This window comes from Rhodohalobacter sp. (assembly GCF_034521535.1).
In the GTDB taxonomy this organism is placed as follows: Bacteria; Bacteroidota; Rhodothermia; order Balneolales; family Balneolaceae; genus Rhodohalobacter.
In genome coordinates this window covers 634385-749727 of the sequence record NZ_JAXHMF010000002.1, presented here as the reverse complement: position 1 = coordinate 749727, position 115343 = coordinate 634385, and the positions used below count along the sequence as shown (strand labels likewise).

General features: G+C 42.5%; 106 protein-coding genes, 1 tRNA gene and 2 pseudogenes (2 of these 109 running past the window's edge). 54 read left to right on the top strand and 55 right to left on the bottom strand.

The genetic code is table 11. From position 1 onward, the window contains the following. Window positions 1-72 carry the 5' end (the start) of a DUF6159 family protein gene (locus tag U5K35_RS05625; RefSeq protein WP_322570489.1) on the bottom strand. It extends 753 nt beyond the left edge of the window, so only the first 72 of its 825 coding nucleotides appear in the window; its start codon is at window positions 70-72; the stop codon falls past the left edge of the window. A gap of 118 nt (window positions 73-190) precedes the next feature. Beyond that, the gene (locus tag U5K35_RS05620) at window positions 191-1363 is read right to left on the bottom strand and encodes a Glu/Leu/Phe/Val dehydrogenase (RefSeq protein ID WP_322570488.1); all 1173 of its coding nucleotides are present in this window, start codon (window positions 1361-1363) and stop codon (window positions 191-193) included. 336 nt (window positions 1364-1699) lie between these two features. On the opposite strand from U5K35_RS05620, the gene recJ reads away from it, so the two are divergent. Together recJ and U5K35_RS05610 are read left to right on the top strand one after the other, a co-directional pair. Further along, window positions 1700-3412 carry a single-stranded-DNA-specific exonuclease RecJ gene (gene recJ / locus U5K35_RS05615; RefSeq protein ID WP_322570487.1) on the top strand — a complete coding sequence of 571 codons (1713 nt, stop codon included), beginning with the start codon at window positions 1700-1702 and terminating at the stop codon, window positions 3410-3412. 83 nt (window positions 3413-3495) lie between these two features. Further along, window positions 3496-3568 (top strand) — tRNA-Phe (locus tag U5K35_RS05610). A 578-nt stretch (window positions 3569-4146) separates the two neighbouring features. Here the strand turns inward: U5K35_RS05610 and U5K35_RS05605 are convergent. Then, complete coding sequence (locus U5K35_RS05605) at window positions 4147-4824, bottom strand: hypothetical protein (RefSeq protein WP_322570486.1); 678 nt, start codon at window positions 4822-4824, stop codon at window positions 4147-4149. After that, complete coding sequence (locus U5K35_RS05600; protein ID WP_322570485.1) at window positions 4821-5321, bottom strand: hypothetical protein; 501 nt, start codon at window positions 5319-5321, stop codon at window positions 4821-4823. The genes U5K35_RS05605 and U5K35_RS05600 overlap by 4 nt, the downstream gene beginning before the upstream one ends. A gap of 199 nt (window positions 5322-5520) precedes the next feature. On the opposite strand from U5K35_RS05600, the gene U5K35_RS05595 reads away from it, so the two are divergent. The 6 genes from U5K35_RS05595 to U5K35_RS05570 all read left to right on the top strand — a co-directional run bounded on the left by U5K35_RS05595 (window position 5521) and on the right by U5K35_RS05570 (window position 9725). Continuing rightward, the gene (locus U5K35_RS05595; protein ID WP_322570484.1) at window positions 5521-5763 is read left to right on the top strand and encodes a hypothetical protein; all 243 of its coding nucleotides are present in this window, start codon (window positions 5521-5523) and stop codon (window positions 5761-5763) included. Between the two features lie 70 nt (window positions 5764-5833). After that, entirely contained in the window at window positions 5834-6028 is a 195-nt protein-coding gene (locus U5K35_RS05590) for a DUF2281 domain-containing protein (protein ID WP_322570483.1), read from the top strand. Then, window positions 6013-6345 (top strand): type II toxin-antitoxin system PemK/MazF family toxin, encoded by a 333-nt coding sequence (locus U5K35_RS05585; protein ID WP_322570482.1) that lies wholly within the window; start codon window positions 6013-6015, stop codon window positions 6343-6345. The genes U5K35_RS05590 and U5K35_RS05585 overlap by 16 nt, the downstream gene beginning before the upstream one ends. A 361-nt stretch (window positions 6346-6706) precedes the next feature. Next, window positions 6707-7933 carry a glycine betaine/L-proline ABC transporter ATP-binding protein gene (locus U5K35_RS05580; protein WP_322570481.1) on the top strand — a complete coding sequence of 409 codons (1227 nt, stop codon included), beginning with the start codon at window positions 6707-6709 and terminating at the stop codon, window positions 7931-7933. A 5-nt stretch (window positions 7934-7938) separates the two neighbouring features. Then, complete coding sequence (locus U5K35_RS05575; protein WP_322570480.1) at window positions 7939-8763, top strand: proline/glycine betaine ABC transporter permease; 825 nt, start codon at window positions 7939-7941, stop codon at window positions 8761-8763. Window positions 8764-8828: 65 nt separating this feature from the next. Beyond that, window positions 8829-9725, top strand: a complete 897-nt coding sequence (locus U5K35_RS05570) for a glycine betaine ABC transporter substrate-binding protein (protein WP_322570479.1) — start codon at window positions 8829-8831, stop codon at window positions 9723-9725. Window positions 9726-10082: 357 nt separating this feature from the next. Here the strand turns inward: U5K35_RS05570 and U5K35_RS05565 are convergent, their stop codons facing one another. Next, window positions 10083-10904 (bottom strand): alpha/beta hydrolase, encoded by an 822-nt coding sequence (locus U5K35_RS05565; RefSeq protein WP_322570478.1) that lies wholly within the window; start codon window positions 10902-10904, stop codon window positions 10083-10085. A 326-nt stretch (window positions 10905-11230) separates the two neighbouring features. On the opposite strand from U5K35_RS05565, the gene U5K35_RS05560 reads away from it, so the two are divergent. Then, entirely contained in the window at window positions 11231-11650 is a 420-nt protein-coding gene (locus U5K35_RS05560) for a response regulator (protein WP_322570477.1), read from the top strand. 519 nt (window positions 11651-12169) lie between these two features. Here the strand turns inward: U5K35_RS05560 and U5K35_RS05555 are convergent. From U5K35_RS05555 to U5K35_RS05545, 3 genes are read right to left on the bottom strand one after another with little or no spacing between them, the layout of a single operon-like run. Beyond that, complete coding sequence (locus U5K35_RS05555) at window positions 12170-13180, bottom strand: YhdH/YhfP family quinone oxidoreductase (RefSeq protein ID WP_322570476.1); 1011 nt, start codon at window positions 13178-13180, stop codon at window positions 12170-12172. Next, window positions 13180-14547: an aldehyde dehydrogenase gene (locus U5K35_RS05550; protein ID WP_322570475.1), complete on the bottom strand. Its 1368-nt coding sequence runs from the start codon at window positions 14545-14547 to the stop codon at window positions 13180-13182. Before U5K35_RS05550 ends, U5K35_RS05555 begins: the two co-directional genes overlap by 1 nt. Beyond that, a complete protein-coding gene (locus U5K35_RS05545; RefSeq protein ID WP_322570474.1) occupies window positions 14544-15374 on the bottom strand; it encodes an SDR family NAD(P)-dependent oxidoreductase in 831 nt (276 codons plus the stop codon). Before U5K35_RS05545 ends, U5K35_RS05550 begins: the two co-directional genes overlap by 4 nt. Window positions 15375-15682: 308 nt before the next feature. On the opposite strand from U5K35_RS05545, the gene U5K35_RS05540 reads away from it, so the two are divergent. The 6 genes from U5K35_RS05540 (at window position 15683) to hemL (ending at window position 21910) form a co-directional block, all read left to right on the top strand. After that, window positions 15683-17341 (top strand): M28 family peptidase, encoded by a 1659-nt coding sequence (locus U5K35_RS05540; RefSeq protein ID WP_322570473.1) that lies wholly within the window; start codon window positions 15683-15685, stop codon window positions 17339-17341. Window positions 17342-17428: 87 nt separating this feature from the next. Continuing rightward, window positions 17429-17905, top strand: coding sequence for a ChaN family lipoprotein (locus U5K35_RS05535; RefSeq protein ID WP_322570472.1), 477 nt, complete (start codon window positions 17429-17431; stop codon window positions 17903-17905). Continuing rightward, window positions 17823-18317: a ChaN family lipoprotein gene (locus U5K35_RS05530; protein WP_322570471.1), complete on the top strand. Its 495-nt coding sequence runs from the start codon at window positions 17823-17825 to the stop codon at window positions 18315-18317. The genes U5K35_RS05535 and U5K35_RS05530 overlap by 83 nt, the downstream gene beginning before the upstream one ends. Then, window positions 18314-19306: a porphobilinogen synthase gene (gene hemB / locus U5K35_RS05525; protein WP_322570470.1), complete on the top strand. Its 993-nt coding sequence runs from the start codon at window positions 18314-18316 to the stop codon at window positions 19304-19306. Before U5K35_RS05530 ends, hemB begins: the two co-directional genes overlap by 4 nt. A 203-nt stretch (window positions 19307-19509) precedes the next feature. Next, window positions 19510-20400 (top strand): protease HtpX, encoded by an 891-nt coding sequence (htpX, locus tag U5K35_RS05520; RefSeq protein WP_322570469.1) that lies wholly within the window; start codon window positions 19510-19512, stop codon window positions 20398-20400. Between the two features lie 205 nt (window positions 20401-20605). Then, window positions 20606-21910 carry a glutamate-1-semialdehyde 2,1-aminomutase gene (gene hemL / locus U5K35_RS05515; protein WP_322570468.1) on the top strand — a complete coding sequence of 435 codons (1305 nt, stop codon included), beginning with the start codon at window positions 20606-20608 and terminating at the stop codon, window positions 21908-21910. Window positions 21911-22783: 873 nt separating this feature from the next. Here the strand turns inward: hemL and U5K35_RS05510 are convergent. Next, entirely contained in the window at window positions 22784-23452 is a 669-nt protein-coding gene (locus U5K35_RS05510) for a hypothetical protein (protein WP_322570467.1), read from the bottom strand. An 893-nt stretch (window positions 23453-24345) separates the two neighbouring features. On the opposite strand from U5K35_RS05510, the gene U5K35_RS05505 reads away from it, so the two are divergent. The 3 genes from U5K35_RS05505 to U5K35_RS05495 all read left to right on the top strand — a co-directional run bounded on the left by U5K35_RS05505 (window position 24346) and on the right by U5K35_RS05495 (window position 26983). Continuing rightward, window positions 24346-24834: a DUF1456 family protein gene (locus tag U5K35_RS05505; protein WP_322570466.1), complete on the top strand. Its 489-nt coding sequence runs from the start codon at window positions 24346-24348 to the stop codon at window positions 24832-24834. A gap of 142 nt (window positions 24835-24976) precedes the next feature. Continuing rightward, window positions 24977-25501 carry a hypothetical protein gene (locus U5K35_RS05500; protein ID WP_322570465.1) on the top strand — a complete coding sequence of 175 codons (525 nt, stop codon included), beginning with the start codon at window positions 24977-24979 and terminating at the stop codon, window positions 25499-25501. Window positions 25502-25732: 231 nt separating this feature from the next. Continuing rightward, window positions 25733-26983 carry an MFS transporter gene (locus U5K35_RS05495; protein ID WP_322570464.1) on the top strand — a complete coding sequence of 417 codons (1251 nt, stop codon included), beginning with the start codon at window positions 25733-25735 and terminating at the stop codon, window positions 26981-26983. A gap of 1266 nt (window positions 26984-28249) precedes the next feature. On the opposite strand, the gene U5K35_RS05490 is transcribed toward U5K35_RS05495, so the two are convergent. The 9 genes from U5K35_RS05490 to pckA form a co-directional block, all read right to left on the bottom strand. Beyond that, on the bottom strand, window positions 28250-28597 hold the full coding sequence (locus U5K35_RS05490; protein WP_322570463.1) for an MmcQ/YjbR family DNA-binding protein: 348 nt from the start codon (window positions 28595-28597) through the stop codon (window positions 28250-28252). A gap of 53 nt (window positions 28598-28650) precedes the next feature. Continuing rightward, window positions 28651-29547: a cation diffusion facilitator family transporter gene (locus tag U5K35_RS05485; RefSeq protein ID WP_322570462.1), complete on the bottom strand. Its 897-nt coding sequence runs from the start codon at window positions 29545-29547 to the stop codon at window positions 28651-28653. 4 nt (window positions 29548-29551) lie between these two features. Beyond that, window positions 29552-30319 carry a ZIP family metal transporter gene (locus tag U5K35_RS05480; protein WP_416221591.1) on the bottom strand — a complete coding sequence of 256 codons (768 nt, stop codon included), beginning with the start codon at window positions 30317-30319 and terminating at the stop codon, window positions 29552-29554. 274 nt (window positions 30320-30593) lie between these two features. Continuing rightward, window positions 30594-32759, bottom strand: a complete 2166-nt coding sequence (locus U5K35_RS05475) for a carbohydrate binding family 9 domain-containing protein (RefSeq protein ID WP_322570460.1) — start codon at window positions 32757-32759, stop codon at window positions 30594-30596. Window positions 32760-32972: 213 nt separating this feature from the next. Further along, window positions 32973-33353, bottom strand: a complete 381-nt coding sequence (locus U5K35_RS05470; protein WP_322570459.1) for a DUF423 domain-containing protein — start codon at window positions 33351-33353, stop codon at window positions 32973-32975. 618 nt (window positions 33354-33971) lie between these two features. Continuing rightward, entirely contained in the window at window positions 33972-34433 is a 462-nt protein-coding gene (gene tnpA / locus U5K35_RS05465; RefSeq protein ID WP_322570458.1) for an IS200/IS605 family transposase, read from the bottom strand. Between the two features lie 409 nt (window positions 34434-34842). Then, complete coding sequence (locus U5K35_RS05460; RefSeq protein ID WP_322570457.1) at window positions 34843-35496, bottom strand: CDGSH iron-sulfur domain-containing protein; 654 nt, start codon at window positions 35494-35496, stop codon at window positions 34843-34845. 105 nt (window positions 35497-35601) lie between these two features. Next, window positions 35602-36168, bottom strand: a complete 567-nt coding sequence (locus U5K35_RS05455; RefSeq protein WP_322570456.1) for a DUF3347 domain-containing protein — start codon at window positions 36166-36168, stop codon at window positions 35602-35604. 139 nt (window positions 36169-36307) lie between these two features. Continuing rightward, entirely contained in the window at window positions 36308-37897 is a 1590-nt protein-coding gene (gene pckA, locus U5K35_RS05450) for a phosphoenolpyruvate carboxykinase (ATP) (RefSeq protein WP_322570455.1), read from the bottom strand. Window positions 37898-38156: 259 nt separating this feature from the next. Here pckA and U5K35_RS05445 point away from each other — a divergent pair, with 259 nt between their 5' ends. Continuing rightward, a complete protein-coding gene (locus U5K35_RS05445; RefSeq protein WP_322570454.1) occupies window positions 38157-38327 on the top strand; it encodes a hypothetical protein in 171 nt (56 codons plus the stop codon). Window positions 38328-38405: 78 nt separating this feature from the next. On the opposite strand, the gene U5K35_RS05440 is transcribed toward U5K35_RS05445, so the two are convergent. The 13 genes from U5K35_RS05440 to U5K35_RS05380 form a co-directional block, all read right to left on the bottom strand. Next, a complete protein-coding gene (locus tag U5K35_RS05440) occupies window positions 38406-38903 on the bottom strand; it encodes a DUF411 domain-containing protein (RefSeq protein ID WP_322570453.1) in 498 nt (165 codons plus the stop codon). Beyond that, window positions 38900-39286, bottom strand: coding sequence for a DUF302 domain-containing protein (locus U5K35_RS05435; protein ID WP_322570452.1), 387 nt, complete (start codon window positions 39284-39286; stop codon window positions 38900-38902). Before U5K35_RS05435 ends, U5K35_RS05440 begins: the two co-directional genes overlap by 4 nt. Window positions 39287-39357: 71 nt before the next feature. After that, window positions 39358-40740, bottom strand: coding sequence for an MBL fold metallo-hydrolase (locus U5K35_RS05430; protein WP_322570451.1), 1383 nt, complete (start codon window positions 40738-40740; stop codon window positions 39358-39360). A gap of 2 nt (window positions 40741-40742) precedes the next feature. Then, window positions 40743-41585: a restriction endonuclease gene (locus U5K35_RS05425; protein ID WP_322570450.1), complete on the bottom strand. Its 843-nt coding sequence runs from the start codon at window positions 41583-41585 to the stop codon at window positions 40743-40745. 107 nt (window positions 41586-41692) lie between these two features. After that, window positions 41693-42085, bottom strand: a complete 393-nt coding sequence (locus U5K35_RS05420; protein ID WP_322570449.1) for a PIN domain-containing protein — start codon at window positions 42083-42085, stop codon at window positions 41693-41695. A 3-nt stretch (window positions 42086-42088) separates the two neighbouring features. Next, window positions 42089-42283: a type II toxin-antitoxin system VapB family antitoxin gene (locus tag U5K35_RS05415; protein WP_322570448.1), complete on the bottom strand. Its 195-nt coding sequence runs from the start codon at window positions 42281-42283 to the stop codon at window positions 42089-42091. 333 nt (window positions 42284-42616) lie between these two features. Next, window positions 42617-44851, bottom strand: a complete 2235-nt coding sequence (locus U5K35_RS05410) for a glycosyltransferase (RefSeq protein WP_322570447.1) — start codon at window positions 44849-44851, stop codon at window positions 42617-42619. Then, on the bottom strand, window positions 44838-45893 hold the full coding sequence (locus U5K35_RS05405) for a lysylphosphatidylglycerol synthase transmembrane domain-containing protein (RefSeq protein ID WP_322570446.1): 1056 nt from the start codon (window positions 45891-45893) through the stop codon (window positions 44838-44840). The genes U5K35_RS05410 and U5K35_RS05405 overlap by 14 nt, the downstream gene beginning before the upstream one ends. Window positions 45894-46112: 219 nt before the next feature. After that, window positions 46113-46304, bottom strand: coding sequence for a hypothetical protein (locus U5K35_RS05400; protein WP_322570445.1), 192 nt, complete (start codon window positions 46302-46304; stop codon window positions 46113-46115). A 55-nt stretch (window positions 46305-46359) separates the two neighbouring features. After that, a complete protein-coding gene (locus U5K35_RS05395) occupies window positions 46360-46683 on the bottom strand; it encodes a transposase (protein WP_322570444.1) in 324 nt (107 codons plus the stop codon). Further along, window positions 46680-47093, bottom strand: a complete 414-nt coding sequence (locus U5K35_RS05390) for a DUF2231 domain-containing protein (protein WP_322570443.1) — start codon at window positions 47091-47093, stop codon at window positions 46680-46682. Before U5K35_RS05390 ends, U5K35_RS05395 begins: the two co-directional genes overlap by 4 nt. Before the next feature lie 41 nt (window positions 47094-47134). After that, entirely contained in the window at window positions 47135-47452 is a 318-nt protein-coding gene (locus U5K35_RS05385) for a hypothetical protein (RefSeq protein WP_322570442.1), read from the bottom strand. Between the two features lie 166 nt (window positions 47453-47618). Next, window positions 47619-48290 (bottom strand): SDR family oxidoreductase, encoded by a 672-nt coding sequence (locus tag U5K35_RS05380; protein WP_322570441.1) that lies wholly within the window; start codon window positions 48288-48290, stop codon window positions 47619-47621. A gap of 498 nt (window positions 48291-48788) precedes the next feature. On the opposite strand from U5K35_RS05380, the gene U5K35_RS05375 reads away from it, so the two are divergent. Further along, window positions 48789-50024: an IS4 family transposase gene (locus tag U5K35_RS05375; protein WP_416221583.1), complete on the top strand. Its 1236-nt coding sequence runs from the start codon at window positions 48789-48791 to the stop codon at window positions 50022-50024. On the opposite strand, the gene U5K35_RS05370 is transcribed toward U5K35_RS05375, so the two are convergent. From U5K35_RS05370 to U5K35_RS05350, 4 genes and pseudogenes are all read right to left on the bottom strand, one after another. Beyond that, window positions 49922-50425 (bottom strand): hypothetical protein, encoded by a 504-nt coding sequence (locus U5K35_RS05370; protein ID WP_322570440.1) that lies wholly within the window; start codon window positions 50423-50425, stop codon window positions 49922-49924. The genes U5K35_RS05375 and U5K35_RS05370 overlap by 103 nt on opposite strands. Before the next feature lie 936 nt (window positions 50426-51361). Then, window positions 51362-54632 (bottom strand): annotated as a pseudogene (locus U5K35_RS05360) (S41 family peptidase). A 702-nt stretch (window positions 54633-55334) separates the two neighbouring features. Then, entirely contained in the window at window positions 55335-56804 is a 1470-nt protein-coding gene (locus tag U5K35_RS05355; protein ID WP_322570437.1) for a M48 family metalloprotease, read from the bottom strand. Between the two features lie 176 nt (window positions 56805-56980). Next, the gene (locus U5K35_RS05350; protein ID WP_322570436.1) at window positions 56981-57178 is read right to left on the bottom strand and encodes a hypothetical protein; all 198 of its coding nucleotides are present in this window, start codon (window positions 57176-57178) and stop codon (window positions 56981-56983) included. Between the two features lie 400 nt (window positions 57179-57578). Between U5K35_RS05350 and U5K35_RS05345 the strand changes: the two genes are divergently transcribed. From U5K35_RS05345 to U5K35_RS05315, 7 genes are all read left to right on the top strand, one after another. Then, a complete protein-coding gene (locus U5K35_RS05345; protein ID WP_322570435.1) occupies window positions 57579-58220 on the top strand; it encodes a hypothetical protein in 642 nt (213 codons plus the stop codon). Between the two features lie 171 nt (window positions 58221-58391). Further along, a complete protein-coding gene (locus tag U5K35_RS05340) occupies window positions 58392-58955 on the top strand; it encodes a helix-turn-helix domain-containing protein (RefSeq protein WP_322570434.1) in 564 nt (187 codons plus the stop codon). A 539-nt stretch (window positions 58956-59494) separates the two neighbouring features. Beyond that, entirely contained in the window at window positions 59495-59938 is a 444-nt protein-coding gene (locus tag U5K35_RS05335; RefSeq protein ID WP_322570433.1) for a hypothetical protein, read from the top strand. 118 nt (window positions 59939-60056) lie between these two features. Further along, a complete protein-coding gene (locus U5K35_RS05330) occupies window positions 60057-61145 on the top strand; it encodes a hypothetical protein (RefSeq protein ID WP_322570432.1) in 1089 nt (362 codons plus the stop codon). A 958-nt stretch (window positions 61146-62103) separates the two neighbouring features. After that, window positions 62104-62505, top strand: a complete 402-nt coding sequence (locus U5K35_RS05325; protein ID WP_322570431.1) for a hypothetical protein — start codon at window positions 62104-62106, stop codon at window positions 62503-62505. A 218-nt stretch (window positions 62506-62723) separates the two neighbouring features. Continuing rightward, entirely contained in the window at window positions 62724-63266 is a 543-nt protein-coding gene (locus U5K35_RS05320) for an AraC family transcriptional regulator (protein ID WP_322570430.1), read from the top strand. Window positions 63267-63675: 409 nt separating this feature from the next. Further along, window positions 63676-64236 carry an AraC family transcriptional regulator gene (locus tag U5K35_RS05315; RefSeq protein WP_322570429.1) on the top strand — a complete coding sequence of 187 codons (561 nt, stop codon included), beginning with the start codon at window positions 63676-63678 and terminating at the stop codon, window positions 64234-64236. A gap of 107 nt (window positions 64237-64343) precedes the next feature. Here U5K35_RS05315 and U5K35_RS05310 read toward each other — a convergent pair whose 3' ends face one another. After that, the gene (locus tag U5K35_RS05310; RefSeq protein ID WP_322570428.1) at window positions 64344-65600 is read right to left on the bottom strand and encodes a GAF domain-containing sensor histidine kinase; all 1257 of its coding nucleotides are present in this window, start codon (window positions 65598-65600) and stop codon (window positions 64344-64346) included. Between the two features lie 442 nt (window positions 65601-66042). Here U5K35_RS05310 and U5K35_RS05305 point away from each other — a divergent pair, with 442 nt between their 5' ends. The 11 genes and pseudogenes from U5K35_RS05305 (at window position 66043) to U5K35_RS05260 (ending at window position 77178) form a co-directional block, all read left to right on the top strand. Further along, complete coding sequence (locus tag U5K35_RS05305) at window positions 66043-66486, top strand: hypothetical protein (protein WP_322570427.1); 444 nt, start codon at window positions 66043-66045, stop codon at window positions 66484-66486. A gap of 24 nt (window positions 66487-66510) precedes the next feature. Next, the gene (locus tag U5K35_RS05300) at window positions 66511-66666 is read left to right on the top strand and encodes a lmo0937 family membrane protein (protein WP_322570426.1); all 156 of its coding nucleotides are present in this window, start codon (window positions 66511-66513) and stop codon (window positions 66664-66666) included. A 46-nt stretch (window positions 66667-66712) separates the two neighbouring features. Further along, the gene (locus U5K35_RS05295) at window positions 66713-66991 is read left to right on the top strand and encodes a YtxH domain-containing protein (protein ID WP_322570425.1); all 279 of its coding nucleotides are present in this window, start codon (window positions 66713-66715) and stop codon (window positions 66989-66991) included. Window positions 66992-67207: 216 nt separating this feature from the next. After that, complete coding sequence (locus tag U5K35_RS05290; protein WP_322570424.1) at window positions 67208-67678, top strand: PA2169 family four-helix-bundle protein; 471 nt, start codon at window positions 67208-67210, stop codon at window positions 67676-67678. 158 nt (window positions 67679-67836) lie between these two features. After that, window positions 67837-69108, top strand: coding sequence for an ice-binding family protein (locus U5K35_RS05285; protein ID WP_322570423.1), 1272 nt, complete (start codon window positions 67837-67839; stop codon window positions 69106-69108). An 875-nt stretch (window positions 69109-69983) separates the two neighbouring features. After that, a pseudogene (locus U5K35_RS05280) lies at window positions 69984-70811 on the top strand (ice-binding family protein); the annotation flags it as partial. A gap of 46 nt (window positions 70812-70857) precedes the next feature. Beyond that, window positions 70858-71073 carry an ice-binding family protein gene (locus U5K35_RS19535; RefSeq protein ID WP_416221582.1) on the top strand — a complete coding sequence of 72 codons (216 nt, stop codon included), beginning with the start codon at window positions 70858-70860 and terminating at the stop codon, window positions 71071-71073. 627 nt (window positions 71074-71700) lie between these two features. After that, window positions 71701-72174 carry a response regulator gene (locus U5K35_RS05275; protein ID WP_322570421.1) on the top strand — a complete coding sequence of 158 codons (474 nt, stop codon included), beginning with the start codon at window positions 71701-71703 and terminating at the stop codon, window positions 72172-72174. A gap of 5 nt (window positions 72175-72179) precedes the next feature. Next, a complete protein-coding gene (locus U5K35_RS05270; RefSeq protein ID WP_322570420.1) occupies window positions 72180-75614 on the top strand; it encodes a CheR family methyltransferase in 3435 nt (1144 codons plus the stop codon). A 186-nt stretch (window positions 75615-75800) separates the two neighbouring features. Further along, complete coding sequence (locus tag U5K35_RS05265) at window positions 75801-76253, top strand: response regulator (protein ID WP_322570419.1); 453 nt, start codon at window positions 75801-75803, stop codon at window positions 76251-76253. Window positions 76254-76788: 535 nt separating this feature from the next. Continuing rightward, window positions 76789-77178, top strand: a complete 390-nt coding sequence (locus U5K35_RS05260; protein ID WP_322570527.1) for a transposase — start codon at window positions 76789-76791, stop codon at window positions 77176-77178. Between the two features lie 302 nt (window positions 77179-77480). On the opposite strand, the gene U5K35_RS05255 is transcribed toward U5K35_RS05260, so the two are convergent. The 5 genes from U5K35_RS05255 to cphA form a co-directional block, all read right to left on the bottom strand. Continuing rightward, complete coding sequence (locus tag U5K35_RS05255; RefSeq protein WP_322570418.1) at window positions 77481-77642, bottom strand: hypothetical protein; 162 nt, start codon at window positions 77640-77642, stop codon at window positions 77481-77483. A 246-nt stretch (window positions 77643-77888) separates the two neighbouring features. Continuing rightward, window positions 77889-78152 (bottom strand): hypothetical protein, encoded by a 264-nt coding sequence (locus U5K35_RS05250; protein ID WP_322570417.1) that lies wholly within the window; start codon window positions 78150-78152, stop codon window positions 77889-77891. Between the two features lie 588 nt (window positions 78153-78740). Then, window positions 78741-78920, bottom strand: a complete 180-nt coding sequence (locus tag U5K35_RS05245) for a YetF domain-containing protein (protein WP_322570416.1) — start codon at window positions 78918-78920, stop codon at window positions 78741-78743. After that, window positions 78895-79266 carry a hypothetical protein gene (locus U5K35_RS05240; protein ID WP_322570415.1) on the bottom strand — a complete coding sequence of 124 codons (372 nt, stop codon included), beginning with the start codon at window positions 79264-79266 and terminating at the stop codon, window positions 78895-78897. The genes U5K35_RS05245 and U5K35_RS05240 overlap by 26 nt, the downstream gene beginning before the upstream one ends. A gap of 349 nt (window positions 79267-79615) precedes the next feature. After that, on the bottom strand, window positions 79616-82303 hold the full coding sequence (gene cphA / locus U5K35_RS05235; RefSeq protein ID WP_322570414.1) for a cyanophycin synthetase: 2688 nt from the start codon (window positions 82301-82303) through the stop codon (window positions 79616-79618). 650 nt (window positions 82304-82953) lie between these two features. Here cphA and U5K35_RS05230 point away from each other — a divergent pair. After that, window positions 82954-83832, top strand: a complete 879-nt coding sequence (locus tag U5K35_RS05230; protein ID WP_322570413.1) for a cyanophycinase — start codon at window positions 82954-82956, stop codon at window positions 83830-83832. A 661-nt stretch (window positions 83833-84493) separates the two neighbouring features. Here U5K35_RS05230 and U5K35_RS05225 read toward each other — a convergent pair. Beyond that, a complete protein-coding gene (locus U5K35_RS05225; protein ID WP_322570412.1) occupies window positions 84494-85417 on the bottom strand; it encodes an isoaspartyl peptidase/L-asparaginase in 924 nt (307 codons plus the stop codon). 299 nt (window positions 85418-85716) lie between these two features. Here U5K35_RS05225 and U5K35_RS05220 point away from each other — a divergent pair, with 299 nt between their 5' ends. From U5K35_RS05220 to U5K35_RS05210, 3 genes are all read left to right on the top strand, one after another. After that, window positions 85717-85875 (top strand): YqaE/Pmp3 family membrane protein, encoded by a 159-nt coding sequence (locus tag U5K35_RS05220; protein WP_322570411.1) that lies wholly within the window; start codon window positions 85717-85719, stop codon window positions 85873-85875. 241 nt (window positions 85876-86116) lie between these two features. After that, entirely contained in the window at window positions 86117-87514 is a 1398-nt protein-coding gene (locus U5K35_RS05215) for a mechanosensitive ion channel family protein (RefSeq protein ID WP_322570410.1), read from the top strand. Window positions 87515-87785: 271 nt separating this feature from the next. Beyond that, on the top strand, window positions 87786-88223 hold the full coding sequence (locus tag U5K35_RS05210) for a response regulator (RefSeq protein ID WP_322570409.1): 438 nt from the start codon (window positions 87786-87788) through the stop codon (window positions 88221-88223). A gap of 265 nt (window positions 88224-88488) precedes the next feature. Here U5K35_RS05210 and U5K35_RS05205 read toward each other — a convergent pair whose 3' ends face one another. The 5 genes from U5K35_RS05205 to U5K35_RS05185 all read right to left on the bottom strand — a co-directional run bounded on the left by U5K35_RS05205 (window position 88489) and on the right by U5K35_RS05185 (window position 93832). Beyond that, entirely contained in the window at window positions 88489-88902 is a 414-nt protein-coding gene (locus U5K35_RS05205; protein WP_322570408.1) for a hypothetical protein, read from the bottom strand. A 132-nt stretch (window positions 88903-89034) separates the two neighbouring features. Next, window positions 89035-89235, bottom strand: coding sequence for a CsbD family protein (locus U5K35_RS05200; protein ID WP_322570407.1), 201 nt, complete (start codon window positions 89233-89235; stop codon window positions 89035-89037). 1436 nt (window positions 89236-90671) lie between these two features. Then, complete coding sequence (locus U5K35_RS05195; RefSeq protein ID WP_322570406.1) at window positions 90672-92204, bottom strand: hypothetical protein; 1533 nt, start codon at window positions 92202-92204, stop codon at window positions 90672-90674. 169 nt (window positions 92205-92373) lie between these two features. Then, window positions 92374-93525 carry an AI-2E family transporter gene (locus U5K35_RS05190; protein WP_322570405.1) on the bottom strand — a complete coding sequence of 384 codons (1152 nt, stop codon included), beginning with the start codon at window positions 93523-93525 and terminating at the stop codon, window positions 92374-92376. A 73-nt stretch (window positions 93526-93598) separates the two neighbouring features. Then, window positions 93599-93832: a hypothetical protein gene (locus U5K35_RS05185; protein WP_322570404.1), complete on the bottom strand. Its 234-nt coding sequence runs from the start codon at window positions 93830-93832 to the stop codon at window positions 93599-93601. An 809-nt stretch (window positions 93833-94641) separates the two neighbouring features. On the opposite strand from U5K35_RS05185, the gene U5K35_RS05180 reads away from it, so the two are divergent. Beyond that, window positions 94642-95115 (top strand): hypothetical protein, encoded by a 474-nt coding sequence (locus U5K35_RS05180; RefSeq protein WP_322570403.1) that lies wholly within the window; start codon window positions 94642-94644, stop codon window positions 95113-95115. A 33-nt stretch (window positions 95116-95148) separates the two neighbouring features. Further along, window positions 95149-95283 (top strand): lmo0937 family membrane protein, encoded by a 135-nt coding sequence (locus tag U5K35_RS05175; protein ID WP_322570402.1) that lies wholly within the window; start codon window positions 95149-95151, stop codon window positions 95281-95283. 53 nt (window positions 95284-95336) lie between these two features. Here U5K35_RS05175 and U5K35_RS05170 read toward each other — a convergent pair whose 3' ends face one another. Further along, complete coding sequence (locus tag U5K35_RS05170) at window positions 95337-96446, bottom strand: acyl-CoA desaturase (RefSeq protein ID WP_322570401.1); 1110 nt, start codon at window positions 96444-96446, stop codon at window positions 95337-95339. Between the two features lie 338 nt (window positions 96447-96784). Between U5K35_RS05170 and U5K35_RS05165 the strand changes: the two genes are divergently transcribed. After that, complete coding sequence (locus U5K35_RS05165; protein ID WP_322570400.1) at window positions 96785-97441, top strand: hypothetical protein; 657 nt, start codon at window positions 96785-96787, stop codon at window positions 97439-97441. 172 nt (window positions 97442-97613) lie between these two features. Here the strand turns inward: U5K35_RS05165 and U5K35_RS05160 are convergent, their stop codons facing one another. The 3 genes from U5K35_RS05160 to U5K35_RS05150 are packed head-to-tail and all read right to left on the bottom strand — an operon-like array spanning window position 97614 to window position 98502. Further along, window positions 97614-97811 carry a hypothetical protein gene (locus U5K35_RS05160; RefSeq protein WP_322570399.1) on the bottom strand — a complete coding sequence of 66 codons (198 nt, stop codon included), beginning with the start codon at window positions 97809-97811 and terminating at the stop codon, window positions 97614-97616. Between the two features lie 15 nt (window positions 97812-97826). Then, the gene (locus tag U5K35_RS05155; RefSeq protein ID WP_322570398.1) at window positions 97827-98264 is read right to left on the bottom strand and encodes a PIN domain-containing protein; all 438 of its coding nucleotides are present in this window, start codon (window positions 98262-98264) and stop codon (window positions 97827-97829) included. After that, the gene (locus U5K35_RS05150) at window positions 98242-98502 is read right to left on the bottom strand and encodes a DUF6364 family protein (protein ID WP_322570526.1); all 261 of its coding nucleotides are present in this window, start codon (window positions 98500-98502) and stop codon (window positions 98242-98244) included. The genes U5K35_RS05155 and U5K35_RS05150 overlap by 23 nt, the downstream gene beginning before the upstream one ends. 462 nt (window positions 98503-98964) lie before the next feature. Between U5K35_RS05150 and U5K35_RS05145 the strand changes: the two genes are divergently transcribed. Then, a complete protein-coding gene (locus U5K35_RS05145) occupies window positions 98965-99261 on the top strand; it encodes a CopG family transcriptional regulator (RefSeq protein ID WP_322570397.1) in 297 nt (98 codons plus the stop codon). A 10-nt stretch (window positions 99262-99271) separates the two neighbouring features. After that, the gene (locus tag U5K35_RS05140; RefSeq protein WP_322570396.1) at window positions 99272-99652 is read left to right on the top strand and encodes a type II toxin-antitoxin system VapC family toxin; all 381 of its coding nucleotides are present in this window, start codon (window positions 99272-99274) and stop codon (window positions 99650-99652) included. Window positions 99653-99675: 23 nt separating this feature from the next. Here U5K35_RS05140 and U5K35_RS05135 read toward each other — a convergent pair whose 3' ends face one another. Next, the gene (locus U5K35_RS05135; RefSeq protein ID WP_322570395.1) at window positions 99676-101682 is read right to left on the bottom strand and encodes a heavy metal translocating P-type ATPase; all 2007 of its coding nucleotides are present in this window, start codon (window positions 101680-101682) and stop codon (window positions 99676-99678) included. Between the two features lie 353 nt (window positions 101683-102035). On the opposite strand from U5K35_RS05135, the gene U5K35_RS05130 reads away from it, so the two are divergent. Genes U5K35_RS05130 through U5K35_RS05100 form a run of 7 tightly spaced genes read left to right on the top strand, consistent with a single transcriptional unit; the run spans window position 102036 to window position 110883 of the window. Further along, a complete protein-coding gene (locus U5K35_RS05130) occupies window positions 102036-102824 on the top strand; it encodes a MotA/TolQ/ExbB proton channel family protein (RefSeq protein ID WP_322570394.1) in 789 nt (262 codons plus the stop codon). Further along, a complete protein-coding gene (locus U5K35_RS05125; protein WP_322570393.1) occupies window positions 102824-103669 on the top strand; it encodes a hypothetical protein in 846 nt (281 codons plus the stop codon). The genes U5K35_RS05130 and U5K35_RS05125 overlap by 1 nt, the downstream gene beginning before the upstream one ends. A 17-nt stretch (window positions 103670-103686) precedes the next feature. Then, window positions 103687-105171 carry an FHA domain-containing protein gene (locus U5K35_RS05120; protein WP_322570392.1) on the top strand — a complete coding sequence of 495 codons (1485 nt, stop codon included), beginning with the start codon at window positions 103687-103689 and terminating at the stop codon, window positions 105169-105171. A gap of 27 nt (window positions 105172-105198) precedes the next feature. After that, a complete protein-coding gene (locus tag U5K35_RS05115) occupies window positions 105199-106611 on the top strand; it encodes a protein phosphatase 2C domain-containing protein (protein WP_322570391.1) in 1413 nt (470 codons plus the stop codon). Between the two features lie 11 nt (window positions 106612-106622). After that, a complete protein-coding gene (locus tag U5K35_RS05110; protein WP_322570390.1) occupies window positions 106623-107345 on the top strand; it encodes an FHA domain-containing protein in 723 nt (240 codons plus the stop codon). Continuing rightward, entirely contained in the window at window positions 107342-108652 is a 1311-nt protein-coding gene (locus tag U5K35_RS05105; RefSeq protein WP_322570389.1) for an FHA domain-containing serine/threonine-protein kinase, read from the top strand. The genes U5K35_RS05110 and U5K35_RS05105 overlap by 4 nt, the downstream gene beginning before the upstream one ends. A 14-nt stretch (window positions 108653-108666) precedes the next feature. Next, window positions 108667-110883: a serine/threonine-protein kinase gene (locus tag U5K35_RS05100; RefSeq protein ID WP_322570388.1), complete on the top strand. Its 2217-nt coding sequence runs from the start codon at window positions 108667-108669 to the stop codon at window positions 110881-110883. A 48-nt stretch (window positions 110884-110931) separates the two neighbouring features. Here U5K35_RS05100 and U5K35_RS05095 read toward each other — a convergent pair whose 3' ends face one another. From U5K35_RS05095 to U5K35_RS05085, 3 genes are all read right to left on the bottom strand, one after another. Beyond that, window positions 110932-112722 (bottom strand): LytTR family transcriptional regulator DNA-binding domain-containing protein, encoded by a 1791-nt coding sequence (locus U5K35_RS05095; protein ID WP_322570387.1) that lies wholly within the window; start codon window positions 112720-112722, stop codon window positions 110932-110934. A 643-nt stretch (window positions 112723-113365) separates the two neighbouring features. Next, window positions 113366-113827 carry an IS200/IS605 family transposase gene (gene tnpA, locus U5K35_RS05090; protein ID WP_322570386.1) on the bottom strand — a complete coding sequence of 154 codons (462 nt, stop codon included), beginning with the start codon at window positions 113825-113827 and terminating at the stop codon, window positions 113366-113368. A gap of 1021 nt (window positions 113828-114848) precedes the next feature. Continuing rightward, window positions 114849-115343, bottom strand: partial view of a DUF3347 domain-containing protein gene (locus U5K35_RS05085; RefSeq protein ID WP_322570385.1) — the 3' portion only. 12 nt of this gene lie beyond the right edge of the window; only the last 495 of its 507 coding nucleotides appear in the window; the start codon falls outside the window, past its right edge; it ends in the stop codon at window positions 114849-114851.

Genomic DNA, 115343 nt, shown 5'->3' with positions numbered 1-115343 from the left:
CATTCTTTTATCTTCAAGAAGAATGGTTAGTGAACTCTTCATGAGTGACCAGGTAGCAGAAAATCGATTCATGATAAAGTCAGATAGGTTTGAGTTGAAGGAGTTGTTTAATCTTACTTATTGCCATAAAAAAAGCAACCCGATTTTCACCGGGCTGCTCAGTTGAATAGTCAGGGTCGTGTGCTGATAATTATGCTCTGTCTCTCAGATACTGCTCGCCTTTTCGTTTTGAAAAATGACTTTTTGAAGAGTAGATCGTACCGACTTTTCCAACAGATTCAATTCTCTTTTTAGCTAGAGCATTGGATGCTGCTATAGTCGGGATGTTCTTTTCATCGGCGTAATCAAAAATTTCCAGGACGGTATCGTATATTCTGGATGTTTTACTCATTGCCAGATGCTCGTTATACCCTTCCAGTTCGCTGGCAACATTGATTAATCCGCCCGCATTAATTACATAATCAGGAGCATAAAGAATTCCTTTTTTGATCAGTTCATTCCCATGTTTCTCTTCATTGTCCAGGATATTGTTGGCTCCACCGGCTATTATATCACACTTCAGGTAGTCGATGGTGTCATCGTTCACTATACCGCCTAAAGCGCAGGGGCTAAAAATGTCCACATCAAGTGTATAGATGTCGTCCGGTTTTACAACTTCAGCGCCGGTTGCCTCAGCAAGCTGTTTCGCTTTCTCTTCAAAAATGTCTGTGATGAAGAGTTCTGCATTCTCTTTACTGATGTAGTGCGCAAGATGAGATGCAACCGATCCGGCTCCCTGAATAGCAACTCGTTTCCCCTCAAGTGAATCACTGCCGTAGGCTCGTTTAGCCGAAGCCTTCATACCCATGTAGACCCCGTACCCTGTTACAGGCGATGGATTTCCGCTTCCACCCATCTCTTTCGGGATGCCGGTTACAAATTTTGTTTCTGAGAATATCCACTCCATATCTTTCTCGGTCATGCCCACATCTTCGGCTGTGATATAGCGCCCGCCGAGTCCGTCAACAAAACGCCCAAATGCACGAAACAGGGCTTCTGTTTTTTGAGTTTGTGCATCACCGATAATGACGGCTTTACCGCCACCGAGGTTTAATCCCGAAATAGCTGATTTATAACTCATGCCGCGAGATAGCCGGAGCACATCGCGAATGGCCTCTGCTTCAGACTTGTAATCCCACATTCGGGTTCCGCCAAGAGCCGGCCCCAGTGTTGTGTCGTGAATTGCGATAATTGCTTTTAACCCAACTTCAGGGCGTGAGCAAAAAACGATTTGCTCGTGCTCAAGGTCGTTTAAGTCACTAAATAGCTGAAAATCTTCGTTGATTTCGCTCTCTTTGTCAATCATATTTTCTAATTCATTCATAACTGAAAAGTTTAATTTTTTATCGTGTACCATCCGATTGGAACCGCTTCCAAATTAGGGATTTTATCTGAGAATTGACAGGAAACAACATCTGATATTATAAATTTGCCATTTCACAGAGGGCACAAAATTTGGATAATTTACGAACAGGTTATGAAGAAAGATTCAGGATTTAATTCGAAAACCTGTGATTGATTTAATCTCATATTCTCCTCTCCTTTTGTTATAATGGAATATTACGTTTTTGTTAAGGTTATTACAGTGTAAGACGCTGTTTGGCATTGCCGGGGTGACACTCCTCTGCCTATTAAATGAGAATAAAACAGGAAACAAATCATGGCATATCGATGGGTTTATACGCAACCTGAAAGGGAAGAGTCTGTCCAGAATTTACAAGAAGAACTTAATGTGCCCGAAGAGATCGCTCAGTTACTGGCGATTCGCGGCATTGAGAGTTTTGAGAAAGCAAAGTTGTTTTTCCGGCCGGAAGAACAGAAGCTGCACGATCCTTTTCTGATGAAAGACATGGAAGCAGGTGCTTCCCGCCTGGCTGAGGCGATCTGCAATCATCAAAAAGTGCTTATCTATGGAGATTATGATGTTGACGGCACAACCGCTGTAAGCATACTCTATACGTTTCTCAAAAGCTTTGGGATTGATGTAAGCTACTATATTCCACACCGTTTTAAGGAGGGATACGGAATCAATCCGGATGGAATCCGTCACGCCATTGAAATTGAGGCCGATCTCATTGTTTCTGTTGACTGCGGCATAACCGCATTTGAAGAGGCAAAAGTTGCGAAGGAGAACGGCATCGACCTGATTATTTGTGATCACCATACAGTAGCCGACGGGATTCCGGACGCGGTAGCTGTTTTGGACCCGAAACGACCGGATTGCAACTACCCTTTCGATGGTCTTTCAGGGGCCGGAGTTGGTTTTAAACTGGTACAGGGCACGGTGGAAAAACTTGGATTATCTAAAGAGATCACCAATCAGTTCCTGGATTTAGTTGCTATCTCAATTGCATCCGACATCGTGCCAATTGTTGATGAAAATCGCTATTTGATGCGGAGAGGTCTTCAGTTAATCAATACCGAACCACGGGTAGGGATTAAGGCGTTGCTGAATAAGATTAAAATAACTCCCGGAACAGTTACCACTTCCACGATCGTATTTTCGATCGGACCTAGAATAAATGCTGCCGGGCGAATGGGTGATGCAACTGCAGCTGTAGAGTTGATGATTTCTGAAGATGCCACCCGCGCTTCAAAATATGCCAAAGAGCTGGAGTCTATCAATATCAGGCGACGATCCACGGACAGCGAAACGATGGAGCAAGCCGTAAACATGCTGGAAAATAACTACAATGTTGAGAATCTGTCCACCATGGTGCTGCATGATCCCGAGTGGCATTTGGGTGTTATTGGAATTGTAGCTTCTCGTCTGGTTGATGCCTACTACCGGCCAACCATTATGCTCAGTACGGTGGAGGGAAAGATCAAAGGTTCGGCTCGATCCATCAAAGGGTTTAATATTTACAATGCATTGAAGAAGTGCGAAGATCTTCTGGAGCAGTTCGGCGGACACGAGTTTGCTGCCGGCCTGACCATGGATGCCGGGAACCTGGACGAGTTCAGGGAACGAATGAACTCCATTGGGTTTCAGAAACTCTCGGATAACGATTTTTTACCGGAACTGGAGATCGACTCTGACCTGGATCTGGAAAGAGTCGGCCCAAAATTCTGGAAGCTTCTATCTCAGTTTGAGCCGTTTGGCCCCGGGAATATGCGTCCGGTTTTTGTTTCGAAGGATGTATGTATTGAAGGCGTACCCAGTATAGTGGGGAACGGGCATTTGAAATTTAAGGTGAAGCAGAACGGTTCGGCGGTAATAGACGCGATTGGCTTTAACATGCACGAATACCTGCCGATGCTGCGAAAATGCGATGCCGGAAAAATGGATGTTGCCTACGTGCTTGAGGAGAATTTTTGGAACGGAAAGCGAACCATTCAGATGCGGTTGAAGGATATTAAAGTGCGCAACTAGGCCCGGTTAAAAATAATTCCGGAAAATAGACAATCGGTTTTGAGTAAAGGTTTAAAAGCCCTTATATTTGGAGTCTTCGAAGAGGGACTGTAGCTCAGTCGGTAGAGCAACGGACTGAAAATCCGTGTGTCGGCGGTTCGATTCCGCCCGGTCCCACACTCGAGTAAAGCCAGGTTATTGCCAGTCAATAGCTTGGCTTTTTTTGTTGTAAACAAGGGTGCAATTAAATACCATTCTCGAACCGGACTACACTCTTCTTCTTTTTCTCAATTTTGTGCTCGAAACGGACTCAATATCGCATTTCAATTGATATCTATTGAAACTTTTCCTTTTTTCGGTTTCGGGCTTTACAGTTAGGATTTAACGAAAGCCAAGTTAGCTTATGAATCCAATTTTTTCGATCGTAAAAATCCGGAAATTTATTCGAATAGATAATCGATCCACTCATCAAGTATCCTGTCAAACTTAATATGAAACTCAGAATTATACTTTATTTTAGTTGACCCAATACGGTTTGAAGACTTGTTGAATTGTAATTTACTTGATTCGGTAGATATCAGCCAAGAAGACAGTAGGAATGCTACGTTTAAATATGATATGGGCATGCTTTCCTTTTCGTTTTGCTCCAGGATGTACTCCATCTTTAAGCACAGACAGACAATGAGATGGATTTTTGAAAAGAATATAAGTGGCGCTAAAAAACAGAATTTAAGAGAGATTGTTGGTCTTTATAATCATGCCTGAATAAAGGTCTGGACTCTTTCCTTGAGCAGGTCGATATTTTGCCTGTCAACTCCACTTAAATGGCTTAGAATTATTTCACCTGCATACTTTTGGTTTAGCAGATCACTAAACTGATTCTTCAGATAAACATTAACATCGCTTTGTTTTGAACTAATCTGATTCAAGGCGTTGTGGTTGATCAGTGTTACGATGTCTTCCATATCCTTGCTGGTACGCCAATCTTGTTTGCCGCGCCCCCTAACAGCCTCCCATTTTGTGGCCAGATAATAGTCGATCGTAAATCGAGGGATGTCTATTTCACCGGTTAGAGAAATCCATTCTTTATTATTTAAACCTTCTTCATACCATCTGTTTGAAAACCCTAAGATCTCACTATCGGTTGGCATTACGTCGAGCAAGATATGTTTGTCCGTATACCTGCAAATAACTGTACTCTCTCTGTCGGGATAAAATCCCAAGTCTTTTAATCTCTTATTAAGCTTCTCAAGCTTACCGTAATGAGCAAGCTTTATAACAACGTCAAGGTCGTAAGTAACTCGTATAACAGAGTCAAAGCCTTTTGGTAAGTAGGTTGGAAGAATTCCTCCACCAACAAAAGCGATCTCCTCAAGTAATGGTTTTAATGTCTTTGCTGCTTCAATGAGAATGTTTTCTGAGACTGGCTTCATATATCGAGCTCTTGCTTCAATAGGTCTAAGGCTACTTCTATTTCACGAGCATTTTGGTTCATTCGCAAAGTGTCAACTAATGAAACGATGCGATAAAGAGCCTTCCACTCAATACATACTTTAGGCAGCTTTGAATACAACGGAAGAAGTGAAACACCGTTCATTTCCCCTCCGGGCAAAGGCCAAACATATTCAATAGACGAGTTTAACTCATTTGCTAAAGGTTCGGCAGATATAGCTGTAGGGATGCCTCTTTCCAGTGTTCCCGGAATTGCCGGAAACGTATACTTTAGTCCGTGCTGAATAAACTCTATAAGATTGAGCTTTTGCACACGTCTCTTCTCTGGCCCTATGAGGCCAACCTGCATTGATCTATGCAATGACTCACTGATTTCAGATTGGCTCAGTTTTAATTGATGAGCAAGGTCCTTCATATACCAGTCCTCCTCTTCCTGAAGAAGAATTGCACAGAGTATGACCAAGTCGTGCGGCCTCATGCCGGTGTGTTGTTTCATTTTTTGATTTAAAATACTAATGAATTTTCAATTTGCAAATCGCGAATCGCGATACGCGAATTAAGTGTGATTCTTAACTCGTCATGGGGTGTGTCGGCGTTTCGATTCCGCCCGATCCCACACTCGAGTAAAGCCAGGTTATTGCCAGTCAATAGCTTGGCTTTTTTTGTTGTAAACAAGGGTGCAATTAAATTTACTGTTTGCCCCATGCACTTCTTCATTTTTCAAGAAGTCCTCTGTTTCTACAGATCAGTTCTATCAAGCCTTAAAATATCCTGAGGGCAAAAAAGGAAAGATTTATCATTCTGAAGAATTGATAGAAAAGGGAGCTGAAGGCCTAAGCTTTTTTAAACATTTTGTTAAAGACATCAACAAAATTTGTCGTGAAGCTGTTAAACTTGGATATACTATTTTAGAAGCATAATAGAATGACAAGTAGCATTCAACACGCAATTTTCGTTATTTAAAGGTATCCGAACACAAAATAAATCAGTATGAGTAATAGAGATTTATTAATTAAAGAGATCAAAGAACTTTCTGATGATAAGCTGCAGGAAGTAATAGATTTTGTGCAATTTCTAAAATCTAAACAGCGTGGTGAAGAATTGGGAATAACCCTTGTTAGTGAATCTTCACTTGCCACAGACTGGAATAAACCCGAAGAGGATGAGGCGTGGAGCGATTTGTAAAAGGAGATGTGGTGGTTGTTCCCTTTCCGTTTTCTGATCTTTCTCGCTCTAAACGCCGCCCGGCACTCGTAGTTCAAAATTTTGAAGGCGATGATTTATTATTAGCCCAAATTACAAGCAAATTGATTCGGGATGAATTTGCAGTAAAGCTTTTCGAAACTGATTTTAAAAGCGGCAAATTGAACAAACAAAGTAATATTCGGCCGAACAAACTATTTACTTGCTCCAAAAATCTAATTCTCTACAAAATTGGTAACATTAAAGAAGAAAAAATGAAATCTATTACCGAATCTATAAAACTTCTTCTTGATAATTAGCCCCATCCAGTGTCGAACTATCACTTCCGGCAATTCGTTTGTATAAGTGATTGAGGTTTAATTACTTATATATCGCCAAGAAGGGATGGTGTGTTCAAGGTGCTTAATTCAATGTTTTATTCTTCTTCCCTCGCCTTTTGCCGGGCTTATTAATCGATAGATATATAAGCGTAACCAATTGAAAATTCGCGGTTAGACAAAATTGTAAAATGCTTTATCAGACGAAAAAGCTGTTTGTATGTTTTGTCAGAACAGAATTCGATCTGTTAGAATCTATACCCGTCCTGATCTCAATCCCGTGCACAACAATCACCGGAATAGTGAATTATTCTGAAATTTAACTTTGAATAACGAATCAGAAATGGCAGAGATTACAGTAAAAAATCTTTTTAAAATCTTTGGTAAAAATCCCAAAAAGGCTCTTCCTCTCATAGAAGAGGGAAAGTCTAAAGATGAAATTCTTGACGAAACAGGTAATACGATTGGCGTAAATAATGCCAGTTTTGAGGTTAAGGAAAAAGAGATGTTCGTAATCATGGGGCTTTCCGGAAGTGGGAAATCTACCGTGCTTCGCTGCTTGAACCGACTTATCGAACCTACCAAGGGGACCATCATCATTGGAGATGAAGATGTTACGAAAGTTAGCAAGGAGCGCTTGTTGGAAATGCGCCGAAAAAAAATGTCGATGGTGTTTCAGAATTTTGGGCTTTTCCCGCATCGAACTGTGGCAAATAATGTGGAATACGGACTGGAGATTAGTGGAATGCCCAAAGAGGAACGTAGCAAAAAGGCTTACGAAGCGTTGGAAAAAGTAGGCTTACAAGGTTACGAAGAACAAAAACCGAGTGAGCTCAGCGGCGGAATGCAGCAGCGTGTTGGACTGGCAAGGGCATTGGCAAACGATCCGGAAATACTGCTCATGGACGAGGCATTCAGCGCTTTGGATCCACTTATTCGCGCCGATATGCAGGACGAACTGCTCGAGCTTCAGGCTGAAGTAAATAAAACCGTTGTATTTATTACACACGATCTGGATGAGGCCCTGAAAATTGGCGATCGGATAGCCATCATGAAGGATGGTTACGTGGTGCAGGTGGGAACTCCGGAAGAAATTCTGACAAATCCTGCCAATGATTATGTGAAAGCATTTGTGCAAAATGTAGATCGAACGAAGATTATTACGGCAAACGCCATTATGCGGAAGGCACCGACTATACAGGCTTCGAAAGACGGTCCTTCAGTTGCAATACGCAAAATGGAAAAGACCGGTGTTTCAACAACCTATGTGGTTGATGAGAAAAGAAATTTGAAAGGAATTGTGACCATTGATGATGCCGTTGAACTGAAGGAAAATGACGGGAAAGACCTGTCGGATATTATCAATGCCGATATTGAGGTGGCAGGGCCTGATACACCGATAAACGCCCTATTAACCAAATCTATTCAATCCAAATACCCGATTGCCGTCATAAATGAAGACGGAAAATTGCTGGGTATTGTAGATAGAGCCACAATTCTTGCTGAACTGAATGAGAATGGCTCTGTCCAATCAGAAGAAAATGAGAATAAATATCAATTGAGTAACTAAGAACTATGTTTGATATACCTGTTGGAAGTTTTTTTGAATTTTTAATTAACTGGCTGACGGACAACCTGGGTGGTTTTTTTGACCTGGTTACCATTACCGTCAAGGCTTTTTTAGTGGGAATTGAGAATGTATTGTTGTTTCCACATCCAATTATAATGACGGTTATTCTGGCCGGTATTGCCTGGTATGTATCCGGCAAGGGAGTTGGAATATTCACCGTTTTGGGACTGATCGTTATTGAAGGAATGAATATGTGGGACGGCACCATGGAAACCCTGGCTTTGATCATAACGGCTGTTTTCATTGCATTGCTAATTGGAATACCCACCGGGATATGGGCCTCGAAAAGTACGACCGTGGAAAATGTGGTCAGGCCGGTCCTGGATTTCATGCAGACCATGCCGGCTTTTGTCTATTTGATTCCCGCGGTACTGTTTTTCGGACTGGGTGAGGTTCCGGGGATTATTGCAACATTGATTTTTGCTATGCCACCTGCGGTACGGCTGACCAATCTTGGAATTCGTCAGGTTCCGGAAGAGATCAAAGAGGCAGCTCTCGCTTTTGGTTCCGATTCGAAACAGATGTTATTCAAAGTGGAACTGCCGGTAGCACTGCCTACAATTCTTGCGGGAGTGAATCAAACCATTATGCTTGCGCTCTCCATGGTGGTGATTGCCGCGTTGATTGGCGCGGGCGGTTTAGGCCAGCCGGTGGTAACGGGTCTTCAGCAGCTTGATATTGGGCTCGGATTTGAAGGCGGTTTGGCCATTGTTATTCTGGCAGTATACCTGGATAGGGTAACTCAATCTCTGGGTGCTGCAACACAGTAATTATTTAAGCGAAAAGTATAAAGCAATACGAACAGAACAAGAACACTAAGCAAACAGATAAAATCATGGTATCAAACAGTAGAATATTGAATATGTTATCGAAGCTGGGCGTTTTTGTCCTGGCGATAGGGCTTATCACAGGATGTGCCCAAGAGCAAAATGAAAAATCAGCGGATCTTGTCTATGTAAACTGGGCGGAAGGGATTGCTTATACCAATCTTGCCAAAGTGGTATTGGAAGATAAAATGGGTTACGAAGTTGAGATTACTTCAGCGGATGTTGGCCCGGCTTACACTGCCATTGCACAGGGCGACTCGGATGCATTCATGGAAACATGGCTGCCTGTTCTTCATGCCGATTATTACGATCAGTTTAAGGACGACATTGTAGATCTTGGCGTAGTGTACGAAGGTACGCAAAGTGGATTAGTCGTTCCCGAATACGTTGAAATTGACAGTATATCACAACTGAATAGCGTACGGGATCAATTTGACGGAGAAATCACCGGAATTGATGCAGGTGCCGGAGTGATGAAGACCACCAAAAATGTGATCGAAGAGTATAACCTGGACTATGAACTCGTTCAGTCGAGCGGACCGGCCATGACGTCTGCTCTGCAACGCGCTTATGAAGATGAAGAGTGGATTGTAGTTACAGGATGGAAGCCGCATTGGAAATTTGGTCGTTTCGACCTGAAATTCCTTGAACAGGATGAAGACAAGGAACTATGGGGAACCGGACAAATTCATATCATGGGTCGAAAAGATCTCTCAATGGATAAGCCGGAACTGGCCAACTTTCTCGCAAATATGGAGCTCACAGATGCTGAGCTGGCTGACCTGATGGTTACGATTAATGAATCTGATGAGGATAATGAAGTAGTTGCCAGACAATGGATGCAGGATAATGAGGACGTAATTATGGACTGGATACCTGCCGACGCGCAGCAAGGAGAAATGTAACTTTTAGTTTCAAATCTTTAGATAAGGGAAATGCGTTAACTCGTGTTTCCCTTTTTTTATTTAAAATTTGAGTTCGACATAAGAATCTTTAATGAAATGCTCCAAAAGTCCCCTCCTTTTTCAAGGAGGGGTATTTAAAGGGTGGTTGCAAATATTAAACCGCTACTTCAGTAATTTTTTGCTTATCGAATATAAAAGTTCTGTAACCAGGCCCGAGGATTCGACTTCGATACGAAGTGTATTTACTCATGAATTTAAACAATACGAAATACTTCAGGTCGCTTCGTCGGAGCCAATCCAATGGAAATATGAGCTGAACTTCATGATTAACTGACTTTCTATGAATAAGATTATGAGTTATTTATCTCCAAAAAACTCAATCAGTGCATCTCTGTAAACTTCTGAATCAGGAAGGTCGTTGTGGTTGCCGTTTGGAATTTTTACCAAACGTTTTATATCGGAAGACGATTTTTCGTGAAGCTCCTCCGCCATTCCAAAAGGAGTGATTTCATCCTGTTCACCCCCGATAATTAAAAGAGGTTCGATAATTCGTTTTACAGGTTCAATATTGTTCTGGGCTTTAATTGAATCATCAATATCAAAACTTACGAAGGGGCGCAGCAATCCGGGAACAAGACGTTTTGTCCAGCTGTCAACATCTGTGATGGGGCTCTCCAGGATGTAGCCGGCAACATCTTCATTGTCTGCAATGTAAGCGGCCAGAAAAGAGCCCATCGAATGACCATGAACGTAGATGGGGCCCGATTCAACAGGGAGATCGTTTTTGGCCAGGTTGTAGGCTGCTCTTACATCTGTTTTTACACCATCTACAGTTGGTTCTCCACTGCTGCGTCCATATCCACGATAGTCGATCATCAGCAGGTGGACAGGTACATCAGCGTATGCATCAATGAGTGGACGCGATTTCATCATTAAGAATCCATTTCCGCCGTAGTAGATTACGGTTTTGTCGGCGCCCTCGCGCTCCAAAAACCAGGCGTCAAGTGTTTCGCCATCCACCGTTTCAATATTCAGGTCATGGAGTGTGTAACTGTGTATGGGAAACTGATCAGCTGAAATGGTGACATGAGGGTCAAAGGCGTCTGACTCAGATATCTCAATGGTTGTGCAGCCACCGAGAAGTACGAATAAAAGCGAAATTAAAATTTTGTTTTTCATATGCAGTTAAACAGAAGTTTATGGGATGGCATTCGATTGTGGATCAATTAACTGTGCCATGATTTATAAAAAATCTTTCGTTGACTGTCCTTAGGGCAGGTTTTAGTGTGATTAAGCCCCTAGGGGTAAGCAAGTTCGATGATGTGATCATCAATACGTTTCTATTGTAACCTCAGGTGCACCAGATCAACCGGGGTAAAATATTGCGGTACTATTTTCATTACCTGCATGAATCAACATAGAGTCCGGCCATCTGAATATTAAGATTTTTTAATATTATATAAATTTAATATATTGATTCAGTAGTAAATCAATTCAGCTCGGTCATGAAAAAAAATATGTCAAAAGGTTCAGTTATAGTAGTGGAAGACGATATGCTGCTTTCACTGGTTGAATCCAGGATTATAGAAAAACTGGGTTATACGGTGATAGGCAAGGCTCAGTCAGGCAAACAGGCCATCGATATGGCAAGGCAGTTAAAGCCTGATGTAATAGTGATGGATATCTCACTGAAAGGAGGAATGAGCGGTTTGGACGCAAGTGAAGAGATTCGGCGTTTTTCTGATATACCGATTATTTTTCTATCCGGAAGTGCCGAAAGTGATCTGATTAAAAGCGCCAAGAAGTTAGGTAATGCCGACTATCTCGTTAAACCAATCAAAGCGGATGATATGTTAAACCCGTTGAAAAAAGCTGTGAAAAAAGGTGGAGCAAAGTCTGCCAAGGTGTTTAGTCAGGCAAGCTGATTTAGGTTGGTTTTGGGATAAAATAACTGATGAAAAATTCTCCCCTAATAAGGGGCTCCGAGCGACAGAGACACGTGAAACGAAAGTAAGAGGAGTGTCAAAGGGATTTTCATGAACATCCCCCTCAATCCCCCTTTGTTAAGCTACCGAGTGTACACAAATTTATTTTAGATCATGACCTAAGTAAATTTTAGATAGTTTTCCGGAGATTCCTCCACTTCAATCCGAAAAACACGGATTTACGGTCGGAATGACAGGCTTCACATGGGAAAAGGCAGCGGGCAGCTCTCAACCTTTTATCCATATACAGCTTTCTGCGCCGAGGCTACAAAGGACAGGCCCGCTGCTGCTTTACCCAGTGCCATGTCGTCCCGACTAAGAAGCCTGTCTGCCGAAGCTTTAGCAAAGGCAGGCGTAGCGAACGCATGGAGGGATCTCAATGAAAAAGGCTATAATCGCTTCGCTCGGAGCCACTCCTTGGAAATGAGGGGACTTCTTATGTTGCCAAATTCAATGACTTTATCTCGAATTCACGTTAACTAAAACTTTCCCGACCTGATTTCCCTGCAGGATTTGCTGTATCTCGTTGGGAAGATTTTTGAGATCTGTCTCTCTGTGTATTTTGTGTAAAAATTTGGGCTTCCACTCTTCAGCGAGTAGTTTCCAAATTCTCATCCTGTCGGTCATTAAGGCAATTCCGGAATCAATCCCCATCAACGAGACTCCGCGAAGAATAAAAGGTAAAACGTTTGTGTGCAGCTCGTGACCAAGTACATTCCCGCAGCAGGCAACGACTCCATTGTGCTCCGTTTGACGAATGACGGCATCGAGCATCTCTCCACCTACGGTATCAAGTGCTGCAATCCATCTCCCCGATAACAGCGGTTTATCCGGAATGTCTGTGACTTTATCCCGGTGTATAATCTCAGCTGCTCCGAGTGATTTTAAAAAATCGGTTTGATTCATTTTACCCGTTGCCGCTATTACCTTGTAACCGAGCTGACTCAACAAACCGACTGCGAAAGATCCAACACCTCCGGTTGCTCCCGTAACCAATACGCTGCCATCCATAGGCCCAATTTGCTGCTTGATGATTTTTTCTACTCCGATGGCGGCCGTCAGTCCGGAAGTACCGATCATCATACTTTCTTTAATGCTTAAACCGGAAGGAAGAGGTACAATCCAATCGCCCGGAACAGAAATATACTGACCAAACCCGCCGGGGGTATTCATACCAAGATCGTAACTGGTTACGATTACCTTGTCGCCACTTTTAAAGCGATCGTCACTGCTTTTTTCTACCACGCCTGCAGCGTCGATTCCCGGTGTAAAGGGATACTCTTTAGTAACTCCCTTATTACCGGTTGCGGATAGCGCATCTTTGTAGTTGAGTGATGAGTAGTGAACCTTAACCAATACATCATGATCAGGGAGATCAGAAATGGTTTTCTCTTTTACAGATTGGATGTAGGTGTTTCCCGATTTTTCTGCAACCAACGCCTTAAACGTCTTTTTAGGTTCTGAATTCATTATTTCAGAAGCTTTTTGAGCCATTTTAACTTGTCGGTGTCAATGGGCGGATAACGAAAATCCGGATCAGGCCAGACAGGCTTTTTCAGAACAGACTGGAGCCGGGTAAAGCAGTCAAAACTATACTTTCCGTGATAGGCGCCCATACCGCTGTGGCCCACTCCGCCAAACGGTAAGTTTGGGTTGGTCAAATGACTGATGGTTTCATTGATGCAACCTCCGCCAAAAGGTACATCTTCAATAATTTCCGATTCTACATCAGAGCTGTCTGTAAAAAGGTAGAGGGCCAAGGGTGAATTCCTTTCAATTAGCTTGGCTTTAGCTTCGTCCAGACTTTCGTAAGTGAGTATCGGCAGAAGCGGTCCAAAAATTTCCTCTTCCATAATAACAGAGTCCCAATCGGCCTGAATCATGGTTGGTTCGATAAATCTGGTCTCTCGGTTGGTCATCCCACCATGGATAACATCACTCTGCTCAAGCAGATTTTCGAGCCGGTCAAAATGATCGTGGTTTATAATCTGCGTATAATTTTCGCCGGTGATGTAATCATTACTGTAAAACTGTGAGAGAACTTGCTGGCCCATCTCCACAAACTCGTCTTTGACTGACTGATGAATCAATACATAGTCGGGTGCCACACAAATTTGGCCGGCATTCATGGTTTTTCCCCACCAAATGCGTTTAGCGGCTATTTCGATATTGGCATCGGAATGAACAATAGCCGGACTTTTTCCGCCGAGTTCTAAGGTAACCGGAATCAGCTGTTCTGCAGCGGCCTTCATTACTATTTTCCCTACACGGGTACTTCCGGTAAAAAAAATCTTGTCAAACGGTTGAGATAAAAGTTCCTGAGTCTCTTCAACGGCACCTTCAACAACGGCCAGAACGGATGGAGAAAAATATTGCTCAACCAGATCTTTAATCAGTGCTGATGTCTGTACAGCCAGTTCAGAAGGTTTTAGAATAGCGTTGTTACCGGCCGAAAGTGCTCCGACCAAAGGCTGGAACGTCAGATGAATCGGGTAGTTCCACGCTCCTATAATCAAAACCGTACCGAAGGGCTTTTTATAGACTGTATTTCTGGATGGAAAGGTGAATATCGAGTTGCCGACCTGATCGGGCTTTACCCATTTATCGATATGTTTTAGATGGTGATCAATTTCGTGAAGTATGGTAGCGATTTCGGATGTGTAAGCTTCGGAATAGGGCTTGCCAAAATCTTCATGAATAGCCGCGCATATTTCCTGTTCGTTCTCCTGAAGCAATTTTTTTAGAGTTAGCAGAGACTCTTTTCTCTTGCTCAGAGAACTGATCTCACCCTGCTGAAAAGTCTTTTTTTGATGTTCTACCAGTTTTTGAATAGTCATGACTTTTTTGATTTAGGCGTTCTCCCTTCAAATGATTCCATAGACTTATAAACACCCAGCAGATTGCCGGCTACCCAATCAAATAGTTTATAAGGTAAAAGTGCTTTTATCAATGGCACCAATTTTACCATAAACGGTGCCTGAATGGATCGTTTGCCTGCAGCAATTCCTTTTAGCATCAAGTCAACAATCTCATCTGTCTCTAAAAGAGGAACTAGTATTGGGGCTTTCACGCCATCAAACATGCCTGTTTTGATGTAGCTGGGAATGACTGCCGTAACGCCCACACCGGTATTCAGCTTTTCCATCTCAAGACGAAGTGATTCACTCCAGCCGATCACGGCCCACTTACTGGCGGCATACACACTCATCCTGGGATTTCCGATATAGCCTGAGGCGGACGCAAGATTTACGATTTGACCCGACCCGCGCTCAATCATCTCATTTAAAAAAGCCCGTGTTACCCACATGCTGCCGGTTGTGTTGATCTGAATCGATTTTTCAATTTCAGAAAAGGAGTGTTCATGAAACATCTTGCCAACTACAATCCCGGCGCAGTTGATAATGATATCCGGAACCAGATTTTCTTTGATAAAATGATCTGCCTCGAGTTGAATAAGATTTCTGTCTGTTACATCAATCCCGGTAACGTGGACCTCAGCCCGGTCTTTAATTTCATTTTTAAGTTTATGAAGATCGTCCGGATTACGATCCCAGAGAATGAGCTTTACATCGGCAATATCAGCAACTTTTTCGGCAAATCGTTTACCGATGCCGCTGGCCGCTCCGGTAATAAGAATAGTTTTATGGTCGTAGTAATTTATCATATCAATCAAATCATACGAAAAAAGGGAGCAGTAGAAAAATCAATTCAGTGAATTGTTAAGTCACTGTTTAAAATCCTACATTTAATGATGGAGAAAAACTCCGAATAGGTCGTTAATTCATGATAGATCGTTTTATCAGGATTTAGTTAACGATCAAAAGATTCTCCCCTTGAGGGGAGTGTCCCGACTGCATTTTTGTCGGGATGAGGGGTGTTCATACCTCTAATTCTCCTTTCAAAGGGAGACTTGTTACTTAATCATTTACAGTAAGATATTCACGCACCATACTAAACAAACTATATAACATCATGAACAGGATTCTACTTTTTTTATCACCGCTATTTTTATTTCTGGCCGCTTCTTGTGGTCAGCCACCCGTGGAGCAGGCTGCGAATTCTATCACAGCTGAATCTTTGATGAGCCATATTGAAGTGATCTCATCCGATGAATTTGAAGGCCGTGCACCCGCAACAGAGGGTGAAGATTTAACGGTGGATTATCTGGTTGAAACGATGGAGCAGATGGGTGTTGAGCCGGGGATGGACGACGGCTCATATGTTCAGCAAATTCCACTGCTGGGTCAACAGATAGACGGTTCTTCAGCCGCAATGAATATCCGTTCAAACGGACAGGTTGCAGAACAATTGGGATACAGAACGGATTTTATGGCCTGGCCGAGCAACGAAGCGGAACGTGTTCAATTGAGAAATGCGGAGTTACTTTATGTAGGTTACGGCATTCAGGCTCCGGAATTTGACTGGGATGATTATAAGGGCGCTGATGTAGAAGGGAAGGTGCTGGTATTTAAAAACAGTGACCCTTCAAACGATCCTGAAATTTTTGAGGGCGATTCCCGTCTCTACTACGGTCGCTGGAGCTATAAGTTTGAAAAAGCGGAAGAGATGGGCGCACTGGGTGCGATTATCATCCACACTACCCCAACAGCCGGTTATGGATGGTCTGTTATTGAGAACAGCTGGGGCCGTGAGCGTTTTTCACTGAAGGGTGATGACGACGCCGGTACAAAACCGGAGTTTAACGGATGGCTGACAGAAGAGCATAGCGAGAATCTTTTTGATCTTGCCGGGCTGAATCTGGAGGAGATGCTGGAAGCGGCAGAAAACCGGAATTTTGAGCCAATGCCGCTGGAAGGTGTTACGCTTGATCTGACACTGAACGCAACCTACAGTGATATGTCCACCCGAAATGTACTGGGGCAAATCAGGGGAAGTGATCCGGATTTAATGGATGAGTATGTGGTCTTTACCGCGCATTACGATCATCTTGGAGTTACAACTCCGGTGGATGGCGACTCTATCAACAATGGCGCTCTGGATAACGCGGCCGGAATAAGTGCGGTGCTTGAGATGGCAAATGCATACAAGCAACTGGAGCCGGAAATGCGCCGAAGTGCATTGTTCCTTTTTGTTGGTGCTGAAGAGATGGGACTTTTGGGTTCGCTCTATTGGTCACAAAATCCGACTATTCACCCCGGCAAAATAACCGCCAACATTAACATGGACGGCATGCAGGTGTATGGCGAAACCGAGGATGTGGTTTTGGTAGGTTATGGAAGAAACACAATTACGGATGTTATCCGGCAATATGCGGATCAAGAAGGACGTGTGGTGAAACCGGATCCAAATCCGGGTCAGGGTTTCTTCTATCGGTCTGATCACTTCTCACTGGCACGAGTTGGTATTCCGGCTATATTCCCGAATCCGGGCCGTGACTATGTGAACAAACCTGAAGATTTCATCGAAACGGTGGATAGCCTCAGCGCCGTGAACTATCACTCGGTCGGCGATGAAATCAACGAGTATTGGGACCTTTCAGGTATGGAGAAGGACGTGCGATTATTCTTTCGATCAAGCTTCCACATTCTGAACGCCGATGAGATGATGAGCTGGGAAGAGGGGGACGAGTTTCAGGCTATACGCGAAGAGATGCTGATGCAGGCTCCCTGATTCTTTACAACCACTTCATGATTTCTGACTATTTTTAAAGCCCGCTGTACTGATATGGCGGGTTATATCTAATGACAAAAAATCGAGATGGCGAACATTTTAAAGATGGTATTGGCTCTTTTTTTACTGATTTTGTGGAGCGGCTTTACTCCCGATGCAGATAAACCGGCCTATTTGATCTATAATAAAAACGGGAATGTCGTCTCTTATCAGAGCCTGAAAGTACAGTCGACCAACAGTGACCTGGTATTTTTTGGTGAGCTGCACAACAATACCATTGCTCACTGGCTGCAAATTGAACTGCTGCAGGATTTGGCTTCAGATACATCGCGATCAACGTTGGTAGGAATGGAGATGTTTGAGGCAGATCAGCAGCTGCTCATTGATGAATATTTTGAAGGTTTAATCAGTCAGTCCAGCTTTGAAAATGAGGCCCGGCTTTGGAATAACTACAGTACCGATTACAAACCGGTTCTTGAATTTGCTAAAGAGAACGATCTGGAAATTGATCGCCACAAATATCCCGAGGCGTTATGCGTCTGCGGTCTACGGTGGTGGGCTTGAAGTGCTGGATGAACTATCAGCGGAAGCCAAGCAGTGGATGATGCCGCTGCCCGTTGAGGTGGACACGGATCTTCCGGGTTATCAAAACATGCTGGAGATGGCGCAGGGACACGGCGGAATGAATATCGTTTATGCGCAGGCTGTTAAAGATGCTACGATGGCTCATTTTATTTTGACAAACCTTGAAGAAAATAGCCGAATCTTTCATTTGAACGGCTCGTATCACTCCAACGATTATGAAGGAATTGTCTGGTATGTGAAACGAGACCGTCCTGAACTAAGAGTTTTAACAATCAATACGATCGTGGTGGATGATGTGAGAAGCGTGGATCAAGCTACAGCTGCAGGCTGCAGATTTAACCATTGCCGTTCCATCTACGATGACAACAACCTATTAACAGTTTATCTATGAGTTATTCAGAGTTTCCCTATTCCAGACCCCGGCGACTTCGCAGTTCGGGTAATGTGCGTCGAATGGTAGCGGAAAACCATCTGTCGGTAAATGATTTTATCGCGCCTCTATTTGTGATGGAGGGAAAAAACGAGAAGGTGGAGATTCCATCCATGCCGGATTATTACAGGTATACTCTCGATCTGCTTTTAAAAGAAATCGAGGAAATACAACAATTAGGAATTCCCGCGGTTCTTCTGTTTGCCAAGGTACCGGAAGAAAAGAAAGATAACGAGGGCTCGGAAGCTCTTGATCCAAACGGACTGATGCAGAAATCGGTACGAACCATTAAGGAGCAGTTTCCGGAGATGGTGGTCATGACCGATGTGGCAATGGATCCATATTCCAGTTACGGACACGATGGCGTTGTGAAAGAGGGTAAAATTCTGAACGATGAGAGCGTGGACATCCTGGCGAAAATGGCGGTGAGTCATGCCGAAGCCGGCGCCGATTTTGTGGCTCCATCGGATATGATGGACGGACGAATTTTGCTGATGCGCGAAGCGCTGGAAGAGGCCGGTTTCCCCAATACGGGAATTATGGCATACAGTGCCAAGTACGCCTCAAGCTACTACGGACCATTCCGTGATGCACTCGATTCGGCGCCCGGGTTTGGGGATAAAAAGACGTACCAAATGGATCCCTCAAACGTTACTGAAGCTGTGAAAGAAGCAATTACAGACGAGCAGGAAGGTGCAGATATCATCATGGTAAAACCGGGCATTCCATACCTGGATGTGGTTCGGGCCGTAAAAGAGGTCGTGAATCTGCCGGTATCGGTCTATAACGTTTCCGGTGAATATGCCATGATCAAGGCTGCGGCAGAAAAAGGCTGGATCAATGAGGAAGAGGCAATGATGGAGGCACTGATCGGCTTCAAACGAGCCGGCGCCGACCTGATCGCAACCTACTTCGCCAAAGATGCTGCAAAACTGATTTTGAAGAAGTAAATGGCTTCCCCTCTTGAGAGGGGAAATGTCAAAACGAAAGCACAAAGTGCGATTCGGTTTGACGAGGGGTGTGTTAACGTATTGGGGGTAAAACTACACATTACGATTTTTTGCTAAAATTCTAAACACACCCCTAAATCCCCTCTCCAGAGGGGACTTTTTAAAAGAATATTGTAAACAAACCAAGTAATTAAACTTTAAAAATGAAACGAGTACTTTTATTTCTTGCAACCAACCTGGCGATTATTATTGTGGCCAGTATTACCCTTTCAATTTTGGGTGTGGGATCCTATCTGGATGAAACCGGCACAAACCTGAATCTTCAGGCACTACTGATTTTCTGTTTTGTTTTTGGAATGGCGGGATCCTTTATCTCACTGCTTCTCTCCAAGAAGATTGCCAAGTGGACGATGAAGATTAAGCTCATCGACAAGCCGCAAAACTCTCGTGAGGAGTGGTTGGTTCGAACCATTGAGAAGCAGGCGAAAGATGCCGGAATCGGGATGCCTGAAGTAGGTATTTTTGAAGCACAGCAGGCAAATGCTTTTGCTACCGGTGCCAATCGAAATAAGGCACTGGTTGCGGTAAGCAGCGGAATGATGCAGCGTTTTGATCAGGCTGAAATTGAGGCGGTATTGGGTCATGAAGTGGGTCACGTTGCCAACGGCGATATGATTACCCTTGCCCTGATTCAGGGTGTGGTGAACACTTTTGTGATGTTCCTTGCCCGTGTGATCGGGTTTGTTGTAGACCGCGTGGTTCTGAAGAATGAGCGTGGACTGGGAATCGGATATTTTGTAACAACCATTGCCGCAGAAATTGTATTGGCAATTCTGGCTTCCACCATCGTATTCTGGTTCTCACGCCGACGCGAGTTTCATGCCGATGAGGCCGGCGCGAGATTTGGCAGCCGTCAGGGTATGATTGGCGCACTGCAGCGACTGAAGGCGGAGTCTCAGGTACCAAACCAGCTTCCAGAATCGATGCAGGCGTTCGGAATTACAGGCGGTAAGAAGAGCGGGTTTAAGGCACTGTTTATGACTCACCCGCCGCTGGAAGACCGGATTGCGGCACTGCAGAATATGAGTGACTAAATAAGAATTTAGTCCCCTCTTGAGAGGGGATTTAGGGGTGTGTTAATGATAAGTGTATTTTTTTGAATAGAATCTGAATTTTCTACAATATCCCGAACACACCCCTCGATCAGTAAAGCAGGCTTTGCCTCTTTACTTTCACTTTTCCCCTCTCAAGAGGGGAGCTTTTGACAATCAATTTAAATAATACAAAGACTGCATATTTATGCTACTGAACAAAAGCGAATTTCTCTTTAAACAGGCACAGGAATTTATACCGGGCGGGGTAAATTCTCCGGCGCGGGCATTTAAATCGGTGGGTGGTATTCCGGTTTTCTTCAAGAAGGCGAAGGGATCGATCATTACCGATGAGGATGAAAATGAATATATCGATTATGTAGGCTCGTGGGGCCCGATGATTTTGGGACACGCCTATCCGCCCGTTATCAAGGCCGTTCAGGATGCATCTTTTAACTCTACATCATTTGGTGCTCCGACAGAGATTGAGATCAAAATGGCTGAACTGGTCCGCCGAATGGTTCCGAATGTGGATCGTGTGCGTATGGTGAACTCCGGAACCGAAGCATGTATGAGCGCGGTACGGGTGGCTCGCGGATATACCGGGAAGGATAAGATTATCAAGTTTGAAGGAAACTATCACGGTCATGGCGACTCATTTCTGATCAAAGCCGGAAGCGGTGCACTTACCCTCGGAAAACCAAGCAGCCCCGGCGTAACGGAGGGAACGGCAAAGGATACACTCAATGCCAATTACAACGATCTGGACAGTGTTGAGAAACTCCTGAAAAAGAATAAAGGGAAGGTTGCCGCAATTATTGTGGAACCCGTTGCCGGGAATATGGGATGTATTCCGCCTCAGCCCGGATTTTTGGAAGGACTTAGAGAACTGTGTGATAAGCACGATACAGTACTCATTTTTGACGAAGTGATGACAGGTTTTCGCTTAGCCCGCGGTGGTGCGCAGGAGCGCTATGATGTGTGGGCTGACCTGGTCACCTTTGGAAAAATTATTGGTGGCGGACTTCCGGTAGGAGCATTTGGCGGTAAAAAAGAGATTATGGATGTAGTTGCTCCGGTCGGGGATGTCTATCAGGCCGGTACACTTTCCGGCAACCCCTTAGCTATGAGTGCCGGTTTTGCTCAGTTAAGCGCACTGGAAAAGCATCCGGAGATATACGTTGAGTTGGAGGAAAAGACCGGATACTTGAAGAAGCGTCTGCAGAGAATTTTAAATAAGCATGAGCTGGACTATTACATGAATCAGGTGGGTTCAATGATTAGCATTTTCTTCACTCCTGAAGTTGTTACCGATTTCACAACAGCAAATACAACAAACCAGGAATTCTTTAAGGTGTTCTTCCATGAGATGCTGAAGCGTGGTATTTATCTGCCACCATCTCCTTTCGAAAGCTGGTTCCTGGCCAATACGCTTACATATGATATGCTGGATGAAACCGTGCGGGCAGCCGATGAAGCTGTTGGCATTGCGAAGCTTATGGTAGAGAAGTAAAAAGAATTGGGTAAATACTCGTTAGTATCAAACTCACAGAGTTACGCCTCAATTTTTTTGAATCCTGAGCGAAGCCCTCTATTCGGCGGTTGGTGTGTATGTTTGCCAACAACCCCGCACTGCCGCGCGTGGCTATTCTCGGTCATCCCTTCGGGACTCGATTTGCCAGGGATCACATCTGAAAATCGCATAAAGTCGGAACCTCGATATTCATTTTCACCAAAAGCCCTGAAAGGGCGATACAACGAAAGCTCTGGGCGCACCCCTGACGTTACCCATATAATCCTGGAATCATTAAAAATGATATAAAGTACATCCACAGATTAAACTGTTTCCCCTATTCCTTTTGGGCCGCCAAAAGGAATCAAAAACTCCCGGGCGGTGATTGCTTCCGGGCCTGGTTTGCCCGCGCGGTTACACAACATCGATCGCTCCCAGGGGAGCCGATATTGTGATGTCTCCCGCGCTTTGATGCAAACCATGCTACTCCTTCACCAATCAAGGCCGGAGGGTTCTTTCGCTTTTTTAAAAAAAGTATGAGTGAATAGGTTGACCCTGATTTTTCCATTACAAATATGAACGCTAAAATATATTGCCTTCAATGCATTTAAAGCACTAAAGTTATAAATATATGGGTAATGTCAGGGGTGCAGGCCGGGGTATGGAAATTCATTATCACCATCATCCGCTGAATAGAGAGAGCTGTTTGGTAAAGAAAACGTGCAGAGGCGGAAACACTCTGAGCTCAACTCAACCTCAACATTTAATCGAATTCAGTTGATCTAATACAAATTCAGATTGATTGCGGTGGTTCATGAAAAGGAACTTAATATCATTTTTTGAACAATTTCTTGTTCAGACGAGACGGAAATACTACTGATTTGTGAACTGTTTATACCGCTCAACGGCCTTCAGCAACCTTCCCTCTTCAAGAGTCAGCTCATATCCGTAATCCGCCAATACTTCTTTACCGTTGCTTTGATACCCTACCATGACTGACGGCAAAACTTCGGTGTATATTCCAAATATGTGCCTGATTCTTTCAATATTTGCAAACCGTGGATCAGAGATAAAAATGGAAATCACATTGTCATCCATTCGCTCTATGACAGACTGGGTATTATAAATTTGAGCCAATTTATTGGCAGTCTCAAGAGGGAAATCCTTGATGATGCCGGTCATAATTGTCATTTCATAAGCTGATGACCGAAGCATTGGCGGCTGGGCACCCTGCCAGCCTGCAAGCTGATAACCGTACATTTCTTCAATTCTGTCAGGGTTACTGGAACTCAGGCTGTCTATTTGATCAACAATGTAGCTGAAATATCCAAAATTGCTTGTGATTTGATTGTGATTGTAAGCCATTTCACTGGCAATGGTGTATAATGCATTCTCGACAATCTTTTTATTTGCCCTGTTCTCCCTCCACTCATTAGCCAAAAAACCGAGCATTACACCGGTAACTATGGCAAAAATTTCCAAAGTAATAAGCAAGCCGGTTGAAATATGTCGATGGCGAGATCTTCTTTTGTATTTAAGCATAGGCTTGAGAATTATGGGTAAGTATTCCGATAATTAAACTCAAATAGCGAAATGATGCAAATGAACGGTGAATCGAAAAGAAGGATAAACAGTGACTAAATATATCACTCTGACAAATGTGCGTTAGAAACCAGCTCAGAGAGTCACCGCGTCTATATTATTATGAACTCTGATCGATTCCCTCTCTTCGTGGGTGGAATGATACGTGAGCCAATATCTGCGCGCTGACATACAGCCTGTCCCGATGCTTTTAGTTGGGAGGGTTATTTAGGCAATTTCACAGAGTTTTGTGAACTAATATTGTATTCCATTAAAACTCCTGAAGGATTGGTATAAAATCAATAGCGTCCTAAACAATAAATAAGATCTAGTCTATTGCCCCGGTCTTCAGGCAGGGGACTAAATTGATGACATTGGAAAAGGGCTTTAGCCCTAATAAGCAGCCCTGTGAAGGGCTAAAGGCCTGATTTTAAGATACTCTTCGTTCGGGGCAATAGAGGATTAATTATTAAAACATAGATAAACTTTTCCTGAACAGTCAGAATCAGCATTTGTTGCTGATTTCAGAATTGTTTTAGACACTATTGGTATAAAAACAGACCTCACTGAAACATACCCATCAAGCACCCTGAAAGGGTGCCACAACAATAGCCCCGGGTGAAACCCGGGGAACAAAAGGCATATCTTACCTCATCATCCGCCGAATAGAGAGAATTGTTTGGTATAGAGAACGTGAAGAGGCGGAAACACTCTGAGCTGAGCTGGTCAAACACGATCACAAAAACTCTATCCCTGAAAATATTTTGACAGTCTCAATAACTCCCAGATCATTTAATGCTTGATGATATTTTCTGTATTTTTGACTTCAAATAAATATTAATGCAATTCTATCCATGCGAAACGACGAAGTCATAAAAAGTATCCGCTACATTTTAGATCTGGATGATGCCCGGATCGCCGAGTTTCTAAAACTGGCAGGCTATCAGCCTTCCAGGGAGGAGGTTTCTGAAATTTTTAATGACAATAAAGAGACCATCACAAAAATAGACGGTACTGAAGTTGAAAAGGATACTGACCACAAACTAACGGCTCACTTTCTGGATGGAGTGATTTTCCATCTTCGCGGTAAAAGCGATAAACACCCGCCTCAGCCGATACAGACTCCGGTTACCAATAATATTGTCCTGAAAAAGTTGCGGGTTGCATTCAAACTCAAAGACACTGATATCATAGATATTCTGGAGAGTGAAGGCTTGAGTATAAGTAAAACAGAGCTCAGCGCATTTTTTCGGGATGATACTCACCGGAACTACAAGAACTGCGGTGATCAGGTGTTGCGGAATTTTCTAAGAGGACTGGCAAAGAGAAAACGCGGAGAGTAAACTGTACAACAATTCGATTGACCCATTTACTATGCGTTTATTATTCATCATTAGCTTTTGTCTTTCTTGGGTAACAACTCAGGCACAAACCGTTGATTCCGTTCATTCTATTGATTCAAAAGTGGGTTTGCAGACGATTTACATGCCACAATTCAATGTCCAGGAAGCTTCAGGTAGGAATATCCAAGCTTATGGAGTAAGGTGGATGCTTTCAGATTACGATAGTTTTCCTTTGGAGTTTGGTTTTCAGGCCTATTCAGGATTTGGCGATGTATCACGAATTTCACTCGGATTTAACCTGGCCTATCTGTTTGCTGAATTGCAAAATCATGATTTCAAAATCGGCCTTGGATTAAGCAGAATTGACCTGGAAGATGTTGACGCCAACGAGGAGGAATTCGGTCCTCATGTTGGTGACGTAAGCTTTATAGGGTGGGGAACCGAATTTAAGCCCTACATAGAATGGGAGTGGACATTTTCCCGTTTCACCTCTCTATTTTTAAAAGCCAGCTATCATGTAATTAATGGGGAAAAGTCAGTGGTTACCTCAGTTGAAGCTACGGGAGATCCGATTTTTAGGAATCGTGTCGCCGATCGTGATTGGTCTTTCTTTTATTCCGCTTCCGGGTTTGATATAGGTATCGGAATAAGCATCATTTTTATGTAAAAAGTGGTATAACAATAATTTTTTTGGGACGAGTGATCGCAATTTTCTATCAGACTCAAAAAAAACATTTCTACGTTCCCCACTTCCTCGGTCTAAGGGAGTGAAGATATAACTGTAAATTGGATTGTCTTAAATCATGAATTCGCAGTTCATTGTCTCATCTCAACTTCTTCATGAAATGTACATTCAAAGCACCTATCTTAAGCAGTCTTTAGAACACCGGATCATTTCATGAATAAATCTGCTTTAGCAACTGTTTTTCTTGTTGTTGTTATCGACCTTCTTGGGTTTGGTATCATTCTACCGCTGCTGCCTTTCTATGCACAGGAGTTTGCTGCATCCGCGGTGATGATCGGACTTCTGTACAGCGTTTATTCATTTATGCAGCTTATCTTTTCACCGATTTGGGGAAGCTGGTCCGATCGTATCGGCCGCCGGCCGATTATGCTGATGAGTACACTGGGTGCGGTTATCGCCTATGTTGTATTCGGTTTTGCTGAGTCGCTGGGAGTGCTTTTCTTTTCCCGGGTTATAGCGGGTATGATGGGTGGAAATATTTCAACGGCTCAGGCATATATTGCTGATGTGACAGACAGCGAAAACCGTGCACGCGGAATGGGTTTGATTGGAGCCGCCTTTGGAATCGGTTTTGTGATCGGTCCGGCCACGGCAACAGCACTGATTCATCCTGCATTTCAAGAGATGGTAGCCAACGCCGGATTTACTGAGTTTGCTGCATGGATGGGAGAAAATCGCTATGCCCTTCCTGGATTTTTTGCGGCCTTTCTCTCTTTTTGCAGTTTTCTGATGGTGCTTTTCAAACTTCCCGAAACCGTGGATACGTCCAAGCCGAGAGAGAAAGTATTTCGTAGGCCCAGTGTGTTCACTCCACAATTCTGGCGTTTACTGGCCGATCAGAAAGGAAAATCTGCCCGCGGATATTTGATTCCGCTGGTTATTGGCTTTTTTCTCTTGTCGTTTGGCGAATCGAGTCTGTACAGTGCCTTTCCGCTCTTTGCAGAGAGTCAGCTCAACATGACCGCCGAACAGGTGGGAATTCAGTTTTTCTACATTGGGATTATAGCCGTGATTGTTCAGGGTTTTCTGATTAAACCGCTGACCAATGTCTTTTCCGAGGAGAAGCTTTTTATGGTGGGTAATATTTTGATGGTGATCGGGCTCGGACTGATACCGTTTTCAACCAGCATGTTTACCCTGGCGCTTTTTCTCGGTTTGATGGCGCTCGGTAAAAGTTTAAACACGCCGACTATCACCAGTTTAATTTCGAAAGAGGCGAGTGAAGACAATGTAGGAGCCGTGATGGGTGCCTCACAGGGCCTGTCGGGTTTGGGCCGGATGATTGGCCCGACCTGGGGCGGGGCGCTCTTTGCCGTCTATTTTGGGCTTCCCTTTGTAGCCACCGCGATCATCGTAGCAACTACCGTTTGGATTGCTTTTGGGTTGATTACGAAGTCTGCTTGAGAGCATCTGATGGATTATTGCCACTGAAGAACGGAAAGGCACGGAATAGTTAGAAATACCACGGTCAGTTTTGCTTAAAAAGAGTTCGGAGATTTAGCGCAGTGACGTAACGAAGTTGATGCTGAATCATCGATAGTTAAATCACCAAATTTTGAAAGTATAAGCACTCCGGAGGAGTGGCCTGTTTGTAGAACCAAAGGCGAAAAAAAGTCGGGCGCCGAACAGAGAGTTGGATTTGGAGTTTGTTCTGAGTTGAGGCGGTGTCAGTTTGAATGAGGTTAATCAATACAGCATTCAAAGTAGGTTCAGGATATCCATGTGCAGCTGAGCTGCGGGTTTGTCGCCCCGGAGCAGAGCACCGCGACGAGGTGAGTCCTGACAGCATTTAATAGATTATCGCCACTGCTCATCTTTTGACGCGAAGCGAAACACGGAAAGGCACGGAATAGTTAGAAATACCATGTCGTATTGTTTAAAAGAGTTCGGAGATTTAGCGCAGGTGTAACGGTGTTGAAGCTGAATCATCGACAGATGAAGACTGTTTTTGACTTCGAAGCACTCCGAAGGAGTGGCCTGTTTGTAGAACCAAAGGCGATTAAAAAAAATATCCGCCGAATAGAGGGGGTGGATTCGGAGTTTTGTCCTGAGTTGAGGCGGTGTCAGTTTGAATGAGGTTAATCAATACAGCATTCAAAGTAGATTAAGGATATCCATGTGCAGCTGAGCTGCGGGTTTGTCGCCACCGGAGCAGAGCACCGTGACGAGGTGAGTCCTGACAGCATTTGATAGACTATCGCTACTGCTCATCTTTTGACGCGAAGCGAAACACGGAAAGGCACGAAATAGTTAGAAACACCATGTCTGTATTGTTTAAAAAGAGTTCGGAGATTTAGCGCCAAGGTGTAGTGGTGTTGAAACTAAATCTTCGACAGATGAAGAACTTGTTTTTGACTTCAGAAGCACTCCGGAGGAGTGGCCTGTTTGTAGAACGAAAGGCGATTAAAAAAGTCGGGCGCCGAACAGAGTGTTAGGTTCGAAGCTTTGGGACAAGTTGAGGCGGTGTGAGTTTGAATGAGGGTAACCAATACAGCATTCAAAGTAGATTCAGGATATTCATGTGCAGCTGAGCTGCGTTTTTGTTGTCACCGAAGCAGAGCACCGCGACGAGGTAAAACACGGTGGTTTCACTATCAGACAATATTTGATTAACTATTGCCACTGAAGCACGGAATAGTGAGAAATACCATCTCTGTATTGTTTCAATCTCTAGAGCTTTTCCCTGTCTTGTTTTGGCAGCTTTGCCACTACAAGATCATACGAATCCTTGATCCACTCTTTAATTTTATCGTCCGGTAAATTCCCCTGCATGCTTACCGTATTCCAGTGCTTTTTGTTCATATGATAGCCCGGCAGTATCAGCCCCGGATATTCTTCCCTTAGCTCAATCGCTTTTACTGGATCGCATTTCAGGTTGATGCTTTCAAAATCATCCACATCACAAAGGGCAAACATCTTTCCCATCACTTTGAACACAAGCGTATTTTCATCGAACGGAAATTCTTCGGTCACTCCTGAAAAGGAAAGGCAATATTCACGAAAAGATTCAATGTTCATCCGTTGAAATCAGTTATCAAGAAAATAAAATTTTAAAATGGGCAAACAGTTCGTTAGGAGTGGTGAGTATCGCTATCACAGGGTTTCAGCTCAAACTCTATAGTGGAGTGAGTGACATCAAAACGGTCGGAAAGGCAAGCTTTTATATCGGATTTAATTTCTTCCAGCCGGCTGCTATGTGATTTGTCAATATGAACGTGGCACTCCAGCATTTTTTGATGTTCATCAATTTTCCATACGTGAATGTGATGCACATCAAGCACGTGTGAGATGGATTCCAGCTCATCTTTAATGGAATCAATCCGGATGTCTTGCGGTGTGGCTTCCATCAGTATTGAAACGGTTTCCTGTAGCATTTGGTAGCTGGAATACATGATGTAAATCGCGATTCCAATAGTTAAGATCGGGTCGATGATAAAGAGATCGTAATACAGGATCAAAACACCACCCACAATCACGGCAAAGGAGGCCGCGGCATCCCCAATAAGATGGACATAGGTGCTTTTTACATTCAGGCTTCTTTTTGAATCTGAATGGAGAATGAAAACCGATAGAACATTGCCGGTTAATCCAACCAGTGCCACCCAAAACATGATGCTTCCGTCGATTTCTTCAGGTTGCAAAAATCTTTCAACTCCTTCTTTAATCAGAAACAGGGAGACAGCCACGAGTATGATCAAATTGATAAAGGCCCCGATGATGTCCGCTCGTCTATAGCCGAAGGTCATTTGCTTAGTGGCATCTTTTCTCGCAAATGTTCTCGCAACGAGCGATACACCTACAGAACCGGTATCGCTGAGATTGTGAACCGCATCAGAGATAAGCGCCATGCTGTTGGAAATGAATCCCCCGATGAGCTGGGCGACGCTGATCCCAAGGTTCAGGAAAAATGTAAACCAGAGGCGCGAAATTGTTTTTCCGGAGTGATCGTGAGAATGTGAATGTGCCATTTTTTTAACCTTCGATGACGAATTGAAATAAAATCATTGCCGCTGCTGTAATTGACATGATGACATAAATCTGCTTCAGGTTAAGCTCTTTCTCTGCCTCGGGGATTAATTCCCTGAAAACCATCCAGAACATGGCACCCGCGGCTAACCCCAGTCCAAAAGGCAGAAACTCTTTGAATATCAAAACGAACAGGAAAGCCGGAATGGCCATGATGGGTTGGGGTAAACTGCTGAAAATACTCCAAAATGCAGCTTTTCGAACACTTGTTCCTCTTGGAATCAAAATTAAACTTATGGCCAGGCCTTCAGGAATATTGTGAATGGCAATGGCGATGGATATGAATGCGCCGAATGTGTTGCTTTCACCAAACGAAACTCCTACACCAATTCCTTCGGCAAAAGAGTGGACGGTCATGATTCCAACAATCATCAGCATTTTTATGGCGTCTGCACCCTGAACATTACCAATGGAGTACTCTTCATCCGTGTTGTTGAGAAATTTCTGGGAATAGTAAACCAGGACGCCACCAACTACGGCTCCCGCAATAACCCTGAGGTAGGCGTATGTTACTCCATCTGTGGTAAACCCTTCATAAACCAGCCCGATGCTGGCTCCCAACATCAGACCGGCTGCCATCGCGTTTCCAATTCCGAGCCATTTGTTATCAAACTTTTCAACAAACAGAAAGGGAAGAGCTCCGAAACCGGTAGCCACGGCTGTGATTGATGCGGCAACAAATACATGAAAAACAGTGACATTTCCATCAGACATATCACCTATAACCCAGAAAGCACTAGCGATAACGGCAACAAACAGTACTAAAGCTGTGATGCTGTCTAAAAGTAGATGGTTGTTCTTCCGGCTATTTTGACTGTTTTGTGATGACAATTAGATAAAAAGTGATTTTGTTAATTGATAATAACTCTTAAAATAAAAGTATTTGATGAATTAAGTATGAGTAATTGTATAATTCAGGCATTCGCAGCGTCTTCGCCATCAAGCTGCCAATAAGAGAATCAGAAGTATCGGTTTTACTATATGCGTATCAGAATCGATAAGTATAATTGATTTTTACAGCGGCCTGAGATTCGATAGCCTCTAAACGACGACCTGTATCTATCCAATTTCGAGAAAAAACCAGAAAGAGATCTGAACCCGGAGTAATAGTCCATCGAAATCGATTGTAGAGGCCCAGAAGATCGCTCAAATCATCATATTGAACAATTTGTGTAAAGGCAATATCGGGAGTTAGATCGATATTGCTGCGTACCACAAACAGGTTGGTAATAAATGATGTTTCAGAAAGCTCTACCCGGCTACTCGACCAGTTGGCCGAAAGATTAATGCCTATATACGGACGAATAGTTCCTTCAAGTTGCAAACTCCGCCGTGTACCGGTCCAGAAACCTTCGTAGCTATACTCGATTTCTCCTGATACTTTTCTGAAGCCGGCTGTTTCAAACTCGGCATTTAAACCCCAGTTTTTGTAATTCCCTGGCAGGATAATTACGGTTCCATCTCGTAAGATGTCGAAGCCTTCATAGATCTTTTCAAAATTTCTGTTGACGCTTATTTCAATTTGTTCTCCGCTTTCAAACTGAATATCTACGGGTGTAAAAGTGGTATTAATGGTTTCAGGTTCAAAATTGAGATTAGTGAGGTGTTCATATCGTAATTGAATCTCCCAGGATCGGAGAACTGGATTTTCAGAAAAGACCCAATTATATCCGGCGGTTGGTTGAAGCCTTCGAAAACCGTTCCGAGGCACAAACCCGACAGCGGGATTAAATGAAGAGCCATATTCCCTGTATGAAACCCAGCTGTAAAAAGGAAAGTTCGGGTAGTTAAGTCGAATACCTCTGCTCGTACGATCCCAAAAATCACTTGAAAACCCGGTGTTTACTTCGTTATGCCACACGAAAAATGCCTGAAATTGTAAGTTTTTGCTTCCCAGAAATGAGGACGTTCCCAATTCCAGATCTGTGCCCAAAGTATGGCCTGTATCAAATGAGCTGTCACCGGCCTGGCCTCTGCGGGTATAGATAAGCCCGACCGAACTCTCCGAAAAAATATTTTGAGAAAGGCGTGCAGCCGTAAAGTCTTCAGATGCACTAATATCACTTTCACCTGTTCTGATCTGATAAAGTCCCATGTTGGTATTGCCTTCCCTTCCCAAAATTCGCAGACCACCGGTGATGGGGACAGGTTGACCTCCAACGAGCCCTATTTGCCTGGTGAAAAAAGGTTCTACTCCACTGGCCGGCACAAAACTGAAAATTCCGGAACCTTCAAGAAAAAAGTCACGCTGTTCCGGAAACCGTAAGGGAAAACGGGTAAGGTTTACCCGTCGTTGATCTACCTCTGTTTCAGCAAAATCGGTATTTATTGTCAATGAAGCTCGAACGCTTGGGGTGAAGCTGTAGGATACATCAAACCCTGCATCCATGGATTTGTCAATGGATCGTTCTTCGCCGGAAGGATGTGTCATATTTCGAGTGCCGGTGGCATATGGTTTAACTTCCAGGCCAAGTCCCTGAGACAAGCTGGTGAGACCGGTTAGGGTTCCTGCATTCTGAGGCCGAAAAAGTCCTTGATTTCGCTTCCACCCCGCCCAAAGAATTTCTTCATTCACTCTTCGTACGGTGCGCTGAAAGTTGATGCCCCAGGTCGTGTTTTCCGGATCAAAATCGAGTGACCTAAAAGGGATGCGAATTTCAACAGACCAGCCCCGGTCTGTTATTTGAGTTTTGGCGTCCCATATACCGTTCCATGCTTTATTTAGATTGGTTCCCTGGCCAACTGTCAGCAGTCCGTCTCCACGTAATGCTGCCGGATTTGTCTCAAAAAAATAAGCTTTCCGGCCGGAATTGAAGGTATCCAGAATCCACATAAATCGATCATCAGCTCCAAGCCCCTCATCTCTTCGCTTCTGATAGGCTAAGATTTGATCAGGAGTACTGTCATAAAGCATTGCAGCGATGTACAAATTGGTTTCATCATATGCGACATAGATTTCAGTTTTTTCAGAAGGTTTACCGCCTTCCTGTGGTTCCTGCTGTGTAAAGTTTGTTGTGGGTTGAATGAGATTCCAAAAAGATTCATTCAAGATTCCATCAATCTGAACGGATTCACTTTCGGTGAGTCTGTAGGCCTGTATTGAATATTGTGAGTCGTTTACGTAGGCATCCTCTTGATGAGCCTGCTTAGCCATTAAATCTGTACAAATGCACAGAACCAGAGTAATACAAGATAAAATTGATACTGTTTTAGGCATTTGGATAAAGTAGTCAGAAAAAAGATTTTGAACAGTTTTTAAATGTAGGCTTCCTTATTAGATAACCGATAGCTGGTAATGTTTTCATCAATCTATGCACAAGAGTTTAGTATCTGGCAAAATTCAAAATTGAAAAAAATGTGCCCCTTATTATCCGGTATCCTTTGCAGTTCCAATTGCCAGAAATATCCATCCCAAAATAAAAGCGACACCGCCCAATGGAGTAACGGCACCCAGCCAGCCGGTATCCGTGAGTGTCAGGATATAGAGGCTTCCCGAGAAGATGATGATACCGGCTATAAAAGCGATACCGCTCCGGCCAATCCATTTTGAGTCTTGAATATGATAGGAGACAGCACCGAGCAAGAGAAGTCCCATGGCGTGGTAGAAGTGGTATTCAACCCCGGTTTGATAGACCTGAAAGCGTTCCGGTGTGAGCATATCCTGAACTATGTGTGCCCCAAATGCACCAAAAGCAACGGCAAGAGCCATGAAGATAGAGCCGGAAATGAGAAGGGATTTTGATGTCATGGAGTATGTTTTAAAAGATCCCGATTACAGTTGATAAGGTAATATTGAAAACAAAATTGAAGATAAGAAGAATTATAAACGGTTTTAGATACAACCGGGCAGCGTCATGTTTCATATCTACGGCACGGGAGCTAAGGAGTAGGATAAATTTTCTTTATATGTGTCGTCCCTCCGGGACTTTTGAGCGAATTTCTCTCGTGTTTCCACCCATGTTACGTACCTAACGGCACGTGGCTTTGCTTACAACTAAATATGTCTACAAAAACTGCTATTACAATCTTGTCCCGCTAGGGACAAAATATGGGTAGAACTCGGAATAAAAACCACATTATGATAAGCGTGCCGTTAGGTACGCAATATAGCCAAGGCGACGATTTTAATGTGTACAGTTCATCAAATCCGACCTCAAATTTCTCAAGAAGATATAGGTACTACTATCAAAAATTTCTCTTGTATTTCTACCCATATGCCGTACCTAACGGCACGGGAGGATTGAGTGCAAAAAATAGATCAACTAATTTGTCGGGATTTAATATTGTCCCGCTAGGGACAAAATATGGGTAGAACTCGGAATGAAAACCACACCATGATCAGCGTGCCGTTAGGTACGAAACACAATCATGTTACGGGCTTAAAAATGAATCGCTCATCATAATCAACTTCGAATTTTTCAAGAAGATCGAGATACTCTTCTCGGAAACTTCTCTTTTTATGATGTTCTTCCTGGTTCTGAATGTATTTGACCACTTGCGGAACCTGAGCTCGTGAATGTGAGAAAGCCCCATATCCTTCTTGCCACGAAAACCTCCCATTGACAAATGCGTTTTGATTAATCCATTTGGTCGAATCTTGTTTTACATATTTCATCAATTCGGATAGGCTTTGGGTAGGACGAAATCCAAGCAGTAAGTGAACATGATCCGGCATGCCGTTGATTTGAAGCACCTTGTGATTATGATTTTGCACAATTCCTGTAATGTATTTGTAAAGATCATCACACCAATCGTTGCGAATTAAGCTCTGTCGGTTTTGAACAGCAAATATAGTGTGGATGTGGATTTGTGTATAGGTGTTGGCCATTTTGTTCTCCCTCTATTTTGATTGTTAAATCCTCTTTTGTGTCGTCCCTCCGGGACTTTTGAGTCGAATTTCCCTCGTGTTTCTACCCATGTTACGTACCTAACGGCACGTGGACTTATGTCTTAAACAATATGATAATGATGTCTACCATTATTACAATGCCTAGTTACGAATCTTGTTTACCAGACGCTAGGGTACATTTAAATATGTTGGTATTTTTCCTAGAACTGCGGAATTAGTATTCCTGAAATCTCATTTGTCTATCAATTTTTCGGGATTATCTGTTGTCCCGCTAGGGACAAAATATGGGTAGAACTCGGAATGAAAACCACACCATGATCAGCGTGCCGTTAGGTACGCAATATGATAAATACCCTTAGCGCTCACCGCGTCTCTGCGGTGAACCAACTCATCCCTCAAACCCAATCTCTTTATGGGTTCCGTCACAGAAAGGCTTGGTGGATGACCCGCCGCAACGGCAAAGAGCAACTCCTTTATCGGATGTGCGTTCTCCTAATTCTTCTGATTCCATGGTATAACTTCCTTCCAGGATGGCAGGACCGTTTTTCATCAGTTTGATCAGCAGCTTGTCATGCTTCTCCTTTTCGATTGGAGGCATTTTCTCTTTGTTGGCATTTGTATCTGCTTTCCAGTCGATCTTTTCATGAGAATTGTCGCAGGCGGGTTTGTTTCCGGAAGCTCCGCACCGGCAGAGGGCAAAGCGGGTATCGGCTAGCACGGTATTTCCTTCGTGATCCTGAACTTCCAAATCTCCATAAAAGTAAACCGGTCCGTTCGCAGTGAGTTTGATACGATTTTTAGAGGAAGGTTTTTCTGTGCGATCAGACTTCTTCAAGCTGTAATGAAGAGCTCCGGTAGGACATTTTTCAATCGTTTCGGCAATGTTTTCTGCAGAGTCATTCTCGGGTTGAATCCACGGGTTTTTGTCGGGGTCAAATACATTGGGAAGCCCCTTCACACATTCGGCCGCGTGGATGCAGCGCTTTAGATCGTAGGTTACCTTGATCTCTTCATTTTCGTAGCTAAGAATTTTCTTTTCCATGACTCTGTCTCGTTAAAAGATTGATAGGTATTTTTATCAATTAACGTAATTAACCACAGAAAAGAAATGCAGTAAGTAGCGATTAGCTCAGGGAAAAATGAATCATCAAATTCTTTCAATAATTTCACCGCACCGCATCATTCGGTCGCCGTGATAGGGATTGGCAATCTGCTCTTCGCGGCTAAGCCAGTCGGCAGAACCGCCACGGACCATCGGACAGCTTTGATGGTATATGGTGTACCCAACCGGCCGAAACGTTTTTATCATTTCGATCATCGCTTCCGAAATAAACTCAAAGTGATATCGCTGGTCATCCACGTCATCTTCCTTGAGGAGTTCATTCGAACCGTTTTCAATAATCTCTTTATAGGAAATCCATAGGGCAAGACTCTCCTGATTAAGCCCTTCCGGGTCAACTCTTTCTGCTTCACTCATTAGTGAGTTGGAGTGTACTTTGGCAGTTTCAGCATCAGATTCAACCAGTGCGTCCTTTAGGTCAAAATAGTGATCCAGAACGATGCTTATCTGATCATCAAACTTCTGATTTGATTGTACAAACTGTGCTTGCATTTGCCGGCGGCGTTCTTCCTGTTGAGCCTGTTCTTTTTCAGAAGGGCTACAGCCAACAGAGATGACCAGAATTAACGCAAACAGTGCGTAAAAGGATTTCATATGATACAGTCGGATAAGGTTTCTGTATTGGTTGTAAGGTAAGCATTCTCATAAAAAAACCGGTGCAGTAAATCTAGCCTGTGCTCTCTAGATCCACTGCCCGGTCTGATTGAACGAAGAAATTCGTTTTAATCAAAAATTAAACATTAGGTCCGGCCTTAATGATCTCTACGCTGCTGTCAGCTTTATACTTTTCAAAGTTTTTGTTGAAAAGAGAGCCAAGCTTTTTAGCCTGCGCGTCATAAGCGCTCGGATCGTCCCAAGTGTTTTTGGGAATAAGGATCTCAGATGAAACGTTCGGGCATGCTTTCGGAATTTGAACTCCAAATACATCATCCTGTACCGTTTCAACGCCGTCCAGTTTGCCGGAGTGGATTGCGTCAATGATAGCACGTGTGCTCTTCAGGTCAATCCGTTTACCGGTGCCGTAGGCTCCGCCTGTTAATCCGGTATTTACCAGCCACGCTTTTGCTCCGTGCTTTTTCATTTTTTCGGCGAGCATCTCAGCGTATCGAGCCGGTGGCCAGACGAGAAATGCGGCTCCAAAGCATGCAGAAAATGTAGCTTGAGGTTCTGTAACACCCACTTCGGTACCGGCTACTTTTGCCGTATATCCGCTGATGAAGTGATACATCGCCTGTTCGGGTGTAAGCTTACTTACCGGAGGCAAAACGCCAAAGGCATCATAAGTCAGGAAGATGATGTTTTCCGGATGACCCGCTTCACACGGAATTTTAGCATTTGAGATATACTCAATCGGATAACTTGCGCGAGTATTCTGTGTTATACTTGTATCTGTGTAGTCTACTTTACGGGTGTCGGGATCGTATACGACATTTTCCAGAACCGTACCGTATTTGATGGCACTGAAAATTTCAGGCTCCTGCTCTTCAGTCAGGTTAATGGTTTTCGCATAACAACCGCCTTCAATATTAAACACGCCATCTTCACTCCAGCAGTGTTCGTCATCCCCAATCAACTTTCGTCGGTGGTCTGCAGAAAGTGTGGTTTTTCCGGTTCCTGAAAGTCCGAAGAAAAGAGCCACATCTTCATCGTCTCCTTCGTTAGCGGAGCAGTGCATAGACAGAACATCTCTTTTCGGCATCAGATAGTGCATTACGGTAAAGATGCCTTTTTTCATTTCACCGGCATACTCGGTACCCAAAATTACCATGGAGTTTGTCTCGAAGTTTACATCCACACTGGCATCTGAGGTCATCCCTTCGGTGAAGGTGTTGGCCGGGAATTTACCGGCGTTGTAAACCACAAAATCCGGTTCGCCAAATTCAGCGAGTTCTTCCTTTGTCGGACGGATCAGCATATTCTGCATAAACAATCCGTGATAAGGTCGCTCTGCGATAATTCTCACTTTCAGGCGATACTTTGGATCCCATCCTGCAAACCCATCAATTACATATAGACGTTCGCGGGTATTCAAGTAATCAACCGCTCTGCGGTGGTTGATTTTGTAGGTGTGTTCATCCAATGGGATGTTGATATCTCCCCACCAGATATCTTCGTTCATATCTTTTGTTTTTACGACTCTCTTGTCGGCAGGACTTCGGCCTGTACGTTTACCCGATCGAACAACCAGGGCACCGTTGTCGGTTATTACTGAACCCGGATCGTATTTGATTGCGTCTTCATAAAATTTGCCGGGAGCAGGATTTCTGAAAATAGTCTCTACGTCAATTTCGTGTTTTTTCAAGTCGAATGTTTTTTTACTCATGTCTTATCAGCTTTAGTTTATCTGTTATTTAAGCATACTATTAAATACAAAATTTAGATGAAGAAGGAGTTAAGATTTTACCCTAACTTATTGATAAAAAGTAGATTATGGGTTTTCGGATTGGAAAACCGCTTACAGAACATAAATATATTTTTACCTTTTTAACCAAAATTGGATAGAATTAGAAAATTCAACATTAAGTAGTAGATTTATTGAAAGCAAGCAGGCTAACTTTACATCAATAAAACAAGGAGATAATATGAAAGTATTTGGAATCGTACTTTTGCTTTCGGGCTTAATATTCACAATCTATACAGGATTTGCAGATGTTGCAGACGCTACACTTACGGTAAGCTGGGGACCTTGGATTGGAGTACTTGTATTCTTGACGGGAGGATTTTTCTATTTCAGAGCCAGAAACGAAGAGTGAAAGATTTTTTTTAAAACTCAGTAAAAGCCGGAGAAATAGAGATTGGCTTTCTCCGGCCGGTCAGATTAAAAAGAGCGATCAATTATGAGTATTGTAGATATACATGCTCTCCTCATCAAAAATCACGGATTGATAGGTGTTCTCAACAGGCTGATCCATGCCGGGTGAGTTTGGCGGCATGCCGGGAACAGATACACCGATCACAGCCGGACGTTCTGCCAGCAATCTTCGAATATCCTCAATCGGAACATGTCCTTCAATAATATATCCATCGGCAACGGCAGTATGACATGAGCTGAGCTGACCGGGTACGCCTTTTTCGCGTTTCACTTCATGCAGATCTGCAACCATCTCGGATTTTACCTGCACCCCATTATTTTCGAGATATTTTGCCCACTCAACACAGCACCCACAACCTTCGGCGTGATACATCGTCAGTTCAAAAGATCCGTCAAAATAATCGGGTGTGTCCGGTTCTGATAATTCACTACCGGATGATTGGAACATATAGATCCAAAATGTAACAGACGCTAATAGTATCAGAGCGGTAATTATATAAAACAGTTTATTTTTCATATCGACTGAATAACTTTTGTGAGCATACTTGTTACTTGTTTGGCTATCGACTTTAGATCGCTATTCTCCACAACCTGCATGGATGCGAGCGGATCAACGGCAGATACTTCAACGGTTCCATCTTCGTGTTCTTCCACGATGACATTGCACGGAAGCATAGTACCGATTTTATCTTCGGTCGTCAATGCTTTATGAGCCATATTAGGGTTACATGCTCCAAGGATACGGTATTTTTTAAAATCAATGTCCAGTTTCTTTTTCAGTGTATCTTTAACATCAATTTCAGTCAGTACACCAAAGCCTTCTTTCTTTAGCTCTTCTGTTGTTTTTTGAATGGCCTCATCAAATGTGCCTTTAAAGGTGGTTGATATGTAGTAGCTCATGGCTGAAAGTTGTTTTAGTTAAAATTAGTTACTGCCTCTTTATGTAATCAACAAGATTAAATTGGAAAACGTTATTCGTCCAGCGGAATTTCTTTAATATTATATAGCTCCGGAATTGTAGCCAGCCAGCCAAGGGAATCTTTCAATTTTACTCGCAGCGCATCCAGCGCCTGAGGTTCACCGTGAACCAGAAATAGTTGTTCCGGTGATTTTTGAATATCAGATAACCATTCAATCAGCTCGTTTTTGTCGGCATGAGCCGAAAGGCCGTCAAGGATATCAATGCCGGCTTTTACCGGGACGTATTTACCATAAAACTTGATTTCGTCGGCACCGTCAAGAAGTTGTCGTCCGCGGGTTCCCTCCGCCTGGTAACCGGCAAGTAAAACCGTTGTACTCTCTCTTCCAAGATATTTCTGCAGGTAGGTGAGCACCCGCCCGCCTGTCACCATGCCGCTGCCCGCAATTATGATTTTGGGAGCCGGGTTGTCGATAATCTCCCAAGTTTCAGCATAGGACTGAACCACGTGAAATCTTTCCGACATCCGGATGGTGTCTTGGTCGGTGAGCTTGTGCCATTCGTGGTGTTTTCTGAATACAGCCAGTGCGTTGGTTCCCATCGGGCTGTCGAGTATAACGGGAAGAGATTTGGGAATTTTACCTTGAGATGTCAGCTGCCAGATCATATACATCAAAAGCTGTGCACGCTCCACGGCAAAACTCGGGATAATCAGCGTGCCGTTCTTTTCCAGGGTTGCATGAATCACAGACTCCAGCTTGTCCGTCATATCTTCTTTGGAATGGAGGCGGTCGCCATAGGTGCTTTCCAGAAACAGAACGTCTGCCCGGTCCGGCTTTTCCGGATCCCTGAGAAGCAGATCGCCTTTACGTCCCACGTCGCCCGAGAATAGAAATCGTTTGCCGTATGCATCTATTTCGATGAATGTAGCCCCGAGAATATGACCGGCATACCGGAACCGAATCCGGATAGAGCCTGTGATTTCAATCCAGTCTTCCGGCTTTTGTGGTTTAAACCTTTGAATGGCCTTATCAGCGTCCAGAAGATTATAAAGAGGCTTGGCCGGTTTGTGTTTGGTGAATCCGTCTTTGTTGGCTCGTTCGGCATCCTCTTCCTGAATTTTGGCACTGTCGCGAAGAATAATTTCGGCAATGTCCAGCGTGGGCGCCGTACCCCAGATCTCACCTTTGAATCCGATATTGACAAGCCTTGGCAGAAATCCGCTGTGATCCAGATGCCCGTGAGTAAGCAGTACCAGGTCGATCTCTTCAGCATTTATGGGAAGCTGCTGCCAATTGAGCTCTCTCAGCTTTTTAATGCCCTGAAACATTCCGCAGTCAATAAGAATTTTTTTGTCGGGAAACTCGAGAAGGAATTTTGATCCGGTAACGGTACCTGCAGCACCCAGAAAATGAACATTTACATGTTTACTCATCTTTACCTCCCGTGATTACAAATTTCTTCCGCCTCTTTGGCAATCTTGTTCACATTCCGCGGATTGATACCGGCAGATTTCATCCGGTTTTTGTCTTCACATATCTGTCTGCAGAAAATGATGTTATGTTTTAGCAGTTGGCTTTTTTCCTCTTTGGTAAGCGAGGAGAGACAGGTGACAGGGTGCAGGTTCAGCCGAGACACCAAATCCTTGATCCCGTTATTTCGGGGAAAATCCCAGCTCAGCAGTTCCAGCCCGATGCAGGTTCCATACTTTTCCGCATCGGATGTAAACCGTGTGTTGGTCACAACCCAGCCTTTGTGAGTTTTGTTTTTATGGCCGGGCAGGCTGCTCCAGTTTCGCTTAACATCCTGGAAGCGCGATTGGATATACAGCGGAACTTTCACATTGCAACGGTGCTCATTCCGATTGTGGAATTTACACTCCACAAGGAGATACGAATCATCTTTCTGGGCAATGACATCAATTTCATGCGACACGCAATCACCCTGAACCACAACTCCCACTTCGGTTTGATATCCCAGCCGGTTCAGAAGCTCGGCAATAAATCTTTCAAACGGGAAGCCGGATGGACCCAGTTCAAACAGCGCTTCTTTCAGTTTGTAGCGTCCGGCCGATCGTTGAGATTCCGATTTCAGAATACGAAATGCTTCTTTGTAAATTTTTTGAGTGGAGATGCCGTCGTAGAGCATATCCTGAATTTGCTCCGCGATGTAGTCGATCAGAGCTGAATCGGCTCCGGCGCTTTTTAATGAATGCCTCAGCTTTGATTCATCATACGCTTCAGTTTCGCCGGAATATTTGGTGACATGAACCGGGGCCATAGCAAGTTGGTTTATAGCAGGTTAACTCTCTTATTCAATATACAATGAAATTGGTTTCAAGGCCTGACTGGTTTTTGAAATCTGTAAGGTCTGATTGCAAAAATCAATTAAGATTCATCAAAGAGTTCGAATTTCAAATGATTTTGCATCAGTTTAAAATGTTTGTCAAAGCTGAAGAGCGTAAGCTTCTGGTCTATCACCTGCTGAAGAATAATCAAATCGGGAATCCCTACGTGATTGAGGCCGTTTTTCAGATTTAAATATTGATATCCTCGAATGATTGGCCAGTCTATGTTTAAGGGAATCCTTTCAAAGGCGCCCAAACTCTCAATTACATTCAGTTGATTCTGTTTTTTGAGAATAGGAGCCAGCTCGGTGAAAATAATTTCGTTGATATAGACCAGGTCTTCTTCAATAAGGCGATCAAGTATAGCGGGTTCACCTTTTTTGAAATAGTTGATCCAAACCGAACTGTCTGTTAATACTTTGTACTTTGACATTATTTATTTGCGATCTCTCAGCTCATCCAGGTCGATATCAAGATCAATGGTGCCTTTGGCAGCAATCAAGCGTTTTCGTTTCGCCAGGTCAATCTGCGCCTGAAGAGCATCTTTAATGAGCTGACTTTTGGTTTTTGCACCGGTCTCCTTCATCGCCTCGTCAATCAACTTTTTAGGGATATCAAGTGTCGTTCTCATAATAAAATATGTATGAATGCATAGTTTTATATGAGTATAACATTTATTGGATACAAATATTTTATAAAACTGTCTCTCTTAGCATGCTGTTAAACAAAAGAGACCTGACAGATTTCCGAAAACCTGTCAGGTCTGGAGTACAAAAATCAATTAAGATTCATCAAAGAGTTCGAATTTTAAATGATCATGCTTCAGCTTGAAATGTTTGTGAATACTCAAGAGTGTCCATAGCCTTCGTATTCTTTTACCAACTCGTCGAACTATTGAATGAATTAGATGATTATTTGGCAGATATCATTCTACTACAGCTTTTGAAGCAGAATTTAAGAACCTTTATTCAGATTTTGTGTCTGTCATATTTTGTTTGTGTGCAGACAGTACGGTAGCGTATATCTGTTTTATATTATCCGCGAATTTCCTAATTGAATAGGAGCTTGAAAACTCCCGGGCATTATCTGACAGCTTCTTTCTGTGATTCTTATCATCAATAAGTAATTGTACTTTATTCGCCCATAAGGCAATCTTCTCCGGTGTTTTATATCCATTAACTCCGTCTTCAACCACATCATCTATTCCGGTAGCTTTAACAGCTACTACCGGCAAACCGGCTGCCATGGCTTCAAGGATTACCATGCCTTGTGTTTCCGATTTTGAAGCAAACAGAAAAATATCACCTAAATTATACCAGGTTTTCATCTCGTCGGGATCAACTGATCCAACCAGCTGTACGTTTTCAGATAAGCCTAAACGAGCCACCTTTTTTTGTAATTCATCTTTTTTATGGCCGTCTCCAATCATCAAAAAAGTAAACGGTTGCTGAATACTCTTTTTTAATTTACTGAGAGCCTCAATCATAAAATCAATATTCTTTTCATCCGATAATCTCGATACGCTTAACAGAACTATTTCATCTTCTATGCCCAGTGATTCTTTTAGATTTTGAATTTTTTCCGGTTCCACTTGCTGGAACTCTTCAAATTCTATACCGGTAGATTGTACAAAACAGGGAGTTTCCACTCCTATCATGTGCAGATATTTCTCAACAGAGTTGGTTGGAACAATAATGCCATCACATTTATTGGCAAATCTTCGGATCAGTAAATGTGAAATAAGGTTTCGAAATAATCTCGTAGGGAGTGGTACAAAATGGGCGTAGTGCTCGAGCCGGGTATGATACGTAAATACCGCTGGGATTTTTTTCCATCGAGCTATAAACAAGCCTAAAGACCCCATCCAGAACGGGTGGTGAACATGAATAATATCCGGTTTAAAAGCATAAACAGTATTTCGAATCTTTTTGAGGAAGATATTCGCCATTCTAAACTCACTTTCTTTGCCAAAGGATATCAAAGACGGGACTCGGAAAACATCTTCCTCTTTTTCTGATTGATTGTGATAGGACGGAGCAATGATCAGAACCTTGTTTTTAAGCTGTTTTAAGCCTTTGTATAGCCTGGAAATAGAAATGGGTACTCCACCAATAAAAGGCAGGTAGTTGTCGGTAAACATGGCCACCCTTATGGTTTTGTCTAACCATGGAGAGGGATCAACTTCATAAATGGGGTAGAACTCTTTGGATTCATAAATGGTCGTGTACAGTTTAATGGAAATTAAAACGAGCACACCTACCAACAAGAAAAAATTCAAATACCCAACATAGAAAAAGGAGTAAATGAAAAACCAAAGATTTTCAAGTTGCCGGGCAATGAGTCCCTGGCCTTCGTCAATAGCTTTTTGTTGAATTTGAATACTATCTTTAGAAACGGATACATCCACGTAATGATAAAAACTACGATCTGTATTGAGGTCCAAACCTCCGGCTCCACCGGTGGTGACAAAATATGTGTCTTGTCTTTTCTGAACATTAAATGTTGGAATTTCCGAAGAGAATACGGCGTCAACACTGTATCGCTCGATGATTTCAATGAGTTCTGTACGAGTGGAATCAGGTATTGCATCTTCATCATCGTCCCCAAACAGATACTCATTGGGTACTTTAAGAACGGGTTTTGAAACAAATATAAATTGGTGATTGGACTGATCACTTTTCATAAGCTCAGTGAGCCACTGCAATTGCCAGCTCCAGGGAGTTTTGCCGGTACTGTCTAAAAAAATGAATCGTGAATCAGCAACTACAAAGCTAAAATAATAGGGGCCGTAATGTTCATAAAAGCGAAAGCCGCCAAACGATTCATATTCGTTTTCTCCAAATGTGAGCAGATAAGGAATGTTGAGATGATTTAATGTTCCTTCAAGTGCCTGGTATTTATCTACCCCGCCATCCAAAACGGCGTTACCGGCGGAAATTAAGAACTGACTATCTGAGGCGTTAATTTTTGGAATCAACTGTTTTTCAAAGATTCCTATAGAATTGTTGATGTTACCGACAACAGCAAATTTGAATTGGGTTTGCCCCACCAGCTTGTTTCTAATAGCATCGATCTGCTCAGTATGTTTGGCTTCAAAATCAGTGACATTGACATTTAGATAAAGCTTATACCCCAATATCATTATTACCAGCAATACTATCGCATAAAAGATAAGTTTGAGTGGTTTACGCATCATCATTGCTTACATTTGCAGCTTCAGATAAAGTTTTTTGAAAGATGAATATTCCGATAATCATCCCAAGATATATGGTTAAAAATCGCCAGGCTACAATCACGAGAATAAGATGATTGCTGCCAAGTATATCTTTAAAAAATGAGCCAAAAACACCTTCCGAAATACCGGAGGCACCGGGTGTAGGTGAAAAATACATGACAAATGTTGTAACAACCAATAATCCAATGATGGTAAGATAGTTTACATCATATCCTAAAGCATAAATCAGTACGGCCGGAAATGAAAACAGGCTTAGCAAGAAAATCACTGTAAATACGACTGATAACACAACCCAAAGCGTCCCTCCTGAAAAATATTCCCGGAAGGCAAAACTGAACCTCAGTATTTCTCGCCGAATTTTATAATGCCAGCTCCGGTAGGTTTCTTCTTTTATAGTTTTGAATCGGAAAAGAAGTCTTAAAAAGCTAAGCGATGGATAAATTAACCACCGGGTTCTGAAAATCACGGTTACAAAAAAAGATAAATATACGATCACCAGAAGAATCAAGGTGCTGCCTATATCTCTGAAAATGGATGACGAATTGAGAGGCTCTAATGTAAACAGACCGATGGGGGTAAGCGTAAAAATGAATAGTACGGCCAATACAGTTCGAATGGTTGTTGCTGCAGTTGCATGGCCTGCCGACACTCCATTTTTGTGCAAATACCATATTTGAGCAAATCCACCTCCTGTTGCCATTGGGGTGATGTTGGAAAAAAAGAGATTAATAAATACCAGTCGGGCTATTACAGAAAGGCTAATATCATGTCCCAATGCACGTAATGTATAGTATAATCTAAGGCCATCGCTGGCGAAATAGATGAGAAGTAGAATAACTGTTGCCGCAATTGCCGAAGGAGAAAGCAGCCGCCGATCAAAAGTGAAGCTTTGATCGGCAAATGCACTATATACTACGTAAATACCCGCAACAGTTAAGCCGATAAAAAGTATCCCAAATAATAAAATACGCCACTTGGGATTATCCAGTTGCCAACGGGTAGCCATCAGGTATTTAGCAGTAAGGTTAGACTTTAAAATGTAGAGGAAAGTACGTTCAATAATAAGTTCTCACAAATGCAATTAACTGCATTGTGGTGCACTTTTGAATAAAAATTCGGCGTCTAAAATATCCCCAACGCCTGTTTGTAGTTGATTAATAATTTACTAAAAACCGATTTTATGCAATACCTCTTCTAAGAAATTGAGATCCATTACGCTGTAGGCCTATTCGAACTCGATGCAGTTTTCCGTTGGCTGGTAAACAGCTGCTCCCTGCTGGTAGACAAGACTGGCCCCGAGGTGTGCCGTGTAGCCAAGATACACACTGCCTGCCAACAGCAAGCTGATGACAATCCACTCTTTCAATGGTTTTTTGAGAAATGATAGTTTATCCCAGGAAAAGAGATCCGGAATCATCGCATTTGGTTATGTTGGTCGACAGAACAATATCCTGATTGTTCTTCTTGGTCAATCAAGCGAACACGTCGCAGGGATTCCGGTAACGATGCTTGGTCTTATTGCCTGTCAACCGGATGATCTGATCACATTGCAACCCGTTCGAGAAGTCGACCGACGAGGAGGATTTTCGATAATACTGCAGATTCTTTCTGGCCCGGATGACAAATCGACCGCCCTGGCTGTGAAGGTGATGCAGCCGCTCAAAGTCCAGGTATCCCCGATCCATAATGTAGATGCTTCCTGCGAGAATCGGGATCATATCCAGGATATTTACATCGTGCATTTTGCCGTCGGAAATATGGATAAAAGTGGGGATAGCGCCCTGCAGGTCCATCATCGTGTGAAGTTTGATGGCGGCCTTTGTGTTCGCTGAAACTCTGCCCACTGGAACAGCGACAGGCACAGGTCGATGGTCGAGGAATCCAGGATTCGAATCGATTCGGTCATTTCATCTTTGCCATACAGGTTATCGAATGCAAGCAGTGCAGCGATGGTGAATATGATTCCCAGTGTGTACGCCGCATTTTCGTGGTCCTCTAATACGGTTGGGTCGCAAAGTTCACGGACTACAATGGCATCTGCCAGTGAACCGGTGTAGATCGCAATCCATGCGGTAACGACACCGACATATAAACTCAGCCGGCTTGCATTTTTAAGGAAGGTTCTTTTTTCTTCAGCGAAGAATTTTGATACAATTCTCAAAACCGCTGCACCCAGCAGAAGTACAATTGGGAAATGCACTACCATTGGGTGCCATAGTTCTGTTCGCCAAAGCTCCGGAAGCTCGTTCATTCGTTGAGTAGTACAACGCTCACAGGATCGAGTCGCTGACCGGTTTTCTCAACCGTAACTTCTACTCGGTCATCAACCTGAATTGAGGAGAAAGGAACATCTTCGCCATCTCTTGTGAGTGTAGTTTCGTCAGTAAAGTACAGCTCAATAACTCCGCCTTCCTCAAGATTCACGTAGATCTCAGTTTCTTCGGCATTCACTTCCTGAATAGTACCTGTATAGGTTCCGGATTCCACAACGGAGGTATCCTCACCGCAAGCAGAGATCATTAAAAAAAGCAGTGTAAGTATTGATACAAATTTGAACTGTTTCATGATAAAGATTGAATTTTGATTGATAGCTTATTCAACAAGTATAATGTACACTCAATTCAACTGCACGTTTGGTTTTGAATTTTGTGGAATACGTTCAAAATTTTGTATCAAACCGTTTCATCGACTTGTTGAACCGGCCTGAATTCATGAGCTCTTTTGAAACTCATCAGGGCTGAAGCGGCCGCACTTGAATGTCCGTGTAGTGAAAATTTTTCGGGCATCTGAGCATATGGACAACTGAGGCAGCGAGATCCTCCGGCTGCAGTTTATTTTTCTTCGATTCAGAAAACCCGGTATCCACCGATCCCGGAGAAAGGCAGCTGACCTTCACGCCAAAATCGCGGAGCTCCTTGTGCAGTGATTCCGTGATTCCCACCACCGCGTATTTGGTTCCGCAGTAGCAGCTCATCCCGGCAATACCGTTTGTGCCCGCACCTGATCCGATATTTATAATGTGTCCCTCGTTTTCCTTTTTCATTTGAGGAATGATTCGCTTCGTTGTATAAAAGATACCGTGGACATTAAGGTCAAACAGCTGTCGCCATTTGTCGCTCGGCATCTCTTCCATTGGCCCATGGTATCCCATCCCGGCATTGTTGATAAGAATGGGTATGGAGTTGCCGAGTTTGTTCATTGTCTTATTAAACGCCTCCTCCACAGAGTTTTCAATTGTAAGATCGGTTTTGATATGGTGAAAACGATCGTGACTGAATTCATCAGGCGGTGTTCGGCTCCATCCCGCGACGGTTACTCCTTCTTTGATGAGAGCTTTAGAAATAGCCAGTCCAATTCCCCGGCTGGCTCCTGTAACAATGGCTGTTTTATCTTGAATATTCATGGTTTGCTAATTTCTTGAGTTAAAAAATTGTCGAAAATTCAGTAATTCAATCTTCCCTTAAGAGACTCTGAGAAATAGTTTGCCCCTGATTTTTCGATTACAAATATGAAAGCTATAGTGTATCGCTTTCAATGCATTCACAACACTAAAATTATAAATATATGGGTAATGTCAGGTTCTGAGAAACACGACCGACGTTATACCACAACCTTTCCCAACGCCAAAAAGAAACACCGGACGTATAAAAAAAAGGAAGGGATAAGTGAGAAGAAATGAAAGATAAGGAGTGAAATAGTACAACCAGACAGCTAAGTGAGGGAGAATATTCTTCTTTGCTCAGGCCGAAAAATTATATGGTAAGTGTCCGGTTAAGCAATTTATAAATCCTTTTAACCATTTACTGATCAATGAGTTAAGTACTGTTAAAATTTTTATCGATTTGAACTTGTAGTTTGCCAGTGTTCACTCAGTTCAATTGTCTTAATCATATACATTTTCATGAACACTGGCCGGATTATTTTTTCTCAACTTATGGATATTGTTCCCAAATACGAATTTCAAAAAATCGTTAACTACCACAAAGGAGATTACCGTGTACGGCAATTCAAATGCTGGGATCAATTCCTGTGTATGTGCTTTGGGCAACTCACTTTTCGTAACAGCCTTCGGGATCTGACCTCTACCCTTAACGCACTCGGAACTCGTCGTTATCACATGGGCATCAAACAAAGCGTGCCACTGAGTACACTCTCGGATGCCAATGCTTCTCGACCATGGGAAATATATCAGGAATTGGCTATGGTATTGATCGCTCATGCACAAAAACTGTATGGCAAAGATGAAGTGACCGAATCGATTCGAATCCTGGACTCCTCGACCATCGACCTGTGCCTGTCGCTGTTCCAGTGGGCAGAGTTCAGGGAACACAAAGCCGCCATTAAACTTCACACAATGATGGACCTGCAGGGCGCTATCCCCACTTTTATCCATATTTCCGATGGCAAAATGCACGATGTAAATATCCTGGATATGATCCCGATTCTCGCAGGAAGCATCTACATTATGGATCGGGGATACCTGGACTTCGAGCGGCTGCATCACCTTCACAGCCAGGGCGGTCGCTTTGTCATCCGGGCCAGAAAGAATCTGCAGTATTATCGAAAATCCTCCTCGTCGGTCGACTTCTCGGACGGGTTGCAATGTGATCAAATCATCCGGTTGACAGGCAATAAGACCAAGCATCGTTACCCGGAATCCCTGCGACGTGTTCGCTTGATTGACAAGGAGAACAATCAGGATATAGTTCTGTTGACCAACATAACCAAATGCGATGCCCAACAGATTGCCGACTATTACAAAAGCCGCTGGCAGATAGAGTTGTTCTTCAAATGGATCAAACAGAACCTGCGAATCAAAGCGTTCTACGGGCAAAGCATCAATGCTGTCAAAACACAGATATGGACCGCTATCTGTACCTATTTGATCATGATAATTTGCCATAAAACCAACCATTTTAACGTTACTTTACACACGATGATGCAAGTTCTGAGTGTAGCTATATTGGAGCGTATGACGCTTAAACAGCTATTTTCCGAACAATCACTCACACAGTTAGAGACCCTTGATCGGATTTATAATCTTCCGCGCCTTTGTGAGTCTGTCCCTCTTCGAATAACTTCACCATCTGAATCAGAATCGTCATCTCCAGCTTCAGAAAACTCAAATGTCCATTGACCGTTTGCTTCTTTTTTTGCAGTAACTTCTAAGTTTGGTGGTCCGCTGCTCGGTTCACCTGTAATTACTAATTCTGAACTACCTTTGATACTTACAAAGTATCGACCATTTTCATTGGAAGCATCTTCGTCTCCAGGCTGATATTCTGAAGAGGGCACATTTAAATATTGTAGAATTTCAGCTTCAGTCATGTGTTCATCAAAATCTCCGTTTGCACCTCCCATAATTAATGGACGCTCCCAAATCGATTGTACATAGGAAGCTGCTGTAGCAAGATCTTGATGAACGGCGTCCCTGTTGGCTTGGGTGACTCGATCATTTAAAACATTGGCGGCCATGATTGTAGCAATACCTACGACTATTGTTACCAGGATGACCAATAAAAGTTGTTGTTGCCCCATTTTGTATACCTCAAAAAGGAATTTTAATTACTAATATAATAGCAATAAAAAATATATTAAAAAAAATTAATCTTATAACTAGATCGTTTTTAAGCATAGTTTATTCTTATCGCTGATTCGCGACCTTGTTTCGATGGGCAAAAGGCGAACCCGAACATGAAAGCACCGTAGGTGCGGAATATATGGGTCGATTTTACAATTGAGATTGAATTCAGAATTCGAAATATGCCGCACCTACGGTGCTTCTGTGAATATCGGCCTCTTTCTATTCCCCACAGATTCACGTTGTGAACCTGTGGGGCTACGAATATGCCGCCCCGAAACGGGGCTGGTTTCAAGCTTTGCTGAAATCTGATTCGTCCGTTTTATCTCACAATCCGAAGTAAACATCTTGTCGAAAGATTGATATCTATAATTATTTAATATCTGAGTTCAAGTAATAAGTGCAACACGACGAAATAATCCTGAGGGGCGCAAAGCTGTAATCACGAAAAAATAATCCAGCGCAAAAAAAGCACCAGAGGTGCGTCATGTCCGTAGCCCATGGTCAGCGCAAAGCGTTGGCCATGGGGCATAGGGCGAACGCGAACATGGAAGCACCGTAGGTGCGGAATATATGGGTCGATGTTACAATTGAGATTGAATTCAGAATTCGAAACATGCCGCATCTACGGTGCTCCTTCACTCCGAGGGGTGTGTTCCGGAATTTTGATCGTAAACCACAGCCGTTTGAGGTTCCTTGCCCACACAAACACACCCTCCGATGGGTCGGAGTGCCGCAAAAGCCGTCACCTGTGTACAACCCCAAAACGGACGCTTCGCGTTGTTTTGTGGTTCTATCCCCTCTCGAGAGGGGATTTCGAAGGTCTTAACATGTTCCATTTCTATAATCTGTCATCGAAGCGAAGGATGACCTTACTTAGATTCTTAGCCCTTTTAATTATCATTATCCATCTCAAACCTATCCGGCCGTTTCCAGCGAACGGGATCTTCCGGCGTTGGCACAATCGGATCTTCGTAGTTCTGGAGCAGACGCATTGCTTCCTCCACCGCGCGCTCCAGCTGGGGATCGTGGCCCTCAATAACCTCCTTCGGAGTTTGTATCACTTCAATATCGGGCTCGATGCCTTCACCTTCCACATCCCATTCGCCGTCAAGATTATAGAATCCGCCGCGGGGTGCCACAAAATATCCGCCGTCAATGAACGGAGGCGTATCCCAGGTACCCACGAGCCCGCCCCAGGTTGTGGTTCCCACCAAAGGACCGATCTCCATCTTACGAAACAGAAACGGCAGCAGGTCACCGCCTGATCCGGCGCGTTCATTCATAACCATCACTTTAGGTCCCCAGATACCGGCACCCGGCGTGGTGAACGGTTTACGATCGCCGGCTTTACTGTTGAAGAATCCGTGCAGTTCGCGGGCCATAATATCAACCATATAGTCGGCAGCCGATCCGCCACCGTTATTTCGCTCGTCGATCACCGCGCCCAATTTGTCCTGCTGGGCAAAGTAGTAGCGATTGAAATACTGATAGCCGCCCTGACCCGTGTTTGGTACCCACACGTAGGCGAGTTGACCATCAGACATCTCGTCAACCATACGGCGGTTCGTCTCCACCCAGTCGCGGGTACGCAGACCGCCTTCATTGCTGATTGGTACAACCGTAACCAGTCGTGCGCCATCCTCATTGGGAGAATCGTTAATCAAGAGCTGAACCTGGCGGTTAACTGTGCCCTCAAAATTGCTGTAAAAGTTTTCATCCGGGTTGATGGTGTTCCCGTTCACGGCCAGGATGTAATCCCCTTCATTCACATCAATGCCGGGCCCGGAGAGCGGTGCTCTTAGATCAGGATTCCAGCTTTCAGCCGTGTAAATTTTATCGATCCGGTATGCGCCGTTTTGTAAGTGAAATATCGGCTCCAAGCAGTCCGGCCTGAACGTCCTCAAGATCGGGAAAGTCACCGCCGCCCACATAGGAGTGTCCCACGGCTGCTTCACCGCTCATAACATCGAGGACGTAGTTCAGGTCTGACCGGTGCTTGGCGTGTTCAACCCAGGGTGCGTACCACTCATAAACTTTTTCCCATGGTGCCCCGTGCATATTATCCACGTAGAGGAAGTCTCGCATAAAGCGCCATCCGTCCCGAAAAATCTGGGTAAACTCTTCCGTGGGATTGACCTTCACGTTGATGCCTGAAATGTTGATCGCACCGTCTCCGGCCGATTTCTCCCCCGTGTCTGTACTTACAATGCCCCAGGTATCACCGTTTCTGTAGAGCAGATTTTTCCTGTCATGGGAAACCACACCTTCATTTATTCCGGCCATAAACAGACTGCTCTCCTGCGTGTCGAGATCGTATTTATGCAGCTTAGTCCCTTCGTTGGGCACCGCTTCGGTATAGAAAACGCTGCCGCCGGGGCCGGGCAGAAGTCCCGTGTAGTTTCGCTCGGGTATTCCCACTGCAAGCGTTCGCTGGGCGATGCCTTCTGTATCAATTACTACTGAAATTTCATCTTCTGTTTCTGAGCTCTCATCATCACTCTCTTCATTTTCCGATGCAGCCACTTCATCATCGCTTTTTGGAAGTAGCGGTGAAGGCTCCCCATCAGCCAGAACAATCATATAGAGTGCGCGGGTTACCGGCATATTGTACGAACTCATATCAAGCCAGCCGGTGTTCAGCCCATAATCGGTGCTGGCCAGGAACCAGATATATTTCCCGTCCTCGCTCCAGGCAGGCGTGATGGTATCCGACATCCCATCCGTAAGTTGATGCGTCTCGCCGGTTTCCACATTATGCACGTGAAGCGCCTTGAATTGATTATCAAGCAGTTTTACGTAGGCGATCCACTGGCTGTCGGGCGACCATACCGGGTTCATCGTTCTGTTTGGATGAGCATATCCGTCAGTATCCACAAGTTCGGCATCACCCGATTCCACATTTACATACCAAAGATTGTAGTCGGTATCTGTGTAGGCGATGTACTTTCCATCAGGCGACCAGTCGGGCCGAAAGTAAAAAGTAGGGTTGGGGAGCTCAATCATCCGTGGCTCTTCAAGACCGTACTGATCAGAAATCATGAGTGTGTATTCACCGCTTTGATCAGAAAACCATGCAATTTTATCACCCTGTGGCGACCAAACGGGATATCGCTCTGCCGACCCTGAGGAGTTCGTCAGGTTGCGCCATGTGCCGTCCTCTTTTGGAACCGTGATGATTTCGCCCCGGTATTGAAAGACTGCGCGCTTTCCTGTTGGGGAAATATCCGCATTATCCAGATTGCCTGCCGAAGGATCCTCCCATCGGGTTCGCCCATAACTCATGTCTCCGGAAACATGTATTTCAAGCTGTTCAGTTTCTTCAGTTTCCGGATCAAGCAGGTGCAGGTAGCCGCCCTGTTCGTAGACAATCATTCCAAAACCGGCGTCAATATTCTTTGCGTCAAACTGCGCGTGAAATGTCCACTGTTTCTCCTCGCCCGTCTCGGGATTGTACGACCAAATGTTGTTGGCATAGTCTCTTTCTGAAAGATAGAATACATCATCTCCAAGCCAGGCGGGATCGGTATGGCGCTCATTGTCTGTTCGGGGCGTTTGAATGAGCTCGTACGACTCAAGATCCACAATCCAGATGGGCTGAGCCTGTCCGCCGCGATAGTTTCTCCATTCAGGATCCCAGAACGTGATAGGGTTGTAGGCAATGTATTGTCCGTCAGGTGAGATGTCGCCGCTGGCAGCTCTCGGTATCGGAAGAACGGTTGGCGTGCCTCCGTCCGGATTTACCTTCCATATTCTGTTGGTTTGAGTGGGATGACCATCACGGCCTGACCGGAACAGAATTTCTCCCTCAGGCGTCCAGCCTGTGACCATATCGGTACCCGGATGCCAGGTAAGGCGTTCGGGTGAGCCGCCATCGGCAGACACAACGTAAACATCTGAGTTGCCATCATACTGTCCAGTAAAAGCGACCATGCTTCCGTCAGGTGAAAAATGAGGCGCCATTTCCCCGCCGATATTGCTGGTCAGGCGGGTTGCGTCACCGCCAGTCAGTGGAACTTTCCAGAGATCATAGGCGTGAACAAATACTATGCTGTTTTCAGAAATTGTGGGTTCGCGCAGAAGCTGAGTGCCTTGTGAAAAGAGAGACGGTGAGGCTATTAAAAAGATCAGAACAGTAGCTAAAAATTTGAAGCGGTAAGACATAATGGAAGGTTTTAAGTAGTGTTCATATTCAATATATAGAAATGAATACAAAGAACCATTGAGAGTCAAACAGGCGAATGAATATTCCAATATCAAGCAGCAGAAAGGCCTTATATAATGTTTTCTCAAAAGCAAAAAGACAGGCAAATGAACAGATAGCCTGAGTTCGATTAATAATTCGTTAACTAAGCTGTTTAAAAGTCCCCTCATTTCCAAGGAGGGGCTCCGAGCGAAGCGATTCCCGCGCAAGCGATTTAGGGGTGGTTGAAAAGGGCTATGAATCAACATTTTAATCTGTAGCCATGAGAATAGTGAAGTGAACCACATCTGGGAGGCTGTCCAAAAGTATTTCGCTCTTGGAAACCGCTTAAATAATTTAGTTTTTTTTCTTCAGACTCACCCTATTTCCCTCTCTATCAAATAAAGAGGGATTTAATGTCTAAATTATTTAAGCTAAGAAACTCATTATATACCTTTTTGGGCAGCCTCAGACTCATTTTTCAAATTTTTAGAATCGAACTGAGGTAGATAGCAAACAGGCTGCAATTGATGTGTGCCAAATGTTGTAGTTGAAGACCCATGCGCTATCTATTCAGACGTTCTTACTTTGGAGCTGACTATCGGAGCAGGTCCTGCTTTAGGAGCGGTGGTTTGACATCTTTTTAATGAAGTTATTTTAAATGCTCTTCTTCAGTCCATTTATTAACGTGGAATCTTTATCCAAGTGCCTTTTTCTATTCGCTCATCCAGTTCCACCTGGTTCATAATGGCCAGATCTTCCTCTGTAACGTTTATGGCAAGACTCTCGAGATTTGAGGGTAGAAAAGATTGGAACGTGCCTGAACGGGTGGCCTTTACGACTCGAAGCCGGACCGGCTGAATATTCAAGATGTTTGAATTCGTCAGCTCTCTAAAGGAGTTGGTAATTTCTTGAAAATGACGTCCATAAGCTTCATAATTGTCAAGACCGGTGTAGTTCACAAACCGATAAATCATTCCATCATACTCTAAAGAGTAGAGGTAGAATTTAAGTTGAGTTCCATCCTGGGTTTGTCCGGTAGCTTCTGCCTGGAATGCGCGTAGCCCGCCACTCGAAGCACTTGATTTTCCTGTAGTGGTAATACCTTCTTGATTTAAAAATACGTTAACCGAGGCCTCTGCTCCCGCCGACTCGTTATCCAGCGTCATAATTGAAACCGCATTTTGATCGCTATTAACTACGGCAACAAGCGACCGCTGGTTTATTACCTGCCAGCCTTCGGGAATAGAAAATTGAAATGCCAATTCCGGGTGATAGAACATGCCGTTTCGTGTTAAACCTTCACGTGGATTTTCACCATAGATCAAGTTATTAACCATGCCCATATACTCATCAGTATTCACAACTGTTTGCTCATACCCCTTTCCTCTCCACTCTTCCGCAAGCTGAGGAATAGATGTGGCCCTTTCAGCCGGATCGGGGTGTGTTGATTGCCAGGCCGGTAAACTTTGCCCGGATTGATCCGACATGCGTTTCAAAGAAATGAAAAATTGTGCACCTTCAGCCGATTTATAATTTTGCATTGAAGCATATTCCACTCCGAGCTGATCTGACTCCCTTTCATCATCTCTGCCATAGCTCATAAATAACATTTGTGCAGCCATGCTACCCAAACCCAGAATGTCACCACCGGGAATTCCCAGGAAATGTTGACCGGCTATAGCCCCGCCCATCAGGGCAATCTGGCCCATTTGTTGTTCAAAAGCTCGCTGGGAGGCGTGGCGGGCAGCCACATGACCAATTTCATGCCCAAGCACTACGGCGAGCTGTGCTTCATTATCAAGGTGAGATAGCAATCCCCTGGTTACATAAATATATCCGCCGGGCAGTGCAAATGCATTAACGACCGGGCTGTCTAAAACGCGAAAGAAAAACTCGGTATCCTTGTATCCCTCCGGAGTGTCATCGCGCTGCATGTGGCTGACGGCCAGCATCTCCTGGCCGATTTTATCCACATATTTTTGCAGTTCATCACTATCATATAAACCGTATTGCTGCTGAATCTGCTGATCGGCTTCCTGACCAATCTGTTTTTCCTGTTGCCAACTATAGCCGTATGCCCGCTTGTCTCCTGAAATGGCACTCCTCTGAATACTGCAGGCAGAGACCAAAAGGCCAATAATAACGGCCATAATAAATTTCGAATAATAGGACCTGATCATCTTTCACTCCTCATTCAACAAGTTAATGTTTATAACATCCTTAATTTCCCAAATGGATTGATTAAGGATTATAGATTATTGGGCAGGCCTGAAAACTCAAATTGTCATTAATGTATATTTTTATTGGCGCTTGCCCGGTTTTGTTCTCACTTTGATCGAGAGATAAAAAGACCTACCACAAGTACGACTACAGAAATAAGTATTGGGACATAGTCTCCCGAACTCACGGCTACATCAGCTCCAAGTATTGAAAAAGATTCAGAATCGGCCAGGTATTGATATCCGAAAAATAAAATACCTATCACCCCGGCAACGCTTAATATTCCACCTAATGTTTTATTCATTTATGCTCCTGATTATTCATTGTTATAGCATCGATGATGCCCTCCATAATTAAAGTGAGCATATTCAAGTCAATATGAGATATATATTACTTGTGAAATTTTACACATATCACAGGTTTTAATCGGTTTTAGCTCCAACCCACTAACGAATATGGCAGAATGGATCAAAAAGGCTTGATTGCCAACCGGTAACTAATGGGTGTAAGAAGGGAAGCTATAAAATTGGTGGCAATATCCGGTCAAACTTTTTAGTGAAATATACGATCCACAAGTAACAGTAAAATATGTAATGTATGAAGGTCATACATGTAACTCATTTCGGTTCATGTGTTAATATCTTTTTATGTGAGGAAAAACTCACAACTATTCTGTGAGAATACAGAAACTAATATTGATGACTATGAACAAATTATTAATAATTACGTTGGGTGCCATGTTATTTGTGTCATCTTGTGCAGAATCTCCCACAAGTGACAATCTTACCGATTCGTTAGAGCCGGTTGAAGATGTGGTACTTATTAAAGGAGCCGAAAACAGTGAAATTTCACTTCGGAAAAGTGCGAAAGCTTTCTTTGAGATTAATTTTTCGAACATAAATTCGAATGACATTATCCAAAACGGAAAACAAGAGGGATGGTGTATTGACTGGACAATGCCGATCAGTTCAAATGGAGAGGCCTATTCCAATATCAGCCTCTATTCGACCTATAATGTAAAAGGCTGGAGATCTCTCAATTATCTGTTCAATATCATTGATGATATTAAACGAGATGACCCGGATATCACCTTCAAAGAAGTTCAAATTGTGATCTGGTCACTTCGGGGTAATCCGGTATTTGATCTTAATACGATTAGTAATGAAGATTTACCATCGTCAATGCACGAGAATGGTGAACCGTTATTCAGCCGGGAAAAAGTTGATAAAATTCTCGGAATAGTTGAGTCAGGTTATCGAGACTTTGTTCCAACCGCTACATCACGGTTTGCCGTGGTCGCAGAAACGCCCGCAGATACTCAAACAGTGATTACTGTAGTGAACTGACTTATCGAATTGGCCCGGTAAATATTAATAGTATAATTATGGCAGGACGTAAATCACGTCCTGCCGTTTTTTTGACCTGTGATATATGTAATGATTAGTGACTTAAGTGTAGCACATGTCACATAAATTGATAATATCTTCGGCTATGGGTATAAATAAAAGGGATCTATCATGAAACTGTATATTAAATATATGGTTAGCTTGAGATGTAAAATGTTTGTAAAGGATGAGTTGAAAAAACTGGGTATTGATTTTATATCGGTTGATCTCGGAGTGGTTGAAATTAAAGGGGATATTACTGCAAAGCAGAGGGAAGCGCTCAGCGCTAATCTGAAAAATTCCGGTCTGGAACTTCTTGACGATAAAAAGAATGTCCTGGTGGAAAAGATCAAGAGTGTAATTATAGAAATGGTGCAGAATAAAAATGAAAGCCCCATAGTAAATGATTCAAATTACATCAGTGAAAAATTGGGCTACGACTATAACTACCTTTCTAACACGTTCTCGGAAGTGAAAGGAACTACCATACAGAATTACATCATTCAGCATAAAATTGAAAGGGTAAAGGAGCTGCTGCTATATGATGAACTTACTCTCACAGAAATAGCCTGGCAGTTGCAATACAGCAGTGTAGCACACCTTTCTAATCAGTTCAAAAAAGTGACCGGTTTGACCCCTACTTATTTTAAAGAGCTGAAAGAGAAAAGAGAGCAAAATTTTGAGAGTGTGCAGTAGGTGATTTTCTTCTACGCTATTTTGGTATTGAAAACTTATCTCAAAACTGAGGATTGAATTTTTTGTTCATCCGGCTTCCAGTCTTGTCTTCTACCATGGGGTGATCTTACACGAATCACACCTGTCCAAAAGCTTTTAGAATAAATTAAAAATCTTCGTTTCTGTTCATATTGGAAGATTTATATCGTAGATCAAAAACAAACCCCATCTATTTTCTCGCCCCGATCATCGGGGCAGTTTGATTCGCTGAGTCTCGTAGATATTCTGCGTAAATCCGCGCTGAACTCAGTACCGAGAGTCGGGACGAGAAAGAAAACAGATATCACTCGGGGTTGTAAACTTCTTTCACTTTAGTCAATCGTTTTTGGACAGGCGTGTTCAAGAATATGTCAATTATGTAACATTGTTTAATAGATTTGTAACACCGGTTTGGTCAGGTATGTACATATTTATTTTTAGACAGTGTTTATTCCACTCTACATTTTTTTGTCAAATAAACAGCTTCCAACTAACAATCATAAATTATAATCCACAGCAAGATGAGAATATTTAAACTTCTAATAACTTCTATAATTATGCTATTTGCGCTTCAATCGATGGCTGTTGCGCAATCGGCAGACATTACGGAAACGTTTAAAAAACATTTCAACGAAACGGTTCAGCAGGTACACGAAACAGATAATGCAGAGGAGAAAAGAGTGATTTTGAATGAGTCATTTTCCAAAATGATCCATGCCATAGATCGCATCGAATCTCGTGCAAATCTCTCTGATGAGGAGAGTGAACTGCTTAGCGCCTTTAAAAAGGACATTTCAGAAAAGCAGAATGAACTTAATGGGTTAGATGGGTTTGATGAAGTTCAGGATGAAGATTTGGATGATTTTTCCAACTTTTCGCAAGACTTTATGGAGCAGGCAAACAGCACAATTACCATTGGTGTCACAACCGCACTTTTGATTCTTATCATACTGCTGCTGTTGTAAAAATGTAAATTCAATATACCCCCTGGATAAAAGTTTCCTTTCTCAGTTGTACACTGAAAAGGAAACTTTTTAATTTTAATCAATCCGTTCGGACTCACATTAAACTCCTGTAAGATTCATGTTCAACTCACGTTCGGTTTCTAAAATCCTGATCTGGCCGGTGTTCATCCTGAGTGTTGTTTTGGCAGGGTGCAGCTCCACCTCAGAACTGTTCAGTGAGGACCCAACTAACGAGACGGTAAATTTGGATTATTCGGTGATTTACTACATTCATGCGGATTCCGATTATCTCTATCATGACGCCGACGGAGATCCGGTGAGGGCAAACAGCAAGGTGCTGGAGACGGCTCGAAGCGTTGCCGAAGAGTTGAAATCGGGTGAACTGTTTATTTTTTACCAGCGGCCGGAGAAAAAATTTCTGGGTCTGTTTCCGCGCAACAAAAGCCGGTTATATCACTACAGAAACGGGAAATTAACGAGCCGGATAAAATACCGCCACTCCGATAAGAGTGAAGATTTTCTTACCACAGAAGCCCGGCTCTATGATCAGTACCGGACTCGTTCCGGTTCAGAAAACCATCGGAACTACTTTCTCTATTTCGGACACGAAATACCCGACGATGATGGGATAAATTACCACCGCACAAATCCGGACATTGCGGTAAATACCGGGTCATTCTCTGCGGGTATTCGAAAGTTTTTGGTACAAGGTGAGGCACAATTTGATCTTGTGGTTCTATCAACCTGCAATAACGGGACACCTGAAATGGCAGAAAATCTGATGCCGTTTTCAAATACACTGCTGGCTTCTCCCCAAAATCTGCATCTGTCTCATATCGATACGGAGCGTTTGGATTTACTGGAGAGCGAACCGGGTATCACATCTAATCAAATAGCACAGGCTATGGCAGATCAGACCTATGGCAGGCTTGAATCGGAAATTGAAACTACCATTACGCTGGCCGTGTATGATTTTGGTGTTATAGAAGAGTTCAAAGATGAACTCCATACCTTTTCCATGAAATATGACGCCTTGGATACACGGAGATTCTTTTCGGATAATGTTGATTGTAACCGGGTTGCCTTCTTTGAAGATGACAAATTCGGAAAGGGAGTAGAAACATGGTATAAACCGGCAAGGTTTGGAAGAATATCATCCACATCCACACATTCCGGCTGGGGCTGCAAGCCACTCATCGAAAACTGAGGACGCAGAGGTTTAACGAAGCTTTTAACCTGAGTTCGATTAATAAAAAAACAAGTAATAGTCTCCCCTATCTGAGCGGCAGCGACACGTGAAACGAAATTTAGACGGGTGTTCATTAAATTTCACGATTTTATAGCGAACATCCCTCTGTTTCCCCCTTTTTTAAGCTACCGTGTGTACACAAATTTATTTTAGATGATGACCTAAGTAAATTTTAGATGGATTTCTGGGGATTCCTCCACTGCAACCCCGACAAAAAAAGCAGTCGGGGTTTCCAGTCGGAATGACAGGCTACAAATGGGAATAGGCAGCGGGCAGCTCTCACCCTTTTTCCCATATACAGCTTTCTGCCCGCCTGCGCCGAGGCTACGAAGGACAGGCCCGCTGCTGCCTTACCCAGTGCCATGTCGTCCCGACTAAGAGAGCCTGTCTGCCGAAGCTTTAGCACAGGCAGGCGTAGCGAACGCATGGAGCTCATTTTTTGAACGCGAAGCGAAATCTCATATGAAAAAGGCTATAATCGCTTTAATACTTTATTTAGATATTGAAGCCTTCATCAATATTATTAAAGATGTGTACACACGGTAGCTTTTTTAAGGGGGACACTCTTCAAAACGTCCTCAACAGGTAAACACGTTAACGTGAGTTCGATATAATTATATCGATAATCGTCAGTTTGAGCGCAGTTTCGACCGTTTTTTCTGGTCGGAACGGAGTCGAAAACACATTTCGAGTAAAAAGCACCCTCGAAATTGCGCTCAATGTGACGTATTGCATCATTTGAGGCATCTTTATCTCGAACTGACGTTAATATTAGGGTCCCTGTTTTTTTTGAGATTGTGAGTTTGAGACTCTGTTTACGGTATATCCGTCCATTAATAAGGTTCAATCAGTAATTTATGTAAGACTTTATTAGTTGATTGTAACGCAATCATTTTATGATTTAGTAACCTTAAGCATGAGAGTTAAAAAAGCGAGTAAACGAATGAATGCACGAATTGATAATTTATACCAGGTACTGACTACCTTGGAAGCTATTGAGCCGGATAAGTGTCGTGAAAATATGCTTGACTACGACCTGTTCATAAATGAGATCCAGCATGAATTATTTATTCAAACATTTATTGTTCAATATCGGAAGGCGGAAGATTTTTATATAAGAAGAAATATTGAAGGTGAAGCTAAGTTACTTAAGAATGTTCTCAATCTTATAGAATCCGATATTATAACAGATCAGGACCTGGAAGAGAATGAGCTGCTTGAATATGTGACGAGAACAGAGTTAACAGCAAAAAAAATCACAGCACGACTCAACAATCTTAAATATAAATATAGAAAAGTTGAACTGATGGTTGTTTAAACAATGTTTTTATTTTCAGAGTAAAGGGTGATAGAATGAGAGAGACTGTCACCCTATTTATTCATAAATTGAATGATAATGTACTGTTGAATGGTCATCCTTTCTGTAAAAGGATGGTTTTAATAAAATAAAATACTATGGAAAAGGAGATCGGCATTAGTAATTTGTATATAAAATATATGGTTTGTCTGCGTGATAGGTTAATTGTCAAATCGGAATTGGATAAACTTGGAGTTAATTACAGATTTTCGATCCACGATGCCATAGAGTTTTCCGGAGATACAACAGATGAAGTATACAATAGATTAAAAAGTAATCTGTTAAAACATGGTTTGATCTTGCTTGATAGAGGAGATAGCATATTGATTGACCGGATCATAAATACAATTACTGATGTGATTCATAATTCGAAACAGTTGCCCAGGGTAAAATTCGAAGATATACTGACTGACAGGTCTACATTGAGTGATGAATCTCTTTTAAAGGTCTTTTCGGATGTTAAAGGGATGTCGGTACTTCAGTTTATTATCAATCAAAAGATTGAGCGGATGAAAGATCTTCTCTTATACGAAGAGCACTCCCTGTCTGAAATAGCCAACATCCTTAACTACAAAAATACAGATCAAATGATTGCTCAGTTTAAAAAATACACTGATCTGCCTCCGAACTATTTCAAGAAATTGAAAAATGAGCGCAAAAAAATCATTATTGGGAGCTCACAAAAGTCCAATAATGGAGAATCGATATCTCTTAGCCAATAGAGTTCATTTTGCCTCGGAATGAAGTCGCTCATCTGTTGCACGCGAAACGAAATATGAGTTTTCGACTTCGTCCCCCTCCAGAAATACGGTGGGACTGCGCTCAAACTGACGATTCATTTTAGAGTTATATCAAACTCACGTTAGTTTAGGGGTACTCATTGACACACGGCCGGAAATGGACGGAAGTTTTATTAAAAGTCTAAAGCTATTGTTACTTGGTGTAAGAAATGCCTATTTATAGTAACCGGCATTTCGTCTAAGTCATTTAACTCGAATCTTTTCCGAAATGCCAATCATTAAATGGGAGAATTTATTGATACGTTACTTATCATTTTGAATGGCTGAAACACTTCTCAAATCGGTATAAGACATTAATTGTTTTTGAAAACTTGGGATAAAGCGAGGTTATGTGAAGTTATATATAAAATATATGGTAAGTCTGCGATGCAAAATGTTTGTTAAGGAAGAGTTGCAAAATCTCGGTATCGATATCATATCTATAGACCTGGGAGTAGTTGAAGTTCGTGGTGAAGTCAGTGATAAACAGTTAGACGCGCTGAGGGAACGGTTAAATGAAGGGGGGCTGGAACTGCTCGATGACAAAAAGAATATTTTGGTCGAAAAAATTAAGAGCCTGATTCTTGAGATGATTCACTATTCGGATGAACTGCCCAAGGTGAATGATTCAGACTATATCAGTGAAAAATTGGGCTACAGCTATAACTATCTCTCAAATGTCTTTTCGGAAGTAAAGGGAATGACCATTCAACAGTACATTATTCTTCATAAAATTGAAAAAGCAAAAGAGCTGCTTTTATATGATGAACTGACGCTGACAGAGATCGCATATAAATTGCATTACAGCAGCGTGGGGCATTTATCCAACCAGTTTAAAAAGATTACGGGCCTTACTCCAAGCTATTTCAAAAGGATCAAAGAGAACCGGGAAAAAAACCTCGAAGAACTGTAAATCTCCTGTATTGAACTACGCCATACTCATCAGGCAATGGATGTATAACGTAATTCAGTTAGCTCCCAAACTCACGATTAATAATAATTATTACTATACCGTCAGAATTACACTCTTTTCCCATTAACAGCCGGTTTTGGGAAACCATTTGTAAAAGAAGCAGCAGGTTCCCTATCTCTTGTTTCTTCATGAGATGGTATGGGTAAGGTTATTGTAAATGTCGTGCCTGTTTTTTTTGTAGACTCAATTTCTATGTTGCCTCCCTCTTCGGAAACCATCTCGTAGATATGCTGAAGCCCTGTTCCAAAGCTTTTTTGTCTGCCGAATTTGTAAGGCCTCAAAACGGGATTGCCGTTAGTAAATGCTGTTATTTGCTCTGATGAGAGAACTTTTCCGGTGTTTCTAACGGCTATGTTAAGTAAGGCCTGCTCTCCTTCACTTTTACCACTAAAAATAATATCAACGGTAACGTTCTTCGGTGAGAACTTAATAGCGTTAGAAGCTAAATTTCCGATAATTCGGAGTAGTTTTACATGAAAATAGTATGGTATCCATACCTCTCTGTCTAATTGATATTTAAGAGAAAGGGTAATGTTTTTATTGAGAGCAAGAGGATTGTAGAGTGATTCAATCTTATCAAGTACTTTTGAAAGGAGTTTATTTTTTTTCATTTCCTCTCTGTTTTTTTCCACATCCAGGGTTGTAAGAACACCTGACATGATGTCGATGATTGATTGTGCGGATTTCTTGATAATTTGAATATCCTGGGTTTGAACTTTAATCTCTTTTTGATTTTTAATCAGGAGGTCAGTCATACTGATGATCCCCCTGATAGGGCTGCTTAAATCATGATTCAGTTTTTCCAGGTTGTCTTTGAATGTATCTAATTCACCGGTAATATTGCGATGATTAAATTCGCTTTCTATCGTCATCGCAACAGAAAGAGCAAGTATCTTAAACTGTAATTTTTGTTCCGTTGTAATACGTTTTGGATCGCTGTCTAAAACAGCAATAGTGCCAATATCTATTCCGGTGGATGTAGTAAGTTTCACGCCGCAGTAGTATCGTATGTGGGGGATTCCTTGTACATGGGGAAGGTTTCTGTAGATACTGTTATCGAAAAGGTTTTCAATTTCGTGTACACCTTTCTTCCGTATGGTTTCATAGCAGATACTATCCCCTTGTGGAGCCGCTTTTATATCTGCATCACTGTGTATTAAAATCTGCTGATAGTCTTCATCAGTAATGTTGATTTCACAAAAGGGCGAGTCTGTAATTTGCTTAGCTAATTCTACAAACGGATGCAGGTTCATATCTCTTGCTCCGGCTGAATTTGAATATTTAAGCAGTTTAGATGTATTCATAACAATTTTATAAAAATTGGGTTACTGAGCGGAAAGCCGATTGAACGGCTGTGTAGGCACTCTTGGGAGTCTGTAATTGATTCGTGTATTAGATTTATTAGAATAATTAAATATAGTTTACAGACGAGTAATTCTACTTACAGATATAAGGGGGAAACATTACACATATCCCATATGATGGGCTCAATTACACAGAGGTGGGCACTTTTATTAATTATAAGCTGATTTTCAAAAGCGTTACTTCATAAAGGTCAGTGATATATATAAGTATTTAAATATATGATATAACAAACATGAAGTTTTATAGATACATATTTCAGTTGTGAATTCAGTTTCAGAATCGTCTCGGAATTTGTGGAGATGAAAGATGAAATATGAACAGTAATAAAAAGAGTGTGCTCGAAAGGAAAAGCACAAAAATCAATCAAATAGATCAAGAATTATGAAGATACCACTAATTATAATTGCCGCCGTGCTTTCAGTATTTGTTACTCAAGGTTGTGACAAGGGATCGAACGACCTGGAATTAGCAGAAGTAGCCGTCATTGAAGCGGAGAGAGATTTAGAGATAGCCCAAAGTGAAATTGAAGCCAACATTGGAATTTTTAGACAAGAGATTGAAAATAAAATTATGGAAAACAATCTTACAATCGCTGATATAAAAGAGAGAATTCAAGATGAAGATGCAGAGATAAAAGCTGCTTACGAAGTTAGAATTGAAAAACTTGAACGTACCAACAGCGAAATGAAGCGTAAGATGGATAATTTCAGATATACCAGTAGAGATAACTGGGATGACTTTAAAGATAAATTCAGCAGTTCCATGGATGACCTTGGTAACTCATTGAATGACTTCTTCTCAAAAACCACCACATCATTAAACTAATCATAACTTAAAACATCAAATATCATGGGAAATCTTTTATATATCGTTGCCGTAGTATTAGTGATAGCCTGGCTGATCGGATTTGTAGGGTACAGTACCGGGGGAATCATTCACATTCTGTTAGTTATAGCTGTAATAGCAATTTTACTGCAGGTAATACAGGGCAAGAGAATCGCTTAGTACAAATAGATTTATTCAGAATCGTTAACCCCAAAATTACATTTATATGAAAACAACAAACATTATTATTGGCACTTTATTGGCTTCGGCAGCCGGAGTTGCAATTGGCATTTTGTTTGCGCCCGAGAAAGGATCAAGAACAAGGCGTAAAATTTCAGAAAAGAATCATAAATATTCGGACTATCTGGCAGATAAATTCGAGGATTTTGTTGACTCAGTGTCTCATCCAATGGAAAACATGGAGCATGAGACTAAACGATTAGCAAGAAAGGCCAATAAAAAAGCAAAAGAAGTGGCAGCTGAAGTAAATTCAAGTTTGACATAAGGTTCAGCTTCTTTTTAGCGTTAAGTGCTCACTCTTTTTCTTAAAGTGTGGGCATTTTTTTTCGGACAATTTTGATTTTCAAAACCTCTCGCCTCACTTCGTCTGCCTTCCCATTCACCGGTGTGATTTTGGGATAATTTACTAACCTAATCCCACAAACAAACATTGGGAAATGTGTGTATTCGCTTTATAACAAAACTGTAAAAATGAGAGGCTATGAATAAAGAAAAAACAATTGAGCTGTTAAACACACTTGTCATGATCAACAATGACAGAATTGAGGGCTACAAAACAGCAGGAAAAAATACGAAAGATAGAGACTTGAAAACGCTGTTTTCAAAGTTCAAGCTAACCAGTAAAAAATGCAGGCGTGACCTGGTAAGTAAAATTAAAAAATTAGGTGGCAAAGTAGCAGTCGGTACAAAAGTGCCGGGTCTATTCTTCAGGGTCTGGAGCGATGTCAAATCTACACTGACAGTGAATGATAGTAAAAGTATTCTGGACTTGTGCGAGCAGGGTGAGGAGAAAGTTCTGGAAACATACAGATATGCATTTGATGATGCATCAGATCACTTGACTGCCGGCCAGCAAAAGATGGTTAAAAACCAGTACAGTTTAATAAAAGCCGAATTGGGTAAAATTAGATTGATGAGAGATAATTTGGTAAAAGCATCCAAAAATCATTGAAATACAATGGTAGTCAGCACTTGTTTTGTAGTAAACTGCAAAACAAATTCAGTGAAATATTTAAAAACTATCCGGTTTGTTGTAACACATGCAGAACTAAAAAAGCGCAGATTGAATGAGTGAATATATGTCACTTTAATATTTAGAAAAGTAAAATCATGAGAAATCAAATATTCAATCTTAGTGCATCATTTGCGGTTCTTTTCATGGTTGTATTTATGATCGGCAGTGTAAGCCAATCGATAACAATTCCGGAGAAAGCTGTGCATTTAGACCCGACCGTGGTAAGAACCAACCCGGCTGACGGGGAGATGAATGTGCCCAGAAACACTATAATTGTAGTTCTTTTTAGTGAAGAACTGGATTCAACGGCCAGGCAAAACTCCACATTTACGTTAACGAACGGATCAGAGTCTGCAGCGGGTACATTGGAGTTTCTTGGAGACAGAGGGATTTTTAGGCCAATGAAAAATTTAGTGGCCGAAACCGTTTATACAGCAAATATAATGGTTGTGATAAAACAATCAGGTTCTGATCATTCGGATGATGAATTTAATGATGAGCAGCCTATAGAAGAGTACTCCGCCGGAATTGGAATGGAGTGGAGCTTTACCACAGGCGGGAACAATGGCCCGGTTGAAAAAGTAGATCTTGGTAGTGCAGCTGAGTTTGTTATTCTTGCACACTCGTCCATTCATGATAAATCCACACCTGATGTTTCCGGTATAAAAGGCTTCGCCACGGCGTCCAAAAATTCCAATGCTAATAATAAGGTGGAGGGGTTAAATAACGAGGCCGTTGAGAAAAATACAGCCTGCAATGACACGACCCGGGAAAAGAGTGAAAACGGGGAATTCTCATCATCTGATGTTGATATAAATTCAGGCAGCCTTGATGAAGCGCTTCAAGATATGATGACAGCATATACCAATGCAGCTGAACGAACATCGATTGATTTCATCAATTATAAGATTGCCCGATCGGGTGAACATATTGGAACTGTGTGGAAATATTCTTCTGAAGATGGAATGAATATAGAAATTAAAAGACCTCCTGTTGTTCTTGCTCCGGGAATTTATAAATGGGAAAGTGTAGTTGAAATATTAACAGATATTACACTTTCAGGCGATGCTGAAGATGTATGGATATTTCAAATTCCTGAAGGCCTCACAGTTAACAGTAATGTAAAGGTTTTGCTTAGCGACGGAGCCGTTGCAGAGCATATTTTTTGGCAGGTAGCCGGTGAAGTGACTATAGGAAATACAGCTCACTTCGAAGGTATTATTTTGTCTCAAAAAGGTATTGCCATGGGAAATGGTGCGACTTTAAATGGCCACATATTTGCACAAACAGACATTACGCTGGATGATAACAGAATCATTGAACCCCGTTTACAGGCTACCGCCCAAGGATTAGGCAGTAACAAATAAATTGTTCAGAATCTATCCCGATCCCCCCCAGAGCGGCCCTGATAATTATTGGGGCCGCTTTTTTTATAGCTGTATTAAGGTGATAGAATATCTACTAACCTGAGTTTGATTCTTAATCTTTAATGAAATGCTCCAAAAGTCCCCTCCTTTTTCAAGGAGGGGATTTAGGGGTGGTTGAAAAAAAGCAACCACTCAGCTTATTTTGTTTTTTGCATAAACAAAAGTTCCTAACCACCCCTGTCCTCCGTATCCCGTCCCGATAGTTTTCGGGAACGGGAGAAGGCGGGCCCAACCACTGACATTACTCATATAATCTTGGAATCGTTAAAAATGAATTAAAGTACATCCACAGATTAAACTGTTTCCCTTATTCCTTTTGGGCCGCCAAAAGGAATCATCCCGAGGTGTCGGGACCCGGGCGGTGATTGCTTCCGGGCCTGGTTTGCCCGCGCGGTTACACAACATCGATTGCTCCCAGGGGAGCCGATATTGTGATGTCTCCCGCGCTTTGATGCAAACCATGCTAATCCTCCACCAATCAAGGCCGGAGAGATCTTTCGCTCTTTTAAAAAAAGTATGAGTGAATGGGTTGACCCTGATTTTCCCATCACAAAAAAACGCTATAGTGTATTGTCTTCGATGAATTTACAATACTAAACTTATAAATATATGGGTGATGTCAGCTCCCAACCCCTCCTTACGAAGGAGGGGAGCATCTTTTATCAGAATTTTAAAATCGAACTAAGGTTACTTCCAATCAGTAAATGATGCAATACTTATACGGTGAACTGTAACAATAACAGTGCGAAAGTTTTGCAATTTATCGATGTGGTAATATCACCACAAAAACCATACGATTGTTCAAGAATATCATTATGAAACTAAAAAATATATTTCTAACCATGACAGCCTTATCCGTTTTGCTAACCGGATTTATGATAGGTTGTGATAACAGTACCAGTCCGGATATAGATCCTGAAGCACCCACCATTTTTTCCACCAGCCCGGTTGATGGAGAAAGTGATGTGGAGCGTAACAAGACGGTAACAGTAACGTTTAATCAGGCTATGAACGCTGGTACAATTAATAATTCAACCTTTACCCTGGAAGAGGATTCAGAACTTGTATCCGGTACGGTAGAATATTCAGGAACTACAGCCCGGTTTACTCCGGATAACGTACTGAATGCCCAGACGAACTACACTGCAAAATTATCAACTGAAGTCAAGGGCACAAACGGTGTATCGATTGCAGAAAACACGGAGTGGGATTTTACTACAGGTGGCAATAGCGAAGCCCTGGAAACTGTTGACCTTGGATTTGCCGGTAATTATGTAATACTCGCAAAATCAGCCATCAATAATAATCCAATCTCTGATATAACCGGAGACCTGGGTATAAGCCCGGCAGCCGGAAGTTTTATTACCGGGTTTGCATTGACGGATGAAACAGGTTATGCAACGTCATCGCAGGTAACCGGAAGAGTTTATGCCGCAGACATGGCAGACCCTACCCCATCAAACCTTACCACCGCTGTTGAGAATATGGGCACCGCCTATACTGATGCTGCAGGCAGAACGGCACCGGATTTTGTTGAACTGTATACGGGTAATATTGGCGGAAGAACACTTTCACCCGGACTCTATACCTGGAGCAATACCGTTACCGTACCCACAAGTGTTACTCTTAGTGGCGGAGCAGAGGACGTCTGGATTTTCCAGATTGCTGAAAATCTTACAGTGAGTTCAGATGTTGAAATCACTGCTGAGCGGCGGAGCACAAGCTCAAAACGTCTTCTGGCAGGTAGCCGGCGAAGTTACGGTTGGAACAAATGCTCATGTGGAGGGCGTTATATTATCTATGACGGGAATTACCCTCACAACCGGAGCGTCTATAAATGGGCGAATGTTGGCTCAGACAGCTGTGATTTTAGATGAAAATATCGTTGTTCAGCCGGAAAACTAAGTGAGAACCTGCTTATAGAATTCGCTGTAATTTAGTAAGATTCATTATAAAGGCAGGTTCGCATTGAGCGGGTTCTGCCTTTTTTTTGAAGGTGAATTGGAGAGTCCCCTCCCTGAAAAATCGGGACCAGGTGCGGCTTGAGAGGGGAAAGGTAATTGCACGTTAGCCGCAGGCAGAGTGCAATTTCGAGGGGTGTGTCTATTACGGCATTTAGCACTCATAACATGATTAAATTAATAGACTGATTTCAAAACTCCCCTCTCTGTCAAGTCCCGCCAGGGCGCGATAGAGAGGGGTCGGGGGTGAGTCAGAAGGATAAGTAGAGTTGAGTATGACAAAAATATCAATTTATTTAGGTGGGTTTTCTTTGGAAGATAATTTTTCTCAGAGCCTTTTGAGACGGGAAAAGTAGTGATATAAATAGGTCGGATACATTTTTCACGGTATTGAACAGAAGAAATTTAACCCAACCACCCCTGCCCCTCCTTCATAAGGAGGGGATTCTACCAAATCCGACTATTTTATGTAAAAGTAATGTTTATGGAGGCCAAAACTACAACCACTCAAACCACTCACAGAAATAACAATCAGATTGTAAACACTCACAAATTTAAGTAGGTTCAAATCATGAAAAGGAATAAAGAGTACCCCCCAATCCAAAGCAAACTAAGTATCATTCTTGCTGAGGATGATCCTGACGATCGCCTTCTGTTTAAAGAAGCCATTGAGGAATTGCCGGTATCTGTTCAGCTCAAAATGTTTAAAAATGGTGAAGAACTGATGACGTGGCTCACCGGTAAAACCAACAAGATGCCCGACGCTCTTTTTCTTGATCTGAATATGCCTCGTAAGAATGGTTTTGCTACATTAAGTGATATAAAAAAGAACGCCAATTTAGAAGATTTGCCGGTGTTTATTTTTTCTACAGCTACTAAAAACGAAATGATAAAACAGGTTTATAAAGATGCAGCGCACTACTACATTCGAAAACCGGTTCAATTTAATGATTTAAAAAAGCTGATTTATAAATCGCTTAAATTAATAGCAGATCAAAATACTGCCCTTCCCGGGAAAGAGAGCTTTATGCTAACCACAGATTAAATATAATGGCCGCATCGTCAGAAGAACAGTCAGCCGGTAAGAATAAGAAAGATAAAACCGAAACACTTTTCCCGGTAGTGGGTATTGGCGCTTCAGCCGGCGGATTAACTGCTTTTAAAGAATTGATCAAGGCTATACCAAAAGATTCCGGTATGGCGTATGTGTTTGTGCAGCACTTAGATCCCGACCACGAGAGCCTGCTGCCCGAAATCCTTCAAAAAGGAACAGACATTCCCGTTTTGGAAGTATCGGACCCGTGCACAATTAAGCCCAATCACATCTACGTGATGCCCAGCAACAAATTGATGGAGACATCAGATGGTAAGTTGCGGCTCGCTCCCCGGCCGGCAAAGAAAAAATTTGAGCGAATCCTTCCCATCGACCTTTTATTTTCAGCACTGGCTGAAGTTTACGAATCTCATGCCATTGGTGTGGTGCTATCGGGTACGGCATCGGATGGAACCAAAGGGTTAAAAGCCATTAAAGATAACGGGGGCATCACCATTGCGCAGGATTTAGAGACGGCTGACCACACGGGCATGCCCGGAAGCGCCATTCAGGCCGGCGTGGTTGATTTTATACTTTCACCGGATACAATCCCGGAAAAATTACTTGAGGTCACCCATTTTCTCAATGATCCGGACGCCCTGGAAGACCCCCCAACACTGGACGATGAGGAAGCATACAGGCAAATTATTACCTTATTGCGGGTTCGGAAAGGTGCTGACTTTATGTACTACAAACAGACCACAATACACAGGAGAATCCTGCGGAGAATGGCGATCAACAAAATTAAAAAGGTAGCCCGCTATCTTGACTATTTAAGAGAGAACAGAGAGGAACAGGAGACACTTTACAGCGATTTTTTGATTCCGGTTACGTCTTTCTTTCGCGATCCCAAAATATTCGAAAAGCTTTCTAAAGATGTTATCCCACAGATTATAAAAAATAGTCCGGCCGGTAAAACCATTCGGGTGTGGGTGGCGGGGTGCAGTACGGGTGAGGAGGCTTATACTCTGGCTATTCTGTTTAATGAGCTTTTAGAGACTCATTCCGCGGCAAATCAAGATAAGAAAGTACAAATTTTTGCATCTGATTTAAGCGAATCCGGAATTGAAAAAGCGCGTTTGGGCGCGTATTCAGCGTCTGAAGTAGCCGGTCTGTCTGAGAAGCGTCTAAAGAGATTTTTCACAAAAACTAATGGAAGATTTCAGATTAACAGGCAGATCCGGGATACGTGCATATTTGCCGTTCATAATTTTTTAAAAGACCCGCCATTTGGCAAAATGGACCTGATAAGCTGCCGGAATGTGCTGATCTATTTTGAACCCTATCTGCAGAAAAAAGCACTCACTACGTTTCATTACGTTTTAAACCCCACCGGATTTATACTGCTGGGCAAATCGGAAACAACAAGCGGGGTCCCCGATCTATTTAATGAAGTTGCCAAAAGTGAAAAAATATATTCACCGAAAGATGTTCCCAGTAAGTTTGTACAGGTAATCAACCGAAGATCTGAACTTGATTTTAACCAGGGAAATGAGAATGTAATGCCGGAAAAGAGGGATTCCGATTTTCAAAACAAGGCAGATGAGATTATGCTCAAAAAGTACACCCCTGCCGGTGTAGTGGTGAATGAGGCGATGGATATTGTGCAGTACCGGGGAAAAACCGGACCGTATTTAGAGCAATCCTCAGGGAAACCGAGCCATAACCTGATCGCGTTGGCAGCGCACGGTTTGGCTTTTGAACTTCGGAATGTGCTGTTTAAAGCAAAGAAAGAAAATGAACAAGTAAAAAAAGAGAATATTCCGGTTAAGATAAATGATGAGCTGCATACGATAACCATCGAAGCCATCCCGCTGCCAAATACCATAGAGCCCTACTTTTTAGTGCTGTTTCATGACACTTCTGTAAAGGGCAGTAAAACGAAATCGGAAACTGATAATACTGAATCCGACAAGTTACCGGATAACAAAAAAGATCGTCGCATTGAGCAATTAGAGCAGGAACTTGTTGACGCAAGAGAGGATATGCGGAACATCACTGAAGATCAGGAAGTTGCCATTGAAGAGCTTCAGAGCGCCAACGAAGAGCTGATGAGCGGCAGTGAAGAGCTACAGAGTCTGAATGAAGAGTTGGAGACCAGCAAGGAGGAACTTCAGAGCACCAACGAGGAACTGGTTGTCCTGAACCAGGAGATGAGCAGTTTAAATGAACAGTTAGAAGCTGAAAGAAATTATTCTGAATCTATTGTAGCAAATATTCGCGGGCCGCTGCTGGTTCTGGATAAACACCTGCGGATCAGAACGGCAAACAAAGCCTTTTACAAACAGTTTGAAGTAACTGAAAAGGAAACGATTGGGAGCCTGATTTATAATCTGAACGACAAGAAGTGGGATTTCCCTGAATTGAGAAAGCTGCTAGAAGAAGTTCTGACCGAAAAACCGGTTGTTGTGGATTATGAGGTCATTCATAGCTTTCCCGATATGGGCGAGCTGCACCTGCTGCTGAATGCACGTGAAGTTGTGAAAGATGATGAATCAGAAAATTTAATTCTGTTGTCGCTTGAAGATATAACCGAACAGGTAAAAGAGAGAGAAAAAAGGCGTGAAATCCAGGAGCAGCATACCAAAGAACTGGAAGAGAAAATAGATGAACGGACGGCCGAGTTAAAGAAGGCAAATGAGGAGTTGCGGGAAACGAACACCGAATTGATAAATATGAATAAAGAACTGGAGGCTTTTACCTATATATCCAGTCACGATTTACAGGAACCGTTACGAAAAATACAGACCTTTGCAGGCCGGGTACTTGAAAAAGAGAATGAAAACCTGTCTGACAAGGGGAAAACCTATTTTTCACTGATGCAGGATGCTGCAGAACGAATGCAGAAGCTTATTGATGATCTGCTCTCATTTTCACGCCTTAATACTACTGAGAGAAAATTTAAAAGAGTGAACCTTAAAACTGTTGTAGAGGATGTTATAGAAAACCTCAGCGAAAACATTAAAGCAACACAAGCCACTGTTGATGTGGGTGAAATGTGTGAGGCAGATATTATTGTTTTTCAGTTCCGGCAGCTGATGCACAATCTAATCAGCAATGCAATGAAATTTACGAAATCAGATGTGAAACCTCATATCAAGATCAAAAGCCGAATTATAAAAGGAAGTAAACTGAAAACGAAAAGTTTGAATCCGGATAAAAAATATAGCCATATTTCAGTTTCTGACAACGGAATCGGCTTTGAAGAAAAATTCAGCGATAAAATATTTGAGGTATTTCAAAAACTACACGGGAAAGATGAATATCCGGGAACGGGTATTGGGCTTGCAACGGTGAAAAAAATTGTGAATCATCACAATGGTACTATTCATGTAAAAAGCATATTAAAAAAAGGGACCACATTTGATATTTATATTCCTATGAATGATTAATAAAATTCTATGTTGACCAGTGTGGTTACCTAAAGATCGATACCTGCCAATAAAACAAGCATTGCTCCAATAATTGAATAATATTCCCGGTACTTTTGAACGGCCAAAAAATTTAGCGAACTAATTCAGTTAAATATGTTAATTTTAAATTACTGGTACTAAATAACACAGAGCATTTAAGAATAGATGAAAAGCCAAAAATCTCCACTTCGCATTCTTTTAGCCGATGATGATGAGGGCGACCGGCTCGTTTTTCAAGAGATTTTCAAAGAGATGGATAGAGATACCACTGTCCATATGGTGAACGATGGTCAGCAATTGATAGATTTCCTCAATAAAAAAAACCATCCATTCCCCCACATTATCTTCCTGGATCTGAACATGCCAAATATGAACGGGATAGAATGTTTGAAGGAGATCAGAAGTGATGACAAGTGCAGCAATATTTCCATTGCAATCTATTCTACATCATCGTCTGAAAAGGATATCGAAGAGACGTTTCTGCATGGAGCCAATATCTACATCACAAAACCGGCCGATTATAGCGACCTGAAAAAAGTATTGGCCAAATCCCTGGCTGCCGTCCGCATGAACAGTGGTTCCGATTTTGACAAGTCGAATTTTGTGCTAAAGATTTAGTTTCGGACCCACCCTAAATCCACCCTATCCCGACACAAAATACGTGTCGTGACAAGGAGGGACTTTTTTTATTTAAAAACTCTTCAAAACTGGCGCAAGCGTCCCGCTTGTGACCCCTGTCCTAAACACGAAACCGAATTACCGCAAGTTTCTCACCTGTCCCTTCGGGGCTTGTGCCTCCACGCCTGCACCCTTGTTTATGATGATGACAACTCCCAGACTATAATCTTTGAACTCGCATGAATCGTGGGTTTGAGAAAATTCGTAATCAAATATATCATCCTTTTACTTTTTTGCCACGAAGGCACAAAGCCACTAAGGTTCACGAAGTAAATAGCTGTAGAAGGGTTTAGACTCTTTGCTGATTTTGCCCCAAAGTGGGCAAAGTCAATAACATAGTGCAGCGCGCTATGCCAAGTGCACCGGCCACAAAAGAAAGCCCTGTAAGGGTGTAATCCAGACAAACCGTTTCTATGCCCCAGTCACTCTCCAAAGTATACCCACATATAATATTTAGTACAAAACACAGAAAAACCTGATCGATGATAAGATTGAAAACGATCTTTTCAATTATATCGGCGGGATATATAAAGACCTTGAATGTAATCCTGTGCAAGTTGGAGGACATAAAAACCATGTTCATATATTATGTCTTCTGTCAAGAAAAATTACCCAAATGAAACTGCTGCAGGAAATTAAACAGGGTTCTTCCAAATGGATAAAAACAATGGGTGATCGATATGCCAACTTTTACTGGCAGGACGGTTATGGAATTTTCTCAGTAACTCCGAAAGGAATAAACTCAGTTATTGAATACATTAAAAATCAGCATGAACATCATCAAAACATGAGTTTTAAAGATGAATACAGAAAGTTTTTAAAGAATTACGGAGTGGACTTTGATGAACGGTATGTATGGGATTAATCTGACATGCCGTCACTGTGCATATGACGTGGTGGGACCGGCGCCCGCGTTGGGGCTGCCGGATGATGGGTTGGTTGGCTATCATCGCGCGCTGCACGATGTTACTGACCGGCGCTCCTTTGGAGCTGAATCATGCTGAAATTCAGAACCATGTTGGCAATTTGGTACACAAAGCAAGATTATTAATTCAGTTCGATTCTTAATATGCGAATTACCGCAAGCGTCTCACCTGTCCCTTCGGGGCTTGTGCCTCCACGCCTGCACCCTTGTTTATGATGATGAATACTCGATAGAAGCAGTTGTTAATAGGGATAAATTAATTCGGGCGGATCTCCGGTTGATTTGCGATAGATCAGAAAATCTTTATCCAGGGTAAAGATTGACGATTTCCTTGCCTCTTCTGCCATAACTACCAAACAAGAATCGGCAAACGACATGGGGATATTCTCATACTTGCTAATCAATTGGTAGATGTTTGATCGATGTTCCCAAAAAGTAAATTCAATGATAATATTTCCGGACTGTAGTAACTCTTTTCAATCGCTGAACACCACCTGATATGCGGCTCATCAAAAAGAAGCTTTCTGTGATCACCGCTTCACAGGTATAAAATGGAGGAGCAACTTTTTCCATCTGTTCTTCTACGTATGAATGAAAGTGATCATTCCGGTTCATAAATGCTACAATTGGGCCAGTATCTATTAATATTTTCACCGCCCAAAATCTTTCATGTGAGCCGGATTTGTAGAAAGGTCACCCGGTCCGTTAACAGACCCTGACAAGTGTTCAATACCATGTAAAAATGAGTTTTTCGGTGCGGGTCCGGTGGTTTCTCTTGTTTTTTCTTCAATCAAATCCATAACGGCCTGTTTTTGGGTAACCCCTTGCCGCCGTGCTAACATTTTGATTTTTTCTTTCTGTTCAGGTGTCAGCTTCATGCCGAACCAAACGGTTTTGTTTTTTATTTTACTCATAAGAATAAGTTCTCATTAGGTTGCAATAATAATATAAACGTTGCAACTAAAATGAAAGTATTTAAAACAAGCCATTTAGGCATAGTAGTTTTGCTTTTCTTCCCACTTTCTCTGTGAACGTTTTAGATTGAATCATTTCTACCAAAATCAACATAGTGACTCTTTTAATCATCTGAAAAATCCCCTCCCCGAAAAAATCGGGACCAAGTGTGGCTCGAGAGGGAAAATGGATGTGAAAACGGAGGCACGACGATTTTCACTCCGAGGGTTGTGTTCCTGAACTTTGATCGTGAATCGTAGCCGTTTTAGGTTCCTTGACAACACAAACACACCCTCCGACGGGTCGGAGGGCCACAAAAGCCGTCACCAGTGCAAATAAAGATATATTTGCCGGACCACATCCAAGTCTCAAAGAGACGACCGAATGTAGCCCCACAGTTTACTGTGGGGGTTTTTGGTCAGCGTAAAGCCAGGCAAGTCCCGGCAGGGACGGTCCACCGATCTTAGAAATCAATCAAATAATATCTTCATTCTTTTGGGATTTATGATAGTTAAGTATTTTCCCTAACAAATCCGCATAGGCACTATTTATAACCGAACACCTTCGAATAACTCTTTATCAATCTCATGGTCCGTATCCTGGTGATGAAGTACTGAAATATCTCCGGTTGTTTCCATGATTACAGCTTTTATTTGACTAAACTGAGTTACGTTTGCTTCACGAAGTTTTGCAAGTAAATCTTCACGGGTTACTCTTGCTGTTTTCATATTTCCCTCTAAAATATTTGATGCCATTCATAAGCAATATTGGGCTGTTATCCACAAGTTTTCGCATGAACGGGTAGTTGCGCAACGTTGCCACAATCATTTGCAAAATGAACAAACTACCCAATGCGGCAATTGCTTGTAGCAGCGGTGGATTATCGGTTAAAATGGTTGTAGCGATTACAGAACCGATCGCAACCGTCATTGCAAAATCGAAACTGGACATCTTTGAAAATGATCTCACTCCGAATGTTCGGGTAAATAGTAATAGTGCGATATAGATTCCGGTAGATGAGATTGCTACCATTAGAAGGGCACTATTGGAAGTTAGCAGCCAGGATAAATCCATAATTGTATCTCTCTTTTGAGTTCTGAGTTAAATCTAAAGTGGTTTAATTCCCTGATCCTCCGGTTCGGAATAAAGATAAAACTCCCCCTTCGAAGGGGGAAGCCGATCCCGATCCCGAAAGCTTTCGGGAGGAGAGCTGGGGGATGACTATCTGAGTTTTGAATTGACCCATTCTTGGTTCTGAAGCATTACACCCCTCCCGGCTAAAGCCGTACTCCCCTCAATGGGAGATTGATCATCCCCCATTACCCTTCGAAGGGGGACACTCTGCAAAAAACTCATACTTTTGAAAAAAGTATGGATTTGAAGCTAAACCAACTATGATTAAACGAAATACTATTTACACTTACTAAATATTCATTACTGCAGAGATGTTATTCTCAATTCGTATTCTTTGCACGGAGTGTTTTAAACATCTTGACTTCATGTGCTGCTGTTCGCTTTTCTTTTTTTGCATCATAGAGATCACTTCATCAATATTCTCAACACAAAGCATGATTAAGGTACCAGGCAAAGCGTTTTCCATAGCATACTGCAGCGCTTCTTTCTCGTTGGCAATAGCGACTACTGATGGGCTAAATGGAGAATTGCCGATGCCTTTCTTTATGGTTTCGGTTGTTTCTCCTGCTGCTTTCCCTCTAAGATCAGAATCTTCTCTGATAATAATCTTATCGAATGTTTCTGCGGCAATACGGCCTAATTCAATACTATCTTCATCTCTTCGGTCACCCAAGCCACACACAATACCTATTTTATCCTCATAAGATGAACTTTTCAGATACTGTTGAACGGCCATCAAACCGGCCGGATTATGAGCATAATCTACAAGTATGTCATAATTTGGAAAACTAAAAAGATTCATTCTGCCCGGAGTTTTCTCAGGTGAAGGCACAAAACTGCACAGCATTTCTCCTATTTGTGCAGGAGAGATATTCTGAGTGTAAGCTGCCGCTACAGAAGCCATGATGTTTTCAATCATAAAACCGGCCTGACCCTTAAAGCTGAGCGGAATATTTTCGACATGCTCAACTACGTGAACGGATTCCCCATCCAATATGGTGATATACTGATCTTTGAGCACCACACTGATACCACCCGCTTCGCGATGGGACATTATCTTTGGATTATCCGGCTCAAGTGAAAACAGAACCACACTGCAGCGAACTCTGTTTCGCATGGAGTAAACACGATCATCATCCGCATTCAGCACGGCAAAACCTGACGGGTGCACACTTTCAGGCACCACAGATTTCAGGCTCGACATTTGTTTCAGATCATTTATTCCCTTCATTCCGAGGTGATCGGAGGCTACATTTGTTACTACAGCTACGTCACAATAATCAAAACCGAGTCCCAGTCGTAATATTCCGCCGCGCGCGCATTCCAGAACGGCTGTATCCACACCGGGATCCTTGAGCACAATTTGTGCGCTTTTAGGGCCGCCACAATCCCCCTTCATGATGAGCTCATCATTCACATAAACCCCATCTGTGGTAGTGTATCCAACCTTTCGTCCGGCACCTTTCATGATGTGTGATATAAGCCGTGTAGTAGTAGTTTTTCCGTTCGTACCCGTTACCGCGATAATGGGTATTCGACTTTTTTGCCCTTTGGGAAAAAGCATATCCAGCACGGGAGCTGCAACATTCCTGGGTTTCCCTTTTGAGGGAGACAGATGCATGCGAAATCCCGGAGCTGCATTCACTTCAAGTACAACCCCACCTGTTTCATGTAATGGTTTATTCAGAGTTGAAGCCATTACATCTATTCCACAAATATCAAGGCCAATCATCCGGCCAATTCTGGCGGCCATCATTGCAATTTCAGGGTGCACGTTATCCGTTACATCTTCGGCAGTTCCTCCTTTACTCAGATTTGCTGCATAATCTAAATAGAGAATTTTATCCCGGGGTAAAACGGTATCAAGCGTATATCCTTTCTGAGATAGAATGGAAATAGCACTGGGGCCAATTTTTATTTTGGTGAGGATATTATCATGGTTTTCACCACGGCCTGAATCCTTATTTACGATGTTGATCAACTGTTGTATAGTAGAAAATCCATCACCCACAACGTGTGCGGGCGTTCTTTTAGCGGCGGCAACAAATTTACCGTCAATGGTGAGCAAACGATAATCCAACCCGGAAATATGGCGTTCAACAATCACTCTTTCAGATATTTCACCGGCTAATTCGAACGCTGCTACGGCTTCTTTCTCAGATTTAATATTAGTTGTTACGCCACGACCCTGATTACCTGAAACCGGTTTTACAACTAAGGGAAAGCCTAACGATTTTACAGATACTTTCAGCTCCTCAATGCTCTCTACAACATCACCTTCGGCAACGGGTACCGACATCTCTTTCAGGAAGTCGTGGCAGGCCTCTTTATCGCAAGCCAATTCTACTGCCATGTTGCTTGTAGATGATGTTATGGTAGCCGCAATTTTCTTTTGAAAACGGCCATAGCCTAATTGATAGGTTGATCTGTCTTCAAGCCTGATATACGGAATGCCTCGTGATGCGGCTTCCTTCAGCAAAGAAGTTGTGCTGGGGCCGGGCATATTTGCGGAATTCATTTCCCGGATCTCATTTACATGCTTATTGATATCAATATCTATTCCGTCAACTAATTGTTGAGCAATCAATACCGCTTTTTCTGCGGCAAGATGTCCCGATTCGGCATCAACGCATTCAAAGACAACATTATAATGTCCCTTTACTCCGGTGCCTCGCGCCCGGCCAAAACCAACCTGAAGGCCCGCCAGCACCTGTATTTCTATGCCGATGTGTTCTACAACATGCCCCATCCAGGTACCACGTTTAACTCTGCTGAAGAAACCCCCGGGCACTCCCTCAGAACAGTTGTGTTCCCAAAGGCTGGGAATCGCTTTTTTTATTCGTTGGTAAAAGCCTTTTATCTCATCGGTTGGCTGTGTTTCAAGGTCTTCTATATCGAGCTCCATAACCACAAGCCGTTTTTTATTGATTGACCAATAGTTAGGGCCGTTGGTAACTTTAATGTTTAAGATCTTCATATTCACCCTATATTTTTTGGCTCTCTTTTTTGTAAGAACTCTTGCTTTTATGATGTCTATCAATAAGAAAAGTACATGTGGCAGTAATCATCAATTGATTTGTTGCGGGTATTGTGAAAAAAACATCGCAGTTTAAAATATGTAAATAGGCGGTATTAAAACTGTTATAGAATAGTTTTAATGATTTATATATATCACCGATCACTGTGTAGAAACAAATTTCAAGCCGGCTACTACAAGAGTTTTGAGAAGTGATGGGGCTTTGTCAATTTGTGTGGGTAAATTTTCGTATATATACAACCTCAAATGAATTACACAAAATAACTGAGGAAATTGAAAGCCCTTGCGAATTTATTAAATAGCTCAGCTCCTTTTTTTAATACATATATAAGAGAAGTCCCCCCGAAATATCACTTATATTTATACAAATTACAGTGTTTTGATAGTACCTTAGAGCGGATAAAGCCTTTTGAACTTCTTTGAAACTTCCGGTCTTTGTGGGAACATTCCTGGATCAACACGAAAGCATGATGTCACAAAGGTTCACTGAGACCCTCCTTTAATCAGAAAAAGCCCTGAAAAATGGGATAACTTCTCATATAAAACTTTTGACTGAGATTTAATATTTAACTGAGTGTGAATCATTCAAAATGACTAAACCCAAAGGTACTTTAATAGCAATTGGTGGTAATGAGAAAAAAAACTTCAAAAATCTGGATGAAGAATTTCAATCTGACTTTGGGGAAGGAGTTATTCTTTATGATCTAAGTATGCTCGCCGGTGGCCCGGAAAGCCGTATTGAAGTGATTACAAGCGCATCTTCCATTCCGGAAGAAGTAGGGAATAAATACCTGGATACGTTTAAAAAGCTGGGAGTGGAAAATGTAGGCATTTTAGATATTCGCGATCGAAAGATGGCAAACAGCGCGGAAACCCTAAGAGTAATTGAAGATTCAGATGCTGTGCTGTTTTCAGGGGGAGATCAAAGTAAAATTAGTGAATTAATTAGAGGTACAAGAACATATGAACTGCTGAACGATCGCTATATAAATGACGAGTTTATTATAGCGGGTACCAGTGCAGGAGCTATGGTAATGTCTGATGAAATGATCACTGGCGGCAGAAATGGAAATGTTCTTAAAAGGAATGATCTTAAAATGGGAAAAGGCCTCGGCTTGTTGAGTGGGGCAATTATTGACAGTCATTTTATTCGGCGAGCCCGTTTTGGGCGGCTCGCTGAAGCCGTTGCAGTATTCCCGGATAAAATAGGTATTGGCCTTGGTGAAGATACCGGAATCATTATCACTGAAGGAGATTGTTGTGAAATTATCGGTAACGGGATGGTTATTCTCTTTGATGGGAGTGAATTAGAGTATAACGAGTCTCAAAATCTGAAAAAATATGTCCCTATCTCCCTCTCCAATTTGAGGGTTCATGTACTCGCTCCCAAAGACAAATATTTCATCAGTGAAAAGAGAGCAGAAATTCATTTTAATCCTCGAAATTATCAGAATGAGCTGACAGCTTGAGTTCGGTGTATTAAAGTAGGAAGAAAGTAACTCGCTGAACTTCTGTTACCCATATTACCCTTCAAATCACAGAGAAAAGAGGGGCGGGACTGCAAATCAAATTTAAATAATGTAGTGGTAACGGCACTGGTCATTCTTCCCTTAGTATGTTTAAAGCAGTAGATCGCACATAAAATGAATGGCGTTCACCTTTTAAGGGTTGAAACCAGCCCCGCTTCGGGGCGGCATGTCCGTAGCCCCATGGGAATGCGCAGCATTTCCTTGGGGTGTAAGGATGCCTCATTAAAAAGAAGCACCATAGGTGCGGCATTATCTGAAACCTGAACTCAATCTCAATTGTAACATCGACCCATATATTCCGCACCTACGGTGCTTCCATGTTCTGGTTCGCCTTTTGCCCCATGGCCAACGCTTTGCGCTGACCATGGGCTACGGACATGGCTCACCTCCGGTGCTCATTATCTGAGTCATTTGGTGTAATTGCTTTTTGGTATGCATAGGGACCGAAAATACAATCCGCAAAGGCGGTAATGGAAGGTAGAAGAGGAAGTTAATCCAGCTATAAAAATAATAAATGTAGCACTACAGAGCGTTGTTTAAAGAGTTTTTAATGTTAATTTTTAAGATTTTGCGGGGGTTGAGTTAATAATCAAACTCAAGCTTACAGAATTTGAGTCATAGTCTGCCGGTTATTTTTTAATCCCCGGTACATTCCTTCTGTGTTGAACGGCATGTATATATTGCCATGGGCGTCAATGGCAATGAGACCTCCCTCTCCACCCATCTTTTTTAATCGTTTAAATATTGCTTCATTGGTGGCGTCTTTAAGGCTCATCCCTCCGTATTCCATCAGGCATGAAACATCATAGGCCACTACCCCGCGTATAAAATATTCCCCGTGTCCTGTGCACGATACGGCACATGTTTGATTTTTCGCATAGGTACCGGCGCCAATCATCGGGCTGTCTCCAACCCGGCCCCAGGCTTTATTTGTCATGCCTCCGGTTGATGTTGCCGCGGCCAGATTACCTTCACTGTCGACTGCTACAGCTCCTACTGTGCCAAATTTGTGACCATTATCAGAAGAGTGATCAAGACTTACATCTCCGGAGCCCCGAAGGTTGGTCCACTGGTCGTATCGAAGCTGCGTGAAAAAATAGGAGTCAGGCAAAAATTCATACTTTTGACGACGCGCATACTCCATCGCTTCGTTGCCTGCTAAGAAAACAAAGGGGGTATTTTTCATGATATCATCAGCGAACAGCACCGGGTTTTTTATTCCTTTGATTCCTGCAACGGCTCCCGCATCCAGGGTTTTGCCATCCATAATCGCCGCATCCATTTCATGATCTCCCTTTGAAGTGAATACAGATCCTTTTCCCGCATTAAAAAGCTCGCAGTCCTCAAGAACAGTCACCGCTTTCTTTACGGACTCCAGGGCTGTCCCGTCATTCGTTAACAAACTGAATCCGGCCTCCAGCGCTTCCCGCAAAGCATCCAGATAGCTTTTTCTGATTTTCGGATCATCAATAGATGAGGCTATTGTTCCTGATCCACCGTGTACTGCTATTGCCGGAATGTTCATAATAAATGAGTTTTAAATTTGAGTTCTGCAACTGTAATACCATTGTAACGACCCGGATTTTAAATCCAATCGGAAATATAATTGAGTGGGGAAAAAATAAACGCTTCACTTTTGCCAATGGCATTTACATCTATCCTGAAATTGTTACATCATTTACAGATATCAGCCAGTATCTTTTTTGTTGGCTAATTCTACGATATATTTATTTTAAAGTGATAATATTATGGTTCATATTTTATATTTCTGAGCTTTTTTGTTAATACCATTCAACATTAATATATAAATCAAGAGATATTCAAATGGATATTTTAAAAATCATAATTGCAATTCTTCTTCCGCCACTCGGTGTCTTTTTAGAAGTGGGTATAACCGGGGCTTTTTGGTTGAATATTTTGCTGACTATCCTTGGATTTATCCCCGGTATTATTCATGCTATTTGGGTTATTGCCAAAAACTGATTTTCCAGTAGAATTTTGTCGGAATGGAGGCGACAGCCCATAAGCTAAAGTGTTTAATTTGAAGTGGTTAAATTCCCCGACCCTCTGGGTCGGAAAAAGATAGAAGTCCCCCTTCGAAGGGGGACACTTTACAATAAGCGAATAGATTGTTAAAGAAATTTGGATTTTTAGTTTATTCCTCGATGGCTCTGCCCCGAGGTAGTACATTAATCTAACTCAGGTTATCTATTTAATTGACAGTATGATTCACAAAAAACTTCAGGTTTATGCTGTTTTATTCTTGCTGGTGTCCATCGCCTTACCGGCATTGGTACAGGCACAAGATAACAGACAAACCGGGCCGCCGGAAAACACCTCAGAAACCCTGGCGCCGGAGCAGGTGGATGTTCGCCCTGAGGCGGCAGATTCGGAAATTCGGGATCGGCTGAGCGGCATATTGACCGCAACAGGCTGGTTTGTGGATACCGAAGTGGAGGTAAACGACGGTGTTGTGTTTCTGCGGGGCTCAACAGAGACGGACGATTTTAAACGATGGGCAGGAGAGCTCGCCAGAAATACACAGGATGTTGCGGCGGTTGTCAATCAAATACAGATAACAGAACCTGACATTTGGAATTACGAGCCTGCGTTTACCGGGATGCAGGAGCTGTGGCGCAGCATTATGCGCGCAATTCCCTTTTGGGTCTTTGGACTGTTTGTAGTCGTTGTATTCTGGGGCCTCTCTATACTTGTAGCCAAAGCCACCCGGGCTTCGTTAATAAAACGGGAGATGAACACTCTGCTACAAAATATTGTGGCAAAGGGAGTTGCCGTTCTGGTATTTCTATTGGGACTGTATATTGTTTTTTATATCGCTGATTTGACCGGTGTAGCCCTCACGGTACTGGGCGGTACAGGACTCCTGGGTATTGTATTGGGGATCGCTTTTCGGGATATCACCGAAAATTTTCTGGCCAGCATATTTTTGAGTGTTCAAAACCCTTTTCACGCCGGCGATCTTGTGGAGATTAACGGCACTATCGGTTTTGTTCAGCGCCTTACGGTTCGCGCCACATTGCTTATGACACTGGACGGCAATCACCTGCAGATTCCAAATGCAACGGTTTATAAGAGCAGTATTCTCAATTTTACAAGCAATCCTAACCAGCGAACAACATTTACCATTGGTATCGGGTATGACGATAGTATCACCGTAGCCCAGGAAATAGGCGCAAAAATATTAGAGGAGCATCCCGCGGTTCTAAAAGAACCGGAGCCCTGGATTCTATTAGATAAACTGGCCACTTCGACCGTTAACATACAGTTTTATTTTTGGGTGAATGCTCAAAAACATAACCTGCTGAAAGTGAAGTCATCATTGTTACGGTTGGTAAAAACAGCGTATCAGGAAAAAGGAATCTCTATGCCTGATGAAGCAAGAGAGATGGTCTTTCCAAACGGTGTGCCTGTACAGATAAGCCGGGAATCTGAAATACCTGCAGAAAGAGAAGTTAAAAAAGAGCCTGAAGCGCAACCATCCAAAGACTCCAAAGTGTCGACAGTTGGAGAGGGTAAATTGGAAAGCAATGATGAAGAAATTCGGGAGCAGGCTCGCCAATCCCGATCACCGGAAGAAGGTAAGGACCTTCTAAAAACCTAGCGGCCACTGTCATGAAAATTACTCTCTTTATGGGGCGATTAATCAACTTACAGGAGTAACATAATATGACGTTATCATTTCAAAAAACATTTTATGCCATTGCTACTTTTTTTGCACTTTTTGCGATTTTGATTTTGGCTAAAACAGTACTGATCCCCCTGTTTTAAGGGGGACTTTCGATACCCGATTTATTAATCGAACTTAGGTTAATAATAATTGAAAGCGCTGCACCACAAGAAAAAATTATAAACCAATCTGAAAACATACAATTATGAATAAAAAAGGATCTATTGTCATTATTGAAGATGACACGGGAGACCAAGTTGTTATAAGTGAAATCTTCGAAGAACTGGATTACGATAATCCGCTAATCTTTTTTGATGACAGTGAAGAAGCGTTACAATACTTGGAAATCACAGAGGATGAACCCTTTCTTGTGTTATCTGATATAAATATGCCAAAACTAAACGGCATGGAATTGCGTGCTAAAATACACAATAATGAAGATCTGAGGCGAAAATCTATTCCCTACCTTTTCTTTACAACAAGTGCAGAGCAACAGCATGTTATCGAGGCTTATTCAAGATCAATACAGGGGTTCTTTGTTAAATCGAACAGTTATGAAAAGACCAAAAATACTATAGTAAAAATTGTAGAATACTGGCAAGAGTGCGAATCGCCACATTATATCAAAAATGCTCAACAATAACGGTTTTTAGCTCCTGCCAACAACCCGCACGGAAATGTGCTCCATGACGCTCAGGGTCGGGAAAAGATAAAAGTCCCCCCTCGAAGGGGGAAGGCGATCCCGATCCCGAAAGCTTTCGGGAGGAGAGCAGGGGGATGACCGTCGAAATCATGCATGGGTCAGAACCTTATCCATAATTCAATTGATCATCCCTCATTGCGATCCGTCGGCTGACGCAGGGACACTCCACAAAAAACTCATAAATGATCAAAAAGTATTGGATAATCTAATTATCGATTTGATCCTGCAGTTCATCAGCCCACTCTTTCAGTTTCGATGAAACATTATCGTAGAGTTCTTCAGTTTCTGTTTGAACTGTTTGCCAGGTCTCTTTAGTAGCACTTTCAAGATCATCAATTGCCTGTTCTACGTTTGATCGGTCATCAAGTAACTCATTTCTCTGAGCTTCCAGATTACTTTTTAAGTCACTGTCAACGGCATCATCTATCCTTGATTCCAGGTCTTCGATCTTATCATCAATATTATCTCTTAAATCTTCGAGGTTTGATGCCATTTCCTCGCGTTCCTCATTAAAAGCAGAATTACTGTTATCTGTACGATTATCGCACTGGATAAAGATAAATGAAGCTGCTATTAAAAAGAGTACGGTAGTTGTTCGGTTTATTATATTATGAGTCATATTGGGTTATTTTTTTGAGGTTTAAAATTCAGTGTTCATACCATTAACGTTAAATTCCCTGCCCAACTGGTCGGAAAAAAGAGAAGAGTCCGGCTTTGTACGAAGTAACTTATTTACTTAAATGAAGCTGCGCTACTCTTCCTTACTGTTCATCTTCTCAATTTCGCTGGAAAGTTCATCTTTGGTTTTTCCGGTCTTCTTTTGAAGTTTGCCAAGAAGTTCTTCTTCTTTACCTTCTGCATATGTGAGATCGTCATCCGTTAAATCCCCATATTTTTGCTTGAGCTTGCCTTTAATTTCATTCCAGTTTCCTTTAATTATTAGTTTATCCATGAGTAGTGCTTTTCGTTTACTTTTAGTTTAAATGAACCGTGTCCCTGAATTCATTAGCAGCTTTAAAAACGGTCTAACGAAATATGGACAGCATATAAAATGTGATAAACTTAGATGTCGCAAGCGTTATATACTTTCTAAAAAGTGTTACAATAATCACAGTCGGAGTTAGCTCAACTTCCGCAAAATATTAAAATTCAGCCTCAAAACTCTTTAAACTGAGCTCTGTAGTGCTACACCCATTAATTTTACAGCTGTATAAGCTTGATTTGCCTTCTATTACTGCCCTTTTGAATTGTATTTTCGATCCTTATAAATACTTTAAAGGTTTTACACCAAATGACTCAGGCAATGAAAGTCCAGCTACGGGACGCCATATCCGTACCCTTGCAAGACGATCACACCATCAGGAGTTGAGATATGCACCTGACAAAAACCAAGCACCAGAGGTGCGTCATGTCCGTAGCCCATGGTCAGCGCAAAGCGTTGGCCATGGGGCAAAAGGCGAACCCGAACATGGAAGCACCGTAGGTGCGGAATATATGGGTCGATGTTACAATTGAGATTGAATTCAGAATTCGAAACATGCCGCACCTATGGTGCTTCTGTGAATATCGGCCTCTTTCTCTACCCCACAGATTCACGTTGTGAACCTGTGGGGCTACGGATATGCCGCCCCGAAACGGGGCTGGTTTCAAGCTTTGCTGAAATCTGATTCGTCCGTTTTATCTCACAATCCGAAGTAAACATCTTGTCGAAAGATTGATATCTAAAATCATTTAACATAGAATCTGTCATCAGATTGTAATAATACAGGAAGCATCGTAGCTGTAACAAACTCTCCCTGGATCAGCGCAAAGCTGTAATCACGAAAAATAATCCAGCGCAAAAAAAGCACCAGAGGTGCGTCATGTCCGTAGCCCATGGTCAGCGCAAAGCGTTGGCCATGGGGCAAAGGGCGAACCCGAACATGGAAGCACCGTAGGTGCGGAATATATGGGTCGATTTTACAATTGAGATTGAATTCAGAATTCGAAACATGCCGCACCTATGGTGCTTCTGTGAATATCGGCCTCTTTCTCTACCCCACAGATTCACGTTGTGAACCTGTGGGGCTACGGATATGCCGCCCCGAAACGGGGCTGGTTTCATCCCTTAAAAGGTGAACGCCATTCATTTTGTGTACGAATTACTGCTTCAAACATACTAAAGCAGGAATGACCGGCAAAAAGAAGGTTTGCATCTAAAAAGGTATGACATGAACTATTTTAATCACTTTTAAATGAAACTTATTTTGTAGCCACTACACCTCCATTTTATGGAGGATTTGGAGTATAGCGATAAAATTTCAGAGGGCCGATGGAAACGCAGGAGCCTGTTTAAGCGCACCACTGAAAAGGTGACTCATATGTTTACGCAGCAAATTTAAAAGCTATTCAAATTCGCTGGATCAGATCTTTCATTCCGGAACGCAGTGATTTCCACCAGTAATTGACCGTAGATTGCCCCTCTTCTCTTTCGTAAGATATCTCTCCTGTCCTGGGATTCTCTCCGCCATTTGATGATTTTACCTGAATATTATTTGCAAGAAATGAGACAATTCTGTTTCCGGTATTTTGTTGGTGATCATCCTCATTCAATAGGTTCAATGATAAATCATCATAAATGGCAATAAACTCACCTTTGGCCTCAATTTCATTCAAATCGAAATTAAATTCCAGTGAATGAATTATTCCGTCATCAAGCCGAACTAACGCCATGGGTAAGAGAACCGGATTTAACACTTCCAGATTAATCTCATCAAGCGTGCCGGTTATGGTCTGATATCCATTCTCATTAAGAGAAAATTCAAAATTTACAGAAAGCTCCGTTTCATTCAGAAACATTGTCGAAGCCTCAGCATGAATCGTTTGCTCTTTATCCAAATTTTGTAAGTTTGCCATTTTAATCTCAACAGCATCAAAGAAAACCGTTCCTGACGTATCTTGTCCCTCCTTCCATTCGCGATAGCTGATATATCCATCACTCAGGGAAAGGCTGTCAAGAGACACACCAAAGGGCAGGTTTGAGAATTGGGTGTTGATAAGCGGACGTTCGTTCTTGGGTTTATCAGGATGGTTTTTATCACGGGAAATCTCTAATTCAAGCTTTTGAACGGTAAAATTCCGGGCTTTAAAATGTCTGTTTGCAATCAACTCATCAACATCTAATGCATGTAATTGAATTGAGCCGGATCGGATGTTAAAATGATCAATTTCATGGCCAACCCGCGCCGATAACTCACTGGGAGATAATTGTGGTTTTACAAAAAATTCAGAAATCATAAAATCTCCGGTTTCTGTACTGAAAGAGATCTGATTCCCCTCAAAAGCATAAAATTCACTTCCAGTTTTATGAAATACGGAATCCACTTTGAATTCAATACGTCCAAATTGATCACCAATAGATGCTGAATCGGAGGTCACATCCAAATCAGTAACCCGTATATCTATTCCCTTTAACTGAGTACTAACAGAAGCCAAGGCATCACGATAAATATGAATCGAGGAACCGGATATGGTGAAGGATTGTATAGTAGCAGATCGTGGTTGATCAGAAGATTGACCGGAATCAGTGAAACGATCCATGAGTCCGGATGTCACATGAAGATCTGCGCCGTTTATTTCTGCATGTTTGATCGTCAGATTTCCGCCGGTTAGTAACGACCATATCCCGACTCCCGAGATTGTTATTTCTTGAATTTTTGAATCAAGTACCGGATGGTTCTTCAATCGTTCGGATGCATCTGTACCTTGTGCAAGTGTTACTCCTTCTATGGTAGCACTTGGAGGAAAAAACCCGATATTAATTTCTGATATTACAAGTTCCGCATCATTATCACTTACCGTTGTAAATTCCTCGGTAAGCCGGTTTTGCAGGTAGGGTTCAGCTATCAGATTGGCAACCAGAAATCCAATTAACCAAAGCATAATCAGAACAATTATTGATCCGAATAACCATCGGATCCTCTGCGATTTATCGGTTTTTTCTTTAATCAAAGATTAGTGATTAGGTGGTTGATTTAGGAATTCACGAATTAAAATCTAAAGTGACACTTTTTCTACGGCATTTTCAAGATTTACAATTACCCTGAAGAAATTAGACGTCATTTTGTGGAACAGCCATTTCCTCCCTCTCAGCTTTTTCATGTTCATGTTTATCACTCTCTTCATATTCGCTATAGTCAACAATACTGCCCAAGAGATACCCATAAGGTTTTAATTCGTCAACCTGTGAAAACCCAACTCTCATGATTCCAATAAGTGGTATAGAGAGGATCATGCCTGCTATTCCCCAGACCTTTGCGCCCATAAGCAATACAATAATGGCCATAAATGGATTGAGGGAGACTTTTGATCCAATGATTCTTGGAGTAAGGAAGCTGCTTTCAAGAAGTTGTACTACGGTAAATACGGCAGTGACCAGGAGTGGTAACAAAAGCGTATCGTAGAAAAGAAAAGCATAAATAATGGCAGGAAATGCTCCTAAAATTGCGCCCACAACCGGGATAATAGCCAGCATTGATGCAAATATGGCGAAAGGAATAGCGTAATCGAGACCCACAATCAGTAGACCGATTGAGTTTAATACGGCCATAATTCCAATCACAGTGAACAGTCCCACCAGGTAGTTCTGTGTTACATGTTGAACTCTTAGTAAGACTTTGTCAATTTCAGAGTTGTGGCTCCTCTCAAATACTTTTTGAAGAAAGGTTTTGTACATTCCTTTGTAGTAGAGCATGAAAAAGATAAAAATGGGCATAAACGCCAAAAAAGTAAATGTTCCGGTCGTAGCCTGTGCCAGAGAGTTTAAGAACTCACCACCTGCTTCAAATGAACTTTCAATACCATTTTTTATATACTCGGTTTGTTTTTCCTGAGAAATCCCTGAAAACTTTTCAACCACAACAGCTCCTTCAGCCAGTGAATTTTTAAGTTTTTCAGTCGTTTCGGGGAGATTGTCAGAAAACTCGACTGCCCGGACGGCTATCAGAGTTAAAATACCCGAAAAAACCACTGTGATTAAAAGTAATACAAGTATGATGCTAAACACGCGGCCCATTTTCCAGGACTCAAATTTTTCTACAACCGGGTTCAGCAACATCGAAATGATGGCGGCAAAAGCAAGGGGCATCAGAATAAATTTTCCAAAGCTTAAGACGACTATCAAGATGCAGAGTCCAAACAGAATGAGTGTTGCTTTTAACCAGAATGGGTATGGTTGAGATGGTGTGAATGTCCGTTTATTCATCTCTCGTTCGTATCTTTAGATTTTACTCTTGTGGCATTTTGGAACAGTCATAGAGCTCCACCAAATACAGATTTTATTTTGATCGATAAACGAACAAACCAATTACAAAAACGACTACAGAAATCAGTACCGGAACAACGTCGCCAGTACTGACGGCAACATCCGCTCCTAAAACTGAAAATGATTCTGAGTCGGCCAAATATTGATACCCAAAGAATAAAATTCCTATAATTCCGGCTACGCTTAAAATACCGCCTATTGTTTGATTCATTTTTTCTCCAAAAATTTCATGTTGTGATATATGCATACAGTTGCATATTGAATTTAAATTTGATCATTCCCTTCAACTAAAGCGGTACATGTTGCTTGTTTTGTTTTACATATATCACGGATTTTCTCCCTCCTCTAATAGGATACAAACAATTATTTAAGCTGATACAGACAGAGAGAACTTTTTTTTGACAGCCTCTGGTCTCCGTTCAAGCGGGGGTAACTAATCCAAAAATCAACCCGCTGTGTTAGCTGCCTCGAGGTAGGTAAAGTTCGGATCACCGAATTTGTTGAGGGTACGATAGTGAGATGCCACTGCCTGGGCGAACGTCTCGTGATGGTTGTGGGGGTTAATGAACTCCTTGGCCGTTTGTTCAACGATCGGACTTATTGCCGGATGTGAAACGAACGGAAAAAATCAGTAGAAAATGCAAAACTATACGGCCTTGGTGTAATACTTAACACTCTGATATTTAACAGATTCATAACAGTAAGCAAAGAAAACAAACACTTTTAATTGATAGAGACTAAGCGTTATGAAAAATTCTGGTAAAGAAAAATGTTACTGAATGCGAGGGAAAGATAAACAGAAAAAGAAGAGGCGACCTATCGGTTAAAGGATCTAAAGATTCTGATGATCTGTTTAAAAAACCGGTTTTTCCAAAAAAAGAGATGCTACAATCAGACCACCCACATCAGGAAGAGATTGCTGAATAGAAAGTGACGGTGAATCATTTTTTTGGTCTTAATAGGGGAGAAATTCCTGAGACACTATTATTGATTGTCTAATTCAGGGATAAAAAAACAAGAGCAGTTAGATCAAGGTAAAAACGAAAATCTATATTTATGAAATACTTAATAGTTGTTTTGGTGACTGTTGTATTGATGGCGGCATTGGTTCTTTTAGGTAGAGACAGATCATTTAATGAGTTGGAGAGAGCCGACGTTTCAGCAGTTGAATCAAGCCAGCATGAAGAAATTGCGGATAGTGAGGTGTACGCTGAATTCAAAGCTTTTAGAATTGAAACTGCTAATAAAATAATGGCAAATAATCGATCCTTTGGCGAGATAAGAGAGAAGATCAAAGTTGAAACTGATATGGAGACCAAGTTCAGGCATGTAGAATTGCTTTCAGAGCTTAAAATGGCTAATAGTAATCTTAAACGGGAATTGGATGATTACATCGTTTCAGATAGAGAGAATTTGGATCTCTTCAAAGATAATTTCTGCAATAAAATGGATGATCTTGAACATTCACTAAATGATTTCTTTTCAGATAGAAACACCTCCGTTTTCTCGGAGATTAACATTAATTTTTAAAAACTAAGTTTCATTTGAAATCTATTATATATCGTGGCCGTAATTTTAGTAATAGCCTGGTTAATCGGGTTTGTAGGCTACAGTACAGGCGGACTTCTTCACATTCTGTTGGTAATTGCTGTTATTGCTATCTTGTTCCAGATTATACAGGGAAGAAGAATAGCTTAATACCGGAAGTTATTTCTGACATGAGAATGCTGTAGATATTGCATATACGAATATCAGATTTGGTTTTTTGCGTATGTAAATTCAGGATCGCCAAATTTCTTGAGTGTTCGGTAATGAGAGGCTACCGCTTCAATGAATGTGTTATGGTGGTTGTAGGGAATGTTAAATTCTCTGGCGGTTTGTTCAACAATTGGACTGATGGCCGGGTAATGGACGCTGCATATTTTAGGGAACAGGTGGTGCTCTATCTGGAAATTGAGTCCGCCCACAAACCAGCAAAGTGCTTTATTATCGCGGGCAAAGTTGTTGGTTGTAATCATTTCGTGAATCATCCAGTGCTCATCGATCATGTTCTCGTCGTTTGGCTGCGGATGATCGGTCTCCTCAACCACGTGTGCAAGCTGGAAAATAATCCCAACAATTAATCCGGCGGTCAGGTGAAGAGTTAAGAATCCAATCAGCAGATGAATCCAGGTAATATCAAGCAGTAGCATTGGCAGTACCAGCATGTAAGTATAGAAGAGAGCTTTAGTAACAAACAAAATTACCCACTCGCTTACCGGATGTTTCTTGTTGTCGTAGGGACCAATATTGGGTTTCAGAAAATTCTTGTAGTCTTTAACAAACACCCAGAATACCATCGCCAGGCTATAGGCGAAAAAAGCGATTATGTGCTGAACACGGTGTATCATTTTATGTTCTGAGTGTGGAGAAAGCCGAATAAAACCCGCCACTTCAAGATCCTCATCGTGCCCGTGAATATTTGTATAGGTGTGATGGATGATGTTGTGAGTGATTTTCCAGATGTAGCCGTTGGCTCCCAGCATATCAAACGTAAATCCCAGTGCGCGATTTACACGCTTACTGGAGGAGTAGGCCCCGTGAAGTGCGTCGTGCGAAATGGAGAAACCGATACCTGCAGCCGCAACTCCCATCACAAACGTCAAAAACCACATCGTCCCAAGAGAAAGTTGTCCTGAAATAATCAATCCATAGGAACCCAAAAAGAGGGTCAGCATCAGTATGGTTTTTACGACCATCTGCCAGTTAGCATGCTTTGAGAGTTCATTTTCCTCAAAGTATTGTTCTACCCGTTTTTTGACCGTTTTGCTGAATTCGCGACTTGTACGATTGTTAAATGTAACTTTTTCAAGGGTATCCATAGTAGTGTAGCACTATTTATTCTGCACGGTTATTTTGAAAATTATTAACCAGTAACGAGATAATATTATACAAGTAATGATTTAGCATACATATATCACAGATTTCATACAATTGCAATTGTAGAAATCCGGTTTTACCAACTTTTTATACCTCCTCATCCATATACATCTCAATAAATAACAAGGGTATATTGTTGTATGGCGGTATTGGTCTTCAGTAAACTATGTAAGATTTGATTGACTCGTTGTAATAGAACAGGAACGTACAATGATGATATTTGAGATATACAATAACATCACAACGAACCCGCAGATTGTGGGAAATTACGGACACGACTATGGAACAATTAATTAAATCGGGTAAAGGATTAGCAGCTCTAATGCTGTTATTAACATTTACAGTAGCAGCCTGCTCAACAACAGGAATGATGCGATCAGAAGATGTACAATCATCTCTGGAAAAAGTAGATAACGATATAAAATCAAGTGTTGTACAAGTGAATGCCATCGGAACCTCTCTTGATGAATTGACCAGGCCGGGTCAGGCAGATGTAAAGAGAGCGTTTGAACTTTTTTCAGACAATGTGTCGGAAATTAAGAAGATGCAGAACGATTTCTCAAAACACGCCGATGAAATGAGTTCAAACATCAAAACGTATTTAGATGCATGGGACAAAAATAATAACCAGTATGAAAACCCTGAGTTACAGCAAAGCAGTGATGAACGCCGAGAGGCACTCGGACGTACATATGATGAAATTGCACGAAATAATATAGGCGTAAAAGAAGCTTTTAGGTCTTTTGTTTCTGATGTAACCCAGATAGAGGCGTACTTGTCGAACGATTTAACAACCAAGGGGATCACCTCGATCACCTCATTGGTCGACAAAACGTTGCGAAATGGTGATCGTCTGAAAAATGAATTGGAAAATCTTCAATCAGCAGTTGAAAACGCCAGGGCAGAAATGACACAGTCCGGCGTTACAATGAACTGACAGGGGTGAGCAGCCTGATCAGATCACATCAAGAGTGAATAAGGCACTTTTCGGCAGTAGATGAAATGGAATCAAAAACTATTTCATGATCTGTTGGAAAGTGCTTTTTTTGTGGTTTTGTTTATCACTCTATTTTACACGTAGATGATTTTTTTAAAACTTGATCTATACATCAAAATGCCAAGTCTTGATTTGTCATGTTCCCCTCTCCAAAAAACCGTGCATTCACAGCCACGATCACCGTACTCAGCAAGATCAATATCGCACTTATTGCCGGACTCAGAATAACAATCGAAGCATACAACACACTAGCCGCCAGCGGAACGGTGCCAATGTTATAACCTGATGTCCACCAATGGTTCTGGACCATTATGCGGTCAATTCCTTACCTATTGATTGAATCCATAAATTCTTTAGGTGTCATCACCTGAAGAAACTCAACGTTGAGCTTATAATCTTTAATATTTCGTGTAATAAAATAATCAGCTTCATGATGTTGAGCCGTGTAATATTGAAGGGCGTCTTCTTTGTTTTTAAAAGAGGATCTGAGAGCGTGAAGCATCACCGGTTTACCTCCACTTACAACATTTGAAGCCCTGATAAAATGGACCAGCTTTTCAGCATCATCATCAATTTTATAAATGTCAAAAGACAAATAGATCAGGTTAGCCAGGCTGCTTTCCGAGATGATTAAAGAAACCCGGTCATGTGCAGCCAATTCAAGTAATTTTATGGAATGTTCGAAATGAGGCTCTCTCTTTGAAATAATATCATAACAAACATCCGTATCGAGAAAAATTTCAGGTAAACTTCCTTTTAACATGCTCCTTGATTAACTCCTTGTCCCGTTTTGGTGATGTACTTTTCGAAGACTTCAGTTTTTCCAGAAGCTGTTCAGCAGCTTTTTGTGATTCTGTTTGAATGGTGTTTGCCTTTCCTTCCCTATATTTCTCCTCAAACATCTGAGACACAGACTTCCCATGTCGTTTGGCTAGTCTCTTGGCATATTTAGCAACCTCTTCTTCAACCGTAAGTGTGAGCTTTTTTTCATAAAGTCGGATGTTTTACACGTGTAAATATAAAAAAACGTGTTTAAGCTTGGTTTTGAAAACTCTTGATTGTTGCAAATAGTAAGACCTCCGGGGTTTTGGAAACCTTGGAGGACTGGAAGTTAAAAATAGTATATCTGCTGGGATTGAAGCTTTTACGTAGAGTATTTAATTACAAACTACTGTTACTATTCCCTCAATTAATACAAATTAAGTGATTACTATTCACTCAATTAATATAAATAAGGTGAGTATATATCACTCAATTTATACAAATTAAGTGGGTTTGATTCCCTCTCGATTAAGACTCCATCTCCAAAAACCACGCATTCACAGCCACGATCACCGTACTCAGCGACATCAGTATCGCCCCCACGGCCGGACTCAAAATAATTCCCCAAGCATACAGCATATCGGCTTCTAGCGGAAATCTCCTGATGTTGCAGCCGGCAACGTGTAAAGAATCTGGTAAATATGAGTGAATTGATTCTTACGTTACGTGCATATACATTACTTACATACATCATAGAAGCAATGAAACGCACTCAAATCTATATATCGGAGAAAATGAAGGAAGAGCTGGATGCTCTTTCCCAAAAAAGGGGTATAAGCAAGAGTGAAATTATACGAGAGGCAGTTACGGAGTATATTTCTCAGCATTCAGAAAGAGAGAAAGAAATGAGGTTAAAAACCGGTGCGGGTTTATGGAAACATAAAAAGGACATACCTGACCTATCGAAACTTCGCAAGGAGTTTGAGAGATTCAGTTAATCATTAAGATATGGATCGTTATTTGTTCGATACGGACGTAATTATTGACTACTTGAGGGGAAATGAAACGGCAATACACTTTTTTGATTCATTTGAAGGAGATTTTCACATCTCGGTAATATCCATTGCTGAACTCTATTCCGGAGTGAAAGGAGAACAGGAGCTGAAGGATATGGATTACTTTATATCGATCTTTAGCGTAAATTCCGTTACTAAAGAAATTGCTGTAGAAGCAGGTAAGCTTCGTCAAAACTGGCATAAGAGTCATGGAATGGGACTTGCCGATGCTTTAATTGCTGCTACTGCAGGCGTCGAACAAATGAAGCTTTTTAGTTTGAACGAGAAACATTTCAGGATGCTGAAATATTTGGAAGTGCCTTACCAAAAATAAGATCGGAAATATTCAAATTTGGCCTAAGACTCCAGTTTCAAAAACCTTGCATTCACAGCCACGATCACCGTACTCAGCGACATCAATATCGCTCCCACGGCCGGACTCAGAATAACACCCCATGCATACAGCACACCGGCTGCCAGTGGAATCGCTCCAATGTTATAACCGGAGGCCCACCACAAGTTCTGTATCATTTTACTGTAGGTGGCCTTGGATAGTTTGATAAGTGCCGTCACGTCTTCGGGATTATCTTTCACCAGCACAATATCCCCCGTTTCCACAGCCACATCAGAACCGGCGCCTATGGCAATTCCTATATCTGCCGTGGCCAGTGCCGGGGCATCGTTTACTCCATCGCCGGTCATAGCAACCAACTTTCCCTGATCCTGAACTTCTTTCACTTTATCGGCTTTTTCATCCGGCAGCACTTCGGCAAAAACCTGGTCGATGCCCAATTCCTTAGCCACGTAATCGGCGGTTTGTTGATTATCACCGGTGAGCATGATGCACTCAATGCCCATCTCGTGAAGTGCGTTGATGGCATTTTTGGAAGATTCGCGGATCTGATCACCCAGTGCGATCGCTCCGGCTAATTCATCTTCAATGATCACAAATACCACGGTTTTACCTTGCGATGAAATTTCTTCCACTTCTTCTTGCGGATAATCCATTTCTTGCTCTTTCACAAAACCGGGACTCACCACTTTCACCGATTTTCCATTCACTTTCCCTTGAATGCCTTTGCCGGTAATGGAATCAAATTCGTCCGGTTCCCAGGTATCCTCAGCTTTCTCTAAAATCCCCTTCGCCAGCGGATGCTCGGAATTGGTCTCCAGAGAAGCGGCATATTTCAGGATCTCTTCATCGGAAAATTCATCATTAAAATTCAAAATATCGGTCACGGTGAAAGTACCTTCGGTGAGCGTTCCGGTTTTGTCAAATATAACGGCATCCAGATTTCGGGCCTGCTCAAAAGCAGCGCGGTCGCGGATCAGAAATCCATTGGTCGCGGCAATGCTGGTGGATCTTGAAACAACCAGAGGAATCGCCAGACCAAGTGCATGCGGACAGGTGATGACCATCACGGCCACGGTGCGGTTCATGGCAAAATCAAAACTTTGTCCGGTAAAAAAGATCCATGCTCCAAAGGTGATGAGTCCGGCAGTGATGGCTATAATGGTCAGCCAGAAAGCCGCCCGGTTGGCAAGGTCTTGCGTGCGGGATTTACTTTGCTGGGCTTCTTCCACCAGATTCATGACCTGTGATAAAAAGGAATCATCACCTGTCTTGGAGATCTCTATAGTCAGTGATCCTTTTTCATTTACCGAGCCGCCGATTACCTCATCGCCCTCCGATTTATCCACGGGTTTGGATTCACCGGTAAGCATGGCCTCATTCACGCTGGATTCTCCTTTCGCCACTTTTCCGTCGGCGGGAATTTTCTCTCCCGGTTTGATGAGGACTTTGTCGCCCTGCTGCAATTCATCCACGGGTACATCCTCTGTAGAGCCGTCATCTTTCACGCGATGGGCTTCGCCGGGCAGCAGTTCAGCCAGTTCTTCCAGCGCTGAAGAGGCACTCAGCACCGAACGCATTTCGATCCAGTGTCCCAGCAGCATAATGCCTACCAGGGTTGAGAGCTCCCAGTAGAGCAGATCTCCCTCAAACCCAAACACCACGGCGGTACTGTAGAGATAAGCAATGGATATAGCCAGGCCAATGAGCGTCATCATGCCGGGTTGTTTTTTCTTCAGTTCATCATACAATCCTGACAAAAATGGCCATCCGCCAAAGAAGTAAACCACCGTAGAGAGAGCCGCCAGAATCCATGAGTCGCCCGTAAATCGCCAATCCACACCCATAAAGGTTTGAATCATAGGCGAGAGCGCCATGATTGGAATCGTCAGTGCAAGCACCCACCAGAACCGGAATTTAAAATCCTGCACCATCATTTTGTGGTGCTCGCGGTGGGAGTGTTCGGGATGATTTTCGTGGCTATGGCCTTCTTTTTGTTTGTGCTTGTTCATGAAAAAAAGTTTTAACTACATGTTATCCAAAGTAATAGAACAAATTGTAAAGATATTTCGATTCAAAGGTATTGCATAAAGAGTCCTGCTTTTAAAACAGATGGCACCAAAATGGGTTTTTTAAAGGATGGATGGCATGATACTGGAGATCAAAATCGTCAAATTGTTTAAATGAGGTACTTTTCTGGATCGTGCGTAGGTCGGGATAAACGGTTTTTCTTGTCTATTTAAATACTCTAAACAGTGATTTATATGCATTTCGTCACGTTTTATAAACCGTTCATCACATAAAATTGTCAGAACTGTTTTTAGTGATTTTATTGATGCGACTGATCATCTAAAACAGCACTATCTTGACAAAATCATCGGACTCGTTAGGTAAGACCAACCGGGTGTTATTGGCTTTTGCCATTGCCTTTTTTATTCAGGCGATTATTGTTCTTGTATATATCAATACCGGAATCGACAGCTTTTCGTCGTTACACCGTATCTCCATTCTGCTTGGGGGTAGTTTATCGGCGGGGGGATATATCCAGTTTATTACCATGTTCTGTTTTGTATGGGGTCTGCTGGAGATACGTTTCCAGAGCAGAAAAAATCGATTGGAACGCGCCTATTTCTCTACCAATCTGCTGCCGGAAGAGGAGCACAGAGTCATCGGAGAAACAGAAATTAATAAGATTCGTCTTCGCATCAGCCAGTATTTGCAACAGAAATATAGCCAGGGAGAAGGTGAGGACTATTTTCTATTGGAAATCGTAAAAAAAGCATGTACAAAGTTCAGGGCCAATCAATCTGCAGAGTCTGCTTTTATGATTGTGGAGTCGCAAAGCCGGATCAACAGAGAGAAATCGGAAAGCCGTCAATCCGGTATAAGATATCTGCTGTGGGCTATTCCATCTATAGGCTTTGTAGGAACCATTCTGGGTATATCCCAATCACTGGCTATTGCCAATACCGGGGATATCGACCTGATCACAACTACACTTGCCGTTGCTTTCGACACAACCCTCGTTGCACTGGTCTTGAGTTTAATCATGATGTTCAGCTATCACAGCTTACAGGAGGCCACAGAGATCTTGCACCATGATATAGAGGAGTATGTGATAGAGAACTTTATTAACAAAATTGATGTGACCTGATGGCGAAAAAGCAGATCAACGTATTTGGCGCTTCATTTCTGGACCTGCTGTCGGGAGCACTGGGCGCGGTAATAATATTATATGTTATTGTTCCCAAACTGGAGATTCCGGTTGATGAGTTTGAAGAGCAACAGCAGCTGGCCGGTGAAATAGCAGAATTGGGTCTATCTATTGAGGAGATATCGAACATGATTCCCCAGTCTGATTATGCACAAATGCTGGAGCAGTTGAGTTCTATTGAAAGGACTAACAACAGGCTGCAGGGTGAAATAGAAAGACTGGAGGCTCGTCTTGAGCAGTTCGAATTATCTCCTGAGCAAGAAGAATTGATTGCAGAGCTGGAGGGTCAAATAAGTGAGCTGCAAGAACAGGTAGAAAATGTACGGACTGAGCTTTCTGAATGTGAAGAGGGCAGGTCGGATTGCGAAGCGGATCTGGAAAAGATCGAAGGTGACTCTCAGTTTTTAGTGGTTGTAATGTCGTGGAGTACAGCAAATCATGATGTGGATCTCCATGTGATAGATCCCGATGGAAATGAATTTATGTATACAAATCAGTCTTTTCCGGGAGTTCGGGGTGAGCTGACCATTGATAATACCTGTGGTCCCGGTTATGAAGTTTGGAACATCACAGCACCGCAAGAAGGGGACTATGAAATCTATGCAAATCTTTATTCGAGAAGTGGATGTGAGGGAGAAAATCCTGAAAACGGCATTGCAGATGTAACAATCTACCACCGGAACGGGGTGGAGTCTTATGAATCTATTGAACTGGTTAATGAGCAGGAAAAAGTTCTTATATCCACGGCAGATATACCCGGTTCAGGGCTAATTACTTTTAATTGAAATAGAAATCGACTGATATGGCAAACAGAGCTACACAATCACTTGGCACGGGAATGAAAATTCTGAGCGGTGCCAATATTCCGACTTACACTTTGGAGTATCTGACATCCACGAATAACAAAAATCAGGGCTCATTTGAAACGATCGTTGTACCCTACGTGGAGCTCGGACGCGACAAGAAGTGTGGAGTATCGTTTGGGGATGATACGCCCACGGTAAGCCGAAAACACGCAGCTATTGAACGAAAGGGTGATGAGACATTTATCATCAATCTATCCAAATCGAACCCCACCCTGGTGAACGGCCGCCCGGTGGAGAATAAATATTTTCTGAATAACGGGGATGAAATTCAGCTCTCCGTTGAAGGACCAAGGCTGCGGTACAACACGACCAAAGCGGGGACAGCAAAGATCGGATTTACCAATAAGATGAATTTGGTGATGCAGCAGGCGGTCAAACCATACAAAACGGCAGCTGTGGCATTTCTGATGATGTTATTAGCAGTCACTTCTGTTGGAGGGTATTTTATTTATGATGTAGTCAGTTTGACCGAAGAACAGCAAATCCAATTATCTGAGCAGAGAAGACAAATAGCAGCTCAGGAACAGATGATTGTTGAGCAAACCGAGGTTATGCAAGAGCAGTCGGCTGCCTATTTACGAGAGCTATCAGAACTGCAATCGGATAATGTTGATTTGAACACCTTGATCAGCGAACTACAGGGAGAGCTGGAAGATGTTCGTATCAGTGCTGCTTCAGGCTCCACGGCTGCTTCAGAAATCTACCAGGCCATGAAGGATGATGTTTACTTCCTTCACTCCTACGTGATTACCCGGACAACCCCATCAGGTGATCGCTATAGAAATGAGTTAGGAGTAACTTGTTCAGGGTTTTTAATGGACGACGGCACATTTGTTACAGCTCGCCACTGTGTTCAGTTCTGGAGATTTCCGTATCCACCTGACAGAACCGGTACAATTCTAAATACTGAAGAGCTTGAAGGTACATCTATTGAGGTTGAGTTTACGGCAACCAGCCCAAGAGACGAATTTCAGTTAAAACTATCCGACTTTCGGTATGATGAAAGTCAGGATCGGGTAAGAGAAATAGAGTCACAAGAGTTGAGAATTGCTCAGCTTGATTACACTGACTGGGCTTATGCTCAAACAAACAGAAATAACGGTGCGATGGAATATGATCAGGATTTGTCGAGTAATTTATCTGCCGGTAGCCGAATATTCATATTGGGTTACTCCTATGGACTGGGAGGTGCAAATGAAAGCGCAAATGTTGCACCGCTACTCAGTGAATCTAGTATTGCACAGGATGGATTGGATAATCGGGGATACATCACCTTAACCGGCCGTGGTTTTGGGCAAGGTAATTCGGGCGGCCCTGCATTTGTAATAACAGACAGCGGTATAAAAGCTGTCGGAATTGTTTCAGCCGGGATCGGTGCAGAAATTGGTCGTATTGTTCCTCTATCGGCAATGGAGATGTGATTTAATATTTGATTAATCAATCAATGTATGATGAAATTTAGTTTATTTGGGATTACCGACGTAGGTCGTTCCCGCACTCACAACGAGGATGACTTTGCCATCTGTAAAGACCTGTCGGAAAAAAAGTGGGGTTTTAACAGGGGCGAGATTCTCACGCTATCCGAATTGGGAGCATTACTGATTGTTGCCGATGGGATGGGAGGAGAAAATGCCGGTGAGGTGGCGTCCAATCTGGCTCAGGCAACAGTGAAAGAGGATTTTGATCAGCTTGATAAAGCGCCGGAATCAGCGGCTGAAAGAGAAGAGATCCTTGCCAAATCCATTTTGAGGGCTCACCAGGCCGTTGTGAATCATCAGCACAAAAATCTGGAAACCGCCGGAATGGGAACCACACTGGTGATTGCGTGGGTGATCGGAGATTCGGTTCACGTGGCATGGTCGGGCGACAGCCGCTGCTACATCTATAATGGCCAGCAACCACTCTATCCGTTTACTGAAGATCATTCGCTGGTGTGGCAGATGGTGGAAGATGATCAGATGAGCCCGGAAGAGGCGCGGGTCCACCCGGAGAGCAATATTGTGACACAGAGCCTGGGAGATGAAAAAAACCCTCCGCAGCCTTCTGTAAAATCTGCCAAGCTATTTGAAGGGAACCGGTTGATCTTATGCAGTGACGGGTTGAATGGAATGCTGAGCGATGAACAGATTCAGTCCATTCTTGATGAAGAAGGATCAATTGACGAGACCTGTGGGAAACTGATAAAGTCTGCGAACGAAGCCGGTGGTGAGGATAATATTACCTGCTTGATGGTAGAAATTCACGAGGGACCTAAACCATCATCTGAAGACCTCTTAGCACAGACTCAGGTCAAATCGAAGACAACGGCCACACAGATTCTTCGAAAGAAAAATTCAAATAAGAACCTGGCTATTTTAGCACTGTTTCTTGTGATAACGGCTCTGGCAGCCTGGATCTATTTTGATGGGAAATCTCCGGAAGTGAATGCTGATCCGGTTCAACAAGATCCCGGTACCGGTCAGACTGAGATACCCGAAGAACAGTCAGAACCTGAAGAACCGAATACGGATCAATCACTTGAAGATGAGCCGGAAGATATTGATCCGCCTTCAGAAGAACAGCCACCGCTGGCTGATCCTGAACCTACTGAAATCCCTCTTGAAGAACCTTCAGAAACTCCGGAAGAACAAAACACTCCTCCTCCAGGTAACGCCGAGAAGCCTTCAGAAGCAGAAAAAGATTCAGTCAGACAGCAGGTCGCTCCGACTCAAAAAGATTCAACAATGACGAAACCCGGAAAAAAGATTGAAGAACTAAAAGATACGCTGAGTAATCAGCCTGCTTTGCCTGACAGCACCAAAGCTGATAGCACTTCAGATACGACCTCAGCAGGTTCCAACGAAAAACAATTTAATAACTAAACCCCAGTATCATGCGATGTTACGAATGTGGATATCAGAATCAATCAGATGTGAAAGTCTGTGTAAAATGTGGCACGAAACTGACGTCTTCGGGTCAGGGAAATTCAGTTCCGGATAAGCCTGCTGCAAATTCAGGTGCCGAAGGTGCGGCAACCGTAAGGGGTAAGGTGTCTTCTGCTCCGGCATGGGATACCGATAATTCAGCATCTGAGAAGAAGTCTAATCCAGATGATGCCAACATTTTAAAATGCGGAGCTTGCGGATACTATCCTCTCCGTAACAAGCCGACCAATGACAGTCCGTGCCCGAATTGCGGGTTTAAAGGAAGTGAAGAATCTCAGCGAAAAGAGAAGCCTGCCCCCAAGCCTGAAAAGTCATCAGCTTCTGCAGCACCGTCCGGCGCCAAAACGATGAGGATTGGACAGGTTAATATTTCCAAAGAGGCTCCAAAGCCTAAGCTGATTTTGGTTGACGAAAACAAAAATGCTAAGCAGACTTATGAAGGTGAAAAGATCTCGCTGAACCGAACAAATCTGGCTCCGGAGAACAGCTCCATTTCATCGAAAGAGCATGCTACGTTTTCCCATAAAAATGGTAAGTGGGTGCTCGAAGACAAAAGCAGTAACGGAGCTACCTTTATTCAGGCAAAAGGGAAAGTGACTATTGAAAGCGGTTCATTGATCATTTTAGGTGATAAGGTATTTAGAGTGGAAATCCCTGAAAGCGAAGAATGAGTTCACCCGGGGCTATACATATCGACAAAGGAAGTAAAGTAACTTCGAAAAAAACGACCTACCGGGTTGAAAATGAGCTGGGTGAGGGAGGTTTTGGCAGCGTGTACCAGATCAGCGATATGGATAACATGTATGCGATGAAGCTCACTAAAATGTGGACGTTTATGCCACATGAGCGAATAGAATTTGCCAAGAGGTTTCGCCAGGAGTACGACTATGGGTCCCGGATTACCAGCCCCTACATTGTTCGCAGCCACGATTTTGACATGCTGGAGGGAAATCCGTTTATGGTGATGGATCTATGCAGCGGCGGGAATTTACGCGACCTGGTGGGGGAAACGCTCAATTCTCAAAAAGTGGATGAGATCGCACATGGGATATTGATGGGCTTGAAAGATCTGCATGATGAAGGAATCATCCACAGAGATATCAAGCCGGAAAACATTCTGTTTGATAATCAAAGAGTTCCAAAACTGGCTGATTTTGGAATTTCAGCTTCCATCAAAAAACGTCATACTGTGGCCAATTTTATGGGACATGCAAAGGAGGTGTTTGCCACGGGTACCTATTCACCCCCGGAACAGATTGACCCAAAGCAGGCCATGAAGGTGATGGGGCCGTCAAATGATGTTTATGCGTTTGGAGCCATGATGTATGAGTTGATTACAAGAGGGAAGTTACCTTTTGGCCCCTTTGAGGAGTTTATGAAGGATATGGCGGCTTATGAGCAGAAAAAGAAGGAAGAGATGTGGGATCGCGCTGCACTTGAAAAGAGCTCGCCGAATCAAAAATGGGTGGAAATTATTTCCCGGTGCATACGGTATCAGCCGGAGGATCGGTTTGGAACCATTGATGAAGTCCTGTCTGTGTTAGGCTATAGTCCGGTCCGTGAAGAACCAAAAGAGAAAGTTTATCCAGATTCAGATTGGATTTTACGAGTTCAAAACGGAGAGGAGATCGGGCGTGAATATCACCTGACAAATTTAAAGAATTCTAAATCGTCCGGGGTACTTACCATCGGGTGGTTCAATAGTGAAACCCCCTTTACAAACGACATCGGAATAACCGAATATTTTACGGAGTATATCTCCAATTATCACGCAACGCTGGAGTACAGCAGTGCGGATCATCACTGGTATATCCGGGATGGTCAGTGGAGAGAAAAAGATGGAGTGCCGGGGTGGTATCGATCAACAAATGGGGTATTGGTACAGGGAAGCCGGGTTGACGAAACCGGGAAAAAGCTTAATCCGGGTGATATTATCGCCATCGGAGATACAACGTTAAAAGTAGTAATTAATCAGTAATAACAGTTACAGTTATGGAATCAAATACACAATTTGCGAATCGCTATCAGCTCATCGAAAGAATTGGAATCGGAGGATTCTCAGAAGTCTGGAAAGCATATGATCAAATGGCCGAAAACGCAACCGTTGCGATCAAAATTTATGCTCCAGACAAGGGGATGGATCAGCATGGGCTGAAGCAATTCCGTAGAGAATATGCAGTTGTTTTGAATTTGAACCATCCGGTTTTACTCACGGCCCGACACTTTGATGTTTGGGAAGGCAGGCCCTATTTGGTCATGCCATTTATTGAGGGAGGATCCTTGCAGGGGCGATTGATCGAAAAAGGAGCAATGAACGAAGACGAGCTGGCGAAATTATTGGCGCAGATCTCATCGGGTCTGCAATATCTGCATAGCAAGGATATTCTCCACCAGGATATTAAACCGGATAATATTTTAATTGATGGTAAAGGGTCTTATCTGCTTACGGACTTTGGGATCAGCGGAAGGCTACGGAGCACGCTCCGGAAGCATACCGGTAGTTCAAAGTCGATGACGGTTGCCTACGCTCCGCCGGAACGTTTTACAGCTAATCCTGAAAATATAGAAGCAAGTGACATTTTTTCACTTGGCGTACTGGCGTACGAATTGGCAACCGGAGATGTGCCCTGGATGGGGAACGGCGGAATCAGTCTGAACAGTGGTGCGGATGTGCCTGAGCTGCCCGATCACTTCTCAAAAAGGTTCAGAAATCTCATTAAACAGATGATGAGTACCGATCCTGCTTCAAGGCCAAAAGCCGGAAATCTGAAAAAGATCACAGAAAAGTACTTGGAATCGGGGCATTGGCCTGAAATAAAAGTAAAAAAGGTTCTGCCGAAAGGACAAAGCGGCGGCCGGAAAACCCAAAAAATTGAGACGCCTCAGCCTCAGCAAAAAAATGCATCAGGCAGTGCTGCAACGAAAAAAGGAATTCAAACACCCAAAAACGTCAAGCGATCGAAATCTGATGACGGTAAGAAGAAAGTTTGGCTTATTGCGGCTGTAGTACTTATCGCATTTCTTTCAGCAGGTGCATTCTACGCAATGTCAAATAGTGATGCTGAAGCACAGAGACTGGCAGAACTGGAAGCCAATCAACAGGCAGTAGCAGATTTGGTTCAGCAGGCAGACAGTGTTAAAGCAGATGATGATTTGCAGGGGGCTATCGGATACTATGAGCAGGCTCTCGAAATTATGCCGGAAGATGAGAATGTGAACCGGTTGTTGACAGAAACTCAAGCAGAGATCGACCGAAGAGAAGAAGAGGCTGCACAAATAGCTGCTGCTGAGGCAGAACGTCAAGAAGAGTTGGATGAACAGCGGGAGAGAGAAGAAGCCGAACGGCTGCGACGTGAAGAGGAGGAGAGGCAGCGAGAATTGGAAGAGAGAAGGTCGCGGCCGGATATCACCGTGGCTCCGCTTCAAGGTACGATTACGCTGGAAAGTGGGTTTAGTCCCGATCCCTGGCCACATTCTGTCCAATTGAGTTCAAATATCGACCTTGAAAACTTCAATTATTTTGGATTTACGACATCACCGGCAACCGTTCATTTAGAGTATAGCGCTGGGACTTATCCACTATATATCAGTGCAGGGGCTGAAAACGATCTTGTAATGCTTGTCTACGGTCCGGATGAACAGTGGTATTTCAATGATGATTTTGCTGGGTTTAATCCCGGGGTAGAATTTGAAGCCCCTGAAAGCGGAACCTATATGATTTGGGTTGGCAGTTATGAACAAGCTGCCGGAAGCGCCTTGGTTAACATATCTGAAGTACCTTATGAAGAAGAAGAGGATGATGATATTTATGTTGATAGTGACGATGGACCCGACATAGGTGCAGAGCCAATCGGTGGAGATATCTCTTTGGAAGCCGGCTTTTCACCCGACCCATACACTCAATCAATCACTCTTTCAGGTTCCTATGATTTGTCTGAAATGGGATATACCGGTATGGTAACCACAGAACCAACGTTTGATCTGTATTATACTCCCGGAAGCTATCCATTGACCATAAAAGCTGAAAGTGATATGGATACGGTGATTTTAATCAATACTCCGGGCGGAGAGTGGATTTATAATGATGATTTTGATGGTGCAAATCCGGGCGTTGTTTTCGAAAACCCGGAGGATGGGTTGTACAATATCTGGATTGGTACTTACGGGATTGAAATCGGCAGTGCAACATTGACTATAACCGAAATTTGATAACGTGAACGAAATATCAAAAAACCACGCCTAATATTGAATGTAGTTTTATGTGAAAAACTCTTTTTTAATCCGTCGGGCCATTTTTAAAGTTGTGCCATCCTTAAGCATTAATTGATCTCCTTCAACCTGAACTACGTGCAGAAGATTTACTATGGTAGATCTATGAATCTTTCTGAAGTAGTCGTCCGGTAAAATGGACTCGCAGTGTTTGAGGGTGCATCGTTCAAGAATTGGAGGTTTATTTTCGTCCGCCAGATAAATACGAACATAATTCCCATCAGACTGAATATAACGGATATCTTCAACGGCAAGCATTAAGTTGCTGCTAATGTGTACAAAAATCTGGGTATCTTTTTTTTGAAATATCTCTTTTTGCTTTTTAATGGCTTGTTCAAGCTCTTTCCTTCTGGCTTCACTTTCTGAGAGTTTCTTTATAGCATGGGCTCGCTCAGTTTTGGAATTGGAGTAGCGGTAGTAGAGAAATCCGGATCCAAGACTTAAAAGGAATAACAGACTTCCAACAATTCCCAACCGGTTAGATAAGTCGTTTAAAACTAATTGTGAACTGGCTAACTCTGTTTCGTACTGAATAAGTTGGTGGCGAACTTTTGCATTAGCAAGTTCTTGATCTTCTTTCTTGCGGCTAATCTCCGATGTGAGTTCAATCTGTCTGTTAGAAGCTTTCAGCGCGTCATCTAAATTATCCAATCCGAAGTACGCCCCGGATTGCAGAGAGTAAACATCTTTTAAAAGATGTGTCATGTTCATTTGCCGGGCAAGTGCGATTGCCCGGTTTGTATGTAACAGTACATCATCATAATCACTTCTCAAATTGTTCAGTCTTGCCAGGAACATATGCTTATCGATTAAAATATTTGGCGGACCTGATCTAAAGCGATCTCCCAATATTCTAATTTCAACTTCTTCGGCTTCATCCATCAGACCTTGTTCCAGATAGAGACTGCCCAGTCTTATTTGATGAGCCAATTCCATATTTGGAACACGATTTTCATAGCTGATATCTGCTGCCTGTTCCAGATATTCCAAACCGGAATTGATGTCACCGGAATCGATTAAAATCTGGCTCATGTTGGATCTAACAATTGAAGCTATAGGAGGAATAAGATTCTCCTCGTTTATACATGGAGTAAGCCTTTCAATAGCACCGTCAAAGTCTTCAACCTTAGCGAGATTTGAGGCCAGAGTTGCCTGAATATTACACCGGTCGGATGGGCGCTGGGTGTTTTCAAGAACGCGACTGTACATTTCTATAGCGAGATCATATGCTCCCACCCGGGAATAGATATTTCCCAGATTTCCATAAAAAAAATGTTCAGGATAGTCGGTTACACTATGTTCCGACTGATAATCCAAAGCCTGAATGAATGTCGCTTCAGCATTTAATGTATTGCCGTAACGAGCATATTCAGTTCCCAATAGATTGAGTGATCTCAAATAGTTTAGGTGGCTATTCAAATCTTTCAGCTGAGCTGAAGCTTTCTGTGCATAATAGCGTGAAGAGTCACTGTTGCTCTGTCGCCAAGCAAAGGCAAGTATAAAATTTCGATAAGCATCTTTTTTTGATACAGATAGAGGTTCCAGAACTTCAACCTCTTGTGCAATTTTGAAAAGAGAGTCCGGAATATTTCGAAATTCTGTAAATGAAAAAGAAATATAAGATTCGAGTTTTTCATCATCAGATTGGGCTTCATCCAAAGCCGTCCGAAAACCTTCAAAGTCAACCGGTTGCCGGGGTTGAGCTAAAACAGTCTCTGAGATGATACCGAATAGAAATACCAATAAAACAAAGTCGAGAGAACGAATTGAGAACATCATACCTCAATAGAGCAATAGTAATTGTAGAGATCGTTTTTATTTTTTACACGCCTCTAAAATAGATAAACTTTTTTATAGAGCAACTTTATGTGAATCAATTGGGGAACGGATTACCAAAACTTTTCGAAATCGGTTCGTTTTTTTATAAGTGATGCACATTACATAAGGAAAGTGTAACACTATGACTCAAATACGGTTAAAAAGAAGGAAGAGTAAGTGGCAATGGAGATTTAAATTTAAAAATCACGAAATATTAAAAAATTACTAAGTTTTAGTGCACTACTGATTTGTGTGAGATCAGGCGATTTTTTGACCGCCTTAATGACATATCTTACTTCATAAAACGACGTATCTCCGGTGCGGTATGCTATGGATATAATCTGGGAGCCCGTAGCCAATCAATATAACGTCCCTGACGGGACGTGGATTCGGAACGGACGTTCCTTTCTACAAACATACTGTCCCCATCGGGACAGAATACTAAAACACCCTGCTCCATCGGAGCACTTGCTTGTAAAAACTTCATGCCCCTGAATCGCCTCGCGCCGTTGGTGCGATATGTTATAGATGCAATCTGTGAGCCCTAAACGAACCCAGCATAGGATCCCCGTTAATACTGGTTCGGACGTAAGGAAAACAGAACTTAATCCACTGTCTTAAAAACATACCTTTCATCAAAATCCACGTTAAACTTTTTAAGGAGTTCGAGGTACTCTTCCCTGAACGTTTTCTTCCGATGATGCTCTTTTTGATTTCTGATGTAGTGATATACCCGGTCAATTTGACTTCTGCTGTGTGAAAAAGCCCCATATCCTTCCTGCCACTGAAATCTACTCTGTACGAATCCCCGCTCTTTGATCCACTTTGAAGATTCTCCTTTCACAACTTTGATCAGTTCTGACACTGCTCCTTTTGGTTGATATCCAATAAACATGTGAAGATGATCGGGCATACCATTGATAGCGATCATTTTATGGGTTTTATTTTGGATGATGCCTGTCATGTATTTGTAAAGCTCTTCTTCCCAATCAGGTTGAATGAGGCTGATTCTGTTTTGTACTGCAAAAACAAAATGAATATAAAGTTGAGTGTACGTGTTAGCCATAGCTCTTTTCTTAGTAAGAGCGATTAAAAAGTAAATCCTTACAAACTTTTTTTTAAAAAAACTCAGAAGCACTCACCCTGCTTCATAGAAGCAATATGTTTGTAAAAACTCCGTGCCTCCCCCTTTAAACAGCACCGCGCCGGAGGTGCGGTATGTCTCCGGTATAGTTTGGAAGTCTGAATCGAACAAAACATAACGTCTCTGACGGGACGAAGACCTCTGATATGAATCCCTCTTTTTACAAACATACTGTCCCTATCGGGACAAAAGTCCATAGAATCCAAATGCTCTCATCAAGACGTCCTACCGGATGGGCTACTTCACTACACCCTATTCACAACTCGGTCTATCGCTAATCGATCAACACTAAACTGCGATTAACGGAAAGACGGATAAGCGATAGACGATTTGGCCTCATCACTCTGCTCCATCGGAGCAGTATGTTTGTAAAAACACCGTGGTCCACGGAACGTCACCGCGCCGTAGGTGCGATATGTATCCGGTATAGATTGGAAGCCCGAAACTGACAAAACATAACGTCCCTGACGGGACGAAGTCCTTTGATATGAATCCATCTTTTTACAAACATACTGTCCCTATCGGGACAGGTTTTAGGAATCTGTGGGGTGGATGTAATCTCGACCTAATCGATTATCGGTTTGCTCGATGATATAAGCCAAAGTACCTGAAATCCCCAATCGGTCAGACGGCTTTAAGCCGGTATATAGAGCAAACGATAAGCGATAGACGATTTGGACTTATACTCTGCTCCATCGGAGCAGTATGTTTGTAAAAACACCGTGGTCCACGGAACGTCACCGCGCCGTAGGTGCGATATGTATCCGGTATAGATTGGAAGCCCGAAACTGACAAAACATAACGTCCCTGACGGGACGAAGTCCTTTGAGATGGATCCATCTTTTTACAAACATGCTGTCCCTATCGGGACAGGTTTTAGGAACAAGTGCTTTTTTCCCAAACCCCATTAATCTCTCCCTCCACCACATACCCTGGATCATTCTTAGTTAATCTTTTCCACTGTCTCCCCACACTTGTGCATTTGAGATCCATAAAAGGGATTCTCAATCTCTTCCTTATCGCTGATCCATGCGCTTCCACCTTCATACATCGGGCAGTATTGTTTAAACAGATCCCCTTCATATCCCTGGTTCTCCAGCGCAGTCAGCAGTTGTTCGGAAATCTCTTTGAACGCGAGGCGAAAAGATTGGATATCATCAGCATTTTCCGCCTGTTGTACCGCTGTTGCCATTGCACCGTGATGCATATCATGCTGCCCGGAATGCTCTTCATGGTCATTCATCTCATCGCTGTTCTTTACCTCATCGGAGAACGCCTGGAGGTGGGTTTGAGCTGATTCCAGATCATCGGATGTCAGGGAGTTTTTCATATTCAGATACTCTTCCACCAGGGTTTCCAGATGTTCCGGATGGCCGTGAGTTTGGCTGTGCTGAGCCTGAACAGAGAATGTAATGAGTATAGTGAGTAAAGCTGTTAA

What these genes read in the sequence shown, in the direction of transcription:
- U5K35_RS05180 (WP_322570403.1), top strand. Translation starts at nt 94,642, where the DNA reads ATGAAATACTTAATAGTTGTTTTGGTGACTGTTGTATTGATGGCGGCA.
- U5K35_RS05500 (WP_322570465.1), top strand. Translation starts at nt 24,977, where the DNA reads ATGCCACAATTCAATGTCCAGGAAGCTTCAGGTAGGAATATCCAAGCT.
- U5K35_RS05410 (WP_322570447.1), bottom strand. Translation starts at nt 44,851, where the DNA reads ATGATGATGCGTAAACCACTCAAACTTATCTTTTATGCGATAGTATTG.
- U5K35_RS05140 (WP_322570396.1), top strand. Translation starts at nt 99,272, where the DNA reads ATGGATCGTTATTTGTTCGATACGGACGTAATTATTGACTACTTGAGG.
- U5K35_RS05480 (WP_416221591.1), bottom strand. Translation starts at nt 30,319, where the DNA reads ATGTCTGATGGAAATGTCACTGTTTTTCATGTATTTGTTGCCGCATCA.
- U5K35_RS05285 (WP_322570423.1), top strand. Translation starts at nt 67,837, where the DNA reads ATGAGAAATCAAATATTCAATCTTAGTGCATCATTTGCGGTTCTTTTC.
- U5K35_RS05205 (WP_322570408.1), bottom strand. Translation starts at nt 88,902, where the DNA reads ATGACTCATAATATAATAAACCGAACAACTACCGTACTCTTTTTAATA.
- U5K35_RS05510 (WP_322570467.1), bottom strand. Translation starts at nt 23,452, where the DNA reads ATGCTTAAATACAAAAGAAGATCTCGCCATCGACATATTTCAACCGGC.
- U5K35_RS05115 (WP_322570391.1), top strand. Translation starts at nt 105,199, where the DNA reads ATGATGAAATTTAGTTTATTTGGGATTACCGACGTAGGTCGTTCCCGC.
- U5K35_RS05340 (WP_322570434.1), top strand. Translation starts at nt 58,392, where the DNA reads ATGAAACTGTATATTAAATATATGGTTAGCTTGAGATGTAAAATGTTT.
- U5K35_RS05185 (WP_322570404.1), bottom strand. Translation starts at nt 93,832, where the DNA reads ATGCATATATCACAACATGAAATTTTTGGAGAAAAAATGAATCAAACA.
- tnpA (WP_322570458.1), bottom strand. Translation starts at nt 34,433, where the DNA reads ATGGCCAACACCTATACACAAATCCACATCCACACTATATTTGCTGTT.
- U5K35_RS05345 (WP_322570435.1), top strand. Translation starts at nt 57,579, where the DNA reads ATGAACAAATTATTAATAATTACGTTGGGTGCCATGTTATTTGTGTCA.
- U5K35_RS05155 (WP_322570398.1), bottom strand. Translation starts at nt 98,264, where the DNA reads ATGTTAAAAGGAAGTTTACCTGAAATTTTTCTCGATACGGATGTTTGT.
- U5K35_RS05505 (WP_322570466.1), top strand. Translation starts at nt 24,346, where the DNA reads ATGCGAAACGACGAAGTCATAAAAAGTATCCGCTACATTTTAGATCTG.
- U5K35_RS05415 (WP_322570448.1), bottom strand. Translation starts at nt 42,283, where the DNA reads ATGAGAACGACACTTGATATCCCTAAAAAGTTGATTGACGAGGCGATG.
- U5K35_RS05570 (WP_322570479.1), top strand. Translation starts at nt 8,829, where the DNA reads ATGGTATCAAACAGTAGAATATTGAATATGTTATCGAAGCTGGGCGTT.
- U5K35_RS05550 (WP_322570475.1), bottom strand. Translation starts at nt 14,547, where the DNA reads ATGACTATTCAAAAACTGGTAGAACATCAAAAAAAGACTTTTCAGCAG.
- U5K35_RS05555 (WP_322570476.1), bottom strand. Translation starts at nt 13,180, where the DNA reads ATGAATTCAGAACCTAAAAAGACGTTTAAGGCGTTGGTTGCAGAAAAA.
- U5K35_RS05210 (WP_322570409.1), top strand. Translation starts at nt 87,786, where the DNA reads ATGAATAAAAAAGGATCTATTGTCATTATTGAAGATGACACGGGAGAC.
- U5K35_RS05270 (WP_322570420.1), top strand. Translation starts at nt 72,180, where the DNA reads ATGGCCGCATCGTCAGAAGAACAGTCAGCCGGTAAGAATAAGAAAGAT.
- U5K35_RS05160 (WP_322570399.1), bottom strand. Translation starts at nt 97,811, where the DNA reads ATGGTCCAGAACCATTGGTGGACATCAGGTTATAACATTGGCACCGTT.
- U5K35_RS05135 (WP_322570395.1), bottom strand. Translation starts at nt 101,682, where the DNA reads ATGAACAAGCACAAACAAAAAGAAGGCCATAGCCACGAAAATCATCCC.
- U5K35_RS05095 (WP_322570387.1), bottom strand. Translation starts at nt 112,722, where the DNA reads ATGATGTTCTCAATTCGTTCTCTCGACTTTGTTTTATTGGTATTTCTA.
- U5K35_RS19535 (WP_416221582.1), top strand. Translation starts at nt 70,858, where the DNA reads ATGTTGAAATCACTGCTGAGCGGCGGAGCACAAGCTCAAAACGTCTTC.
- U5K35_RS05460 (WP_322570457.1), bottom strand. Translation starts at nt 35,496, where the DNA reads ATGGAAAAGAAAATTCTTAGCTACGAAAATGAAGAGATCAAGGTAACC.
- U5K35_RS05105 (WP_322570389.1), top strand. Translation starts at nt 107,342, where the DNA reads ATGAGTTCACCCGGGGCTATACATATCGACAAAGGAAGTAAAGTAACT.
- hemB (WP_322570470.1), top strand. Translation starts at nt 18,314, where the DNA reads ATGAGTTATTCAGAGTTTCCCTATTCCAGACCCCGGCGACTTCGCAGT.
- U5K35_RS05490 (WP_322570463.1), bottom strand. Translation starts at nt 28,597, where the DNA reads ATGAACATTGAATCTTTTCGTGAATATTGCCTTTCCTTTTCAGGAGTG.
- U5K35_RS05420 (WP_322570449.1), bottom strand. Translation starts at nt 42,085, where the DNA reads ATGTCAAAGTACAAAGTATTAACAGACAGTTCGGTTTGGATCAACTAT.
- hemL (WP_322570468.1), top strand. Translation starts at nt 20,606, where the DNA reads ATGCTACTGAACAAAAGCGAATTTCTCTTTAAACAGGCACAGGAATTT.
- U5K35_RS05405 (WP_322570446.1), bottom strand. Translation starts at nt 45,893, where the DNA reads ATGGCTACCCGTTGGCAACTGGATAATCCCAAGTGGCGTATTTTATTA.
- U5K35_RS05100 (WP_322570388.1), top strand. Translation starts at nt 108,667, where the DNA reads ATGGAATCAAATACACAATTTGCGAATCGCTATCAGCTCATCGAAAGA.
- U5K35_RS05385 (WP_322570442.1), bottom strand. Translation starts at nt 47,452, where the DNA reads ATGAAACAGTTCAAATTTGTATCAATACTTACACTGCTTTTTTTAATG.
- U5K35_RS05305 (WP_322570427.1), top strand. Translation starts at nt 66,043, where the DNA reads ATGAAGATACCACTAATTATAATTGCCGCCGTGCTTTCAGTATTTGTT.
- U5K35_RS05390 (WP_322570443.1), bottom strand. Translation starts at nt 47,093, where the DNA reads ATGGTAGTGCATTTCCCAATTGTACTTCTGCTGGGTGCAGCGGTTTTG.
- U5K35_RS05295 (WP_322570425.1), top strand. Translation starts at nt 66,713, where the DNA reads ATGAAAACAACAAACATTATTATTGGCACTTTATTGGCTTCGGCAGCC.
- U5K35_RS05430 (WP_322570451.1), bottom strand. Translation starts at nt 40,740, where the DNA reads ATGAGTAAACATGTAAATGTTCATTTTCTGGGTGCTGCAGGTACCGTT.
- U5K35_RS05275 (WP_322570421.1), top strand. Translation starts at nt 71,701, where the DNA reads ATGAAAAGGAATAAAGAGTACCCCCCAATCCAAAGCAAACTAAGTATC.
- U5K35_RS05245 (WP_322570416.1), bottom strand. Translation starts at nt 78,920, where the DNA reads ATGAAAACAGCAAGAGTAACCCGTGAAGATTTACTTGCAAAACTTCGT.
- U5K35_RS05470 (WP_322570459.1), bottom strand. Translation starts at nt 33,353, where the DNA reads ATGACATCAAAATCCCTTCTCATTTCCGGCTCTATCTTCATGGCTCTT.
- U5K35_RS05200 (WP_322570407.1), bottom strand. Translation starts at nt 89,235, where the DNA reads ATGGATAAACTAATAATTAAAGGAAACTGGAATGAAATTAAAGGCAAG.
- U5K35_RS05540 (WP_322570473.1), top strand. Translation starts at nt 15,683, where the DNA reads ATGAACAGGATTCTACTTTTTTTATCACCGCTATTTTTATTTCTGGCC.
- U5K35_RS05335 (WP_322570433.1), top strand. Translation starts at nt 59,495, where the DNA reads ATGAGAATATTTAAACTTCTAATAACTTCTATAATTATGCTATTTGCG.
- U5K35_RS05620 (WP_322570488.1), bottom strand. Translation starts at nt 1,363, where the DNA reads ATGAATGAATTAGAAAATATGATTGACAAAGAGAGCGAAATCAACGAA.
- U5K35_RS05440 (WP_322570453.1), bottom strand. Translation starts at nt 38,903, where the DNA reads ATGAAAAATAAACTGTTTTATATAATTACCGCTCTGATACTATTAGCG.
- U5K35_RS05310 (WP_322570428.1), bottom strand. Translation starts at nt 65,600, where the DNA reads ATGAATACATCTAAACTGCTTAAATATTCAAATTCAGCCGGAGCAAGA.
- U5K35_RS05495 (WP_322570464.1), top strand. Translation starts at nt 25,733, where the DNA reads ATGAATAAATCTGCTTTAGCAACTGTTTTTCTTGTTGTTGTTATCGAC.
- U5K35_RS05120 (WP_322570392.1), top strand. Translation starts at nt 103,687, where the DNA reads ATGGCAAACAGAGCTACACAATCACTTGGCACGGGAATGAAAATTCTG.
- U5K35_RS05325 (WP_322570431.1), top strand. Translation starts at nt 62,104, where the DNA reads ATGAGAGTTAAAAAAGCGAGTAAACGAATGAATGCACGAATTGATAAT.
- U5K35_RS05355 (WP_322570437.1), bottom strand. Translation starts at nt 56,804, where the DNA reads ATGGCCGTTATTATTGGCCTTTTGGTCTCTGCCTGCAGTATTCAGAGG.
- U5K35_RS05290 (WP_322570424.1), top strand. Translation starts at nt 67,208, where the DNA reads ATGAATAAAGAAAAAACAATTGAGCTGTTAAACACACTTGTCATGATC.
- U5K35_RS05485 (WP_322570462.1), bottom strand. Translation starts at nt 29,547, where the DNA reads ATGGCACATTCACATTCTCACGATCACTCCGGAAAAACAATTTCGCGC.
- U5K35_RS05475 (WP_322570460.1), bottom strand. Translation starts at nt 32,759, where the DNA reads ATGGCTAAGCAGGCTCATCAAGAGGATGCCTACGTAAACGACTCACAA.
- U5K35_RS05265 (WP_322570419.1), top strand. Translation starts at nt 75,801, where the DNA reads ATGAAAAGCCAAAAATCTCCACTTCGCATTCTTTTAGCCGATGATGAT.
- pckA (WP_322570455.1), bottom strand. Translation starts at nt 37,897, where the DNA reads ATGAGTAAAAAAACATTCGACTTGAAAAAACACGAAATTGACGTAGAG.
- U5K35_RS05240 (WP_322570415.1), bottom strand. Translation starts at nt 79,266, where the DNA reads ATGGATTTATCCTGGCTGCTAACTTCCAATAGTGCCCTTCTAATGGTA.
- U5K35_RS05110 (WP_322570390.1), top strand. Translation starts at nt 106,623, where the DNA reads ATGCGATGTTACGAATGTGGATATCAGAATCAATCAGATGTGAAAGTC.
- U5K35_RS05370 (WP_322570440.1), bottom strand. Translation starts at nt 50,425, where the DNA reads ATGGGGCAACAACAACTTTTATTGGTCATCCTGGTAACAATAGTCGTA.
- cphA (WP_322570414.1), bottom strand. Translation starts at nt 82,303, where the DNA reads ATGAAGATCTTAAACATTAAAGTTACCAACGGCCCTAACTATTGGTCA.
- U5K35_RS05215 (WP_322570410.1), top strand. Translation starts at nt 86,117, where the DNA reads ATGATTCACAAAAAACTTCAGGTTTATGCTGTTTTATTCTTGCTGGTG.
- U5K35_RS05400 (WP_322570445.1), bottom strand. Translation starts at nt 46,304, where the DNA reads ATGATTCCGGATCTCTTTTCCTGGGATAAACTATCATTTCTCAAAAAA.
- U5K35_RS05350 (WP_322570436.1), bottom strand. Translation starts at nt 57,178, where the DNA reads ATGAATAAAACATTAGGTGGAATATTAAGCGTTGCCGGGGTGATAGGT.
- htpX (WP_322570469.1), top strand. Translation starts at nt 19,510, where the DNA reads ATGAAACGAGTACTTTTATTTCTTGCAACCAACCTGGCGATTATTATT.
- U5K35_RS05145 (WP_322570397.1), top strand. Translation starts at nt 98,965, where the DNA reads ATGAGTGAATTGATTCTTACGTTACGTGCATATACATTACTTACATAC.
- U5K35_RS05230 (WP_322570413.1), top strand. Translation starts at nt 82,954, where the DNA reads ATGACTAAACCCAAAGGTACTTTAATAGCAATTGGTGGTAATGAGAAA.
- U5K35_RS05190 (WP_322570405.1), bottom strand. Translation starts at nt 93,525, where the DNA reads ATGAATAAACGGACATTCACACCATCTCAACCATACCCATTCTGGTTA.
- U5K35_RS05590 (WP_322570483.1), top strand. Translation starts at nt 5,834, where the DNA reads ATGAGTAATAGAGATTTATTAATTAAAGAGATCAAAGAACTTTCTGAT.
- U5K35_RS05195 (WP_322570406.1), bottom strand. Translation starts at nt 92,204, where the DNA reads ATGCTTTGGTTAATTGGATTTCTGGTTGCCAATCTGATAGCTGAACCC.
- U5K35_RS05455 (WP_322570456.1), bottom strand. Translation starts at nt 36,168, where the DNA reads ATGAAATCCTTTTACGCACTGTTTGCGTTAATTCTGGTCATCTCTGTT.
- U5K35_RS05170 (WP_322570401.1), bottom strand. Translation starts at nt 96,446, where the DNA reads ATGGATACCCTTGAAAAAGTTACATTTAACAATCGTACAAGTCGCGAA.
- recJ (WP_322570487.1), top strand. Translation starts at nt 1,700, where the DNA reads ATGGCATATCGATGGGTTTATACGCAACCTGAAAGGGAAGAGTCTGTC.
- U5K35_RS05600 (WP_322570485.1), bottom strand. Translation starts at nt 5,321, where the DNA reads ATGAGGCCGCACGACTTGGTCATACTCTGTGCAATTCTTCTTCAGGAA.
- U5K35_RS05545 (WP_322570474.1), bottom strand. Translation starts at nt 15,374, where the DNA reads ATGATAAATTACTACGACCATAAAACTATTCTTATTACCGGAGCGGCC.
- U5K35_RS05380 (WP_322570441.1), bottom strand. Translation starts at nt 48,290, where the DNA reads ATGAATATTCAAGATAAAACAGCCATTGTTACAGGAGCCAGCCGGGGA.
- U5K35_RS05435 (WP_322570452.1), bottom strand. Translation starts at nt 39,286, where the DNA reads ATGAGCTACTACATATCAACCACCTTTAAAGGCACATTTGATGAGGCC.
- U5K35_RS05575 (WP_322570480.1), top strand. Translation starts at nt 7,939, where the DNA reads ATGTTTGATATACCTGTTGGAAGTTTTTTTGAATTTTTAATTAACTGG.
- U5K35_RS05220 (WP_322570411.1), top strand. Translation starts at nt 85,717, where the DNA reads ATGGATATTTTAAAAATCATAATTGCAATTCTTCTTCCGCCACTCGGT.
- U5K35_RS05425 (WP_322570450.1), bottom strand. Translation starts at nt 41,585, where the DNA reads ATGGCCCCGGTTCATGTCACCAAATATTCCGGCGAAACTGAAGCGTAT.
- U5K35_RS05125 (WP_322570393.1), top strand. Translation starts at nt 102,824, where the DNA reads ATGGCGAAAAAGCAGATCAACGTATTTGGCGCTTCATTTCTGGACCTG.
- U5K35_RS05225 (WP_322570412.1), bottom strand. Translation starts at nt 85,417, where the DNA reads ATGAACATTCCGGCAATAGCAGTACACGGTGGATCAGGAACAATAGCC.
- U5K35_RS05250 (WP_322570417.1), bottom strand. Translation starts at nt 78,152, where the DNA reads ATGAGTAAAATAAAAAACAAAACCGTTTGGTTCGGCATGAAGCTGACA.
- U5K35_RS05535 (WP_322570472.1), top strand. Translation starts at nt 17,429, where the DNA reads ATGGCGAACATTTTAAAGATGGTATTGGCTCTTTTTTTACTGATTTTG.
- U5K35_RS05375 (WP_416221583.1), top strand. Translation starts at nt 48,789, where the DNA reads ATGAACACTGGCCGGATTATTTTTTCTCAACTTATGGATATTGTTCCC.
- U5K35_RS05395 (WP_322570444.1), bottom strand. Translation starts at nt 46,683, where the DNA reads ATGATGGACCTGCAGGGCGCTATCCCCACTTTTATCCATATTTCCGAC.
- U5K35_RS05565 (WP_322570478.1), bottom strand. Translation starts at nt 10,904, where the DNA reads ATGAAAAACAAAATTTTAATTTCGCTTTTATTCGTACTTCTCGGTGGC.
- U5K35_RS05560 (WP_322570477.1), top strand. Translation starts at nt 11,231, where the DNA reads ATGAAAAAAAATATGTCAAAAGGTTCAGTTATAGTAGTGGAAGACGAT.
- U5K35_RS05580 (WP_322570481.1), top strand. Translation starts at nt 6,707, where the DNA reads ATGGCAGAGATTACAGTAAAAAATCTTTTTAAAATCTTTGGTAAAAAT.
- U5K35_RS05605 (WP_322570486.1), bottom strand. Translation starts at nt 4,824, where the DNA reads ATGAAGCCAGTCTCAGAAAACATTCTCATTGAAGCAGCAAAGACATTA.
- U5K35_RS05300 (WP_322570426.1), top strand. Translation starts at nt 66,511, where the DNA reads ATGGGAAATCTTTTATATATCGTTGCCGTAGTATTAGTGATAGCCTGG.
- tnpA (WP_322570386.1), bottom strand. Translation starts at nt 113,827, where the DNA reads ATGGCTAACACGTACACTCAACTTTATATTCATTTTGTTTTTGCAGTA.
- U5K35_RS05165 (WP_322570400.1), top strand. Translation starts at nt 96,785, where the DNA reads ATGGAACAATTAATTAAATCGGGTAAAGGATTAGCAGCTCTAATGCTG.
- U5K35_RS05445 (WP_322570454.1), top strand. Translation starts at nt 38,157, where the DNA reads ATGAAAGTATTTGGAATCGTACTTTTGCTTTCGGGCTTAATATTCACA.
- U5K35_RS05330 (WP_322570432.1), top strand. Translation starts at nt 60,057, where the DNA reads ATGTTCAACTCACGTTCGGTTTCTAAAATCCTGATCTGGCCGGTGTTC.